General features: G+C 56.5%; 75 protein-coding genes. 22 read left to right on the forward strand and 53 right to left on the reverse strand.

The annotated features are described in order from the left end of the window. Positions 1–437: 437 nt before the first annotated feature. Positions 438–1,055, reverse strand: coding sequence for an HD-GYP domain-containing protein (locus GFC01_RS05155; protein ID WP_152945575.1), 618 nt, complete (start codon positions 1,053–1,055; stop codon positions 438–440). 56 nt (positions 1,056–1,111) lie between these two features. Then, positions 1,112–2,707, reverse strand: a complete 1,596-nt coding sequence (locus tag GFC01_RS05160; RefSeq protein ID WP_341473759.1) for a methyl-accepting chemotaxis protein — start codon at positions 2,705–2,707, stop codon at positions 1,112–1,114. A 512-nt stretch (positions 2,708–3,219) separates the two neighbouring features. Here GFC01_RS05160 and panB (GFC01_RS05165) point away from each other — a divergent pair. The 3 genes from panB (GFC01_RS05165) (at position 3,220) to GFC01_RS05175 (ending at position 6,470) form a co-directional block, all read left to right on the forward strand. Next, positions 3,220–4,077 (forward strand): 3-methyl-2-oxobutanoate hydroxymethyltransferase, encoded by an 858-nt coding sequence (gene panB, locus GFC01_RS05165; RefSeq protein WP_152945576.1) that lies wholly within the window; start codon positions 3,220–3,222, stop codon positions 4,075–4,077. A 143-nt stretch (positions 4,078–4,220) separates the two neighbouring features. Continuing rightward, complete coding sequence (gene panB, locus GFC01_RS05170; protein ID WP_152945577.1) at positions 4,221–5,057, forward strand: 3-methyl-2-oxobutanoate hydroxymethyltransferase; 837 nt, start codon at positions 4,221–4,223, stop codon at positions 5,055–5,057. Between the two features lie 27 nt (positions 5,058–5,084). Further along, positions 5,085–6,470: an MFS transporter gene (locus tag GFC01_RS05175; RefSeq protein WP_152945578.1), complete on the forward strand. Its 1,386-nt coding sequence runs from the start codon at positions 5,085–5,087 to the stop codon at positions 6,468–6,470. Positions 6,471–6,553: 83 nt separating this feature from the next. On the opposite strand, the gene GFC01_RS05180 is transcribed toward GFC01_RS05175, so the two are convergent. From GFC01_RS05180 to GFC01_RS05200, 5 genes are all read right to left on the reverse strand, one after another. Then, positions 6,554–9,367 carry a GAF domain-containing protein gene (locus GFC01_RS05180; protein ID WP_152945579.1) on the reverse strand — a complete coding sequence of 938 codons (2,814 nt, stop codon included), beginning with the start codon at positions 9,365–9,367 and terminating at the stop codon, positions 6,554–6,556. 786 nt (positions 9,368–10,153) lie between these two features. Beyond that, a complete protein-coding gene (locus GFC01_RS05185) occupies positions 10,154–11,950 on the reverse strand; it encodes a methyl-accepting chemotaxis protein (protein WP_152945580.1) in 1,797 nt (598 codons plus the stop codon). Between the two features lie 74 nt (positions 11,951–12,024). Continuing rightward, positions 12,025–13,548, reverse strand: a complete 1,524-nt coding sequence (locus GFC01_RS05190; RefSeq protein WP_207707583.1) for an HD domain-containing phosphohydrolase — start codon at positions 13,546–13,548, stop codon at positions 12,025–12,027. Further along, the gene (locus tag GFC01_RS05195; protein ID WP_341473760.1) at positions 13,511–13,915 is read right to left on the reverse strand and encodes a response regulator; all 405 of its coding nucleotides are present in this window, start codon (positions 13,913–13,915) and stop codon (positions 13,511–13,513) included. Before GFC01_RS05195 ends, GFC01_RS05190 begins: the two co-directional genes overlap by 38 nt. A gap of 1 nt (position 13,916) precedes the next feature. Continuing rightward, positions 13,917–15,374, reverse strand: coding sequence for an ATP-binding protein (locus GFC01_RS05200; protein ID WP_152945581.1), 1,458 nt, complete (start codon positions 15,372–15,374; stop codon positions 13,917–13,919). A gap of 280 nt (positions 15,375–15,654) precedes the next feature. Here GFC01_RS05200 and GFC01_RS05205 point away from each other — a divergent pair, with 280 nt between their 5' ends. Then, complete coding sequence (locus GFC01_RS05205; RefSeq protein ID WP_152945582.1) at positions 15,655–16,128, forward strand: ferritin-like domain-containing protein; 474 nt, start codon at positions 15,655–15,657, stop codon at positions 16,126–16,128. 52 nt (positions 16,129–16,180) lie between these two features. Here GFC01_RS05205 and GFC01_RS05210 read toward each other — a convergent pair whose 3' ends face one another. Together GFC01_RS05210 and GFC01_RS05215 are read right to left on the reverse strand one after the other, a co-directional pair. After that, positions 16,181–17,563, reverse strand: coding sequence for a sensor histidine kinase (locus tag GFC01_RS05210; protein WP_152945583.1), 1,383 nt, complete (start codon positions 17,561–17,563; stop codon positions 16,181–16,183). 1 nt (position 17,564) lies between these two features. Continuing rightward, on the reverse strand, positions 17,565–18,260 hold the full coding sequence (locus GFC01_RS05215) for a response regulator transcription factor (protein WP_341473761.1): 696 nt from the start codon (positions 18,258–18,260) through the stop codon (positions 17,565–17,567). Between the two features lie 311 nt (positions 18,261–18,571). On the opposite strand from GFC01_RS05215, the gene GFC01_RS05220 reads away from it, so the two are divergent. Both GFC01_RS05220 and GFC01_RS05225 read left to right on the forward strand, forming a co-directional pair. After that, entirely contained in the window at positions 18,572–19,117 is a 546-nt protein-coding gene (locus GFC01_RS05220) for a PepSY domain-containing protein (protein WP_152945584.1), read from the forward strand. Positions 19,118–19,375: 258 nt separating this feature from the next. Further along, positions 19,376–20,194, forward strand: coding sequence for a phosphatase PAP2 family protein (locus GFC01_RS05225; RefSeq protein WP_152945585.1), 819 nt, complete (start codon positions 19,376–19,378; stop codon positions 20,192–20,194). Between the two features lie 4 nt (positions 20,195–20,198). Here GFC01_RS05225 and GFC01_RS05230 read toward each other — a convergent pair whose 3' ends face one another. After that, positions 20,199–20,849 carry a polysaccharide deacetylase family protein gene (locus GFC01_RS05230; protein ID WP_194174827.1) on the reverse strand — a complete coding sequence of 217 codons (651 nt, stop codon included), beginning with the start codon at positions 20,847–20,849 and terminating at the stop codon, positions 20,199–20,201. A 354-nt stretch (positions 20,850–21,203) separates the two neighbouring features. Between GFC01_RS05230 and GFC01_RS05235 the strand changes: the two genes are divergently transcribed. The 3 genes from GFC01_RS05235 (at position 21,204) to GFC01_RS05245 (ending at position 26,401) form a co-directional block, all read left to right on the forward strand. Then, positions 21,204–22,238 (forward strand): lysylphosphatidylglycerol synthase transmembrane domain-containing protein, encoded by a 1,035-nt coding sequence (locus GFC01_RS05235; RefSeq protein ID WP_152945587.1) that lies wholly within the window; start codon positions 21,204–21,206, stop codon positions 22,236–22,238. Further along, the gene (locus GFC01_RS19945) at positions 22,235–23,914 is read left to right on the forward strand and encodes a phosphatidylglycerol lysyltransferase domain-containing protein (protein ID WP_152945588.1); all 1,680 of its coding nucleotides are present in this window, start codon (positions 22,235–22,237) and stop codon (positions 23,912–23,914) included. The genes GFC01_RS05235 and GFC01_RS19945 overlap by 4 nt, the downstream gene beginning before the upstream one ends. 168 nt (positions 23,915–24,082) lie before the next feature. Continuing rightward, complete coding sequence (locus GFC01_RS05245; protein ID WP_194174828.1) at positions 24,083–26,401, forward strand: EAL domain-containing protein; 2,319 nt, start codon at positions 24,083–24,085, stop codon at positions 26,399–26,401. Positions 26,402–26,409: 8 nt separating this feature from the next. Here the strand turns inward: GFC01_RS05245 and pstB are convergent, their stop codons facing one another. The 20 genes from pstB to GFC01_RS05345 form a co-directional block, all read right to left on the reverse strand. Continuing rightward, positions 26,410–27,177, reverse strand: a complete 768-nt coding sequence (gene pstB, locus GFC01_RS05250; protein WP_152945590.1) for a phosphate ABC transporter ATP-binding protein PstB — start codon at positions 27,175–27,177, stop codon at positions 26,410–26,412. An 8-nt stretch (positions 27,178–27,185) separates the two neighbouring features. Next, entirely contained in the window at positions 27,186–28,106 is a 921-nt protein-coding gene (gene pstA / locus GFC01_RS05255; RefSeq protein ID WP_152945591.1) for a phosphate ABC transporter permease PstA, read from the reverse strand. Then, positions 28,094–29,017 carry a phosphate ABC transporter permease subunit PstC gene (gene pstC / locus GFC01_RS05260; RefSeq protein WP_341473770.1) on the reverse strand — a complete coding sequence of 308 codons (924 nt, stop codon included), beginning with the start codon at positions 29,015–29,017 and terminating at the stop codon, positions 28,094–28,096. The genes pstA and pstC overlap by 13 nt, the downstream gene beginning before the upstream one ends. Before the next feature lie 11 nt (positions 29,018–29,028). Then, positions 29,029–30,120 carry a phosphate ABC transporter substrate-binding protein PstS gene (gene pstS / locus GFC01_RS05265; protein WP_152945593.1) on the reverse strand — a complete coding sequence of 364 codons (1,092 nt, stop codon included), beginning with the start codon at positions 30,118–30,120 and terminating at the stop codon, positions 29,029–29,031. Positions 30,121–30,469: 349 nt separating this feature from the next. After that, positions 30,470–31,237: a hypothetical protein gene (locus GFC01_RS05270; RefSeq protein WP_152945594.1), complete on the reverse strand. Its 768-nt coding sequence runs from the start codon at positions 31,235–31,237 to the stop codon at positions 30,470–30,472. A 3-nt stretch (positions 31,238–31,240) separates the two neighbouring features. Continuing rightward, positions 31,241–32,197 carry a flotillin-like protein FloA gene (gene floA / locus GFC01_RS05275; protein ID WP_243137270.1) on the reverse strand — a complete coding sequence of 319 codons (957 nt, stop codon included), beginning with the start codon at positions 32,195–32,197 and terminating at the stop codon, positions 31,241–31,243. 286 nt (positions 32,198–32,483) lie between these two features. Next, on the reverse strand, positions 32,484–32,987 hold the full coding sequence (locus GFC01_RS05280; protein ID WP_152945596.1) for an NfeD family protein: 504 nt from the start codon (positions 32,985–32,987) through the stop codon (positions 32,484–32,486). A 267-nt stretch (positions 32,988–33,254) separates the two neighbouring features. After that, positions 33,255–33,431, reverse strand: a complete 177-nt coding sequence (gene rpsU, locus GFC01_RS05285; protein WP_152945597.1) for a 30S ribosomal protein S21 — start codon at positions 33,429–33,431, stop codon at positions 33,255–33,257. 111 nt (positions 33,432–33,542) lie between these two features. Then, complete coding sequence (locus GFC01_RS05290; RefSeq protein ID WP_341473762.1) at positions 33,543–33,884, reverse strand: histidine triad nucleotide-binding protein; 342 nt, start codon at positions 33,882–33,884, stop codon at positions 33,543–33,545. A gap of 88 nt (positions 33,885–33,972) precedes the next feature. Then, positions 33,973–35,283 (reverse strand): tRNA (N(6)-L-threonylcarbamoyladenosine(37)-C(2))-methylthiotransferase MtaB, encoded by a 1,311-nt coding sequence (gene mtaB / locus GFC01_RS05295; protein WP_341473763.1) that lies wholly within the window; start codon positions 35,281–35,283, stop codon positions 33,973–33,975. Between the two features lie 69 nt (positions 35,284–35,352). Continuing rightward, positions 35,353–36,132 carry a 16S rRNA (uracil(1498)-N(3))-methyltransferase gene (locus tag GFC01_RS05300; protein WP_152945598.1) on the reverse strand — a complete coding sequence of 260 codons (780 nt, stop codon included), beginning with the start codon at positions 36,130–36,132 and terminating at the stop codon, positions 35,353–35,355. Next, complete coding sequence (gene prmA / locus GFC01_RS05305) at positions 36,093–37,022, reverse strand: 50S ribosomal protein L11 methyltransferase (protein WP_152945599.1); 930 nt, start codon at positions 37,020–37,022, stop codon at positions 36,093–36,095. The genes GFC01_RS05300 and prmA overlap by 40 nt, the downstream gene beginning before the upstream one ends. Before the next feature lie 108 nt (positions 37,023–37,130). Next, positions 37,131–38,267, reverse strand: coding sequence for a molecular chaperone DnaJ (gene dnaJ / locus GFC01_RS05310; protein ID WP_152945600.1), 1,137 nt, complete (start codon positions 38,265–38,267; stop codon positions 37,131–37,133). A 211-nt stretch (positions 38,268–38,478) separates the two neighbouring features. Further along, positions 38,479–40,311, reverse strand: coding sequence for a molecular chaperone DnaK (gene dnaK, locus GFC01_RS05315; protein ID WP_152945601.1), 1,833 nt, complete (start codon positions 40,309–40,311; stop codon positions 38,479–38,481). Positions 40,312–40,325: 14 nt separating this feature from the next. Beyond that, on the reverse strand, positions 40,326–41,078 hold the full coding sequence (grpE, locus tag GFC01_RS05320; protein ID WP_243137260.1) for a nucleotide exchange factor GrpE: 753 nt from the start codon (positions 41,076–41,078) through the stop codon (positions 40,326–40,328). A gap of 28 nt (positions 41,079–41,106) precedes the next feature. Further along, the gene (locus GFC01_RS05325; protein WP_152945602.1) at positions 41,107–42,684 is read right to left on the reverse strand and encodes a TCP-1/cpn60 chaperonin family protein; all 1,578 of its coding nucleotides are present in this window, start codon (positions 42,682–42,684) and stop codon (positions 41,107–41,109) included. A 12-nt stretch (positions 42,685–42,696) separates the two neighbouring features. Beyond that, on the reverse strand, positions 42,697–43,743 hold the full coding sequence (gene hrcA, locus GFC01_RS05330; RefSeq protein WP_152945603.1) for a heat-inducible transcriptional repressor HrcA: 1,047 nt from the start codon (positions 43,741–43,743) through the stop codon (positions 42,697–42,699). A 124-nt stretch (positions 43,744–43,867) separates the two neighbouring features. Further along, positions 43,868–45,004 (reverse strand): radical SAM family heme chaperone HemW, encoded by a 1,137-nt coding sequence (hemW, locus tag GFC01_RS05335; RefSeq protein WP_152945604.1) that lies wholly within the window; start codon positions 45,002–45,004, stop codon positions 43,868–43,870. An 18-nt stretch (positions 45,005–45,022) separates the two neighbouring features. Then, on the reverse strand, positions 45,023–46,831 hold the full coding sequence (lepA, locus tag GFC01_RS05340; RefSeq protein ID WP_152945605.1) for a translation elongation factor 4: 1,809 nt from the start codon (positions 46,829–46,831) through the stop codon (positions 45,023–45,025). 250 nt (positions 46,832–47,081) lie between these two features. Then, the gene (locus tag GFC01_RS05345; RefSeq protein ID WP_152945606.1) at positions 47,082–47,396 is read right to left on the reverse strand and encodes a hypothetical protein; all 315 of its coding nucleotides are present in this window, start codon (positions 47,394–47,396) and stop codon (positions 47,082–47,084) included. A gap of 297 nt (positions 47,397–47,693) precedes the next feature. Between GFC01_RS05345 and GFC01_RS05350 the strand changes: the two genes are divergently transcribed. Both GFC01_RS05350 and GFC01_RS05355 read left to right on the forward strand, forming a co-directional pair. Beyond that, positions 47,694–47,972 (forward strand): hypothetical protein, encoded by a 279-nt coding sequence (locus tag GFC01_RS05350; RefSeq protein ID WP_341473764.1) that lies wholly within the window; start codon positions 47,694–47,696, stop codon positions 47,970–47,972. Beyond that, a complete protein-coding gene (locus GFC01_RS05355) occupies positions 47,972–48,808 on the forward strand; it encodes a GGDEF domain-containing protein (RefSeq protein ID WP_152945607.1) in 837 nt (278 codons plus the stop codon). The genes GFC01_RS05350 and GFC01_RS05355 overlap by 1 nt, the downstream gene beginning before the upstream one ends. Here the strand turns inward: GFC01_RS05355 and spoIIP are convergent. Both spoIIP and GFC01_RS05365 read right to left on the reverse strand, forming a co-directional pair. Further along, positions 48,783–49,841: a stage II sporulation protein P gene (gene spoIIP, locus GFC01_RS05360; RefSeq protein WP_152945608.1), complete on the reverse strand. Its 1,059-nt coding sequence runs from the start codon at positions 49,839–49,841 to the stop codon at positions 48,783–48,785. The genes GFC01_RS05355 and spoIIP overlap by 26 nt on opposite strands. 89 nt (positions 49,842–49,930) lie before the next feature. After that, the gene (locus tag GFC01_RS05365; RefSeq protein WP_152945609.1) at positions 49,931–50,269 is read right to left on the reverse strand and encodes a phage holin family protein; all 339 of its coding nucleotides are present in this window, start codon (positions 50,267–50,269) and stop codon (positions 49,931–49,933) included. A gap of 126 nt (positions 50,270–50,395) precedes the next feature. On the opposite strand from GFC01_RS05365, the gene rpsT reads away from it, so the two are divergent. Beyond that, positions 50,396–50,668 carry a 30S ribosomal protein S20 gene (rpsT, locus tag GFC01_RS05370; protein WP_152945610.1) on the forward strand — a complete coding sequence of 91 codons (273 nt, stop codon included), beginning with the start codon at positions 50,396–50,398 and terminating at the stop codon, positions 50,666–50,668. A gap of 59 nt (positions 50,669–50,727) precedes the next feature. Here rpsT and holA read toward each other — a convergent pair whose 3' ends face one another. From holA to moaA, 7 genes are all read right to left on the reverse strand, one after another. Next, positions 50,728–51,828 (reverse strand): DNA polymerase III subunit delta, encoded by a 1,101-nt coding sequence (gene holA, locus GFC01_RS05375; RefSeq protein ID WP_194174830.1) that lies wholly within the window; start codon positions 51,826–51,828, stop codon positions 50,728–50,730. Between the two features lie 212 nt (positions 51,829–52,040). Then, a complete protein-coding gene (locus GFC01_RS05380; protein WP_152945612.1) occupies positions 52,041–52,346 on the reverse strand; it encodes an MTH1187 family thiamine-binding protein in 306 nt (101 codons plus the stop codon). 142 nt (positions 52,347–52,488) lie between these two features. Continuing rightward, a complete protein-coding gene (locus tag GFC01_RS05385; RefSeq protein WP_341473773.1) occupies positions 52,489–53,562 on the reverse strand; it encodes an HD-GYP domain-containing protein in 1,074 nt (357 codons plus the stop codon). Positions 53,563–53,667: 105 nt separating this feature from the next. Beyond that, positions 53,668–54,174 carry a molybdopterin-guanine dinucleotide biosynthesis protein B gene (gene mobB, locus GFC01_RS05390; protein WP_152945614.1) on the reverse strand — a complete coding sequence of 169 codons (507 nt, stop codon included), beginning with the start codon at positions 54,172–54,174 and terminating at the stop codon, positions 53,668–53,670. Further along, on the reverse strand, positions 54,171–54,608 hold the full coding sequence (locus GFC01_RS05395) for an MOSC domain-containing protein (protein WP_152945615.1): 438 nt from the start codon (positions 54,606–54,608) through the stop codon (positions 54,171–54,173). Before GFC01_RS05395 ends, mobB begins: the two co-directional genes overlap by 4 nt. After that, positions 54,599–55,117: a cyclic pyranopterin monophosphate synthase MoaC gene (gene moaC / locus GFC01_RS05400; RefSeq protein WP_152945616.1), complete on the reverse strand. Its 519-nt coding sequence runs from the start codon at positions 55,115–55,117 to the stop codon at positions 54,599–54,601. The genes GFC01_RS05395 and moaC overlap by 10 nt, the downstream gene beginning before the upstream one ends. 33 nt (positions 55,118–55,150) lie before the next feature. Beyond that, positions 55,151–56,131: a GTP 3',8-cyclase MoaA gene (moaA, locus tag GFC01_RS05405; RefSeq protein WP_341473765.1), complete on the reverse strand. Its 981-nt coding sequence runs from the start codon at positions 56,129–56,131 to the stop codon at positions 55,151–55,153. A 313-nt stretch (positions 56,132–56,444) separates the two neighbouring features. On the opposite strand from moaA, the gene GFC01_RS05410 reads away from it, so the two are divergent. The 6 genes from GFC01_RS05410 (at position 56,445) to pruA (ending at position 61,721) form a co-directional block, all read left to right on the forward strand. Further along, the gene (locus GFC01_RS05410; RefSeq protein ID WP_152945618.1) at positions 56,445–56,762 is read left to right on the forward strand and encodes a (2Fe-2S)-binding protein; all 318 of its coding nucleotides are present in this window, start codon (positions 56,445–56,447) and stop codon (positions 56,760–56,762) included. Beyond that, the gene (locus GFC01_RS05415) at positions 56,746–57,837 is read left to right on the forward strand and encodes an NAD(P)/FAD-dependent oxidoreductase (protein WP_152945619.1); all 1,092 of its coding nucleotides are present in this window, start codon (positions 56,746–56,748) and stop codon (positions 57,835–57,837) included. The genes GFC01_RS05410 and GFC01_RS05415 overlap by 17 nt, the downstream gene beginning before the upstream one ends. A 142-nt stretch (positions 57,838–57,979) precedes the next feature. Next, positions 57,980–58,471 (forward strand): 4Fe-4S dicluster domain-containing protein, encoded by a 492-nt coding sequence (locus GFC01_RS05420; RefSeq protein WP_152945620.1) that lies wholly within the window; start codon positions 57,980–57,982, stop codon positions 58,469–58,471. 259 nt (positions 58,472–58,730) lie between these two features. Further along, entirely contained in the window at positions 58,731–59,015 is a 285-nt protein-coding gene (locus GFC01_RS05425) for a (2Fe-2S)-binding protein (protein ID WP_341473767.1), read from the forward strand. Beyond that, positions 59,002–60,144, forward strand: coding sequence for an NAD(P)/FAD-dependent oxidoreductase (locus GFC01_RS05430; RefSeq protein WP_152945621.1), 1,143 nt, complete (start codon positions 59,002–59,004; stop codon positions 60,142–60,144). The genes GFC01_RS05425 and GFC01_RS05430 overlap by 14 nt, the downstream gene beginning before the upstream one ends. Before the next feature lie 29 nt (positions 60,145–60,173). Further along, positions 60,174–61,721, forward strand: a complete 1,548-nt coding sequence (gene pruA, locus GFC01_RS05435) for an L-glutamate gamma-semialdehyde dehydrogenase (RefSeq protein ID WP_152945622.1) — start codon at positions 60,174–60,176, stop codon at positions 61,719–61,721. Between the two features lie 7 nt (positions 61,722–61,728). On the opposite strand, the gene GFC01_RS05440 is transcribed toward pruA, so the two are convergent. The 8 genes from GFC01_RS05440 to GFC01_RS05475 all read right to left on the reverse strand — a co-directional run bounded on the left by GFC01_RS05440 (position 61,729) and on the right by GFC01_RS05475 (position 70,018). Continuing rightward, a complete protein-coding gene (locus GFC01_RS05440) occupies positions 61,729–63,351 on the reverse strand; it encodes a sigma-54 interaction domain-containing protein (protein WP_152945623.1) in 1,623 nt (540 codons plus the stop codon). Between the two features lie 6 nt (positions 63,352–63,357). Then, positions 63,358–64,062 (reverse strand): ABC transporter ATP-binding protein, encoded by a 705-nt coding sequence (locus GFC01_RS05445; protein ID WP_152945624.1) that lies wholly within the window; start codon positions 64,060–64,062, stop codon positions 63,358–63,360. Positions 64,063–64,140: 78 nt separating this feature from the next. Beyond that, positions 64,141–64,905, reverse strand: coding sequence for an ABC transporter ATP-binding protein (locus GFC01_RS05450; RefSeq protein WP_152945625.1), 765 nt, complete (start codon positions 64,903–64,905; stop codon positions 64,141–64,143). A gap of 68 nt (positions 64,906–64,973) precedes the next feature. Then, positions 64,974–65,858: a branched-chain amino acid ABC transporter permease gene (locus GFC01_RS05455; RefSeq protein WP_152945626.1), complete on the reverse strand. Its 885-nt coding sequence runs from the start codon at positions 65,856–65,858 to the stop codon at positions 64,974–64,976. 7 nt (positions 65,859–65,865) lie between these two features. Beyond that, positions 65,866–66,738, reverse strand: a complete 873-nt coding sequence (locus GFC01_RS05460; protein ID WP_152945627.1) for a branched-chain amino acid ABC transporter permease — start codon at positions 66,736–66,738, stop codon at positions 65,866–65,868. A gap of 63 nt (positions 66,739–66,801) precedes the next feature. Beyond that, positions 66,802–68,013, reverse strand: a complete 1,212-nt coding sequence (locus GFC01_RS05465; RefSeq protein ID WP_152945628.1) for an ABC transporter substrate-binding protein — start codon at positions 68,011–68,013, stop codon at positions 66,802–66,804. A 646-nt stretch (positions 68,014–68,659) separates the two neighbouring features. Then, positions 68,660–69,568, reverse strand: coding sequence for an NAD(P)/FAD-dependent oxidoreductase (locus GFC01_RS05470; RefSeq protein ID WP_341473768.1), 909 nt, complete (start codon positions 69,566–69,568; stop codon positions 68,660–68,662). A gap of 78 nt (positions 69,569–69,646) precedes the next feature. Further along, a complete protein-coding gene (locus tag GFC01_RS05475) occupies positions 69,647–70,018 on the reverse strand; it encodes a DUF1284 domain-containing protein (RefSeq protein WP_341473769.1) in 372 nt (123 codons plus the stop codon). 284 nt (positions 70,019–70,302) lie between these two features. Here GFC01_RS05475 and GFC01_RS05480 point away from each other — a divergent pair, with 284 nt between their 5' ends. Both GFC01_RS05480 and GFC01_RS05485 read left to right on the forward strand, forming a co-directional pair. Then, positions 70,303–70,596: an ACT domain-containing protein gene (locus GFC01_RS05480; RefSeq protein WP_152945629.1), complete on the forward strand. Its 294-nt coding sequence runs from the start codon at positions 70,303–70,305 to the stop codon at positions 70,594–70,596. A 96-nt stretch (positions 70,597–70,692) separates the two neighbouring features. Then, positions 70,693–72,051 (forward strand): PFL family protein, encoded by a 1,359-nt coding sequence (locus tag GFC01_RS05485; RefSeq protein WP_152945630.1) that lies wholly within the window; start codon positions 70,693–70,695, stop codon positions 72,049–72,051. A 192-nt stretch (positions 72,052–72,243) separates the two neighbouring features. Here GFC01_RS05485 and GFC01_RS05490 read toward each other — a convergent pair whose 3' ends face one another. From GFC01_RS05490 to GFC01_RS05505, 4 genes are all read right to left on the reverse strand, one after another. Continuing rightward, the gene (locus GFC01_RS05490) at positions 72,244–73,518 is read right to left on the reverse strand and encodes a serine hydroxymethyltransferase (RefSeq protein WP_152945631.1); all 1,275 of its coding nucleotides are present in this window, start codon (positions 73,516–73,518) and stop codon (positions 72,244–72,246) included. A 118-nt stretch (positions 73,519–73,636) separates the two neighbouring features. Beyond that, entirely contained in the window at positions 73,637–75,025 is a 1,389-nt protein-coding gene (locus tag GFC01_RS05495) for an alanine/glycine:cation symporter family protein (protein ID WP_152945632.1), read from the reverse strand. A gap of 41 nt (positions 75,026–75,066) precedes the next feature. Further along, positions 75,067–75,828 (reverse strand): alpha/beta hydrolase, encoded by a 762-nt coding sequence (locus GFC01_RS05500; protein WP_194174831.1) that lies wholly within the window; start codon positions 75,826–75,828, stop codon positions 75,067–75,069. 712 nt (positions 75,829–76,540) lie between these two features. Continuing rightward, positions 76,541–78,352 carry a sigma-54 interaction domain-containing protein gene (locus tag GFC01_RS05505; protein ID WP_152945634.1) on the reverse strand — a complete coding sequence of 604 codons (1,812 nt, stop codon included), beginning with the start codon at positions 78,350–78,352 and terminating at the stop codon, positions 76,541–76,543. Between the two features lie 210 nt (positions 78,353–78,562). Here GFC01_RS05505 and GFC01_RS05510 point away from each other — a divergent pair, with 210 nt between their 5' ends. Further along, the gene (locus GFC01_RS05510; protein WP_194174832.1) at positions 78,563–79,789 is read left to right on the forward strand and encodes a radical SAM protein; all 1,227 of its coding nucleotides are present in this window, start codon (positions 78,563–78,565) and stop codon (positions 79,787–79,789) included. A 60-nt stretch (positions 79,790–79,849) separates the two neighbouring features. On the opposite strand, the gene GFC01_RS05515 is transcribed toward GFC01_RS05510, so the two are convergent. Both GFC01_RS05515 and GFC01_RS05520 read right to left on the reverse strand, forming a co-directional pair. Beyond that, positions 79,850–81,331, reverse strand: a complete 1,482-nt coding sequence (locus GFC01_RS05515) for a VanW family protein (protein ID WP_152945636.1) — start codon at positions 81,329–81,331, stop codon at positions 79,850–79,852. Positions 81,332–81,737: 406 nt separating this feature from the next. Further along, positions 81,738–82,676: an arginase family protein gene (locus tag GFC01_RS05520; RefSeq protein WP_152945637.1), complete on the reverse strand. Its 939-nt coding sequence runs from the start codon at positions 82,674–82,676 to the stop codon at positions 81,738–81,740. Positions 82,677–82,897: 221 nt separating this feature from the next. Here GFC01_RS05520 and GFC01_RS05525 point away from each other — a divergent pair. Further along, a partial coding sequence (locus GFC01_RS05525) for a ComEC/Rec2 family competence protein (RefSeq protein WP_152945638.1) occupies positions 82,898–84,603 on the forward strand: 1,706 nt, incomplete at its 3' end.

An 84,603-nucleotide genomic window follows, 5' to 3' on the forward strand; every position in this document is an offset into this window, starting at 1 on the left:
GGGTTTCCCGCCACCCCCTGAGCCGTGTTTCGCGGGCCATTTTTTCCGCAACCGCCTGGACGATAAATTCGTTGCGGCTCATGCCGAGAATTTTCAATAGTTGTTCCATTTGCGCGACGATGCTTTTTGTAACCTGATATGAACCATACGGGCGTTGTCCATTATGCAACACCTCCTGTTACATAACATGTTACCACAATGCAATCAAAAGCTCAACCACCCCTGCTGCTACAGAGCTTAAAGATGGGCTACATATCACCCGTAGCCGTTTGCAGCCGGTTACGGCCCTCCCTTTTGGCCTGATACAGGGCGCTGTCGGTAAACTGAACCAGGTCGCTTATATCCCGAGCGCTCCGGGGATAGGTGGCCATACATAAGGTACAAAGCAAAAAAGATAATTCTTTAAAAAACAAATCGTAGTTTTTGCTCCCAGACGATTATTTCAGAGTTGCCAGGACATCCCCGGCCAGCCGGTGGGGTTGAAAATCCGCTCCACCGCAAACCACCCGGTAGCAGAATATTTCCACCAGCTGCGGGTCAAACTGGGTGCCGGCACAGCGCTCAAGTTCTTTGACTGCTGCCTCCCGGGGCATCCTGGGACGGTACGCCCGGTTGGATGTCATGGCGTCAAAACTGTCGGCCACCGCCAAGATGCGCGCCTCCAGGGGAATGTCTTCCCCGGCCAGGCCGGCCGGGTACCCGCAGCCGTCGTAGCGTTCGTGGTGGTAAAGGACCGCCCGGCTGATCAGGTCCATTCCCGGGATGGCTGAGAGAATTTCATAGCTATATACCGGATGCTTTTTAACTTCTTCCCACTCCGCAGCGGTAAGTTTGCCCGGCTTTAACAATATGGAGCTATCAATGCCCAACTTGCCTATGTCGTGCAGCAGGCCTGATAAGTAGACCCGCTCTTGTTCCTTCCCGGACATGCCCAGTTCCCTGGCCAGTACCAGGGCGTAGCCGGCCACCCGCTGGGAATGCTCTGAGGCTTCCTTGAACCGGGCCTCCATGATCCGGATGAGCGTCAGGGCTGCGTGGATCACTGTCGATTTCATGGAAACACCTCTAAAGGGAAGAACAATAATTGTTTCAGGATATGCCTGCGGGATTCTCAGGCCAGCTTGAAATGCCCGGCCAGGGTGTCCAGTTCCCCGGCCAGGCCGGCCAGGTTTTGCGTGGTGGATGAGACCTCTTCCATGGCCGCCGTCTGCTCCTCGGCCGCCGCGGCCACATTCTGGACCGCCGAGGACATTTCTTCGGCCGCTGCCGCCACTTCCCGGATTTCCCCCGCCAGTTTCTGGACGGCCTCGATGATCCTTTCAAAAGTCAGCCCCACCTCTTCCACCACCTGCACCCCATTTTCCACCCTGGCAACGCTCATCTCCATGCTCTGGACGGCCTTCTGGGATTCCTGCTGAATGGTGGTGATCAGGGCGTAGATCTCTTTGGCCGCCCCGGCGGACTGCTCGGCCAGCTGGCGCACCTCTTCAGCCACCACGGCAAAGCCCCGCCCGTGTTCACCGGCCCGGGCCGCCTCGATGGCGGCATTCAAGGCCAGCAGGTTGGTCTGGTCGGTAATATGGGTGATCAGCTCCACTATCTGGGTAATCCGGGAGGTGGTTTCGTAAAGGTTCCGGATGACTTCCCCGGTGCCGGCGGCAGCCTGCTGGATGGCGTCCATTTGCATCCTGATATTCCGGATGCCTTCGCTGCCTTCCCGGGCATGGACGGCGGCCTGCTCGGCCATCCCGGCGATATGCGAGGCATTGCCGGTGACCTGCTCCACCGTGCCGGCCACCTGGCTGATGGTGGAGGCGGTTTCGCTGGCTCCGGCGGAAACGTTCTGGGCGCTGGCGGAGAGTTCCGAGGCGGAAGAGGCCAGGGTATCGGACTTTTCCTGGAGGTGCCTGACAATCTCCTTTAAATTGTGCAGCATGGTATTGAAAGATTCCGCCAGGCGGCCGGTTTCATCCTTCGTTTTAAGATCAATGCCTTCCCCGCTGAGGTCGCCGGCGGCAATTTTAGCCGCCCCGGCATCCACCAGGCGTATGGGGGCCGTAATCATCCGGGCAATGATAAAAGCCACAAGCAGACCCAGCACAATGGTGACGGCCACCAGGATTATCGATATGGCAATGGCACGGTTTGCCCTGGATGCGGTCCGGCCGGCGCCATCGTCCAGAACCTGCTTTTCAAAATCGGCAAAGGCCGTACCGGCGCCGGTAAGGTTGCGAACCACACCGCTATGGGACTGGTGATGCTGTGCCAGCTGCTCTTCAATTTTCACCCGGTCGGCTTCACTGGCTGATTTACTGGCCTTGATCAGGGAGATTACCTGGTCGCCGTATTGTTTGAAATCGGCTGCCTGCGCCTGGAATTTCTGCAAAAGGTCCTTTGCTTCCGCCCTTTCCAGCAAAGGGGCAACCTTTTCCAGCCCATCGTCTCCATCCTTTACGGATTGCTGGTACCTGCTGGCCAGGTCTTCATCCCGGGTCAATATGTACTGTCTTAAATAAGCCGCCGCCGCATTATAATGGGCCAGGGCATCGTTTGACTCGCCATAGGCGTAAGCCTTTAACTTGATTAAGCCGGTGAAATCATTGTTCATGCTTCTCATTTGCATTATTAGAAATAAGCATGTGCCCAGCATCAACAACAGAACCGCTCCGAAGCCGAGCATGAGCTTCCCCATGATATTCAGGCGCACGACAAATAACTCCTTTCATAATTACTTGTTGGAATGGGCTACAGCTTTACAATCGCCCGGGCAGCATGATCAGCAGGACAGCCCTAAAGACTGCCGTGCCTCGGATATTAAATTTAGGGCTTTGGCGGACATTTACGCTTGTTTACGGAGAGCTGTCAAATAGAGCCGGGAAGGAATTATGGCGGAGAATGCAGGCGGGAGTATGGAAAGGGGAAAAAAGGTTCACCATCTTCGAAATGGGAAATTATGTAAATATTAGGATATTTACCCCCCCCCCCCCGAACATTTGTTTTAACAGGGTCTGTAGCATCATTAAAAAATCACCTTCTGCTCATAAGCTCCAGGTACTTTTTTCTACAAATACTCTAAAATTCCTTTTTAAAAGTTCATCTCGGTCCTATTATTGTCCCTTTTAGACAATAATTAACGTATAGTTATGTCTATTATAGACATAGACAATAATTAGTCATAATTTTATAATACTCATAAAATCCAACAAGGAGGTTTTGCCCATGGCGGAAAATGTCAGAAAAAAGGTAACCATTCCCGATCTGCAGAGAAAAAAGGCCAATAAGGAAATGATTGTAATGGCTGGCATCCCCGACTACCCGAACGCCCTGGCGGCGGACAAAATAGGCATAGACATCGCCTGTGCCAGCGACGCCGGCGCCATGACCCTGTTTGGGCGGGAAACAACATTGACCGTGCCCTTTTACGAGGAACTGGTCCTTACCCAGGCGGTAGCCCGAGGAACCAAGTACGCTCTGGTACTGGCGGACATGCCCTACATGTCTTACCACATTTCCAAGGAAGAGGCCATCCGGAACGCCGGGCGCCTGGTCAGTGAGGGCGGCGCCGACGGGATGAAGTGCGAAGGGGACAAGTACACGGCGGAAAACATCAAGGCCATCGTTCGGGCCGGAATCCCGGTCATGGGACACATTGGTCTGACCCCCATGCGCGTAACCCAGATTGGGGGTTTCCGCGCCCAAGGCACCACGGCGGAAGCCGCCAAGCGATTGGTGGATGACGCCTTGGCCATGGAGGATGCCGGCTGCTTTGCGCTGTTGCTGGAAGTGGTGCCCGCCGAATTAGGGCAATATATTACTGAAAGACTGAGCATCCCAGTGATCAGCTTGGGTGCCGGGCCGTATTGCGACGGTGTGCATATCGTCGGCGCAGATATGTTCAACCTTTATGATCGCTTCCTGCCCAGGCACTCCAAGGTTTACGTAAACCTGCGGGAAGTTCTGGAGCGGGTTTACAGCGAATACAAGAACGATGTGCTCACCCGGTCTTATCCCGAGCCAAAACATGACGTGCACATGAAACCAGGAGAGTATGAGCGCTTTATAGAGTTGGTCAAATAGCTGGCTGGTGAGAAAAGGGATATTCCTGACCCTACGGGGATATCCCTTTTGCGGCAAAAATGTTGCACTATCCATCCGGCTATGCGGAAAATTGATGCCGCGCCGCTGTGGGGAGGTGCGGACTGAAAGGAAGAACGGTTACCATGGCTCGTGTCGATGCGGCTTACCTGATACAAAAAAAGTCAAGCGGGAATAAGATCACCCTGTCCATTGTCTATGACTTCAGCACCGCCCAGGCGGCGGATCAGGCCGGAATCGATATTTTGCTGGTCAACGACGACGTGAACATGCTTTTGTACGGCGAATCCCACGTCACTTCAACAACGGTGGAACAAATGGTGTATCACGCCAGGGCCGTTTCCCGCGCTGCCGATCGTGCTCAAGTGGTGCTGGATCTACCGGCTTCCATGCTGCAAATGGAGCGGGGTGACTTCCTGCGCCGGCTGGAGACGGTTTTTGCTGAAACCGGCGTACAGGCGGTAAAGATAGAAGGCGGAGCCGAGGCGGTCAGCCTGATCAGGGAGGCAAGCGCTCTGGGGATACCGGTTATGGGACATATCGGCTTGAATCCCAAACGGTTGAGCGATCTGGTCCACTGCACAGCACAGGGTAAGACCAGGGAGCAGGCGGCGGAACTGTTGAAAGTGGCCAGGGAGGTGGAAAAAGCCGGAGTTTATGCCGTGTTGCTGGACGCCGTAACCGAAGAAACGGCCGCATGCATTACTGAGGAACTGTCAATACCCACCATTGGTATCGGTTCCGGGAGAAAGTGCGATGGTGTGGGACTGGTTTCTTTCGACTTGTTGGGTATTACCCCAGGACGGGTGCCGAAATTTGTGAAAAAATACTGCCATGCCAGGGAAGAATTTGTTGAAGCGTTCAAGTGTTTCGTCAGAGATGTGCGGGAAGGCCGGTATCCCGGACCGGAGCACGTATACCGCGCGCGGGAAAGAATCATCTGTCATAAGCTAAAAGAATAGAAATTTGGCAGAAAGGAAGGGTCGTGCATGGCTGTCCCGGAAAGTTCTCTGCCTGTCGACGACCGGAAAAGCACCGTCGGGATCAATATTCCCGGCCGGATGGAAAGGCTACCCTTAACCGGGTACCAGAATAAATTATTTGCGGTGATTGCCACGGCCTGGCTGGCCGATCAGGTGGATGTGGCTCTACTGACGTTTCTGCTGGGATCGATTATTGAAACCTTCCACTTAAACACAATTCAAGTGGGTTTTCTCGCCTCCATGACCTATCTCGGTCAGCTTATCGGCAATGTTATCTTTGGTACTATGTCCGACCTTTGGGGCAGGCAGAAAACCTTCCAGATCACGATGATTATCTGGGGGATCGCCAGTCTTCTCGCCGCCACCTCATGGAATGTATGGGCACTGATGGTGTTCAGAGTGCTGATCGGGGCGGGTGTGGGGGGTGAGGCCCCGGTGGCCCAGGCGATGGTTTCGGAATTCGTACCGGCCAGCGTGCGCGGCAAGTATATCGCCTGGATGGAAGGGATGTGGGCTGTGGGTTTCGTGTGCTCTGGTGCCATCTCCTTCTTCCTGCTGAAATATGCCAACTGGCGCTGGGTCTTCGTTTGCGTCGGCCTGCTTGCCTTGGTGGTACTTATCGTCCGGCGTCATCTTCCCGAATCGCCGCACTGGCTGTACGATAGGGGACGGTTTAAGGAAGCGGAACAAGTGATGACCGCCATTGAACAGGAAGTGGAAAAACGTTACGGCAGACCCCTGCCTGAGCCGCAACAGGTGGAAACCGATGTACACCAAAAGGTGCTCCCGGTGACCGTGTTGTTCCAGAGGTTTTATATTAAACGCACCTTCATGGCCTTCGGCCTCTGGTTCTTCGCCCTGATGGGATTCTTCGGCCTGACCTCCTGGGTGGCGGTGCTTTTGAACCAGGCCGGTATGTCCATTGTCAAATCGGTGGGGTTCGTTACGCTGATTACCGTCGGCGGCATCCCCGGTTTCCTGGCGGCGGCCGCCCTGCTGGAGAAAATCGGGCGCAAGGCGACGACGGCCATCTTCTTGGTGATGAGCGCGGTGCTGGCCTACGTTTACGGCCATGCCACGGCGAACATAACCACGCTGTTTCTCGCCGGATTCGGCATGAACTTCTTCACCTTCGGCATGTGGTGCTGCCTGTACGCCTATACGCCGGAACTTTTCCCGACCAGGGCGCGCTCCAGCGGCGCCGGGTTCGCCTCGGCCTTTGGCCGGATCGGCGCAATTACTGGACCGATCGTGGTAGGTTACATTGTTAACGCCGTGGGCCACGCCGGTGTGTTCAGCTTAGGCGCCATCAGTTTTGTGATTGCCGCATTGCTGGTGCTTATTCTCGGACCGGAAACGAAGGGTGAGGTGCTGGAGAAAATCAGCGTGTAAAACCGGGAAAACAGGTAAGCGTCTACAACAACAATGGCGGGTTCCCGCATTTTCAGCACCGGGAACCCGCCGTTATACGTTTTTTAAAGGGCGTTAATACTGTTGTTTTGCAAAAGAATCCGGTACATTTTGCATGCCGCGTACATGTTCACGCGGTGATCAGTTCTGCCTAGATCTATGGAGGTCAGCTCCTTTATCTTCTTCAAACGGTATTTGAGCGTGTTCACGTGGATGTACAGTTTCCCGGCCGTATCGGCCAGGTTGCAATTGTTATCAAGGTAACATTCCAATGTATCCACGAGACACAGGTTATTTGTTTTATCATGCCTTATTAACGGTCCGATTTGATTAGTAACGAAAGTGGTCAGCAGTTGCCTGTTTTCCTCGTGGAACAAAAACCCCAGCAAACCTGTGTCGTCGAAGTACAGCGGCTTATTCAGGTGTTTGTATAACCGTGCGATGGTGATGCACTGGCACGCCTCCAGAAAACCCTTACGGAAGTCCAGGAGGTCGGTTAATAAAGTGCTCACCCCGACGACGAATGAATACTTTTTTGTGTAGCGCGAATAAAAGTCATCCATAAAGAGGGATAACAATCTCGCTATTTCTTCTCTGGAATGTTCCCCGGACGGGTAAGCCAGGACAATTCCTTCAGGGCTGTTCATAAAAATGAATTTGGCTGGCATTTTGTGGGATACCGCAGCCAGCGATTCGGCAATAAGCCGTTTTTCAAGGAAAATCGGCTCCGCCGGATCGCCGTCCACGGGGGGACGGGAGTGCCGGTCATCGGAGTAGTCAATAATTAATAAGCGGTAGTTGGTATCGTTGCTCAAGCCCAGGTAGTTGGCCCGGTACAAAAGGTCGTCTTTCCGCTGCTGGTATTTTTCATCAATCAGCGCCTCCAAAATTTCACCTTTCAAAGATTGCTCCACTTCAAGTGCACGGTTTGCATTTGCTATGGCCAGTGAAAAGGCCAGGGCCGATGACTCGGCGATATGTTTTTGCAACAGGGTGAAACCGTGAGTACCGGCAAATATAGACAAAAAGCCGACGATCTTGTCCCCGGCGATTAAAGGCACCGTGTGGCGCATAATATCTTCCGTTTCATGGTGAGAAAGGGGTGTCTTTTTCTCCATCAGTTCGTGATAAAAGTCGATAAATTCCGGATCATTCCTTTTGTCGTAGATGGTGTCAAAGCCGTGCTGGTTGGGATATTCAGCCAGCACGTTGCCTGCGCCGTCTTCAATCAGGAGGGGGCAGCCGGTATGTTGATGAACTGTACTGGCTATTTCATTGATTGTATTGTTATTCAGGACCTGGTGTAAAAGTTCGTTATGGATATTAAATGCGTTTTCCAGTAGTTTTTGAGTCTCCAGTAGTTGCTGGCTAAAATTTCTCAATTCTTTGACTGTTCTCTTTTCGTTTTGATATAATTCCGCGTTTTTCATTACTATGGCCGCAATATCCATAAAGATTTGCATTATGACCAGGTTATTGCTGGGGATGTGTCCTTGTTCAGTATCTATCACCAGGGCGCCGATTAATTGATCCTGAAAGATTAAAGGAAGAATATATGGATTTATCAGACCATTATCCTTAGTCAACATAGTCAACATACTAAATTCAGAAAGGTTTATTTGGTTTGGCATTAATATTTTTGACATGGAAAATAAATTATAAAATTCGGCCAATGATTGTGACAGTTTACATTTTACTATCTCCGGCATATTTATTGATAAGTTAGGTTTAAAACAATTCTGTTCGGGAAAATACAAAAAAAAGCATCCTTTTTGGGCTTTGGTCAAAAACAGGGCTAGGTTGAGTATCTGTTCATTTAAATCCTCTTTTAAAGATGACTCGGTAATTTTGCGAATCGCATAATTTAATGAATTTGTTTCATCTATAAGCCGTTTTAAATCGCTGCTGGTCTGAATATGCAGAAGGGCGTTTTCTAAGGTGATGGAGATATGCGTCGCTATGCTTTCTATAATCCGAATGGTTTCTTTATCGGGATCGTCATTTAATAAAAATAGATAACCTAATAATTTTTGTTTGCGAATCAAAGGAAAAGCCAATATATTGGATGAGCCGCAAAAAAGGCCGATTGTTGAGATGGATTGAGTATCTTTTAATTGTTTGATTATGTTTTGGTCGGCGAATTTCTTTAGCTGCAGAATTTGCTCTGGGGGCAGGGCCTTGCTTGAAACATGGTTGATTGAACCCAAAAGAGGGTTACGTACCATGAGTATATAATCATTTTCCGGATATAATGACTTGATTTTATCTATTAGCCAACTTAATAGCTCATTTATGGTATAATCGCTATTTGAAATGAGTGATATTTCATTTATTGTTCTGATGTGACGCAGTTCCTGATTTGTTTTGGTATATAACTTTGCGTTGATAATGGCAATAGCGGCATAATTGGCAAAGGCCATCAATAAATTGATATCGTCCTCATTGAATTGTTGATCAGGATCGGTAGTATGCACGTTTAAAGCCCCGATCGCCTGTTCCTGCCAAATTATGGGAACACCGACTACCGCCTTGATATTGTACTGCTCCAGCAGGGCGACCCGGCGGGGATACCGGGAATAATCGTTTAATACCATCGGTTTTTTATTTTCAATTATCTGGTTGCCCAAGCTTTCCGAGGACAAAAGCTTTTTTTGTAGCAGTTGCTCGGTAACATTGTAAACAGACACGTATGTCGTTTCCTTGGTAAAATCATCCCTCAGTAACAGAACTGAACTGTGCGCGTTCAATAATTCGGTGGCGTACTTTGTGATCAGGGATAAAACGGTTTTTAGATCCAGGCTGGAGATCAGTTCCTGTCCTAGATGAATCAGCATGTGATATTGCTTTAACTGCTTGTCTGTTTGTTTCGCGGTATTCATTAACGCTCACCCCTGAGCCTTCTGGCAGAAATAATTTGGTAATTATACAATGAAACCGGTGCAGGCACGGCGTTGTCCCGCTCACTCCTTGGCTTTCGCGTAAGATGCGCACCACAGCGAGCTTCGGGCCGGCTCTGGCTCGTCTTTCGGATTGCCATCGTTACTTTTACTATGCTTTCTTATTGTTTTTGCCCGATGTGATTCTGTCACGTTTCTAAAGACGATTTCCGTTGGCGTCCTCGGGAGCCCGGCACTCAATGGAGGACATAATCGCCCATAGGAACAGTTGTTCGCGTTGCTGTAGCTCATCGGCTTAGAAGCAGGAAAACAGTTGAGTGCCGGGCAACCTCCGCTCGCCGGGTGCTGTTACCGGCGCTTCGTCCGGCACTCACTGGCGTATAAGATCTTAGTAGTACTGTGGTATCAGTGTGAAACCTGGCAGCAGAAGCAAAGTAATTTTTGGTGAGTGCCGGATCGTTCGCTTAAGGACAACGCCGTGCCTTTGCATTAACCACCGATTTCAGTGAAAACTTACCTTTAAAATAAATATGCAAATGTGTCGTTTCTCACCGCTACGGCAAAAGAGGCTGTTGCTCTTGGTAATTGTTAAAGTTCATGGGATGAAGTTACGCTGTAGTAATAAGTTACGCTGTAGTACTGGCCAGGTATTGTTGGTTATTTTTGGTTTCCGAGATCCTTCTTTAATTCCATCACCATAGCGGCCGTTTCCCACCCCCGGTGGAAAACGGCCCCGTACGACCCTGTATTTCTACAGATGGAAGGCGCTCAAGCAAAGCGAAAGCGGGCAGCCAGGGCCTTTAATGATTCGGCCAGCTCATTCAAGCCGGCAGCCGCGGCACTCAGTTCCTCGACTGTAGCCGTTTGTTCCTGACTGGCTGCGGCCACATTTTCCACCGAAGCACTGATCTCCTGAACCACAGCTGCCGCATCTTGCATTTTTTCCGCCACTTCGCCCACCCGGCGGTTAATTTCCCGGAATGCGCCTCCCGCTTCGGCAACCACCTCCAGGCTGCGGTCCGCTTCCTGTCTAGCGGCGGCCATGGCGGCAACCACCTGGCTGATTTCGTTTTCGATTCCCCTCACAATCTCTCCGATTTCCTCTGCCGCCTGAGAAGACTGGCCGGCCAGCTTCCTTACTTCCTCGGCCACCACGGCAAAGCCCCGTCCATGTTCACCGGCCCGGGCCGCCTCGATAGCCGCATTCAAGGCCAGTAAATTAGTTTTATCGGTAATCCCGGTAATAAGAGCAACGATCTGGGAAATTTGACCGGAAGCCACCTGAAGACTGCCAACCACGGTGCCGATTTGTTCCGTTACTTCCCCGGTGACGCGGATCTGCTTTTCCGCCCGTTCAGCAGCTACCTGTCCCTTCTCGGCATGAGTGGCCATCTCTCTGGCCATTTCAGCCACCTGCTGAACCATCCGAGCAGCGTGCTGAGTACCATCTGCCACCTGGGTAATATTCGTGGTAGTATCGTTGGCAGCAGACGCCACTTGCTGCGCGCCGGCATTCAACTGACCGGCTGCTTCTGCCAGTTGATCGGAACTGCTCACCAAACGTTTTAATACGTCCCGCAGAACTTCCGCCATTTCGTTAAAGGCGGCGGCCAGCCGACCAGTTTCGTCCCGATTATGCACCACCAGATCCTGGCCGGTGAAATCACCTGCCGCTATCTCTGCCGAGCGTGCCTCCAGGAGAAGTATGGGCCGCCGGATTTTCAGGGTAATGTACATGGCAAAAGCCGTGCCTATCAAAATGGCCATTCCCGCCATGAGGACAGCCGCACTTCGGGTGCGGGCCACGTTAATTCCTGCCCGACCGGTTTCCGCCTGCACCCGACCGGAAAGCTGCCGGTTCAGGTCTTCGGTAGCTGCCAGAAATCCACTGATTTTCCCTCCATTCTGTTTAACCCACTCCCCTACAGCCACCTCGGCATCCCGGTTGTCTTTACCGGCCGCGGCCAACTCCAGGCTTTTGTCTTTAAGCGCGATCAGGCCCAGCATAGCCGCCTTTGCTTCCTTGAATTTCGCCTGCATATCCCGGTAAACCGCCTTCAGTTCATCTCCTTCCAAACAGGCTTCCAGGACGGCCAGCTGTTTTTCGGCCTGCTCCAGGGCCTGCCGGCAGTTGTCCTTTTCCTGGCTTGCCCCGGTTATAGCGTAGCCCCGGACGCCAATGGCAGCCTTCTGGGCCAGGACCAGTGCCCGGTCGGCTTCCAAAGCTGCCCGGACTTCCCCGTTGATCACGGCCAGATAGGCACTTTCTGTGCGGTTCAGGCCCAACAGGGTAACCGCCGCGGTGGTCACCAGTAGCAACAGGACCAGTCCGAACCCGGCGGCCAACTTCACCCCGATGCTGTAACGGACCCGGTTGACTGATTTGTAATAGGCGCAATCCCGGCATTGGCCGATCTTTTCGGCCATGGTACCCTGGGTTTCGCCGCGGCACAAGGTGCCCGTCACCTTCCAGCACTCGGTGCCGCGGTTTTCTTTAAAGGCCGGGCAGGCCTGCCGCGTGGCCTCAGGACATTTTTCCACTTCCCAGCAGTTTTTTTGAGCCATGGATGCGGTTTCTCCTTTCGCAAGATTTTTCCTTAAAAAAACATTTTAATTTATCTCCGGGCTGTGTGCCAACCCTAATCCTTCAAGCTTTCGTATGTTTCTTCAAAAGCCGGTGCAATTCTCTGGAAAGCGCGAAGTACGTCAGGGTCGAAATGACCGGGCTCCACGCGGCCGTCCCCTTCGGTGATAATCAGGCTGGCTTCCTCGTGGGAAAAGGCGGGCTTGTAGCTCCTCTTGTGGCGCAGGGCATCGTAAACGTCGGCCAGGGCCGCAATCCGTGCGGATAAAGGGACGGCCTCCCCTCTCAGGCCCGCCGGATATCCGCTGCCGTCGTATTTTTCGTGGTGGCCCAGGGCAATTTCCCGGGCCATGGCCAGCCGCGGGGAATCCCCCAGGATCACGGCCCCGTAGACGGTGTGCTGCTTCATAATTTCCCATTCTTCCGGCGTAAGCCGGCCCGGCTTTCGTAAAATGTCGGGGTGGATGTGGATTTTCCCCACGTCGTGCATCTGGGCGGCGTAGGAAATGGTCCTGACAAAGGGCTCCGGACAGCGCAGTTCCTCCGCCAGCAGCCGGGCAAAAGCCCCAACCCGCAGGATATGGTTCCCCGTCTCCTCGTCGTTGGCTTCGGCCGCCCGGGCCAGGGCACCCACGGTGTAAAGGAAGGCGTCCTCCACTTCTTTGATCTGGTCGGAAACAAGTTTCAAAAAATGGCTGTAAGTCATCAGGCTGCGGAAGATATCCGCCACGTACCGGCCCACCGGCTGCCGGTAATTAAAGGCCAGCATGACCAGGGGGTCGCTGCGGTAGGCGACAAAATTGCGCACCGGCCCCAGGCGTTGTAAGATCAGGGGGTCAAAATGACACTGGTATTCGGTAAGGCTGCCCGCCGTTTCCGTCCAGTTGGAATAAAGGATATCCTGCTCCTGGCAACAAATACCCGGCAGCTTCAGCACAACCGGCTCGGCACAGCTCCCTTTTCCCGCTTCCTTTTCCCGGTACAGCCAACCGGTAAAGTTCCCCCGGGCGTCCCGCATCCCCACCAGGACAGCTTCCGGCCCCTTTTGCGGGTCTTTAAAGAGAGTTTCCCGCAACAGTTCCGCCAGCCCGCTCTCCAGGATGAACCCCAGGGGGTCGAAGATCTTCAGCAGCCTGCCCGTCTGGGCGGCCAGGTCGTTGATGTGGGCGTGGGCGTCCAGAAGCTGGTCGTTTAATTTTTTCACCCGCAGGAGGGAACGTACCCGGGCGCTCAGTTCCAGTTCGTCCACCGGCTTGGTCAAAAAGTCGTCGGCCCCGGCTTCTATACCCATGATCCGGTCGGCGGGCTGATTCAGGGCGGTAACCAGGAGCACGGGGATGAAGCGGGTGGCCTCGTTGCCTTTGATCTGCCGGCAGACGGCAAAACCGTCCAGCCGCGGCATCATCACGTCCAGCAGTATCAGGTCCGGCGCCTGGCGCGCCACCTGCTGCAGGGCCTCTTCGCCGTCGGCGGCCGGGATGGTCTCGTAACCCAGAGGTGCCAGCATGGCCTCCAGGAGCGCGCGGTTTACCGGATCATCGTCAACGACCAGGATTTTCGCCTTTTGTTCCACGGGCACCGCCACCTCCCCGGTACCTTTCAACCACCTCTAGAATTTCATCCACATTCAGGGGCTTGGTGTAATAAGCGTCGCCCCCCGCCTCGAAAAAAGCATTTTTCTCCCGGGGGAAGGCATAAGAACTCACCGCCACCACCGGGATTTTCCTGGTCTCGGGCGCGTCCTTTAAAATCCGGGTGGCCGCGATGCCGTCCAGGCCGGGCAGTTGCAGGTCCATCAGGACCAGATCCGGCTTTTTGGTGCGGGCCAGGGCTATACCATTCTCCGCGTCGGCAGCCTCGAAAATTTCCACCCCATCCAGGAGCGCCAGGATGTCCCGCAGCAGCACCCGGTTTACCCCGTTGTCCTCCACGATCAATATCTTCACGTTACCCCTCCGTTTCCCCTTGCTTCACCGGCAGTCTGACAAAAAAGGTGCTTCCCTTCCCCACGCCGGCGCTCTGCACCCAGACCCGGCCGCCGTGGAGCTCCACCAGCCTTTTCACCAGCGCCAGGCCCAGCCCGGTACCTTCGTGCCTGCGGCTGTAACCTCCCTCAGCCTGGACGAAAGGCTGGAAGATGCGTTCCTGTTCGGAGGCGGGAATGCCGATCCCTGTGTCGGATACACTGATTACCACATACCGCTCCCTTTCTTCTTCCCCGGAACCGGCCGCCAGGTGAGCATCCAAAGCCACCCTTCCCCCGGCGGGGGTGAATTTTACCGCGTTGGCCAGGAGGTTGTAAATAACCTGCCTTAATTTCCGCTCATCCGCCGTGATTTCCGGCACGTCCTCCGCCACCGACCAGGAAAGCTCGATGCCGTGTTTTTTTGCCTTTTCGCGTACCATTAAAAGGCTGTTCTGGAAAATCTCCGGCAGGGAGAGGGTGGTTAAATCCAGTTCCATCTTCCCGGCCTCGATTTTGGAAAGGTCGAGGATATCGTTGATCAGGTCCAGCAGGTGCCGCCCGCTGGTGAGAATGTATTCCACGTAGGTTTTTTGCTTCTCCGTCAGCGGGCCGTAAAATTGCTTTTGCAGCACCTGGGCGAAACCAATCACCGCGTTTAAAGGGGTGCGCAGCTCATGGCTCATGTTGGCCAGGAATTCGGATTTCAGCCGGGAGGCGGTTTCCAGCTCCGCCACCAGGTGGTTGAGCCGTTCTTTCTGTTCGGCCAGGAGCCGGTTGTTTTCCTCGATTATCTCCAGGCGCTGGTAAAGAAAACCGCCCAGCATGGCCATCACAACTACAGCCAGGCCCGTGGAATAATAAATTTGCCTGCTCACGCGCCGGTGCAGGTCATAAATACTGGCCAGACGGCTCTGGCGGTCGGCCTGGACGATTTCTACGAGCTGGTCGATCTCACCGCGCAGGCGGTCCATTAATTTCTTTCCCTCCCTTTCCCGTGTCGACAGCTGCGCCGGGCTCAACCGGCCGTCAACCTCCTCCCGGCGCAAGACGCCCGGATCACCAACCCGGTCCAGCCAGAGATACGCGTCGTTTTTCACTTCCTCTAGTTTCCGGGCCGCCGGCGACCCCGGCGGAAAGAGCGAAAAGAGGGTGGAAAAATGCCGGTCTATCTCTTTTTTTCCTCCATTGTACGGCTCCAGAAAATCCTTTTCCCCGGTGAGCAGGTATCCCCGCACGCCCGTTTCCATATCCAGAAGACAGGTTTCCAGGGCTTCCACTTCGAACAGCACCTGGTAGCCTTCCTTGCCGATGGCGAAATAATGCGAGGACATTTCGTTCATCTTCCGCTGCAACCAGACGGTGTGGCCGGCAAAAAGAAGGATGGTCAAGACCAGAACGAAAACCAGCAAACGGCTGGGGTTTTGGAAAAGAAAGCGCACTTTTCATCTCCCCCGCAAAGAAAAAATCGCCCGCGGACCTCTTCCGGGCAGGATTTCTTTAACATTAAATAGATAAGTAACCGGTTACAAGGCCACCCGGCAGATCTGCTGCCGGTATAAGGAAAAGGCACAGTTGCCCGTTATGTTCTTTGGGCCTGAACAACTTTCGAATGAAAATTATCCTGCTGGCCCTTTCCCGGAAAATATCTATTTCCCCTCCGGTGGCCGGAACAGAAATGGGTTCATAAGATATAACAGGAAACGGAAAGGAGTGATACCTTTGGCCAGCCAGCAGCAACTGGACCAGATTATCAGCGGCCTAAACCTGGACCTGTCCTGGGAGTATGCCGCCCTGATCCAGTACGTCCAGCACGCCAGCATGCTTACCGGCCCCGAGTATTCATACGTCATTCAGGAATTGCTGGAGCACGCCCGGCAGGAGCATGAACACGCCGTGATTATCAGCGACCTGATTCAATACCTGGGGGGTATACCCACGGTGGAAGTGGCCACCAGGCTCACCTCTTTGAATAATGTGGAAATGCTGCGCCAGGACCTGCAGGCGGAATACGACGCCATCCGCCGCTACCTGCAGCGCATCGAACAGCTGGAAGCACTGCACCTGTACGACTCGGCACAAAAAATCAGAAACATTGTGGTGGTGGAACAGGAACACGCCATCGATCTGGAAAAGGCCCTGGGCATCCAGAAAGTGCGCCCGGCCTCCGCATATCCCTTCTCCCTAAACTCCTGAAATCCTCCATTTTCACCGGCGGCAGCCGGATTTTTTTATCCCGGTAAATATTTTATTGTGCTGTCATTGCTTCCTGCTGCCACAGCGGCAGCAGGATGGTGAAGCGGCTGCCCCGCCCGGGATGGCTTTCCACCAGGATCCTCCCGCCGTGGGCCTCCACTATTTCCCTGGCCAGGGAAAGGCCCAGCCCGAAACCCTTTCCCTGGCTGCGGGATGGGTCGCCCCGGTAAAACCGGTCGAATATCCTGGGCAATTCCCTTTCGTCAATACCCGGCCCGTTGTCGGCCACAAAAATGCCGGCCTCCCTTTTATTTTCAGCCACGGACACACCGACCACAACCTCGCCCCCGGGCCGGTTGTATTTGATGGCATTGTCCACCAGTGCCCACAGGGCGCGGCGCAGGTAATACTCATCGGCAGCCACCACCGCCCGCTCCACCGGGCCCAGTTTCACCGTCACCTCTTTAGCGATCACCCCGGCCTCCTGTACCGTCTCCCCGGCCAGTTCATCCAGGGGCAGCGGTGTGGTTCTCAGGGGCGGCCCGGCCTGCATGCGGGCCAGGAGTAAAAGGTCGTTGACCAGCCTCTCCATGACACTCACCGCCTTGGTCATGGCCTGGACGGATTCCTCCACCACTGCCGGGTCATCCTTTCCCCACCGGTTCAGCAAACCGGTATAGCTTTTCAATACCGTCAGGGGTGTGCGCAGGTCATGGGAGGCGGCGGCCACAAATTCCTGCTGGCTGCGAAACCCCTGCTCCAGCCTGTCCAGCATCTGGTTAAAGGTCTGGGCCAGGGTATACAGCTCGTCCCGGGGACCGCGCAGGGCTATGCGCCGGCTGAGATCTGTGGTGCTGATCTGCCGGGCCGTCCGGATCAAACCCTGCACCGGTCTTAAGGCGGCCCGGGCAATCACCCACCCCCCGGCCACGGCCAGGACCACCCCGCCCAGGGCCAGCAACCCGAGAACACCGGCCAGGGTCTTCAGAAAGTTTTCTTCCCTGCTCAGGGGACGGGCCACCTGGACCAGGGCGCCGCCCGCCAGTTCAGCCCCGGCCAGGAGCACTTTTTGCCCGCGCAAGCGGGTGATTACCGGCGGCCCGATGTAACCGGGGGCCAGAACGTCATTCCCCAGGGCCCGGGAACTGTTCAGCACCCGTCCATCGGGAGCCGTAATCTGCAACCATATGGTTCCGCTTTCGTCCTGGGCCGTCAGCTCCGGATCGTCCAGGTCCACATGATTAAATTCCTCCCTGTTTTCGTGCACAGGACTGGTCAACTTTTGCACGGCGGCCACTGCCGCCTCCACTTCCCGGGCCGCCTCGGTCAGGAGCAAATGGCGCATAACCCAGAAGGCCGCCACACCGCAGATAAACAGGATGGCCATTAAAATTGCGGCGTACCATAGGGTCAACCGCCAGGTAATGGAGCGCATGTTATTTATCCTCCCGCAACGTATAGCCCACACCCCGCACGGTGTGCAGCAGCCGCGTGGGAAAGGGCTCGTCTATCTTGGCCCGCAGGTAGCGTATGTACACGTCCACCACATTGGTATTCCCGTAGTAATCGAACCCCCATACCCGGTCCAGGATGGTTTCCCTGCTTAAAACCAGGCCGGCATTCTCGGCCAGGTAAGAAAGAAGATCAAATTCCCGCCTGGTCAGGGAAATAAACCGGCCGGCCCGGGTGACCTGGCGAGTATCCCGGCAAATGACCAGATCCCCGATGATCAGTTTGTTTCCCTCCCGCCGGAACGTACCGGCCCGGCGCAGGTGTGCCCGGATTCTGGCCAGCAATTCCTCCACCGCAAATGGTTTGGTGATATAATCGTCGGCCCCTGTGTCCAGGCCTTTCACTTTATCTTCGGTGGCATCCCGGGCTGTCAGCATGATGATGGGCACGTCCGTCTGCTCCCGGATCCGCCGGCAAACCTCCAGGCCATCCATTCCCGGCAGCATCAGATCCAGGAGCACCAGGTCCCACCGGCCCTCACTGATCCGGCCCAGGGCCTCGTAACCATTCCGGGCCGTTTCCACCGCATAGCCCTCATGGTTCAGTTCCAGCTGTAAAAAACGGGCCAGGCTGGTTTCATCCTCAACCACCAGGATACGGGTTTTATCCTGCTCACCCACGGCACAACTCACCCCGCTTATTTTACCGGAAAAAAATTAAAGAATCCTTAGAACTTATTTTAATCCATTTCTAAGGGGCTTTTAATGAATTTCCAAGATTACCGGTTTACATTTTTAGCAGGCCGGAAAAACATTCCGGCATCAAAGGCAAAGGAGGAGATACCATGACCGGTAAACCGGGCGGATAAAAGTGGTGCCACGTTTTCGGGCTGGCCACCAACATTTGTAAAGATGGTAAACGATGTGCCATAACAACTGGCTGGGCAAGTAAATCATCAAATCTATTTTAAAGAAACAAGGGGGAATTACAAATGAAGGTAAATAAGAAAGCACTGGCCTGCGTGGCCTCGGGCATGCTGCTCCTGGGAGCCGCCACCGGACTGGGCGCATATCAGGCCCGGGCGGCGCAGACCGCCGCACCCACGGGCCAGCCGGCAGCCGTTGTTTCCCAATCCGGCAGCCAGCAACAACAAAATGAACAAAAGCCGGCCTACACCAGCTCTATTCAGATGCCGGATACCGGCAATGACAACACGGAAAAGGGACGGGATAACGAAGCGGCGGAAAATGCTTCCCTGCAGTCGCTGGCCAAAATATCCGCGGAACAGGCCAAATCCAGCGCCTTAAAGGCCGTAGCCGGCAAGGTGACCGGTGTCTCCCTGGACAACGAAAACGGCAATGTGGTGTACAGTGTGGAAATACAGACGGCAAAGGGGCTTACGGATGTAAAGGTGGACGCGGGCAACGGGCAGGTACTGGCTCAGGAAACGGGTGAGGATGACCACGGCAATCAGGCCCATGAGGTGGAAAAAGGCGCTACCGGAACAGATAACGACGGCGAACAACTGGAACAGTAGGACGGGTTGATCAAACCCTTAACATAGATAAGGGCGGCACGGGATAAAACCCGTGCCGCCGAAGAAGCATCGTAAATGTTGAGTAAAAGGCGTGTGCTCGGCGCGGAAGCCAAAGAGTGAGTGGAACAACACCACGCCTTGGCCGAACCAACTTTTAAGAAGAATCCCGCTTCCCATACCATGGCATGGGGGCGGCACCCTTCAAAAGGGTGCCGCCCTTCTTCCTGAAACTTTACTGCATCCGGAGGAAAGGAAATAATGCATGTCCGGGCAGCCATATTTTTATCCCTGGCCCTTGCCTGTAAAATCATTATGGTCTATATTCTGATCAATAGACGGGAGGAACTATCATTGATCATCCATTATTTGCGGCAACTGGAAACCACAATCGCCGCCCCGCTGGCCACACGCACCGGATTGCCGGGAGAACTGGCCACAGGGCTGTTTCGCGGCCTTTTGCTATCCGGCATTCTAACCCTGCTTTTCTACCAGCTGGCGGAAGATGTGGCATTCCACGAGGTCCAGACCCTGGATACCTTCATTACCCACCTGGTCCGGCACCATACCAGCCTGCCCTTAACGACAGTAATGAAAGGTTTTACCTTCCTGGGCTATCCCGGCACGGTGACGGTTATAACAGCAGCCGCAGTTACCGCCCTGCTCCTTCTGCGGCGACCGCTGCTGAAACCGTTATTCATAGCCCTGGCCACCACCGGCAGCTGGCTGCTGGACGAACTGTTAAAATGGGCCTTCCGGCGTCCCAGGCCCGCCATGGACCAGCTGGTGCACGCCTCCGGCTACAGCTTCCCCAGCGGACATGCCACGGTGAGCATGGCCCTTTTCGGGTCCATCGCTTACCTGGCCTGGACTTACCTGCCCCCATGCCGCCTGCGCTGGCTTATCAGCGGCTTTTTTGCCCTGCTCATCCTTTCCATCGGCATCAGCCGCATTTATCTGGGGGTGCATTATCCCAGCGATGTGCTGGGCGGGTTTATGGCCGGCAGCATCTGGTTGACCCTGTCCGTACTGGCGCTAAAAATAACCGGCAGGAAGAGGAACACTCCCGCCGCATCATAACGTTTTATGCGGGGATGTGCTCACTTTTACCATTTTCCAGCAATTCCGTCAGCGTTACAAATTTATAGCCCCTGGCGCCAAGAACCCGCAGGATCTGTTCCAGAGCCTGCACTGTTTGCGTGCGATCGCCGCCATGGTCGTGGAGCAGGACGATATCCCCATTTCTGGCGCCGCTGATAATTCGCCGGGCAATTACCTGGACGCCGGGATCGGTATAATCCCGGGGGTCCATTTCCGGCGTCCAGAGAACCACCCGGTAACCCCTGTCCATAACCGCCTTCAACACCACGGGGTTGTAAAACCCAAAGGGCGGCCGGAAGTAGACCGGGCGGTAACCGGTAGCTTGCACAATCAGTTCTTCCGACCGTTTCAGCTGGCTTAAAGTGATATACAGGGGTTGCCTGGTCAGGAAGACGTGCCGGTAGCCGTGCACGCCAACCTCATGGCCGGCGGCTATTTCCCGGCGCACCAGGTGGGGGTATTGCTGGACGTGCTGCCCCAGCACAAAAAAGGTGGCCCGGGCATGGTATTTTTCCAGCACTGCCAGTATCCTGTCGGTATAGAGGGGATCGGGACCATCATCAAAGGTGAGGGCAATCAACTTTTCGCCGGTGGTCACATGGGTGATCACCGCCTGCTTCTCAAGGCTGCTCATAACCCCCCTCCCCTGGTGCGCATAGCACACCAGAAATAAGATCACCAGTAATAACAGGTAAATTAACCTGGCCCCGGACATTATATTTCACCTGATGTGAAAATTAATTTAATGCTATTTTACATAAGAGACATTTGACTTAAACTAAAGAAGAGCTGGAAATTATACCGGAAAGGGACATGTAATATTTAACTAAAAAAGCAACAGCTTATAGAGCCAGCTACATTGTTCCCGTGGGGCGCATCTTACGCATCGCTGTAGAGTGAGCGGGACAACGCCGTGTCTGAAGCGGGTTGATTGAAACTTTTTTACCCTTAAGCATTTCAAAAGCTGCCAGACGGAGGGTTATATCATATGTCCGGCCGGGCAAAAGACCTTCCCTCCCTCATTTCCCTGCCCAGGTTAATTTACGTGCTCATTTTGTTTTTTGCCGCAGCCGCTGTGGCCCTGCACCTGGGGCAGACCACAGCAATCCGGCACACACTACAACAGAGCCGGTGGGGGTGGATTGCCGTGGCCATCCTTTTGCAGGGACTCTTCCTGATCAACCTGAGCGCCCTGTATCATGCCGCTTACCGGATGGTTAAGCTACCGGTAAGCTTTGGATATATGTTCAGGCTGGCCATGTCCGCCGCCTTCGTTTCAGCCGTTGTCCCGGGGGGAACCATTTCCGGAACGGGCCTTCTGGTTTACGATGCTCTAAGGCGGGGCCTGGATACGGCCCGGGCAACGCTGGCCAATGTCATCTTCTTTATTTTTGATTACCTGGCCTTCCTGGTTATATTGTTCCTGGCCATTTTCTACCTGTTTGGCAGGGGCAACCTGCAACCATATGAACTGGCGGCCGCCGCTTTGCTGGCTGCCGGAACTGGCATCCTTATTTTTCTTTTATTCCTGCTGGGCTTTAAGCCCACCCTCTTTGCAGCGCTGGCCGGCCGGCTGTCCCGCATCGCCGGACGCCTGTTCCGGAAACTGAAGCCCCATACCCCGGGCTGGGAGAAAAAAACAGAGGAAATCGCCGGCCGGCTCTCGGCCGCATTGCAGGCCATGGTCAAAAACCGGCCGGCCCTGCTCCGGGCCGCAACCCATGCCATGCTGGTGGAAGGCATAGGCTTGCTGCAACTGCAGGCCCTTTTCCTGGCTTTCGGCTGCGGTCCCGGCCCGGGACGCCTGATCACCGGCTACGCCGTGGGAGTGCTGTTCATGATTATCTCCATCACCCCCCAGGGCGTGGGCCTGATGGAAGGGGCCATGACTGCCGCCTACGCCTCCACAGGGGTTCCCCTGGAACAGGCGGTGCTGGTCACTTTCATCTACCGGGCCATCAGCCTGTGGCTGCCCGTGCTCGGCGGTTTCATCTCTTTTAAACGGACGGTGAAACAGTGGTGAGCAACTGTTCACCGCGGCTGCACTATCTGGCCGCCTTCCTGGTGGGTTTGACGGGCCTGGGCAACATCTTAACCGCCTGGCTCGTGCATCACCCGGCCCGTTATATCTGGCTGAAACACTTCCTGCCCTGGGTGGTCCTGCGGGGCAGCTGGCTCTTCAGCGTTATTGCCGGGACGGTACAGCTGTTCCTGTCCTGGAGCCTGGGCAGGCGAAAGATACTGGCCTGGCGTATTGTCGTGGTCATGTTTTTCATTTCCACCGCCGCCAACCTGCTGCGGGGGCTGCATTTCGGCCAGGCGGCATCCAACCTGGGCCTTCTATTATTGCTGCTGGCCTTAAAACCCCGCTTCACCGCCGCCAGCGACCCCCCGTCGGTGCGTCACGGCCTGGCTGTTTTTGCCGGTGTCACCCTGTTCACTTACCTGTACGGCCTGTTTGGTTTTTACCTGCTGGACAGGCATTTTCACCAGCATTTCAACCTGCCTGAAGCTTCCGCCCAGACCATTGCTTATCTGGCCTGGCTGGCCACACCGGAACTGGCCCATCCCACCCGCCTGGCCCGCTGGTTTATGGATTCCCTGGCCATCATCCAGGTGGGTGGCCTGTTCTACGGATTATATATGGTTCTGCGCCCGGTGGTCTACCGCCGCACCGTACTGGTATCGGAACGGAAAAAAGCCGCTTCAATCGTGGAAAGGTACGGCCATTCCTCCCTGGTGCACCTGACCCTGCTGCCCGATAAGATTTACCATTTCAGCCTTTCACAGAAGAGTTTTGTGGCCTATGCCCTGGTGGGCAATGTGGCCGTGGTGCTGGGGGACCCGGTGGGACCGGAAGACGATATCCCCCACCTTATAGAAGAATTCACTACCTTCTGCGCAAACAACGACTGGCACCCGGCCTTTTACCAGGTGCTGCCCGACTATCTTTCCGTCTACCAGGCAAACGGCTACAACATCTTAAAAATAGGCGAAGAGGCGGTGGTGGACCTGCACCAGTTCACCCTGGCCGGCAGCGAAAGGAAAAGCCTGCGGCAGACGGTAAACCGCATGCTGCGCAAAGGTTTTTCCACCCACCTGCTGATGCCGCCCCTGGGGGAAGAAACTTTAAGGGAACTGAAAGAAGTTTCCGATCACTGGCTTAAGATGCAAAAAGGCGGCGAGAAAAGGTTTTCCCTGGGCTGGTTCGACCCGGCCTACATCCGTGCCTGCCCGGTGATGGTGGTCAGGGATGACCGGGGCCGGGTGCAGGCCTTCGCCAATATCATTCCGGAATACAGGCGCAATGAAGGCACCATAGATCTGATGCGCCGACGGGAAGGGGAAAGCGGCCCGATGGACCTGCTTTTTGTTGCCCTGATCGAGCATTTCCGGGAACATGGTTTTGATAGCTTCAACCTGGGGCTTTGCCCCCTGGCCGGAGTGGGTGGACACCCCGCCGCCAGCCTGCAGGAAAGGGCCGTGTACTTCTTTTACCGGCATTTCAACCAGCTCTATGGGTTTAAAGGCCTGCGCCGGTTCAAGGAAAAATACGGCCCCCGCTGGGAGCCCCGATATCTCGTTTACCCCCACCCCCTGATGCTGCCCAGGATCGCCATGGCCGTGGTTACGGCCAACGCCGGGGGCAGCCTGATGAGTTACGTGCGCGCCTGGCGGGAGAAACGCCGGCTGGCCTGACCATTTACATAAAATTACGGCATGTCTCCGGCATTGTGCGGGCTTCCTTTTTACCGTTTCTGTCAACAGGGCAGGGACATTGTTGAATTTTTAAACCAGGCGTAACCCTGGTTTAACAATGTTATGGTAGGATTGTCCCAGCATATTGTGACCGGGGTGAAACCGCTGGTGTTAAAGCTGGGCAGAAGGTTTTATCATCTATTGGAAAGGCTTAACCTGCCCGTAAAGGCCTGGGAATGGCCGGCCTCCCCCTCCCGGGTACCGGAACTGCTGCGGGAGGGGCAGTGGGTGGGCATGATTTATCTGGATATCGTGGAATTCCAGCTGACCGAGCAGGTCTACGGCAGCCTGTACTGCCAGCAGGTACTGGGCATACTGGACCGGTTGGTCAAAAAGCAAATAAACGCCCTGCTGGAGCCCTACTCCCTGCTGGAAACCCGCCGCTGGGGGGACGACCTGGTCATCTATTTCCATTCCTTTTCCCAGAGCCCACCTGCCCCCCTGGATCTCTCCCGTCTGGCCGAACGGGTGAAAGAAAGTCTGGGAACGGAACTGAATTTGCGCTGCTCCCACCTTATCCCCACCGCCCTGAATTTTCACGTGGGCTACAGCGTGGTCAGACCCACCAGGGAAAATTTTGAAAAGGCCCTCTACAACGCCTATAAAGAAGCGGTGCTGGTGGCCAAAAGTCAGCTGGACGCCCGGGAAGTGAAACGCCGGCAGCAGTTTACCGAGCTGCTGCTCAATAAAAATATCCGCATGGTCTATCAGCCCATTCTGGCCCTGGATTCGGGACAGATTATCGGTTATGAGGCCCTGTGCCGGGGACCGGAAAACTCCTTTTTTGCCAGTCCCCTGAACCTGTTCGGCTACGCGGAGAAAACCAACCAGCTCTACGCCCTGGAAAAGGTAGCCAGAGAAAAGGCCCTGGCCGGGCTGGCCGGGGATCTGGCCGGCTACAGGCTCTTTTTAAACATCAGCCCCCATGTGGTTCACGACCCTTCCTTCCGGGCCGATGAAATCCGGGCTTACATGGACCAGGTGGGTGCGGCACCGGAACGGGTGGTCTTCGAAATCACCGAGCGGACCAGCATCGAAGATTTTCGGACCTTCCGCCAGTCCCTGGAATACTACCGGCAGCACGGTTTTAAAGTGGCCGTGGATGACGCCGGTTCCGGCTATTCCAGCCTGCAGGCCATTGCCGAGCTGCAGCCCGACTATATCAAGATAGACCTTTCCCTGATCCGGGATATCGATAAAAATCCCACCAAACGCATTCTGGTGGAAACATTCCTCACCTTTGCCGAAAAAACCGGCAGCCAGATTATTGCCGAGGGCATTGAAAACAGCGATGAAATGGCGTGCCTTAGGAAAATTGGCATTCCCCTGGGCCAGGGCTTTTTTCTGGCCCGGCCGTCCTATCCCCCGCCGGCAGTTTATATGGAAGCGGCCAGGATGCTGGAAGAAAACACCGGCACCGGCACCGCCACTGCCCGCCAGCGTTCCCGGCTGGGCCGCATGATTCCGGTGGGCAGTATCAGTCAGGCGGTCACCACCATTGATACCCGCACCGTAACCAGGGAGGTGGTGGATTTCTTCACCCATTATCCCCAGGTGGAGGGGGTGGCCGTGCTGGATGAGGAAAAACAACCGGTGGGCCTGGTGATGCGGGATAAGCTTTTCAATCAACTGGGCACCCAGTTCGGTTTCGCCATTTATACCGAGCGGCCCATTTCCCTGGTCATGGACTGCCAACCCCTGGCGGTGGAGCACGACACCCCGGTGGAAGTGGTCAGCCAGGTGGCCATGGCCCGTTCCGATCACAAGGTCTACGACTCCATTATTGTGACCAAAAACCGGTCCTATCACGGCCTGGTTTCAGTGCGCCAGTTGCTGGACGCCATTACCAGCATCCAGGTGGAGGCGGCCCGCTTTGCCAATCCCCTGACCGGACTGCCGGGCAACCGCCAGATTGAGGCGGAACTGCTCAACCGCCTGTCCGGAGAACAGCCCTTCAGCGTGATCTATTCCGATTTAGACCACTTCAAAGGTTTCAATGACCGTTATGGCTTTGAGCGGGGAGACCAGGCCATCAAACTGACCGCCACCATCATTAGCGAGCAGGTGGCCCGGCACGGCCGGCCCGACGACCTGGTGGGACATATCGGGGGGGACGATTTTATTGTAGTTACCAGACCGGAAGTGTCAGAAGAAATATGCCGGAAGATTATCGAGACTTTTGATCAGAAGGTGCCGGAACTGTACGATCCCGAAGACAGGGAAAGGGGCTATATTGACACAAAGGACCGCCAGGACCGGCCGGTACGCCTGCCCCTTATGACCATCTCCCTGGCGTTAATCGACTGTCACCCCGGCCAGTATACCAACCCGGAGGAACTGGCCCGTACTTCGGCGGAATTGAAGAAATACGCCAAATCAAAGGAAGGCAGCGTCTTTGTGAAGGAACGCCGGCGGCGGTCCACCTGAGGACGGCCTTATACCGCCACACTGTCTCCCCGGCCGGTGATATAGTTTTCCGTGCGCCGGTCCCGGGGCCGGATGAAAACCTCCGGAGTGGAACCGTATTCAATTAATTCCCCCTGGCAGAGAAAGGCGGTGTAATCGGAAACCCGGGCCGCCTGCTGCATGTTGTGGGTGACCAGCACTATGGTATATTTTTCTTTCAACTCCCGCATCAACTCTTCGATGCGGATGGAGGCAATGGGGTCCAGCGCCGAACAGGGTTCGTCCATGAGCAGAACTTCCGGCTCCACGGCCAGGGCCCGGGCGATGCACACCCGCTGCAACTGCCCGCTGGAGAGCCCCCCGGCCGCACCATGCAACCGGTCCTTCACCTCTTCCCACAACCCCACCTGCTTCAAGCAGTATTCCGCCTTTTCTTCCAGCAGCTTCTTATTACGCACGCCGTTTAAACTTAGCCCCGCAACCACATTGTGCAAAATGGACATGTTGGGGAAAATATTGGGCGACTGGAAAACCATGCCCACCCGGCGGCGCACTTCCACCGGGCTGATGCCGTTATAAATATTTACTTCGTCTATGCATACCCGTCCCGCCACCCGGGCCCCGGGCACCACCTCGTGCATACGGTTTAAACAACGGATGAAAGTGGATTTACCGCAGCCGGAAGGACCGATGACCGCCGTGATGGAATTGGCCCTTACGGATAGGTTGATTCCCTTCAAAACCTGCTGGTCGTCATACCAGGCCTGCAGTTCTTCCACCTGCAGCTTAAAGGACATCTTTCCCTTCACCTCCTGATTTTATATCCGGGAATTAAAATACGGGCCAGAAGCATGGGCAATAAGATAATCACAATCAGCACCAGCGCCCCGGTCCAGGCCAGCCCGTGCCAGGCGGCAAAGGGGGCTGCGGCGTAACGGAAAATTTCCATGGGCAGAGAAGAAATGGGCTGGGTCAGGTCCAGGGAGAAGTAGTTGTTGTTCAGGGCGGTAAAAAAGAGGGGTACGGGATCGCCGGCAATGCCGGCAATGGCCAGGGTAATGCCTATGGCCACGCCCCGGGCCGTCGAAGGCAGCACCACCTGCAGCACCGTACGCCAGTAAGGGATGCCCAGGGCCATGGCCGCCTCCCGCTGCCCCAGGGGTACCAGGCGCAGCATTTCTTCCGTATTTCTGGCCACCACCGGCAACATGACGATGGCCAGGGCCAACCCGCCCGCCAGGGCGGAAAAAGTCCGCATCTTCACCACCAGCAGGGTATAGACAAAAATGCCGGCAGTGATGGAAGGCATACCGCTTAAAACATCGGCGGTGAAACGAACTATGTCGCCGGCACGCCCCCGCCGGCCGAACTCGGCCAGGAAAATACCCGTGGCCACACCCCAGGGTACAGCGATCAGACAGGCCAGGCCCACCAGCACCAGGCTGCCCGTAATGGCATGGTACACCCCCCCGCCGGGCAGACCCACGGGAGCAGGCGGCCGGGTAAAAAACTGCCAGTTGAGCCCCGGTACACCCCTTAAGAAAATATAAGTCATGATGATCAACAAAACTGCCAGCAGAAGCAGGGTGGCCAGAAGGCTCAAGGCGATCATCATCTGGCTGTATCGATGACGCAGAAAATATGAAAAGGACCCCTTACCAATTCCAACCTTTTCCGCGCGGGAAGGCTCCCGCACATAACCGGCCAGCACCCTTAAACGCTCCATATTCTTACCCTCCGGCTGATCTGGTAAATGAGCAGGCGGGCCAGTATATTGACCAGCAGGGTAATCAGAAACAGAACCAGGGCAATGTGGATCAGCGCAGCCAGATGCAGGGGATCCACCGCCTCGGTAAATTCGTTGATGATCACACTGGTCATGGTGTGGGCCGGGGCGAAAAGGGACCAGGATATCTGCGGGCGGTTGCCGATGACCAGGGTTACCGCCATGGTTTCGCCAACGGCCTTGCCCAGGCCCAGGGTAAAAGCTCCCACAATGCCCGTCCGCGCGTAAGGGAGCACAGCCCGCCGGATCACTTCCCAGGGGGTGGCCCCCAGGGCAATCATGGCCTCCCGCTGGCTGGCCGGCACCACTTCCAGCACCTCGCGGCACACGGCGGTAATGACCGGCGAAATCATGATGGCCAGGATAATCCCGGCTGCCAGCATACCAATGCCCATGGGAGATCCCTGAAAGAAAGGCAGAAAACCAAGGTGATGCTGCAAAGAAGGCTCCACAAACCTGGCCAGCCACGGCGCCAGCACAAAATTACCCCACAGCCCGTAAATTACGCCGGGAACGGCCGCCAGCAAATCAACCAGAAAACCCAGGGTATTTTTAATTTTCCGGGGTGCGAATTCCGCAATATAGATGGCCGCTCCCAGGCTGACGGGGCCGGCCAGCAAAAGGGCCAGCAGGGTGGATACCAGGGTACCGTAAATATAGGGCAGGGCGCCGAATCGCCGGTGCACCGGGTCCCATTCCCGGCTGAAAAAGAAATAGCCGCCAAAGGCCTCCACCGACGGTCCGGCCGCCCGCCAGATGAAAATGGCCATGAGCAGTACCAGTAAGAGCAGGCCCAGGGCACAGACCACCGTTACTCCCAGGAAAAGCCTGTCGCTTTTATTGTTGATAATTCATCCCTTCCTTAGAGCAGAGGTTTGCCCCCGGCAGTCATGCTTTTCAGTTTACTTTCCACTTTCGCCACCACTTCCGGAGGTAGCGGAGCATAGGCCAGTGCGGACGCCATTTTCTCCCCATCATGGACGGCCCACCACAGGAATTGGGCCAGCGCCCGTCCCTTTTCCGGGTCGTCCTGTTCCTTATACACCAGGATATAGGTGTAGCCGGCAATGGGATAGGCATTTTCCCCCGGCGCGTTGACTATGGATACCCGCAGGTCGTCGGGCATACTGGCTGCCGCTCCGGCGGCCGCCGCGGTGGTGGTTTCCAGGCTGGGGGGGACAAATTTACCGGCGCTGTTTTGCATCAGGGCGTAGGGCAGGTTATTGAGCAGGGTGTAGGACAGTTCCACATAGCCGATGGCCCCCACCGTGGTCTGCACCTGCCGGGAAAGGCCTTCACTGCCCTTGGCCCCCACCCCCACCGGCCAGTTGACGGAAGTGCCGCTGCCCACCTTACTTTTCCATTCCGGACTGACCCTGCTCAGGTAATCGGTAAAAATGTTGGTCGTCCCGCTGCCATCACTGCGGTGCACCACCACAATGTTTTGCCCGGGAAGTTTGAGCCCGGGGTTTAAAGCAGTGATCCGGGGATCATTCCATTTTTTAATTTTGCCCAGGTAGATATCGGCCAGGACACCGGGGGAAAGTTTAACATGCTCCTTTACATCGGGCAGGTTATAGGTGATGGATACCGCTCCCAGCACCGTAGGGATATGCATGATTTCACCGGGTGCTTCCTTTAGCTTATCGTCCCGCATGGGGGCGTCGCTGCCGCCAAAGTCGATTACTTTTTTACTGATCTGCTCAATACCGCCGCCGCTGCCGATGGACTGGTAATTGATTTTAACGTTTTTATGCAGCCGCCCATACTCATCGATCCACCGGGAATACAGGGGGTAGGGAAAGGAAGCCCCGGCGCCGTTTAACAGTACAGTTTTGCCGCCCGTTCCCGGCAACTGGCTGCCTGCAGGCTTGTCTCCCGAACCGCCGCAACCGGCAGCCAGCAAAAGCACCAGGAAAAGGAACCCCGCCAGCGAAAAAACTTTCCTGAACATAAATTGCGCCCCCCTCGAATCTTACTCCAGAGGCATCACTGCTCACGCGGCCAGTTCAACGGTTCTAAGCCATCCCAACCGCATTTGAAACGGTCACCACTCCCATCGCCGGTCCCGGGAAAAGAATCCTTCACCGCCCACCACCTTTCACCAAAAATTCACACAATACATCTATGGCTGTTTGCCGTTCCCCGTAAGGCCATCCGGCCTGTCCATTCGTACTGCCAGCCCTATTGTACAACTCCCATGTTAAAATAGGGTTATGGTTGGATTAATTATCCACAAAATAGGACTTTTGCCTCAATGAGGGTAGCAAAAAAGGTTACCGTTCTTGCCGGTAACCTTAAATTTATCTCACCCGCCTGGCCTGCCGGCCGCCCCGGTGGTCCAGGACTTCCGACAGGAGCACGGCCGCCGCCAGGTTACGGGGCGTGAGCAGGGGATGTGCCCGCCGGCCTTTTACGGCCGCCGGTGCCGGGCAGGCCGGTTCGGGGGCACCCCCGTCCCCGGCCGCACGGGAAAGGGCCTGGTGGCGTATCTCCCACTTTTCAGCCACCCTTTCCACCTGCCTGTGGGTCTTCCGGTGGCGGCGTGGTTCCCCTTGTTCAGGACGGTCCAGGCCGGCAGGACCTTCCCGCTCCCCCGGGCGCCCGGGGGCCGGGCCGTCCTCCCCTTCTACCGGAGGCAGTTTTTCTTCCCGCTTATGCCACGGACCGGGAAGCGGTCCTTCTTCCGGCGCGCTCCAGGGGCCTGGTACAGGAGACTCATCGCGGCTCCACGGACCGGCTACAGGGGCGTCATCGCGATTCCAGGGTCCGGGCAGCGGCCGGTCCGCCTCTTCCCCCCCGCCATTCCAGGGCCCCGGCAGGGGGAGATCCCCTTCCCATTCCCCACGGCTCCGGTACCCTCCCGGAGGGTCCCCACCGGCCGGCTCCGCCCCGTACCGCCGTTTTTCCCTTTGGGGTTCCACCCACAGATCGTCCCCTTCCTCGGGCACCCGTGGCGGCAGGGGAGGCACAGGCCCGCCGGGAAAGCGCCGGGAAAGGCCGTCCCGCCGGCGGTTGAAGATCATCCAGAGGGTGATAATCACAAAGACCCAGGCAATAAGGGACTCCATGTTTTAACGTTCCTTTCCTTTTACGGTTGCCTCGCCCGGCTCCGCCGGCCCGCCGCCCATCCTGGCCAGGCCCTCCCGCATGCGGGTGTCGGCCAGCAGGTTCTGCATGTTGTAGTAATCCATCACGCCCAGTTTGCCCTGGCGCAGGGCTTCGGCCATGGCCCGGGGCACCTCCGCCTCGGCCTCCACCACCCGGGCGCGCATTTCCTCCACCATGGCCCGCATTTCCTGTTCCCTGGCCACGGCCATGGCCCGCCTTTCCTCGGCCTTGGCCTGGGCGATGCGCTTGTCCGCCTCGGCCTGGTCGGTCTGCAGCTGGGCGCCGATATTCCGCCCCACGTCCACATCGGCAATGTCGATGGACAGGATTTCAAAGGCCGTGCCCGCATCCAGGCCCTTTTCCAGCACGGTGCGGGAAATGGAATCGGGGTTTTCCAGCACATGCTTGTGGCTCTCCGCGCTGCCCACGGTGGTGACCACACCTTCGCCCACCCGGGCCAGGACGGTTTCCTCCCCGGCACCGCCCACCAGCCGGTCGATATTGGCCCGCACCGTCACCCGGGCCACCACCTTGACCTCGATGCCGTCCTTGGCCACGGCCGACACCAGGGGCGTTTGAATCACCTTGGGGTTCACGCTCATCTGCACCGCTTCCAGCACATTGCGCCCGGCCAGGTCGATGGCCGCCGCCCGTTCAAAGGCCAGGGGAATATCGGCCCGCTCGGCGGCAATCAGGGCGTCCACCACCCGGTCCACATTGCCCCCGGCCAGGTAGTGGGCTTCCAGCTGGTTGACGGTCACATTCAGACCCGCTTTGTCGGCCTTGATCAGTGGTCCCACAATCTTGGCCGGCGGTACCCGCCGCAAGCGCATGCCCACCAGGGTGAAGATCCCCACCCGCACGCCGGCGGCCAGGGCGGATATCCACAGGCCCACCGGTATAAAGCTGAAAATAATCATCACGCCAATTAAAACGAGCAAAAAGAGTATAATCGTGGAAAGCCCGATCAGGTTCAAAATAAACACCTCCGTAATGGTCGTCGGTCATCGGTCGTCAGTCGTCGGCAGTCAGCATGATCATTGATAGCTTGGTCGCCGGTCCTTTGGTTGTTAGTCTGGCCGTTGTCGTCGAAAGTCAGCCGTTGTTCGTGCTGTTATGATGGGCAATTATATTATAGTTTTTCCCGTTCCCTTTTAAAGGCACCTGCGGGCTATTTTATCGGGATGAATTTTCAAACCGTCCGGTTCACATGGCTTCATCCGCCCGCTTTACTATCACCCGGTTACCTTCCACCTGCACCACCTGCACCCGGGTTCCGGCCGGGATGTATTCCCCACCGGTAATCACATCCAGCCGCCGCCCGGCCACCTCGGCCGTCCCGGCCGGGCGCAGGGGGGTCAGGGCCACCCCGGTCAAATCCACCAGGTGCACCAGGTCCACCTGGCCGGCCACATAACCTTCATCCTTTTCCAGCCTGGTGCCCAGGGTCACCCTCTGCCAGAGGTTAAACCTGGCCATGAATTTCAGCCCCAGGTAGAATACCACCACCGAAAGGATTACAGCCACCCCCAGGGCGGCCGTGGCCTGGGTAAAATCCACCGCCAGGAGCAAAACCCCCCAGGCCAGAAGAATGAGCCCGGCCATGCCGGCCACGCCGAAACCCGGTATAACAAATATTTCCAGCACCAGGGCCACCATGCCCAGCAGAAAGGCCAGTACCGCCAGCCAGGTCAACAGCTGTTGGGACATCTGCTCTCCTCACCCCCATCCGTTCCGAATGAGTTTGGAACCCGGTCGTTGACTTATAAACCACCCATGATCATTTTATCACAACCCGCCAATTAACGTACCCCGTTACCAACTTATTTCACAACCGGCGGTAAATCATTCAAAAGGGTTTTTTATATTTCAAATAATAATGCCCGGCACGCTTTGATACAGCACCGGGCATTTCCTCATTGATGTCACCGTGGTCGGTCAATATTCCTGTCATTTTGGTAACGGCCCGGCCAGGAACTAGCGATACTTGCGTTTTCTGGCCGCCTCGGACTTTTTCTTGCGCCGTACACTGGGTTTCTCATAGTGTTCATGCCGTCTGGCCTCGGCCAGGACCCCTGCCTTCTGACAGGAACGTTTGAAGCGACGGAGGGCACTGTCCAGTGTCTCGTTTTTGCCGACACGTACTTCGGCCATTTTGTCTTCCCTCCCTCCGCCATGCTGTAAAACTGTTCATGGAAAACAAAAACCTCCACCCATAAATTGCAAATACCCTGATATTATACCCGCATCCGGCAGTTACGTCAACTAGCCCGGGGGCCATTGCAACGTGCGCCCGCCCAGCAGGTGATAATGGATATGAAAAACCAGCTGACCCGCATCTTCCCCGCAATTGCCGACCATACGGAAACCCTTTTCCAGTCCGAGCTTTTGGGCCACGCGGCCCGCCGCCAGCTGCAACCGGCCCAGAATGGCCTCATCCTCTTTTTCAATATCAAAAAAGGTGGGGATGTGTTTTTTGGGAACCAGCAAGAGGTGGACGGGAGCGGCCGGATGAATGTCCTTAAAAGCAACCACATATTCATCTTCATAAACCACCTCGGCCGGAATCTCCCCCTGGATGATCTTGCAGAAAACGCACTCCTGCACTGCGCCACCTCCTCCCCGCCAGGATTACTGCCATCTGCCAGGCGTTATTTTATTCAACACGGCGGGAAATAAATCCTGCCACAAAAAATTAAATTATTCTACCTTTTAAATCCGGCCCTTCCGCTTCTTCCACCAGCACCGGCACAATCTGCCCCACCAGATGGCTCCCTCCGGGGAAAAACACCCGCAGATAATTATCGGTCAGTCCTTCGTAAAACCCTTTCCTCTGGGGTGAAGCCTCCTCCACCAGCACCAGCACTTCTTTCCCAATGTATTGCCGGGCAAAGGATACGGCCAGTTCCTCCCCCAGGGCAATCAACCGGTGGCTGCGTTCTCCCTTCACCTGAGCGCTGATTTGATCCGGGAAGGAGGCCGCCGCCGTACCCCGCCGGGGAGAATACTTGAACACATGCAGGCGGGAAAAGGCCATTTCCCGCACAAAGGCCAGGGTACTGGCGAAGTTTTCGTCGGTCTCCCCGGGAAACCCCACAATGACATCGGTGGAGATGGCCACCTCCGGGATGCGCGCCCGGATATCCCGTACCAGGCGGCGAAAATCTTCCGTGGTATAATGGCGGCGCATACGGGCCAGCACCTGATCGTCGCCGCTCTGCAGGGGGATGTGCAGGTGGCGGCAGATATTCGGCCGGGAAGCCATGCTCTGCACCAGCTCACCGGTAATATCCATGGGTTCCACCGAGGAAAGGCGCAGGCGCAAAAGGCCGGGTATTTCCGCCAGGCGCCCCACCAGCCCGGCCAGATCCATATCCCCGGGCCTGTCCTGCCCGTAGGCGCCGGTGTGAATACCGGTCAGCACCAGTTCCTTAAACCCTTCCCGGACCAGCCGCCGGGCCTCGGCCAGCACCCTTTCCGGATCCCGGCTTCGCAGGGGGCCCCGGGCAAAGGGTATTATGCAATAGGCGCAATAATTGTTGCACCCCTCCTGAATTTTTAAAAAGGCCCTCACCCGGGAGGGCAGCGCCGGGACGGGCAGTTCCGTGAATTCCTCGACAGCGAATATGTCCCCCACCGCAGCCACCGGCCCATCCTTCCGCCCCGCCTGCTCCTCCACCAGGTCCACCAGGCGGGCCTTGTCCCGGGTGCCCACCACCAGATCCACCCCGGGTATGGCCAGCACCTCCCCCGGGGACGTCTGGGCATAACAACCGGTGACCACCACCATGGCACCGGGGTTGTTCCGGGTGGCCCGGCGGATGAGCTGGCGGGATTTGCGATCCCCCAGGTGGGTGACCGTACAGGTATTGATCACATAGACATCTGCCGGCTTGCTGAAGTCCACCACCCGGTAGCCCCGCCGGCGGAAAAGGGTGGCCAGGGCGTCCGACTCGTACTGGTTGACCTTGCAGCCCAGGGTAACCAGGGCGACGGTTTTGGGCACGCTTATTCACTCCCGTAACTCCACATGGCAGGCGTGGTCGTTCTCCGTCACTACCGCTATCCAAATGATTTAAGGCCCGCCCAGATCCCCCAGTTCATACATGACCATGGCCACCACCGCCAGGCCGGCCGTTTCGGTGCGCAGGATGCGGGGGCCCAGGGAAACGGGCAGCACCCCCCTCTGCCGGGCCAGGGCCACCTCGGCCGGATCAAAACCCCCCTCCGGCCCGATAAAGACAACCACTTCCCGGGAGGATTGTCCCTGCAGTACCCCTTTCAATCCCCGGCCCCTTTCCCCCTCCCAGGGCATCAGGGCCAGGGTATCCGGCGCCAGCAGATCCAGAGCCGAGGGGAGATCCATCACTGCCGTCACCCGGGGGATCAGCGCCCGCCGGCATTGCTTGGCCGCCTCCAGGGCAATGCGCTGCCAGCGCTGCTGGCGTTCCCCGGCCTTTTGCGGGGTCAACTGCACCACGGAGCGGCGGCAATGCAGGGGCACCACCCGGGACACCCCCAGTTCGGTACCCTTCTGAATAATTATATCCATTTTATCCCCTTTGGATAGCCCCTGCACCAGGGTAACCCTTAAAGGGGCCTCCCCGCCGGGAGTAAATTGTTCCAGAATTATTCCTTCCGCCTGACTTCTGGTAATCACCGTCAACCGGACCCGGTAACCGTTACCCCGGCCGTCCAGCACGGTGATCACGTCCCCGGGCCCCATACGTAAAACCCGGGATATGTGCGTCACATCCGGTCCGGTAATGATTACCTGCTCCTTTTGCACCTGCTCCGGGGAAATAAAGAAATGGCTTATGTTCCCCACCCCCGGGCGGCCATGAGGGCAATCCATTCCCCTTCGGCCCGCTCTTCCCGAATCTCCAGACCCCGCAGCACCATTTCCCGGCGCACACCCTTTTCCCGTTCCCGGATGACACCGGAAGCGATAAACAGGCCTTTTGGATTGAGCATTCTAACCACCGCCGGGATCAGGGCGATAATTACGTCGGCCACAATGTTGGCCACTATGACATCGGCCACCGGTATGCCCGTACCCTGGAGCAAATCCCCCTGCCGGACCTCCACCCGGTCGCCCACCCGGTTGCGCTCCACGTTCTGCCGGGCCGTGGCCACGGCCACCGGATCCCTGTCCACGGCCACCACCCGGCCGGCACCCAGGAGGGCGGCCGTAATGGCCAGAATGCCCGATCCTGTGCCCACATCCACCACCATCTCGCCGCCCCGGATTACCTCCTCCAGCATGGTCAGACACAGGCGGGTGGTGGCATGGGTACCGCAGCCAAAAGCCATGCCCGGATCCAGCTCGCAAATAACCTGCCCGGGCCGGGGACGGTATTCCTCCCAGGAGGGTTTGACCACCAGCCTTTCCCCCACCTGTACGGGCCGGTAGTAAGCCTTCCAGGCGTTGGCCCAGTCTTCCTCCTCCATCTCCCGGGTGCTCATGCGCCAGGATGTTTCTTCCAGAAGGGCGGCCAGGGATTCCCGTAAACCGGCCAGGCGGCCGGCCAGTTCTTCATCCACCGGCAGGTAGGCCTTCACCACCGGTTCCGCCGGCAACCGCAAGCCATCCATGGCCACCTGGTCGGCCGGACGCTGCAAGTATAAAGAAATTATGGCGGGGTCCTCAACAACCACCCCGCCGGTTCCCAGTTCCCAGAAAAGATTGCTCACCGCCTCCACCCATTCGGGATGGACACTGACGGCCACTTCCAGCCACCGCAAAGGCAATGCCCCCTCGGGAAAAAACTGTTGGATTTAACAGAAGGCCGGACTGTACTCAGTCCCCTTTTAAGATAAAATGGTAATTGTTACCGGGGGACTGGAGATCCCTCAGCCCATGAAGGCGTCCCTCACCTTTTCAAAGAAACCCTTTTCCACCCCGGCGGGATTTTCCCCGCTCAGCCGGGCAAACTGGCGCAATAGCTGTTTTTGTTCCTCGGTCAATTTGGTGGGCGTAACCACCTTCACCCGCACCAGCTGGTCGCCCCGGCCGTACCCGCCCAGATCGGGGATACCTTTGCCCCGCAGGCGGAAGACGGTGCCGTGCTGGGTGCCCTCGGGTATACGTACGGTGGCTTTGCCTTCCAGGGTGGGCACCTCGATTTCGTCCCCCAGGGCGGCCTGGGCAAAGGAGATGGGCGCCTCCATGATCACATCATTGCCCTCCCGCTTAAACACGGGGTGGGGACGCACGTGAATGTAAACGTAAAGATCCCCCCGGGGGCCGCCCCTGACGCCGGCCTCCCCTTCACCGGCCACCCGCAGGCGGGTACCGCTGTCCACCCCGGCCGGTATCTTCACATGAATGCTGCGGGTGCGACGCACCTGGCCGCTGCCGTGACAGTTGGCACAGGGTTTCTCAATAATACGGCCCATGCCATGGCAGCGGTCGCAGGTGCGGGACTGCACAATGCGTCCAAAGGGTGTGCTCTGGGCAAACTGGACCTGACCCGTGCCGCCGCATAAGGAACAGGTCACCGGGCGGGTGCCCGGTGCAGCACCGGTGCCGTTACAGGTACCGCAGGTTTCCACCCGCGGCACCCGGATGTCCTTTTCCAAACCAAAGGCCGCTTCTTTAAAGGTCAGTTCCAGATCCACCCGGACATCGGCACCCTTTTCGGGCCCCCGCCTTTGCCGGCCGGCTCCACCAAAAAACATGTCAAATATATCGCCCAGGCCGCCAAAGTCGCCGCCAAAACCACCGAATCCCCCGAAACCTTCAAACCCGCCGAAACCCTGACCGTCGGTGGCGGCGTGTCCAAAGCGGTCATAGCGGGCCCGTTTCTCGGGATCACTCAACACCTCATATGCCTCGGCCACTTCTTTAAATTTGGCCTCCGCCTGCGGATCACCGGGATTGGCGTCGGGGTGATACTGCCGGGCCAGCTTGCGGTATGCTTTTTTTATTTCATCGGCGGAAGCGTCCCGGGATACTCCCAGGACCTCGTAATAGTCACGCCTGGCCATGGTGTCACCACCACTTGTAGATTATGGAACAGGGCGGCCGCCCAGCCTGAAAGGCTGAACCGCCCGGTGATAGCCAGCTGAAAATGCTTGATCAAACCACTTCAGGCATGACGGTTGTGCCGGAGGCCCGTCACTGCCCGCCATGCCCAAAGGGTTTTCCCGTATGTCACATTGTTATTATACAACGGTTTCTCCCGAAAAGCCATATATTTTACTTCTGGTCGTCCTTGATCTCATAATCGGCATCCACCACTTTTTCATCCCCACCGCCGGCTCCCGCACCACCGGCTCCGGCCTGCTGTGCCTGTTGCCCCTTCTGTTGATACAAAAGGGTGGTCAGCTCGTACAGGGGCCCGGTCAGGGCTTCGATCCGGGACTTGATGGCCTCCAGGTCTTTGCCCTTTAAGGCCTCCCGCAGATCCTCCACGGCCTTTTTCACCTGATCTGCTTTGGCCCCGTCGGCTTTATCGCCCAGGTCCTTGATGGTCTTTTCGGCCTGGTAGATCATGCTGTCGGCCTGGTTGCGCAATTCGGCCTCTTCCTTGCGTTTGCGGTCCTCTTCGGCGTGTTTTTCCGCCTCTTTAACCATGCGCTCGATTTCCTGATCGGACAGGCCGGAGCCGCCGCTGATGGTGATGCTCTGGGCTTTGCCGGTGCCCAGATCCTTGGCCGAAACGTGCACAATGCCGTTGACATCGATATCAAACTTCACTTCGATCTGGGGCACGCCCCGGGGAGCCGGCGGGATACCGGTGAGCATAAAGCGCCCCAGGGTCTTGTTATCGGCCGCCATGGGCCGTTCACCCTGCAACACGTGGATCTCCACCGTCGTCTGGCCATCGGCGGCGGTGGAAAAGATCTGGCTCTTGGATGTGGGAATGGTGGTGTTTCGCTCGATCAGTTTGGTGAACACTCCCCCCAGGGTTTCGATGCCCAGGGACAGGGGGGTCACATCCAGGAGCAGCACATCCTTGACCTCGCCGGCCAGCACACCGGCCTGGATGGCCGCGCCGATGGCCACACATTCGTCCGGGTTGATCCCCTTATGGGGTTCCTTGCCCAGGAATTTACGTATGGCTTCCTGCACCGCCGGGATACGGGTGGAACCGCCCACCAGGAGCACCTTGTGGATGTCCTTGGGTTCCAGGCCGGCATCGGCCAGGGCCTGGCGGGTGGGCCCCATGGTTTTCTCCACCAGGTCGGCGGTCAGTTCTTCGAATTTGGCCCGGGTCAGGGTCATATCCAGGTGTTTGGGGCCGCTGGCATCGGCAGAGATAAAGGGCAGGTTGATATTGGTGGAGGTAACGCCGGAAAGTTCAATCTTGGCCTTTTCCGCCGCCTCCTTCAACCGCTGCATGGCCATGCGGTCGTTGCGCAGGTCGATGCCCGTTTCCTTCTTGAACTCGTCGGCCAGCCAGTCCATGATGCGCTGGTCAAAGTCGTCGCCGCCCAGCCGGTTGTTCCCGCTGGTGGCCTTGACTTCAAAGACACCGTCGCCCAGCTCCAGAATGGATACGTCAAAGGTTCCGCCGCCCAGGTCAAAGACCAGGATGGTCTGGTCCTCTTCCTTGTCCAGCCCGTAGGCCAGGGCTGCAGCGGTGGGTTCGTTGATGATGCGCAGCACTTCCAGGCCGGCAATCTTCCCGGCATCCTTGGTGGCCTGCCGCTGGGCATCGGTAAAATAGGCCGGGACGGTAATAACCGCCTTTTCTATCTTTTCACCCAGATAGCTTTCCGCGTCGGCTTTGAGCTTTTGCAGGATCATGGCCGAAATTTCCTGGGGCGTATATTCTTTGCCGTCAATATTTACCTTGTAGCTGGAACCCATATGCCGCTTGATGGAAGTAACGGTGCGCTCCGGGTTGCTCACGGCCTGGCGCTTGGCCACCTGCCCCACCAGCCGTTCCCCCGTTTTGGAAAAACCAACCACCGAAGGGGTGGTCCGTCCCCCTTCCGCATTGGGTATAACCACTGCTTCGCCGCCTTCCATGACAGCCACGCAGGAGTTGGTCGTACCAAGGTCAATACCGATTACCTTTGCCATTTTACTCCTCCCCCTTAACAATTGCTACCATTCTGACCGGTTTTATCGTGTTCCCCTTGCGTTTCCCTTTGCGGACCGCCCCGGGCCACCTTGACCATGGCCGGACGCAGCAGGCGATCTTTATAGTAATAGCCCCTGCGCAGTTCTTCCACCACCGTATTATCCGGGTAATCGCCGGTTTCCACCTGCATCACCGCTTCATGTTTGGCCGGATCAAAGGGCTCACCCACCGTCGGTACCGGTGTGAGCCCCTCTCTGGACAGCACTTCCTGCAAATGGCGGTGGATCATTTCCACCCCGGCAATCACCCCGGCCGGATCCTCTCCCTTTGCCGCCAGCGCCCGCTCCAGGTTATCCAGCACGGGCAACAGCTCCGCCACCAGGGATTGGGCGGCATATCTGGCCCAATCTTCCCGCTCCCGGTTTACCCGGCGGCGGTAATTTTCAAAGTCGGCCTGCATACGGGCCAGGCGCTGAAAATAATCCTGGGCCCGGGCCGTGGCCTCCGCCAGACGGCGTTCCAGCCCGGCCACGTCCACGGTACCGGCCGCCTCTTCCTCCGGCGTTGCCTCCTTATCTGCCGCGCTCCCTTCACCGGGGGTTTCGCCTCCATCAGCCCGTTCAGTAAAACCTGCCGCCTCCCCCTGTGGGACGCAGGCCGGACCGGTGTTTTCTTCCTCCGCCAAAGACCGGTCCCCTTCCCTTTCCTCCCCGTTCATCACCGGGGAAACAACTTCTTTATCCTGATTGTGATTCTTTTCTTCCATCGGGGTCACCTCACAAAAAAATCCGGCCTCACCTGCTGCCAAAATCGGCAGCCTCCTTTGGGCCCTGTTCCTTCTCCTCCCGTTTCTTGATAATGGTATCTATACGCAAGATGGCTTCGGCAATTTCCCCCGCTGCTTTAAAGGCATAGGTTTTAACCAGCACGGGATCCACCACACCCAGCTGGTACATATCGGCAATCTGGCCGGTATCACAATCCACGGCCAGGGCGTCATTACCGGTTTCCACCTGGGCAGCCATACAATCACCCAGTTTTTCCAGGGGATTGAAACCGGCATTGGCCACAATCTGAGCCAGGGGTCGTTTTAAGGCCTCCACCACGCAGTCCACCCCATAGGCGGCCATACCCCGCATGCCGGCCCGCACCTGCTCCACTTCCCGGGCCACGGCCAGTTCCAGGGCACCGCCCCCGGGCACCACACCGCCCCTGACCGCCGCCTGTACCGCTGAGGCCGCATCCCTGGCAATGCGCTCCCTTTCCCCCACCACCTCGGCGGTGGCCGCGCCTACCAGGACGGTGGCCATGGGCTTGCCGCTGCCATCCAGCACCCAGACCTGCTCCAGTTTCTCATCATGAAAAACCCGCCGGCAACGTCCCAGGCAGCCCCGGATTTGCTCCAGACCTTTTTTCAGCCCGGTTCGCTTGATTGCCCGGGCGCCGGTATGCTCCGCCGCCCGGCGCAATTCCTTGTTGGCCACCCGCTGCACCACCATCACGCCGGCATCGGTGAGCATCTCCTCGGCCAGGTCGTGTACACCCCGGTCCACCAGCACCAGTCCCACCTGCAGCTGGATAATTTTTTGTATATTCTCCCGGAACTGGTTTTGCAGTTCCATATAACGGGCAAAGCCGGCCTCGGTGGCCAGGGCTTCCTCTTCCAGTTCCTCGGGCTCCAGGGCGTCATCGATGACCAGCACCGGCACGTCCGTCAGTTCCCGGGGCATCTGCCGGTTCATGGGTTCCTTGTTGATTATCACGCCCATGAAGACCTGGTTGTCGGCCCCTTCTTCGGCACAAACCGTATCGGCAAAGCGAAAGGCCCGGTCCACTAGTTTATCCCGGCCGATCAACCTGGCCGCCTCCACCACCAGATCGGCAATATCCTCGTGCCCCCGGCCGGCCACCAGGGCCACCCGGCGCACCAGGGGGTCCCGCAGATCCTCCAGCGGACGGGCCCTTTTCTGCATGGCCTCCAGACCCCGTTTCACTCCGGCCCGCAACCCTTCAATGACCCGGGCCACGGGAACACCCCGGGCCACCTGCTCCACCCCGGAGCCCACCAGAGCGCCGGCCATCACCGTGGCGGTAGTGGTGCCGTCGCCGATTTCCTCCTGTTGGGCCCTGGCTATATTAATCAACATCCGGGCCGCCGGGTGATTGGCATCCATCAAAGTCAGGATGGTCACCCCGTCGTTGGTGATCACCACTTCCCCAAACTTATCCACCAGCATGGTATCCAACCCTTTGGGGCCCAGGGTTCCTTCCACGGCCGAGGCGATGGCCCTGACGGCATTGGCATTGGTCACCAGGGCGGCCAGTCGCTCATCCACTTCCGTGCCGTGGCTGGCCTGTTGTTTCAGGCTCAATATCCATCACCCTCATTTCCTGTTGCTGCCCAGCAATTCTTCCAGGGCGCGGGACAAATTTCTGGTCATGCACTCCACCACACTGACCACCTTGGCATAATCCATGCGGGTGGGGCCCAGCACACCAATGGAACCCACCGGCCTGCCCCGCAGGTGATAGGTGGCCACCACCATACTGCAGTTGCTCATCTGCCGGCAATGCATCTCCCGGCCGATGCGCACGGTCACCCCTTCCCTGTTGGCTTCACTGGAGAGGAGATTGCTCAAGAGATTTTCCTGCTCCAGAATGCTTAGCAGGGTCTTCACTTTCTCCACATTATGGAATTCGGGCTGGTTTAAAATATTAAATACCCCGCCCAGATAAATTTTATCCTCCGGTTCCGTGGTCAGGTAATCATGCAAAAGCCCCATGACCAGATCCAGGACATGCTTATGCCTGGCCAGCTCAAAATAGATTTCACTAATCAAACTGAGCTTGATGCTGGTCATGGACTTTCCCTGCAGCTTGTCATTGAGCACCCGGGAAATGGTTTCCAGGTCGGCGGCGGTGATACTGGCCGGCACCTCAATGATCTGGTGGTGCAGGGCGCCGCTGTCCATGACCACCACCAGCATGGCCTGTTCCGGTCCCAGCTGGACCAGCTGAATATGTTTAAATAAGCCGGCCCCCATTTTGGGAGGCACCACCATGGCCGCATACCGGGTCAACTGGGACAGGAGATGACCGGTGCGCTGGATGACTTCTCCCACATCCCGCACATTGGTCCGGTAGCTCTGCCGGATGAGCTGTTCCTCTTCTTCCGTCAGTTCCTGGCGTTTCATCAGATAATCCACATAATAACGGTAGCCCAGCTCCGAAGGGATGCGCCCGGCAGAGGTATGGGGCTGTTCAATGTAGCCCATTTCCTCCAGATCGGACATTTCATTGCGAATAGTGGCCGGGCTGATCCCCAGCCGGTATTTCCGGGCAATGGTCCGGGAACCCACCGGTTCGGCAGTGGCAATATAGTCTGTAATGATGGCCAGCAGGATATCCTGTTTCCGGGCATCCAGAAACATCCTCCCACACCCCCCTTTGTTAGCACTCTGTTTCTATGAGTGCTAAAAACCTCCTACGTAAAAACATAGCACTGCACCACCCGTTTGTCAAGGCAGGGAACACCCGCAAAAAGGCCCGCCCTGTTCACACAAATTCCGCAAACACCCGGTTGGCCAGGGGCAGCCCCCGGCCGGTGAGGCGTAAATGCCCGGAGCTGATTTCCACCAGACCCTGCCGGCACAGCCTCTCCAACCGTTCACCGTAGACATCTTCCAGACGCCTGCCGAAGCGGGAAGCAAAGGCTTCCAGATCCACCCCTTCCAAAAGACGCAGGCCCAGGAAAACCGTCTCGCCCATGGCTATGGACGGGGTGATCTGCTCCCGGCCTTCCACGGGCAACTCCCCTTTCCGTACCCTGGCCCGGTATTCCGGGAGTGAACCGACATTATAATAACGGACGTTCCCCCGGTAGGAATGGGCGGCCGGCCCCAGCCCCAGATAGGTCCTGTTTTGCCAGCAGGTTAAATTATGCCGGCAGCGATACCCCGGCCGGGCAAAGCTGGAAATTTCATAGTGTTCGTAACCCCGGGCAGTCAGGGTATGGATGGCCTGCCGGTACATGGCCAGTTCCAGCTCTTCGTCACAGGGCGTCACCCGTCCCTCATCCACCGCTTCAGCCAGGGGAGTACCCTCCTCGATCATCAGTGAATAGGTGGAGATGTGCTCCGGATGCAACTCCAGCACCTTTTCCAGACAGCTGCGCCACTGGTCCTGCGTCTGCCCGGGGATGCCGAAAATCAGGTCCACGCCCAGGTTGTCAAACCCCGCCCGCCGGGCCAGCTTAACCGCTTCCACCGCCTGTTCAAAGGTGTGGATCCGCCCCAATAGTTTCAACAGGTGCTCCTGGCAGGCCTGCACCCCCAGGGAAAGGCGGTTCACCCCCGCCCGGCGTAAAACAGCCAGCTTTTCCCCGTCCACAGTGCCCGGGTTGGCCTCTACAGTTACCTCCACTTCCGGCAGCCAGTGGAAATAGCGTCTACTGGCCCGCAATATATCTTCCAGTGTGGACGCCGGCAGGCAGGTGGGCGTACCGCCGCCGATAAAAACCGTTTTCAGCCGCCTTTCCTCCGGAGTCAACCGCTCCCGGTAAAGGGCCATCTCCTGCAGGAGGGCCTCCCGGTAGCGGCCGGCCGCTTCCGGGTCATAGGGGTAGGAGACAAAGTCGCAATAGTGGCACTTGCGGAGGCAAAAGGGCACGTGGATATAGAGACTTAAGGCCAGGGAATGTCCCTCCAGTGCTTATTTATCTTCGATACTCAACACGGCCATAAAGGCCTCCTGGGGTATTTCCACACTGCCCACCTGTTTCATCCGTTTCTTGCCTTCCTTTTGTTTTTCCAAAAGTTTGCGCTTCCGGGTCACGTCGCCGCCATAACACTTGGCCAGTACATCCTTGCGCCGGGCCTTGATGGTCTCCCGGGCAATCACCCGGTTGCCGATGGCCGCCTGCACGGGCACGTCAAAGAGCTGCCGGGGGATGAGGCTGCGCAGCTTTTCCACCAATTGACGGCCCCGGTAGTAGGCCTTTTCCCGGTGGACAATACAGCTTAAAGCGTCCACCGGCTCGCCGTTGATCAAAATGTCCAGCTTCACCAGGTCGCTTTCCCGGTAGCCGGCCAGTTCGTAATCCAGGGAAGCATATCCCCGGGTGCGGGACTTCAGCTGGTCGAAGAAATCAAAGATAATCTCCGCCAGGGGCAGCTCATAAAGCAACATAACCCGGTTTTCGCCCATGTACTCCATGTTTTTAAAGGTGCCCCGCCGCTCCTGGGCCAGGTCCATAACCGCCCCCACATAATCCCGGGGAACCATCAGGGTGGCGTTCACAAAGGGCTCCGCCATCTTCTCTATTTTGCCGGCCGGCGGCAGCCTGGTGGGGTTGTCGATATCCAGCACTTCCCCGGCCGTGGTGGTAACCCGGTAGACCACGCTGGGGGCGGTGGTGATCAGGTTCAGTTTATACTCCCGCTCCAGCCGCTCCTGGATGATTTCCATGTGCAAAAGGCCCAGGAAACCGCAGCGGAAACCAAAGCCCAGGGCTTCCGACGTTTCCGGTTCGTATACCAGGGAGGCATCATTGAGTTTTAATTTCTCCAGGGCCTCCCGCAGGTCGTCGTAGTCCACCGTCTCCACGGGATAAAGGCCGCAGTAGACCATGGGGGTGACCCGGCGGTAGCCCGGCAGCGGCTCCGCTGCCGGCCGGGCCGCCTCCGTAATGGTATCCCCCACCCGGGTGTCCCGCACGTTTTTGATGCTGGCCGCCACATACCCCACCTGGCCCGTGTCCAGCCGCCCCGTGGGGGTCATGGCCGGCTTGAAAATGCCCACCTCGTTCACTTCGAATTCCTTCCCGGTGGACATCATTTTAATGCCCATGCCTTCCGTCAGAATGCCGTCCATCACCCGCACATAGGCAATGACTCCCCGGTAGGAGTCATAGTGGGAGTCAAAGATAAGGGCCTTCAGGGGCTCTTCGGGCCGGCCGCCCGGAGGCGGTATCCGCCGCACAATGGCTTCCAGCACCTCTTTCACCCCGGTGCCCAGTTTGGCGGAAACCAGAAGGGCGTCGCTGGCGTCCAGGCCGATGACATCTTGAATTTCCTTCCTGACCCTCTCCGGGTCCGCGCTGGGCAGATCTATCTTATTAATTACCGGAATAATCTCCAGGTTGTTTTCAATGGCCATATAGACATTGGCCAGGGTCTGGGCCTCAATGCCCTGGGCGGCGTCCACCACCAGCAGCGCCCCCTCGCAGGCCGCCAGGCTGCGGGAAACTTCATAGGTAAAGTCCACATGGCCGGGAGTATCAATCAGGTTTAACTGGTACTCCCGGCCGTCGCCGGCCCGGTAGGTCAGGCGCACGGCCTGCAGCTTGATGGTAATGCCCCGCTCCCGCTCCAGGTCCATCTGATCCAGTACCTGATCGGTCATCTCCCGGGCACTTAAAGCCCCCGTATATTCCAGCAGCCGGTCGGCCAGGGTGGACTTGCCGTGGTCTATATGGGCGATAATGCAAAAATTGCGGATAAAATCCTGTTCTCTCCCCATGACAAACCTCCTGACGGTGCAGACTGCTCCGGCATACATGTGCCCTCTATGCAAATTAATCCCGTGTGCGGTTACGATAGTCAAGGAATGCCGCAAAGGTGCCGCCGCAAACCTATAATGGAAGGTGGTTATCCGTTTTGGGGTCCCGGTGCGACGGGGAATGACCGGCGCCCTGATGGTTTTGCGGCATTATCTCAAGGAAAGATTATAACATTAATTAAAACTCATTAAAAGAGTAGCAGGGATGGATTTAAGGACCTTTTTCCCCCTGGCGATTAAGGACAAAAAGCCGCCGCATAAAATCCATCATCCGGACATAATATTCCCCGCCCCATTTCCGGATGTGTGCCATTGTGTTTTGTCCCATCTCCCCCCACTGATCCACCGGTGGCAAACTGACAGGATGATTGAAAAGGACAATCTCCCCCGGGGCACCCACCCGGATAATCGCAAAGGGTTCAGCAGGCAACAACACCTGGTTGGAAACCGTTACCACCGTATGCAGTCCGAAAAAAACCATGCCCAGAAAAATGCCCAGGGCGACAACCCACCGGTTAAAGCCCATCCTTATCCCCCCAAAATGGTCGCCGGTGTACCGTGCCTCAAGTTATTTTCATTCACAGGTTATGTTAACCAAATAAGTTAAAACAATACAACCATGCGAAGTTTTTTCAGAGGCGCCGGAAAAGGAAATCTACAATCGATGCCGAATAAATGTTGAAAAGTTTCCAAAGACTAACTGTTAAATTTGAAAAAGAAGGTATTAACAATGCATCCCGGAGAAATGTCGTTTCTTCGTCCGTTTGAAATGGGTCGGAAAGCCGAAATATCAATCCGCTTGTCCGAATTCGAGATTCCGCCTATGCAGGATGTCCTGGTGGTCGGCAAGAAAGCGCCCATCGGTCCAGAAGCGGTGAAGCGCATGGTGGACGCCCTGTCTCCGGAGCAATACGTGGTCATTCGTCTGGAGCACGAAATTTTCGAAGCTGCGGTGCTCAAGAAATCGCTGCTAAAATTCATCCCGCAGGAAAAGCTTCTGCCTATTGTTTTGGAAGAATGTTCCGCTATCGCCACCGACGATTCAGTGATAAAGGCCCAGTTAAATATTGTGGTGCAGGTAAACAGGGCGGTGGACATATAATGACCTGTGTGGAAAATATTATGAGCAGGGAAATAATGACCGTTTCCCCGCTCGATAGTGTCAGAAAAGCGGCAGACATGATGAATGACCTTAAAATCGGCTGTTTCCCTGTGGTAGACGGCGGGCGACTGGTCGGCATCATTACTTCCAGGGATGTAAGGTATTCTCACCCTAACCGGCTGGTCATCGATGCCATGAGCAAAGATTTGGTAACAGTGACGCCATCATGTTCCATTTGGGAAGCGGCTGAAACGATGGAACGCCACGGCATAGAGCGCCTGGTGGTTACAGAAAACGGAAATCTCCTGGGAATAGTAACCAAACTGCAAGTTTACCATGAGCTGGGCAAGCATATTGACCCGTTAACCGGCTTGAACAGAGCCGAATATTTGTACCATACGGCCGATAAACTAATTAGAAACAATACCGCCGTAACCATTATTTTCATCGATCTTGACGGTTTTGGGGAAATCGACAAGGAACATGGCCACATTGTAGGTGATGAAGTTTTGCGCCGTGTTGGCCTTGTCATAAAGGCCCATACTGAAGAAAACCTTGATTACCCGTGTCGCTACGCCGGCGATGAATTTGCGGTGGTCACTGTCAGGCCCGCAGATACTGCAAAGGAATACGCGCTGCAAATAGTGAACGCGATTGCCAACAATAACTGGCACGACCGAATGAAAATCACGGCATCAGCGGGAGTGATTAATTGGCGACCGCTGATGAACAACGATTGCGATATCCGGAAACTCATTAACACCGCCAGTCTCGCTTCCACCAGGGCGAAAAAGAAAGGTGTTCCGGTAGTCACAGTTGATTGCCAGGATGGGTGATAGGGTTTTTCTCTTCCGCCACCAGCCGGCGTATTTCCTCACCCAGCACATCGGCAAAGAGGCGGGCGGAGCCCAGGGCCTCGGCGGTGGAGTTGTTGGCGCTGCCCACTTCCACCAGCAACGCCCGGGGATGGAGAAACTGGTTGTAACGGCCCTCCTTCACCCGCACCCCCTGGCACAGGCCGGGATACTTCTTATCCAGGGCTGCGGCCAGTTGCCGGGCAAATTGTTCGTTCTCCCGCCAGCTGGTAAAGGGTGCCCGGGCATCCGATCCGACCACAAAAAGAATGGGGGCCATTTCCTGACCGTTAACCTTTACCAAACAGTCCCGGCGGGGTTTTCCCGCATCCCGGTGGATGTCCAGCAACACCTTGATCCGGGAGTTCTGCTGCAATATCTCCCGCACCGTTTTTTCCGACTCCATATAAGCCAGGTTATAACTGGCGTCATGGACCTTCGTAATATGCAGGGTGGGCAACCCGTATTTCGACTCCAGAACCCGGGCAACGGCCTCCCCCACCTGGACCACACCCCCTTCCTTGCCTTCCAGCCGGTCGGTACCATCGGTCAGGGCATAGGTTTCCCCGGTGTGGGTGTGGTAAATGGCCACCAGATAATCTCCGGAAGCCCCGGCCGGCGGAGGAGAGTTATTATTACCGGCATACCGCTCTTCCGGAGCTTCCGGCATTGTGGCATTTTCCGCCAGGGTCAACAGGGAAAGCTGGGAGCGCAGGATAGCCCGGGGATCTCCCAGGGGCAGCGGGAACAACGCCGTTACATTCCGCCACACCGCAGAGGAAAGCCCCGGTATTTCATTTTCATCCCCGCCATCCGGGGCTACCGCGGGCATGGCCATCCGCAGCCACACCCGGGGATCCCGGAGGAGAAAAACGTTCCCCCCCGGACGAAAAACAAAGAAGGCCATGCCGCTCACCACTGACACTATACCGAATAAAGCAGCGCCTATAAAAATAATATGATAAATTTTCTGCCTGACCATCCAGGGGTTGCTGCGATAAAGAGACCGGTACATAAAAACCCCCTCCCGGTACTTTCCCTACCATATCTATGACCGGAAGGGGGCTTTTTATGAAACAAGCTCTGCCGGCGCAGGGCTTGTTTTTAGCGCAACACCGTGGGCACCACGGCATCTATTAGTCCGATGACAAAAGCTGAGATTAAGGCACCCAGGATATTTACGCTCAACAGGCCGGGAATGATAAACTGGGCCAGGTAAATCACCACTGCGGCAGTGATAAAACCGACCAGCCCCCTGCTCTGGGGTGAAACCCGGTTGCCCAGCAGGGCCTCGGCAATATAACCCAGTACAGCAATCACCACCGCTGCAATCAGGGCACCCACAAAACCTCCCCGCAGCACAAATCCCGGGGAAAGCCAGCTGACCACAATCAACACCAGTGCCGAAACCACAAACCGCACAATCAATCCCACCCACTGCATGGCCGTCACCTCCTTTTGCTAATCTCCAGCTTTATCATTAACAAAAAAGGCGCCGGGTATACCGGCAGCCCTTGCATTTTTTATAAACCCGTGGTAAAATGAGGGCTGCTGGGAGGTGAAGACAGGATGCCCAATATCAAATCGGCAATCAAGAGGGTCAAGATAACCCGCAAGCGTACCCTCCGCAATGCCCGCTTGAAATCTGCCCTGCGCACGGCCATTCGCAAATTCGAACGAACACTGGCGGCCGGCGCCAGCGCGGAAGAAACCAGAGCGACCTTGCGCCGGGCGCTGGTGGCCATAGATAAGGCGGTTACCAAGGGTATTTTACACAAAAATGCCGCTGCACGGAAAAAATCCCGGCTGACCAGGCGGTTCAACCGGCAGCAGGCTGGTTGATACATTAACCCTCTTTCCCAATTCCTAATCCATAAGCCCCAACAGATAGTAAAACCACCTCAGCAGGGTGGTTTTTTGGTATTACGGCTTATCAGGTGAGACCGGGATACACCCCATTCCAGCAGTAACATCTCCATCCCCGGGTAAAATTCCATCCGGCCCCTCTTTATCCCCCGGTCCAGTTCCAGCAGTTTGTTTAAAATCACCAGCACCTGATCCCGGGTGAAATTGTGCATCTGGGCAAGCACCTTGCGGGCCACGAAGGGATGGACGCCCAGCAGCCCGGCCAAATCCTCCCCCGGCCCCGCCTTTCCCATCAATTCCTGTCCCTGAAGAATCAATCGAAACTGCCGGGCCACCATGGCCAGGATGGCCGGACCGGGCTGCCCTTTGGCCAGCAATTCCCGAATACCGGCCAGGGCGGAAGTTACGTGCCGCTGGCCGATGGCATCCACCACCTGAAAAATGTTCTCCTCCACCAGAGGAACGGTCAGCCGGCGGATATCCTCCTCCCGGATTTCTTTCCGCTCACCGGCGTAGGCAATGGCCTTTTCCAGCTCATTCTTTAAAATGAACAAACTGTTGCCCACCCGCTGCACCAGCAGTTCGGCCGCCGCCGGAGCTATGGTCTTGCCGGCCAGGCGGGCCTCTTTCTCCAGCCAGCGCACCAGGTCCCGGGCTTTCAGGAAGGTGAACTCCACCACCCGCCCCTTTTCCTTGAGCGCTTTGAAGAGGCGCCGCCGCTGATCCACAGGCCCGGTGGTGGTAAAAATCACACAGGTGTGAGGCACGGGCTGCTTTAGATAAGCGTGCAGGGGCGAATCTTTTTCCCCGGCGGGGGATTTATGCCTGGAGGAACTGCCGGCCCTTTCTTTTTTTTCACCTTTATCACCGCCGGAAAAAAAGGGCGCATGACGCACCAGCACCAGGCGGCGTCCGGCCAAAAAGGGGGGGGCTTGCGCCCTTGAAACTATATCTCCTTCCCCCGCTTCTTCACCGTCCAGGATATCCAGGTTGAAATCGGCCTGGGGCGGTAAAAGTTTCTCCCGGAACCTTTCCATAGCCTTCTCCTGGAGATAAACCTCCGGTCCGTAAAAAAGATAAACCGGGGCAATTTTACCCTTTTCCAGTTCGTTGAGCAGATCTATGTAATATTTCAACGCCCTCACCCCGGGGAATATGCGGTGCACCATTATAAGCAGCCGGGCCGCACGGACACGACGTTGTCCCGCTCACCCTGGTGAAGGCCGGGCTTCACCATACGCTTCAGTAAATCCGGCCACCGACTGCACCAGCAGGGTGATTGTCCCGCCTTTGGTTTCACCACAGGATTTCAGTGAACACTTACCTTATCGGTATCATCCTGGCGAGCCTATTTTTTAAGCTTTTCTTCCACCGCTGAAACTTTACCGGCCATGGTCAGGGTCTTGTCCCGGCGGTCGTCAATGCGAACGGTGGTCACCACCCGTCCGGTTCCCTGCTCAAAGGGCACCTCGTGCATCCGGCGGACCAGCGGCAATATGCGGTCCAGCTCCCCTTCAATAATGGTCCCCATGGGGGTCAACTGGTACTTTACCTCCCGTGCGTCATGCAACACCTGTACACAGCGGGCCACATGGGCGCTCAAGCTGGCACTGCCGGTTCCAATGGGAATTACCGTTACCTCCACCACAGCCATCCCACGTTCATCTCCTCGAAAAATAATCGTTGTTATCAAACGTCAGTCGTCGGGTAATGAAAACCATACCGCTGTTAAATCACCCCAAAAGGGGTTTCGCCCCGTGGCGATATTTTCCGCCGGGGGCCACGGTTCATCTTTGTCAACTTATTTTTTCACTGAGCTTGAACAATTTTTCCTGTTCCAGGGTTTCCACCACCATCAACCTGGCCCGGGCCAGATCCACCTCGTACGGGGTCACCGGCTGTCCCTGGCCATCAAAAAGCACCCGCACCACCGGATAAAGGGGCACCCCCCGGCGGTTGCGCACCACCACCCCAATCTCACCGGAACTCAAGCGAACCATGCTGCCCACGGGATAGGCGGCAATATTTTCGATAAAAGCTTTGATTGTTTGCAGGTCGAACTGGTGCCCGCCCGCGGCCGACAGGTATTCCACCACCTCATTTACGGGCAGGGCGGGGCGGTAAACCCGGTCGGTGGTCATGGCGTCGTAGGCATCGGCCACACCTATAATCCGGGCAATGGGATCGATCTCATCCCCCTTTAACCCCAGGGGATAGCCCTGACCGTCAAAGCGTTCGTGATGCTGGGTGGCCGCCTTGACCAGTCTTTCATCCCCGGGCAGCAGCCCCCGGGCATAAAGGGTATGTTTTTTGATCTGCTCAAATTCCCCGGGGGTCAACCTGTCCGGTTTATTCAAGATCCGTTCGCTGACCTTGATTTTACCGATATCATGCAGCAAACCACACGTACCGATGGCAATCAACTCTTCCCGGCCGTACCCCAGGGAAAGGCCGGCCAGTACGGACAAAACGGCCACGTCCACCGAATGGGCAAAGAGATACTCGTCATACAGGCGGATCTGGGACAGGCTGAGCAGGGGTTCCGGCCGGGAAAGGATTTCGTCCACCATACGGGTGGCCGTGGACTGGATTTCTTTCACATCCTTCAAGCGGCCCCGCTCCTTGACCCTTTCCCAGAAGTTCCTCACCTGCCGGGCGGCCTCCTGGCGCACCGCCTCGGAAAGGGGTTCCTCCACCTGCAGATCCGGAGCAAAACCAAAATCAATGTACACAAAAAGGATGCCCCGCTTCTCCAGGGTGCTAATCATACGGGAAGAAAGGGTGGCCCCTTCCCTGAGCAGTATCCGCCCGTCCATGTCATAGATGGTGCGGGCCAGCTTCAATCCCGGGCGCAGGTTGTTTATATACACCTTTTCCAAATGAATCACCCGCGATGAAGAATATTGTTAAACCATTATTATTATTATTCTCCATCGCCGAAAGCAATCCTGCCCGCCCACGGTTAATTTTTGTTATCAAAGACCCAGAAAGGCAGTAATCAGGTCCGCCACCGCCCCCGTATCGCCGGTCCCGAAGCGGGGAACCGGGGGTTCCACCGGACCCGGCCCTCCCACCAGGGCAATGAGCCGGTCCTTACGCCCCACCAGAACGGCACACCCTTCCGGGGGGCAGACTTCAATTTGCGGCCAATCCCCCTTTTTATATCCTTCAGCCAGCACAATATCCACCGGACCCAGCAGGGACACCACCTGTTCCAGGGGCATTTCCTTCTCTTCCCGGCGGATGACGGCCACCCGGCCGGGTGCGGCAATGGCCACCGTCCGGGCGCCGGCCCGGGCATGGCGCCAGGTGTCTTTCCCCGGGTGATCCATTTCAAAATCACCGTGGTGGTGTTTGACCGTTCCCACCCGGTAGCCCCGCCGGGTCAACTCGGCAATCAGCCCCTCTAAAAAAGTGGTTTTACCAGCGTTAGACGGTCCGACAATGCAGATTACCGGCAGCCTGGACATCTTTTTCTTCACTCCGTTAAAACTTCTATCCGGTCACCCTCTTTCACCGGGCCGCCGGTCAGAATGCGCACAAATACACCTTCCCGGGGCATGATGCAGTCCCCGGCCAGCCGGCGGATCTCACAACCCATATGGCATTCCTTGCCGATCTGGGTCACTTCGCCTATGGCCTCGGGACCAATGGCCAGGCGGGTGCCCACGGGCAGGTTGACCAGATCTATTCCTTTAGTGGTCAGGTTCTCGGCAAAGTCCCCAGGATGAACATCCAGGCCCAGTTCCCGCATCTTTTCAATACTCTCCAGGGCCAGAAGGCTGACCTGCCGGTGCCAGGAACCGGCATGGGCATCCCCTTGAAGGCCGTGATTGGCCACCAGCATACCTGTCCCCATGTTCTTTTTCCGTGTGCCCTTTTCCGGGCTGGCGCATACGGCCACGATCACTCCCATTTTTCTTCCCCCTCCCGGCGGAACTCCCCGCTTTTACCGCCGCTTTTGTAAATCAAACGGATATTTTGTACGGTCATGGCCCGGTCCACGGCCTTGCACATATCATAGATGGTCAGGGCGGCCACACTGACGGCGGTGAGGGCTTCCATCTCCACACCGGTTTTGCCCGTGGTGCGCACCCGGGACTGGATTTCCACCTTGCCCGGAGTATGCAGGCGAAAATCCACCTGGACACTGGTTAAGCTTATGGGGTGGGCCAGGGGAATTAATTCCCCCGTTTTTTTGGCCGCCATGATGCCGGCCAGGCGGGCCACGCCCAGCACGTCTCCCTTGCCGGCCGTGCCGCCGGCAATCAGTTCCAGGGTTTCCGGCTTCATGAGCACTTCCCCCCGGGCCACGGCCTCCCGCAGGGTGTCCCCTTTGGCGCTTACATCCACCATGCGGGCCTTCCCCCGGGAATCAAAATGGGTTAAATCACCGCCCGTCAACTCCTCTTCACTCCCCGCCATACTTTCTCTTCCCAACGGCCGGCAGCCGTCTCACTACCCGCCAATCCGTGACATGCTTTTCCCACAAACGGCCTGCCCTTCATTTAACCCGTGCCCCCCGGGTTTATCCTGGATGGCCCGGACCACCAGGGCGGCCAGTTCATCCGGGCCGGCCCCCCGGCGCAGTGGCCCTTTCACATCAATCTCCCGGTCACGGAAAAGACAGGGTCTCAAGGCACCGGTGGCCGTCAGGCGCAGGCGGTTGCACCGGCCGCAAAAATGGTCGCTTACCGCACTGATAAAACCAATGGTTCCGGCAGCACCCGGCACCCGGTAATAGCGGGCGGGCCCACTGCCGGCCAGCTTGCGCACTTCCTGCAGGCGCCCCATTTTTTCCTCGATTTGCCTCTTCACCTCATCGCTGGATATATGGCTCCCACCGGTCAATGGGGCCGCACTGCCAAAGGGCATCAGTTCGATAAAACGCACATGCAGGGGCCGCTCCACGGAAAGCCGGGCCAGGTCAATGATCTCGTCATCATTGAAACCGCGGATGACCACCACATTAAGCTTCACCGGGTTTAAGCCCAGCTCCAGCGCCTTCTCCACACCCCGCCAGACTGCTTTAATCTCCCCGCCCCGGGTTATATACCGGTAACGCCCGGGCTTAAGAGTATCCAGGCTGACATTGACCCGGTTCAGACCGGCTTCCTTGAGTTCCCCGGCCTTTTCGGCCAGCAGCATCCCGTTGGTGGTCAGGGCCAGGTCGTCAATTTCCGGCATGGCGGCTATAGACTTTACCAGACCGGTAATACCCCGGCGTACCAGGGGCTCACCACCGGTCAAGCGCACCTTTTTAACTCCCACCCGTGTGGCTGCCCGGACTACCCGGGCAATCTCTTCCATGCTCAGGATTTCCCGCCGCGGGATCAGGGGTACGCCCCCGGAAGGCATGCAGTAACGGCAGCGCAGGTTGCAGCGGTCGGTGACGGAAACCCTCAGATAGTTTATCTCCCTCTGATAACGGTCTTCCACCGGTAGGGCACCTTCCTTCTGTTCAGGGGCCGGGTTGGCCATGGCCTGGGACAGCGACCCCGCCTATCCCGTACAGGCAGTCAGGGATAATATTCTCGACAGGCTTGCCGATTTCCTGCCATGTTCCGGGATAACCATAAATACCACCCGACCTGTCCAATCTGTACAACTGTCCAAACATCGTGTCTAATTAATTATACACCAGTATCCCGGCTGATTGCCAGAAGCTTTTCACAGCCCGGTTCTTCTCTGGTATCCTTTTTGCACACCCCATACCATTAATGGCAAGGTGAAATGGGAGGCGGAAGGTTTAATGCGCATTACTCAACACCCCGTTATAGAATTCCGGAGGGGCCGGAAAATCAAGTTTACCTTTGATGGAAAGGAATATGAGGGCTACGAAGGGGAAACCATTGCCGCCGCCCTGCACGGGGCGGGTATCCGGGTGATGCGGGAAAGTCCGCTGCTCCACCGCCCCCGGGGGTTATTCTGCGCCATCGGCAACTGTTCCTCCTGCCTGATGACGGTAAACGGGGAACCCAATGTGCGCATCTGTGTGGAAAAGCTGCGCCCGGGCATGGTGGTGGAAAGTCAGAAGGGAAAGGGAGTCCTCCATGCAAAAGGAAGTTAGATTCGTGGAAATTGCCGTCATTGGCGGCGGGCCCGCGGGGCTCTGTGCCGCCCTGGAAGCAGCAGACGCCGGGGCCCGGGTGGTGTTGATCGACCGCAACGAGCGGCCTGGCGGGCAATTGATCAAGCAGACCCACCGTTTCTTCGGTTCCCAAAGCCACCGGGCTTCGGAACGGGGCATCAATATTGCTGCGGAGCTCAGCCGGGCGGTGGCCGGGCACCCGCAGGTGGAAGTGCTGCTCAATGCCACTGTTTTCGGCTTTTACGAAGACGGTGTGCTGGGCTTGGAACAGCAGGGCCGGGTGTTTTACCTGAAACCCTCCCGGGTAATCGTGGCCACGGGAGCAGCGGAGAAAAGCCTGGCCTTCCCCAACAACGACCTGCCGGGGATTTACGGCGCCGGGGCGGTACAAACCCTGGTCAATGTCTACGGTGTGCTGCCCGGCCGACGGGTGCTCATGGTGGGTGCCGGTAATATCGGGGTGATTGTCAGCTACCAGCTCCTGCAGGCCGGCATGGAGGTGGCCGCCATTGTGGAGGCCGCCCCGCGCATCGGCGCCTACTGGGTGCACGCGGCCAAGGTGCGCCGGGCGGGGGTACCCATTTATACCAGCCATACCGTCAAGCGGGCCTACGGGGACCGGGAGGTGGCCGGGGCCGTCATCTGGCAGCTGGATAAAAAAGGAAATCCGTTGCCGGGCACAGAAAAGGATTTGGCCGTGGACACCATCTGCATTGCGGTGGGCCTTTCGCCCCTGGTGGAACTGCTGGCCCAGGCCGGCTGCCGGCTGGTGTATGTACCCCAGCTGGGCGGGCACGTGCCCGTGCGCAATGCCGGCCTGGAAACCAGCGTACCGGGGGTCTACGTGGCCGGCGATGCGGCCGGGGTGGAAGAGGCCTCGGCGGCCATGATGGAGGGCGCCCTGGCCGGGTTGAACGCCGCCCTTTCCCTGGGCTACGGCCGGCAGAACTACCAGGCGCGCCGCCGGGAAATCCAGGCGCAGCTGGACGCCCTGCGCTCCGGGCCGGTGGGCGAAAGGATCCGCTCCGGCCTGGCCATGGTTCTGGCAGGTTAGACCGGGCGCGCCGGCCACCCGCGTCAACCACCATCACACCCCATGGATAAAAAGGCAACTTACCCGCAAGAGGGGTTTGTTTGTCCTTCAATGTCCAGTGGTTCCACTTTTTATTTAACATCCAGCAGGTGAGGTGATCCCTTTGCTGCCAGTAGATGGAGTGCCCACACCGGAGGACCTGGCCGGGGTTATACCCCCACCCGAACGCCTGGCCAGGGGACCGGTGGTCATAGCCGAATGCTTTCAGCCCATCCCCTGCGACCCCTGTACCCACTCCTGCCCCCGGGGGGCCATCGGCCCCTTTACGGATATAAACGAAGTGCCCCGGGTAAATCACGATCTATGCAACGGCTGCGGCCTGTGCATCGCCCGCTGTCCGGGACTGGCCCTTTTTGTGGTGGATATGACCTTTAGCGAGCAGGAGGCACTGGTTAAACTGCCCTATGAGTTCCTTCCCCTGCCGGCGGAAGGGAATGCGGTGACCGGCATCAACCGGGGCGGGGAAGCCGTATGCCTCGCCCGGGTGGTGAAGGTGGTGGTGACGGAAAAGATGGATAAAACAGCCGTGGTCTGGCTGGCCGTCCCCCGGCATCTGGCCATGGAGGTACGCCACTTCCAGATCAACCCAGCATAGATCCTGAGCAAGCCGGGGTGCTGTCAGCGCGGAGCACCGGAGTGAGCGTTGACCCGGCACCCACTGGTACATCACGTCTTCGTAAAACCGGTGGTATCAATTAAAGTCTGAAACAACGGGAGCGTAGTAGCATTCCGGTGAGTGCCGGGCGGTACCATAGCGGGGTCACTGAACATTTACAGCCAGCTGTTGTATGTGGTCTTTTTCAAACAGGCCCTGGATCCGGTTAGGGACAACATAATCGAAAGGAGGGCGGCCCGTGGAAGAGAAAACCATTATCTGCCGCTGTGAGGATGTCACTCTGGAAGAAGTCCGGCAGTTGCTCCGGGAAGGAGCCCGTACGCTGGACGAAATCAAACGCTTGAAACGCTGTGGCATGGGACCCTGCCAGGGGCGCACCTGCCGCCCGCTGATTGCCGCCGAAATCACCCGGGCCACCGGTCAGGACCCGGCCACCCTGCCGATGCCCACCTTCCGCCCGCCGGCAGTCCCCATAAAGCTGGGGATCCTGGCCAGAGGAGGTGCCGGAAATGAACAGGCATGAGGTGATAATCATCGGCGGCGGCGTTACCGGTTGCTCCATCGCCTACCATCTGGCCGCCCGGGGCATGCGGGACGTGGCCGTCCTGGAACGGGCCTACCTCACCTCCGGGGCCACCGGCCGCTGCGGGGCGGGTTTTCGCCACCAGTGGGGCACCAGAACCAACTGCCTGCTGGCCAAACACGCCATCGCCAAACTGGAAAACCTGGCTGAAGAGCTGGCATACCCCGGCGGGGTGGAAATTAAACAGGAAGGTTACCTGATCCTGGCCTATACCCCCAAAATGGTGGACCAGTTCAAGAAAAATCTGGCCCTGCAGAAAAGCCTGGGCATCGATTCCCGCTGGGTAACCCCGCAGGAAGCCCGGGAAATCGTCCCCTTTTTAAACACGGAAGGACTCCTGGGAGCCACCTTTTGCGGCAAGGACGGCCACGCCAACCCCTTCAAGGTCACCGATGCCTATGCCCGGGCGGCCCGGCGGCTGGGCGTGAAAATCCATACTTATACTGAAGTCAAGGATATTAAAATCGAGGGCTCTTTAAAAACCGTCGTCACCAACCGGGAGACCTTCCAGGCTCCCGTAGTGGTCAATGCCGCCGGCGGCCACGCCGCGGACATCGGCCGCATGGTGGGGGTGGACCTGCCTATTGTCCCGGAAAGGCACCAGATCCTGGTCACCGAGCCGGTGGAACCTCTTTTGGGTCCCATGATCATGTGTTTCTACCATAACATCTACTGCCAGCAGTCCCCCCACGGCAGCTTCATCATGGGCCTGGGAGACCCCAATGAACCAAAGGAATACAACCTGCGCTCCAGCTGGCAGTTCCTGACCCGGATGGCCCAAAAGGCGGTGTACCTCCTGCCGTTGCTGAAAGACCTGCGGGTGGTGCGGCAGTGGGCCGGCGTGTACGACATGAGCCCCGACCGCCAGCCGGTGCTGGGGGAGGTGCCGGAAGTGCCGGGCTTTTACTTGGCCGCCGGCTTCTCCGGACACGGTTTCATGATTGCTCCCATGACGGGGCAATTATTGGCCGAAATGATCCTGGGAGAGCCCACCACCCTGCCCGTGGACATGTTCAGCCTCTCCCGCTTTAACACCGGGGACCTGTTCATCGAACCCTCGGTGGTTTAAACCCTACTTTCGAAAGGAGTGGGAAAGCCATGCTCATGCCCTTTAAAAACGAACCTTTAACAGACTTCTCCAGGGAAGAGAACCGCCAGCAAATGCTTGCGGCCATCGGCATGGTGCGCAGCCGCCTGGGCCGGGATTACCCGCTGATCATCGGCGGAAAAGAAATCTTTACAGATGAAAAAATTACTTCCATCAACCCTTCCCGCCACAACGAAGTGATCGGCCGGGTATCCCGGGCCGACCGGGCGCTGGCCCAGCAGGCCCTGGAAAAAGCAATGGAAGCCTTTAAAACCTGGCGGCAGGTGCCCCCGGAGGCCCGGGCCCGCTGCCTGTTCAAAGCGGCAGCCATCATGCGCCGGCGCAAACACGAACTTTCCGCCTGGATGGTCCTGGAAGCGGGCAAAAACTGGGCCGAAGCCGACGCCGATACCGCCGAGGCCATCGACTTCCTGGAGTTTTACGGCCGGGAAATGATCCGCCTGGCCGAGCCCCGGCCGGTTACCCCTTACCCCGGGGAAGAAAACACCCTGGAATACCTGCCCCTGGGTGTGGGGGTGGTCATACCCCCCTGGAACTTCCCCCTGGCCATCCTCACCGGCACCACCGTGGGGCCGGTGGTGGCCGGCAACACCGTCGTTCTAAAACCGGCCAGCAACACACCGGTCACCGGCTATATGTTCATGGAAGTAATGCGGGAAGCCGGGATTCCCGAGGGGGTAATCAACTTTGTGCCCGGCAGCGGCAGTGAAATAGGCGATTTCCTGGTGGGCCACCCCCTGGTGCACTTCATCAATTTCACCGGCTCCAAAGATGTGGGCCTGCACATCAACAGCCTGGCCGCCCAGATTGCCCCCGGCCAGCAGTGGATCAAGCGGGTGGCCGCCGAAATGGGCGGCAAGGATGCCATTATCATTGACGACGAAAGTGACCTGGATGAGGCAATGGCCGGTGTAATTACTTCGGCCTTCGGCTTTTCCGGCCAGAAGTGTTCGGCCTGCTCCCGGCTGATTGTGGTGGGGGAAGCCTACCGGCCGGTGCTGGAAAAGCTGGCTGCCGGGGTGGCCGCCCTGAAGGTGGGCCCGGCGGAGGAATATGGAGTGAACCTGGGGCCGGTCATTGATCAGGCCTCCTATAACAAGATCACCGGCTACCTGCAAACCGGCCGTTCGGAGGCCAGGCTCTTAACCGGCGGCCGCAGCGACGATTCCGGGGGATACTTTATCTGGCCCACGGTTTTCGCCGACGTACCCCCCACGGCCCGCATCGCCCGGGAAGAAATCTTCGGCCCCGTGCTGGCGGTTATTCCCGCCCGGAACTTCCAGGAGGCCATTGACATGGCCAACGATACGGAATACGGCCTCACCGGAGGCGTTTACTCCAGAAACCGCGCCCACCTGGAATTGGCCCGGCGGGAATTCCACGTGGGCAACCTGTACTTCAACCGCAAGTGCACCGGCGCCCTGGTGGGGGTGCAGCCCTTCGGCGGTTTCAAAATGTCCGGTACCAACTCCAAGGCGGGCGGCAGGGATTACCTGAAACTGTTCATGCAGTCCAAATCCATCGCCGAGCGTTTTTAGACCCGGGCTATTTTTGCTGGCTGCCGAACCGCTTGTTGCCTTTCAGAAGGCCCAGGCGGTTCATTTTATAATACAGGGTGCTGCGGGGCACCCCCAGGATGCGGGCGGTAACGGTGCGGTTGCCGCCCGCATCCTTTAACGCCTTTAAAATTATCTCCCTTTCCGTGCGCTGGGCGGCGGCGGAGAGATCCGATGGGGCGGATTCCCGGGGGAGATCGTAGGTCAGGGCATGTTCCTGCAGGTATTTGGGCAGGTCCCTTTCCGTAATGACCTCCTTCTCGGCCAGCACCACCATTCTCTCCACAGTGTTTTTCAGTTCCCGCACGTTGCCGGGCCAGGAATAGGAGATGAGGGCGGCCACCACCCCCGGCTCCACCCGGCTGATATTCTTGCCGTAAAGCTGGCAGTATTCCTGCAAAAAATGGTAAATCAAACCGGGAATGTCGGAACGGCGCTCCCTCAGGGGCGGCATCTCCACGGAGATGACATTTAAACGATAATACAGATCCTCCCGGAATTCTCCGGAGTTGACCATTTCTTCCAGTGGGCGGTTGGTGGCGGCGATGATGCGAATATTCACACTTACCGGCCTGGAACCACCCACCCGGTAAAAAACCCGTTCCTGCAGCACCCGCAGGAGTTTCACCTGCAGGTTCAGGGGCAATTCCCCAATCTCGTCCAGGAAGACGGTCCCCTCATTGGCCATTTCCAGCAGGCCCGGTTTTCCCCGGGGACCAGCCCCGGTGAAGGCGCCATGTTCATAACCAAAAATTTCACTTTCAAAAAGTTCGGTGGGAATGGCGCCGCAGTTCACCACCACAAAGGGTTTGCCGGCCCGGTCGCTGGCCTCGTGAATGGCCCGGGCCAGCACTTCCTTGCCCGTGCCGCTCTCGCCCCGGATCATGATAATGGCTTCGGTGGGGGCGGCCCGGCGCACCACGTCCACCACACTTTTCAACCGGGGGTGATGGCCGTATAATTTGCCAAAGGGATCCACCCTTTTGATTTCGTTCTTCTCAATGGCTTCCTTCAGGCATTTCACCTGGTAGCTGGCCCGGGACAGCGCCCTGTTCAGCTGAATTACTTCCGTGACATCCTTTTCCGCCGAAACTCCCCCGATCACCCGGCCATCCCGGCGGATGGGCAGAGAGTTAATTAACACATGGGTATCGCTGCGGGGCTGATGGTACTCGGCGTATACCTCCCGGTCCTCCCGGCGCACACGGGTTACCACCAGATTGGTGAAAAAATTGTGTATGGAACGTCCCAGTATATCGGCGCATTTGATCCCGTAAAGCAGCTCGGCCTTGCGGTTCCAGCCCATCACATTTTCCTGGTTGTCGATCATACAGATGACATCGTCGGTTACCCCCAGCACGGCCGAAAGGGTGGCCTCCGTATCCCGGATAATGTCCACCAGCCGTTCCACCACCTGCTCCAGAACCAGCACTCCCAGCGGCTTCCCGGTGTCATCCACCACCACCATGTTTTTCTCCCGCAAAGCCGGGATAATACCCAGTATGTGATGTTCCAGAATCTCTTCTCCCCGGCAGTCAAACCCGGTCAGGTCCGCCTCCGGGGACGGTTCGGCGAGAAAATCCCGCACCAGCAGTTTTTTTTCCAGATACATGGCAGATCAATCTCCCAGATAGGCCTTTTTAACCTCCGGATTTTTCATTAATTCCCCGGCAGGACCGGATATGGTAATCTCCCCCGTCTGCAGAACGTAGGCCCGGTGGGAAATGGACAGGGCCATATGGGCATTCTGTTCCACCAGCAAAATGGTGGTGCCGGTCTGGTTGATTTCTTTAATTATCGCAAAGACTTCCCGCACCAGAAGGGGTGCTAAGCCCATGGAGGGCTCATCCAACAAAAGCAATTCCGGACGGGACATTAAAGCCCGCCCCATGGCCAGCATCTGTTGTTCCCCGCCGCTAAGGGTGCCGGCCAGCTGGTTTTTGCGCTCGGCCAGCCGGGGAAAACGGGCAAAAACCCTTTCCAGGCCGGCTTTCACTTCCCCCCGGCTGCGGCAGGTATAGGCACCCATTTCCAGGTTTTCCATCACCGTCATGCGGGAAAAGACGCGCCTGCCCTCGGGTACCTGGGTCAAACCAAGCTCCACCACTTTATAGGGGGGCAGCTTGCTGATCTCCTTTCCCCGGTATTTGATCTGGCCCCTTTTGGGGCGCAGCAGTCCGGAAATGGTGCGCAGGGTGGTGCTCTTACCGGCACCGTTGGCCCCGATCAGGGACACCACTTCCCCCTCTTCTACGGAAAAAGATATGCCCTTTAAGGCTTCAATCACACCATAGGCCACGCACAGATCCTTAACTTCCAGCAACTCCCTTTACACATCCTTCCTTGAGGCTCCACCGCGACAATCCCCCGGCCATTGGCCCCGCCGTCAACAAGAAACAAATCAAATATCCTTCCCCAGATAGGCCTCAATCACCGCCGGGTCTTCCTGTACCCGGGCGGGGGTTCCATCGGCTATTTTCCTGCCGTAGTCCAGCACCGCCACCCGGTCGGCCAGGCTCATGACAAATTTCATATCGTGCTCCACCAGGAAGATGGTAATCCCCATATCCCGGATGCGGCGGACCATCCGGGACAGGTCCTGCTTTTCCTGGGGATTCATCCCGGCCGCAGGCTCATCCAGCAAGAGCAGGGAAGGCTCGGTGGCCAGCGCCCGGGCAATCTCCAGCCTCCTCTGTTCACCGTAGGAAAGGTTTCTGGCCAGATCTTCCACCCTGGCGGAAAGGCCCATGAAATCAAGCAATTCCCTTGACCGTTCAACAATCCCCCGCTCCTCGGCCCTGACCCCACCCAGGGGTAAAACGGCTCCCCAAAACCCGGCCCTGGTACGGCAGTGCCGGCCGATTTTCACATTATCTATTACGGATAAATTGCCAAAGAGACGGATGTTTTGAAAGGTGCGGGCAATGCCCAGGGCGGTAATCTGGTAAGAGCGCAGGCCGTTTATTTTTTTACCCTTAAAGAATATCTCACCGGCGGTGGGGGGATAAATGCCCGTGATCAGGTTGAAGATGGTACTTTTCCCGGCACCATTGGGGCCAATTAAAGCCCGGATTTCCCCCGTCTCAATGGACAGATCCACATCGTCCACGGCGGCCAGTCCCCCGAACCGGATGCTTAAACCTTTTAACTCCAGAATTGCCCCCATATTTCCTCCTGAATTTCTTATGGCTTAATGGATCCTGTGTCCGGATCTCCAGATGGCTTTGTCCGTCTTTAACCGCCGACGGCGGTGGCTTTTTGCTTTCTGCGCCGGATCAACCGGCGGAAATTGACCCCGCCCAACAGACCGTGGGGACGGAAAATCATCATCAACACCAGGAGCAGGCCGTAAATCATCATGCGGTACTCCTGAACGAAACGCAGGAATTCCGGGGCCAGGGTGAGTATGGTGGTACCCACTATGGTGCCGGGAATACTACCCAGCCCGCCCAGGACCACAAAGTTGAGAATTTCAAAGGACTTCATAAAACCAAAGTCGTTGGGGTTTAAGTATTGCAGCAGGTGGGCGTAAAAGGCCCCACCAACCCCGGCTAAAAAACAACCGATGCCGAAGGCCTGTACCTTGTACCACATGGCATTGATGCCCATGGCCTCGGCGGCAATTTCATCTTCCCGGATGGCCTGCAGCGCCCGGCCGAAACGGGAATTTTCCAGGCAGGTCATGGCCAGCACGGCCAGAACAACCACCACGGTCACGTTGATCAAATTGGCTTCCCGGGGGATGGCCGCCAGACCGATGGCGCCTCCGGTAATTTTCATGTTCGTGAAGGCCACCCGCACGATTTCACCGAACCCCAGGGTGGCAATGCCCAGGTAATCACCGGTAAGTTTTAAAACGGGTATGCCCAGTAAAACCCCAAAAAAAGCTGCCACCAGACCACCCAAAATCAAACTGGGAATAAAGGGCAGGTGGTAATTTCTGGTGAGAATGGCCGCCGTATAGGCACCGATGCTTAAAAAGGCGGCGTGCCCGAAGGTGAGCTGTCCGCACAGGCCGGTGATTAAATTCAAACCCAGGGCGGCAATGATATATATGCCCACCAGGATGAGCACCTGCTGGTAATAAGGGTCGATTATACTGGAAAGCCACTGTTCCATGGGTCCCCTACACCTTCCTCTGTATGGGCCGCCCCAGCAATCCGGTGGGCCTGACCAGCAAGATGATAATGAGCAGGGTAAAGGCTATGGCGTCCTTATAGGTGGAAAAACCGGCGGCCACGCCGAATACTTCGGCCAGACCCAGGAGCATCCCGCCCAGCATGGCCCCGGGTATATTGCCGATGCCGCCCAGCACCGCCGCCACAAAGGCTTTTAAACCGGCCATAACGCCCATATAGGGGGAAACGGAGTTGAAGTAAATGCCCACCAGCACCCCGCCGGCCGCGGCCAGGGCGGAACCAATGGCAAAAGTAAAGGAAATCACCCGGTTGATGTTAATGCCCATGAGACTGGCCGTATCGTAATCCTCGGAGGCCGCCCGCATGGCCTTGCCGATTTTGGTATACCTGACAATAAGCTGCAGGCCGATCATCAAAATCACTGAAACCAGCAGAATGATCACCTGTATGCTGGATACCTCCAGGGGCCCGGCCTTTAAAGGCGTATTATTCAAGACGGTGGGAAAACCCGTGGGCTGGGGTCCCTTCAACAAGGTCATAAAGGTTTCCAGAAAAATGGATACCCCGATGGTGCTGATGAGCAGGTTCAACCGTGAGGCACGGCGCAAAGGACGGTAGGCCACCCGCTCGATGGTTATACCCAGAACCACACAGGCCAGCATGGCCGTGGCCAGGGTGAGAAAAAAATTATGATGAAAGAGGCCTACGGCTGCTATCCCGATAAAGGCGCCGATCATGTAGATATCGCCATGGGCAAAGTTAATCAGCTGGATAATCCCGTAAACCATGGTATAACCCAGGGCAATCAGGGCGTAGGTGGCCCCCAGGGTCAGCCCGTTGATTATTTGCTGCAGTAACATAATTCCCTCCAGTGTTTAATTTGCGGTGGAACCGGGCGAAGGCCCGGTTCCACCATTGATAAATCAGGATTGGGGCGCCTGGGTGGGCAGAGCCGCCTTGATGCTGAACTGCTGGTTCTTCACTTCCAGCAGGTATACGGGGCTCTTTACCGGCTCCCGGTTGGGCAGGAGGGTCAGGGTGCCGGAAACGCCGGCGTAATCCTTGGTTTTGGCCAGGGCGTCTTTAAACTTGGACGGATCGGTGCTGTTTGCTTCCTTCATGGCTTTGGCCAGCCACATCACCGCATCGTAACCCTGGGCGGAGAACATATCGGGCAGTTTGTTTTCATTGGCCGCCTTATATTTCTCGATAAACTCCTTGGTCTGGGGAGCGGCGTTGGCCGGGTCGGCCGCAAAACCGGTGTAGACCATGCTGCCTTCCACCGCTTCACCGCCCAGCTTCCAGAGCACCGGCGAAAGCAAACCATCGCCGCCGGCCATCTTGAGGTTCAGGCCCTGCTTGCGCACTTCCTTCATAAACAAACCGCCCTCGGTGTAGTAGCCGGTAAAGATAATCCCGTCCGGTTTGGCCTGCTTGATCCGGGTCACCTGGGCGCTGAAGTCCTGGTCCCCGTCCTGAATGCTTTCCTCATCCACTATTTGGGCGTTGTTTTTGGCCAGGGCACCTTTAAAGATGCCGGTCAGCCCGACGCTGTAATCGTTATTGGTGGAGGTAACTACAGCCACCTTTTTCCAACCCAGTTTATTGACCAGGTAGTCGGTTACTGCCGGAGCGGCCACGGCGTCCAGCAGGGTATCCCGGAAAATGTAATCCCCGTTTTCCACCACACCCGGTCCCACGGCACCGGCCGAGAGGAGTACCACCTTATTCTGCTGGCAGATGGGCGCCGCCAGTTTGGTCTTGCCGGTGGTAGGGTCGCCCACAATGGCCACCACCCGGTCCTTGCTGATCATCTTTTGCACCACGCTGGCCGCCTCCGAGAGCTTGCTGCCGTGGTCCGTCTCCACGATCTCAATCTTCTTACCCAGCACACCGCCCTGCTTGTTAATTTCCTCGGCAGCCATTTTCATACCCTTCAAGGTTTCAATGCCGTAACTGGCCTCGTTACCGGTGAGGGCGCCCATAAAACCTATTTTAATAGTATCTCCTCCGGGGGGAGCGCTGCTTTGACTTTCCCCCCCGCTGGATTTGGTGGTCTGACCACCACAGCCGGCCGCCAGAACAAGCACCAGCAACACACTGAACAAAACCAGGGCCAATCTGTACTTTTTCAATTATCCTTACCCCCTTCTGAATCAATACCTGGAAACTTTTTTCTTTCCCGCAGACCTGTTATATATGCTTTCACCCCCTTTGTTTTCTGAAAATTCCATCTCGCATATAAACGAAGATATTCGATTGGCAAAGGCCAAAATCCTTTTCAAAAATCCGACAGGATGAAAATTTTTTATGTTTAAATATTTGAACAACGGAGTAAGCGAAAAACAAAAAGATTCGCCAGCGGGGAACACGGAAACGCCCCAATAAAACGAAAAAGATCCGTCACCTCACCCGTGTTTTACGGATCTTCCCTTGATCCCACCTGATTGAGACGCCGCTGTCTGCAGCCAGGCAGCACTTTTATTTACCATGTATTTTAATCTCCGGGGCATCCGGTTGTCAACCATTTTTCACTCGACGGACATCCCGCCGGCGTACAAAAACTTATACAAAAAAGGTTACCGCAGGCACCATTCCGGCCGGACGGGCATGTCCCCAAAATGAGCCGTGTCTTTCGTAGAGGGGCCGAAATACCCGGCAATTCAATCTTCAGCAGTCAAAAATCAGGCGCAACAATCTGTGGCACCGGCGGCCCGCTTCCGGTTGAGCAGGGCAAGGAGCCGGAAGGTGCCCCAAAAAGTGTCAAAGGGCACCAGCGGTCTACTTCTGATTGAGCAGGTAACGGTACGCGCCCAGGGCGGCCTTGGCCCCCTCCCCGGCCGCCACGATCACCTGCTTCTCCGGAATGCTGCTCACATCCCCCGCCGCAAAGGCACCGGGCACGGAGGTGGTACAGTCGCATTCCACCTTAATTTCACCCTTTTCGTTCAGTTCCAGCAGCCCATCCACAAAGTCCGTGCTGGGGACACTGCCGACTTCCACAAACACCCCCTGCACCGGCAGCTTTTTCTCCTCCCCGGTGGCCAGGGATCGCAGAACAATTCCCGTCACCCTGTCCTCCCCTTCAATGCGCACCGTCTCATAACCCACCAGTTTGGTCAGGTTGGGCGCATCCTTCACCTTGTCAATGATCACGGGGTCGGCAATCCAATCCTCCAGTGAAATGACATGAACGTGTTTGGCTATTTTAATCAAATCATAGGCAGCCGAAAGGGCCGCGTTGCCCCCGCCCACCACCGCCACTTCCATGCCGGCAAAAAGGGGGGCGTCGCAAACTGCGCAGTAACTGACCCCCCGGCCGGTGAGCTCCCTTTCCCCCGGCGCATTGAGCCGGCGGGGAACCTTGCCGGTGGCCACAATCACCGTCCGGGAGGAAAATTCCCGGCCGTCGGCCGTGCGGGTGACGAATTGACCGTTCTGGCGGCCGATCTTCACCACCCGGCCCTCCACCCGCACCACCGGGTACTTCTCTACATTCTCTTCGAATTTGGCCAGCAGTTCCGGGCCCTCAATATATTGAAAGCCCATGTAATTTTCCACCCCCGGGGCCGTGGCCATCTGTCCCCCGTACTTTTCCCCGATCAACACGGTGGACAGTTTCTTGCGGGCCGCATATACCGCCGCCGTCAACCCGGCGGGCCCCATGCCGATAATGGTCACGTCGTACACCTTTCCCCTTCCCTCCCGGTTTTATTGGCGGACCTTTGACCATTATCCTGTCCCCGGGTGATGAAAAAGATACGTTGCCTATTTTATATGGCATAATTTTTCCCAGTCACAGCCCCGGCAAAAAAGGTCAAACCACTGGCGTGGGGCGGAGCCCACCTTCTTTTGCAGATCCGCCCACAGGACCTTTTCACCCACCGGAATACCGAGATAATCCAGGGCCATCTGGTCCAGCCTCCTGATTTCCCCGTCGGCCCCATCCCCGTGCATGCACCGCTCCCCTTCCAGGTGCGGACAGGCCCGGCAAACGTCATCAGCCCCGGCCACCACTGTTATTTCTTCCCCCTTTTCAGCCCTGTCCACCAGGTTTTTCAGATTGTCAATATAATCCCGATCGTAACCTTCGCCCTGGAAGAAATGCAGGCAGATTAAATGGTGTCCCCTGAATTGCACCGGTTTTTACCTCCTGCTATGAAATGTGCTGGTGGTTGGAGAGTTCGCCTTGATCACTGGCATTCCCTGCTTATCCCGCTTGCTGCGTAAAAAGCCGGGTACCCGTCATTGAAGGTGCCGGTTGTAGTACAGCCGGGTTTGATTTAAAATAGAGGTGCTGGAAAGGGATAGGGTTGATGCTCGGGCCAGGGTGCAAAAGGTACTGGATACTATAAAGCCGGCCTTTATTTAAGTCAGAACCAGCAAGACGGGTATTAAATTCAAAGAAGGGAAGAAAAGCCGCCATGACTGCCGGGGAAGCAAAGAAAAACCGTATTATCGTTACTGTCCTGGGGCCGGACCGGGTGGGCATCATCGCCGGTGTGGCCCAGGTGCTGGCCGACAACAACATCAATATCCTGGACATCAGCCAGACCATTTTACAGGAGTTTCTGGTGATGATTATGATTGCCGATATGGAAATGAGCAGGGTAAGCCTGGGCACCCTGAAAGAACTGCTGGCGGCAAGGGGTGCGGAACTGGGCGTACGTATTGATGCCATGCATGAAGATGCCTTCCGGTTCATGCATAGAATCTGACCAGAACATGGTTTTATCCGCATATCCCTGCATTTTTATGTTGCTGCAGGCGTAATCTGAAACCCCTGTGGGTGATAAAAAAGGAGAACAGTCATCATGCTCACCATGGCCGAGATCATGGAAACCATCAAAATGGTCCAGGAAGAAAACCTGGATATCCGGACCATCACCATGGGCATAAGTCTGCGGGATTGTGCCGACCCCGACCCCAAAAGGGCGCAGCGTAAAATTTATGAAAAGATTACCCGCCTGGCCGGCAACCTGGTGGCCGTGGGAGAGGGAATCAGCCGGGAATACGGCATTCCCATTGTGCACAAGCGCATCTCCGTAACGCCCATTTCCCTGGTGGCCGAATGCAGCCATCAGGAGGACTATGTGGAATACGCCCGGACGCTGGACGCGGCCGCAGCGGCCGTGGGGGTCAACTTTATCGGCGGCTTTTCCGCCCTGGTGCACAAGGGATTTACCCCGGGGGACCGGGTGCTGATCACCTCCATCCCCGCAGCCCTGGCCGGCACGGAAAGGGTTTGCGCCTCGGTCAACGTGGCCACCACAAAAGCGGGGATTAACATGGATGCCGTTTACCTGATGGGCCGGGTGATCAAGGAAACGGCCAACCGCACGGCACACCAGGGCGGTCTGGGCTGCGCCAAACTGGTGGTCTTCAGCAACGTGCCCGAGGACAACCCCTTTATGGCCGGCGCCTTCCACGGGATTGGCGAGCCCGAATGCACCATTAATGTGGGAGTATCCGGCCCCGGGGTGGTCCGCAACGCCCTTGCCCGGGCCGGAAACGTGGACTTCGGTACACTGGCGGAAACGGTGAAGAAGACGGCTTTTAAAATAACCCGCATGGGGGAACTGGTGGGCCGCCTGGCGGCCGAAAGGCTGGGCGTGTCCTTCGGCATTGTGGATCTTTCCCTGGCCCCCACTCCGGCCGTGGGGGACAGCGTGGCGGAAATCCTGGAAGCCATGGGGCTGGAACGCTGCGGTACCCACGGCACCACCGCCGCCCTGGCCCTGCTGAACGATGCGGTGAAAAAAGGAGGGTCCATGGCCTCCTCCTATGTGGGCGGCCTGTCCGGCGCCTTTATTCCGGTCAGTGAGGATGCCGGTATGATCCGGGCGGTGGACGAGGGAGCCCTTACCCTGGACAAGCTGGAAGCCATGACCTGCGTTTGTTCCGTGGGCCTGGATATGATTGCCGTACCGGGGGATACCAGTGCGGAAACCATTGCCGCCATTATTGCCGACGAAGCGGCCATCGGAGTAATTAACCAGAAAACCACCGCCGTCAGGATCATCCCGGCGCCGGGGAAAAAGGTCGGTGATCACGTCACCTTCGGCGGCCTGCTGGGCGAAGCGCCGGTGATGGCGGTCCACCCCTTCTCTGCCGAAAAATTTGTGCGCCGGGGAGGACGTATTCCGTCCCCCATTCAGAGCCTGAGCAACTGACCGGTATTTGTCCCGGAGCCGCTGCCCCTTGCGGCCAAAAGGGCGGACGCATATGATGCGTCCGCCCTTTACCGGAAGAGGATCGTTGAACCTGGGCCTGCTGTAAACGGTATTCGACTTGTCCCTGTTCTCAAGGTAACCGGCCGGATGAATCCCGGATCTCTGCGTACGGAGAAGGCGGGTTGCCCGTATTTAGCTTTCCACTGCCGGGAAAGGAAGCAATTGCGCCTCTTCCCGTTCCAGATAAAGGGGGAAGCGTCGACATATGGATTTCACGCGCTCTTTCAGTTTCCCGGCGACCAGCGGATCGTCACGGTGCTCCAGCCGTTCCACAATTATTTGAGCAATTTCTTTCATTTCCGTTTCTTTCAATCCCCGGGATGTCATGGCCGTGGTGCCGATGCGGATACCGCTGGTTATGTCGGGCACGGCCGGATCAAAGGGAATCATGTTTTTATTCACTGTAATGCCGATGGTATCCAGGCATTCCTCGGCCTCCTTACCGGTAATACCTTTGGAACGCAGGTCCACAAGCATCAAATGATTATCGGTTCCACCGGAAACAATGCGATAACCGCTATTTTGTAAGAAGGACGCCATGGCTTTCGCATTGGCCGCCACCTGTCTTTGCAGATTCCTGAACTCCTCGGTCATGGCCAGCTTGAACGTAAGGGCTTTGGCCGCTACGTTTTGCAAAATCGCCCCTCCCTGAATTCCCGGAAATACGGCCCGGTCAATCCTGGGGCCAAACTCTTTCAACGCCATAATGACCCCGCCCCGGGCGCCACGCATGGTTTTGGTGGTGGTTGTGGTGACAAAATGGGCGTAGGGAACGGGGCTTGGATGTACCCCGGCCGCCACCAGACCGGCCACGTGCGCCATATCCACCATAAGGTAAGCGCCAACTTCGTCGGCAATCTCCCGGAACCGTTTATAGTCGATGAAACGGGAATAGGCGCTGGCCCCGGCTATGATTAGCTTCGGGTGATGTTTTTTTGCCAGTTCCCTGACCTGATCGTAATCAATCAGTTCGCTGTCCGGATTGAGACCATAGGCCACTGCCCGGTAGACCTGCCCGGAAATGCTAACCCGGGCACCGTGGGATAGATGACCTCCCTGTTGCAGATCCATTCCCAAAATGGTGTCTCCCGGTTTTAAAATGGCCATAAAAACACCCAGGTTGGCGTTAACACCGGAGTGGGGTTGAACATTGGCATACTCGCAACCAAAAAGCTGCTTGCATCTTTCAATGGCCATACTCTCGATTTCGTCGATAAACTGGCAGCCTCCGTGATAACGGCGGCCAGGATAACCTTCCGCATACTTGTTGGTCAGGATGGAACCCTGAACCTCCAGAATCGCAGGGGGGACAAAACTTTCCGAAGCAATGAGCTCAATGGTCATATTCTGCCGGATAAATTCATTCCGCAGTGCGGTGGCCAACTCCAGATCAATTGCTGCCAACATGCATAAACACCTCGCAATATTCTAAGGAAGTCTAATTTTGGGGAACCATGAACCTTGGTTCAGAAAATGTGGAGCACACAACCGGTTAATTGCCGGGACTTCTATAGTGTTTAAAATATCAGTGCTCCTGGAATTTCACTTCCTTTCCCTTTGTCTGGGGTATCCCGACCAAATTACCACTAAAGAATTCGTTGGTTAACCTGGCCACTTCACCGTTCATTAATAACAAGGCGACAACATTAGCCAGAACGATAAGACCCAGTCCAAAGTCTGCCGTTAGCCAGAGGGCCTTCAAACTACTGATGGCACCCACAATTACAAAAGCAACCCATAAAATCCGATAGGGAATAATAACCTTTTTGCCGAACAGGTAGGAAGCGGCAGTTTCACCATACCAGGACCAACCGAGAAGGGTGGCGTAGGCGAAAAGGACCACACTTAGAGTCACGATGATATTGCCTATAGGGCCAAAAACGTGTCCGAATGCAGTTGCAGTTAATACCGCTCCATCTTTGCCGCTTTGCCAGGCACCGGTAATAACTATTGCCAGCGCGGTGCAGGTTCCGACAACAAAGGTGGTTAAAAACACCTCCATGATCCCGTAAAGCCCCTGTTCGACCGGATGCTTAACCTTGGCAGCTGCATGGGCAATGGGCGCAGTACCGCAACCCGCTTCATTGGAAAAGACACCGCGGGCCACCCCATAGCGAACTGCCGCAGCGACACTCGCACCGGCAAAACCTCCCACAGCCTGCTGTCCACCAAAGGCACTCTTTACTATTAATGCCAGCGCCGCCGGAATTTCCGGAATATTCACAATCAATATGGCTAATGCGCATAATATATAAAGCCCTTTGGTTACAAGCACTAGAACCTCCGAAACCTTGCCCAGACGTTTTATCCCGCCAAAAACAACCAGGGCCGTTATTGCCGCCAGAATAACACCTGTTACTATTGTGGGCACCCCGTACTCCTGTAATGCCTGGGCGGCAGTATTAACTTGAACCATATTACAGTTAACATAGGCAACGAAAACAATACCGGCTGCAAAAAACGCACCTATAAATGGTTTTTTTAATGCATTTTTCCATATATACATGGCACCACCCCTGACAATCCCGGCTTCGTCCTTTTCACGGTGATTCATTGCCAGGGTAATTTCGCTGAATTTTGTGGCCATGCCCACAAGTGCCGAAATCCACATCCAGAGCATGGCCCCCGGCCCACCAATGGCTATGGCCGTAGCCACACCGGCTATACTGCCAATTCCCACCGTAGAGGCCAGGGCCGTAAATAGCGCTTGGATTGATGATATTTCCCCTTCACCCTTACCATCCTGTTTCTTTGTAAAATTTTTTATGGTCATTCTTGCTACCAAACCGAATTTTGTAAACTGGATGAATCCTGTTCTGATAGTAAATAAAACGCCGGTGCCAATTAGCAAAACAATTAGATAGGGTCCCCATACGATACCCGACAATTTAGTTATAATATCAGTATATGTCATAACAGTCACTCCTTCAGTTGCATTACATATTTCATAATTCATTAAAGATATTTCTGGAACCACTCAACTGTTCTAGATATTAATTCCTCCTCCTGGTGAGGTTTATCAAACAAATGTGTTGCGTCATCAATGAAGCAAACATGACTGGCGTTGTTTTTAAAAACATGTTTATACGCCAAAGCATTGAGAGGCAAAACCTGTTCATCTCTGGCTGCATGGATTAACAAAACTGGTTGATCATAATGAGCAATTTCAGCTACAGGATTTATATCAACCAGTTCGGCAAAAAAACCTGGCCCGATTATATTTCCTTCAACAACTACATCGTTTCCTGCCAGACCATTAACGAAATCATCTCCGATTAAATAGGCAAAATTCCAAAATGGATTTGATATAGGCGACCATAAAACAACCGTACTTACATCCTGTATTCTGTTACTGCAACAAGCCGCCACACAGCCACCCATACTGTAACCGAGAATCCCCAGCTTTTTTATCCTGAGCCCGGAATCGTTGCGCAACCAGTCAACAGCAGCCATAGCTTCATTAATTTCACCGGAAATAGTCATATCACGATAATCACCCTCGCTATCCCCGGCCCCAATAAAATCAAACCGGAGTACACCATAGCCGCTGTCGACCAATTTTCTGGCCAGTTTAACCAGCATCCGATGAGGTGCGGATTTCACCCCCACAAATCCATGCATAGTTACAACCATTGAAAAAGTATCCTGCCCCTCGGGAAGATGCATCATACCAAACATCTTTTTACCTTGATAGGGAATCGTAACCGGTTTTTCCATTATATTTCCTCCCACCTGTTTGCCAACCATGAACAGCCCTGCCTACTGGCCGCTACTCAGACGGTCGGCTGAAAATGACCAGTCTCTAACCAGAAAACATTGTTATATTTTATTTTCCTGGACAACAGCGAAACATTCCATTATTTTGGGGCATTAAGAAAAAACAATGGGAGTCTATGGAAAACAGAAAATGGGTTAAAGTAACTCATTTCACATTTTGCCCCACCTACCCCGCTAATGATTATTATGGTTGAGTTTTAAAATTATTGTAATTAAACTTCGTGCAAAAATTATGCCTATTCTTAAGGCAAAAGGGTAATCTAAAAAGAAAACAAAAAGAACCGGTAACCCTCCCCGGTCTACGTATACCATGGGGTTTAGCACTTATATAAAAATCATGGCTAACTATTCAGTAAAACCGGTGCAGGCACGGCGTTATCCCGCTCACTCCGGTGCTCCGCGCCGACAGCACCACAGCTCGCTGGGTACTGTTACCGGCGCTTCGCAATGTCGTTCGCTCTGAACAACGCCGTGCCTTTGTATTAACCACCGGTTTCAGTGAAAACTTACAATCCTGGGAACCGTCACGCTAAAATCCAACACCAAACAAAAACCGGCGCTCTTTTTCAAGAGACGCCGGTTTATCAGATATGATAAATTTCTCTTTATTAAAAATGCTAAATACCCGTCCGCTCAACCTTTAATTAAATTATCATGATTGAGAAAACAATTTATCACTTTCGATAAACTCTTCCCCACAACCTTTCAGGTTTTTTATCTTCCTGTAAAGGGTGGGAACACTAATACCCAGTTCCCGGGCGGCCATTTGTTTTCCCGAGACCCCGGCGCCATAGCGTCTCAAAGCATCCATGATCTGGTTCAATTCATACCGTTTGACCCTTTCCGCCAGGGGAGTAGATGAACACAGCGGTTTGCTGGATAACCCGAGAACCCTTTTGGGCAGGCTGGTGGCACTGATGTGAGTGCCGTTCTCAACGTTAACGGCATATTCAATGGCGTTCTCCAGTTCCCGCACATTACCCGGCCAGTGATACTGCTGTAGTACTTCTGCCGCCTCATAGGTGAAACCTTGAATTTTTTTCCGCAATTTCTGGTTGTATTTCTTTAAAAAATATTTGCTCAGCACCATAATATCACTTTTTCTTTCCCTGAGCGGAGGTATGATCAGGGGAATTACATTCAAGCGGTAAAACAGGTCGCTACGAAACTCCCCTGTTTGTACCTTGGTTTCCAGGTCTTGATGGGTGGCGGCAATTATGCGCACATCTATCGAAACATTTCTGGTGCCGCCGACCCTTTCCACCTGCCGCTCCTGCAATACCCGCAGTAACTTGGCCTGAAGATGAAGGGGCATGTCCCCAATCTCATCAAGGAACAGCGTACCTCCGTCCGCCAGTTCAAACTTGCCTGGTTTGCCACCCCTTTTGGCCCCGGTAAAGGCTCCTTCCTCATAGCCAAACAATTCACTTTCCAGCAATGTTTCGGGTATGGCTGCACAGTTAATGGCCACAAAGGAACCCTTGGCCCGCGGGCTGGCGGAATGAATGGCCCGGGCAAAAAGCTCCTTTCCCGTGCCGCTTTCCGCCTGAATAAGAATGGTGGAATCACTTCGGGCTATCTGCATGGCCTGGCGTTTCAGTTCCGTAATCTGCTCGCTGGCACCAATTATGGCATCGAAGGTGGTATTCCCCTTCATACCGGCAAACTCATAAACCACGGACCTTACGTCCCGGAAATCACTGAGGCTGAGCACGGCCCCCGTTACCTGCTCACCCATATAAATCGGCTTCACCGATATTAAACAGTGCACCGGATTTGCACCGGAAGAAATGTATTCCTGACGCTGGATGGTCCTGCCCGACCGGACGGTCTCCAGCAGGTTTTTCCCGGGCAGTAAATTGTCAATAAATGCCCCCACCAGGCTGGCACTTTTCACTCCAAGCAACCGGCAGGCCACTTTATTGGCATGGGTCACCTTGCCTTTCCAGTCAAAGGTAATTATGCCATCGTTCACCGAATCCAAAGTGGTCTCGATCAGGCGGTGAGCTTCGGTCATACGCTCCATGGCTTCCCTCTCCCTGATCTTCCCAATCAACAACTCGCCCATTTCTCGAATAAATTCCAGCAGCGGCCCGGTATTTTCCAGCAGTTTATTTCGTTGCTCGTTGTTAAAAGCAATCATGGTAATAACGCCAATCATTTCTCCATCCATATCAATGGCGCACAGGACCTCCGCTTTTTCAGGACAATTGCCTTCAAAACGGCATCCGGCGCAAAGGGGGAAGTTTCCCGGATTATGACAGATAATCACTTTTTCTTTCAGAACCGTTTCGATGTACGGCCGGTGTATTTGCGCCCCTTTGCCTTCAACATAACCTTTGCTGGTAGCCACCAGGATGCAGTCCGTATCAATGACCGCCACCTCCACACCCAGGGCGGCAGCGATGGCGATGGCGGCGTGCTGCGCCGAGTCTTTAATTTTCATTAATCGAGAAATGGTCAACACCTCCCCGTCAGTTTCCCTTGTTTTTCTCTCCAGTGATTAAACATCATGGAAGATGCCGGTTGTAGTACAGCCGGATTTGATTTAAAATAGAGGTGCGCCAAAAGCAAATTGCCTCATAATACCAGGCATTTAGCATCTTCGGCTGTCGGAGAATCAAAAATATGCGTTTTAAGACTGGTAATCCACTCAACAAAGAGGTGTGCCCAGGTGCAAAATGAAAGCCTGCCCGCGGGAAAAGGATGGCATGAGCTGGGACCCATCCGGCCCCCCAGCGAAGGAAGGGATCGCTCCCTGCTAATCCGGGTCACCAGAAACTGTCCCTGGAACCGCTGTCAGTTCTGTCGCACATATAAAAATAAAACGTACAGCACCCGCAGTGTGGATGAGATCAAAAGGGACATTGACACGGTGAAGACTCTGGCTGAAGAAATTAAAGCCGTTTCCCGGCGAATGGGTTTAAAAAGCCTTATCCGGCGGGAAGTGATTGCCACTTTTATGGACAGTCACCCAGAGCTTTACAGTACAGCACGAAATGATCCGGACAGCGTGCAGCGGCGGTATGAAAGCCTGGCCAATGTAGTCCACTGGCTTTCTTCGGGGGCCAGGACCGTCTTTCTGCAGGATGCCAATGCGGTCCAGATCAGGACTGCCGATCTTATGGAAATATTGCGTTATCTGAAAGAGAGCTTCCCTACCCTTGAACGCATCACTTCCTATGCCCGGTCGAAAACCTTAGCCCGCAAGCCCCTTCAGGATTTGCAGCGGCTGCATGAGGCCGGCCTCTCCCGGGTGCACATCGGCCTGGAATCGGGATGTGATGAAGTGCTGGCGGTAATGGAGAAGGGAACCACAGCCGCTGAACAGATCACCGCCGGCCAAAAAGCCAGGGAAGCCGGGATAAGCGTCAGCGAATATTACATACCGGGGCTGGGCGGGCGGAAATGGTCGGAAAAACATGCCCTGGAATCGGCCAGGGTTTTAAACGAGATCAACCCGGATTTCATCCGTTTGCGCACCCTGGTCCCCCGCCGGGGCACCCCCCTGGCCGCCAGGATACAGGCCGGAGAATTCGAGCCGCTGACCGAGGACGAAACAGTGGCCGAAATCGCCCTCTTCGTAGAACATCTGGATTGTACCTCCCACCTGGTCAGCGATCAGATGTGCAACCTTTTATGGGAGGTAGAGGGGCGGCTGCCGGAAGACAAACCTCTCATCTTAAAAACGATCAAAGACTATCTGGCCAAACCTTTATCTGAAAGGTTGAAAATTCAGCTGGAAAGGCGGCTGTCATCTTACCTGCACATTGCCGGCCATCTGGATGGTGAGCTTGCCCGTGATGTAGACGCGGCACTGGAAGCCCTGGAAAGGGATAGTGCCGATGCTCCGGCCAGGGTGCAGAAGGTACTGGATACTATAAAGCCGGCCTTCATTTAAGTTAGAACCAGAGCCTGAGCAACTGACGTCAGGCCGGCAGATTGAAAAGGCGGAAGCGATTTAAAGAGCATCCGCTGCTTTTCCCGCCGTGCATGTGCCGGGCCGAACCGCCCGCAATTCCTCCCTGCCGGCCACCGGATTGCCGCTGAGGTTTAACAACACCAGCGGCTGCGGTCGCTCCAACCACAGGATTTCCGAACCGGTGATGTGCGCCCAGTCCCGTAACGGCAGCCAGAGAAGCAAACCAGCGCTCTGCAAGCGGAAAGGGGCGGCGGAAAGGGACATTTCTCTGCCGTTAACGATTGCCTGCCCTTCCCCCTCTACAAAAGTAACCGATTGGCCCTTCGACTGGAGATTAACGGTTAGCTTTCCCTCCTTCTCCCATTGAGCATAATCCATACCCAGCAAATCGACTAACTGGCTGGAAGAAACAAAGGCGATACCGTCTTTAATCAGGGCAGTCAGGCGCAAGCCGGCCACTTTTTCCCACAGGCAGCTGCCCGGGCTCTCTTTTAACACAGCCACCTCCACACTTTTCAGGGGCCTGAGGAAACGGAAATCAGCCCACAGCCGGCTGTTCTTTCCATCCTCATCCAGTCCGGCATGAAAGATTAACTGATGAGGTGTGGAGTTTCTAAACTTGAGATCAAGATACCCATAACTTACTGTAGCATCCGTACCCGGAGGTGCATAAGGCACGGGCTGGGAGTGGGGGTGTCTTTCCAGTATTTTAAGGCCGGCCTTCCTGGCCAGCTGGTAAAGCAAAGTGGCCGTGCGGCATACTCCCCCGCCAATATCGAGATCACCCCCGATCAACCAGCCTGTAATAAAGCCTTTCTCCGCCGTCCTCTCCCCCACCACCCTGTTATAGGAGAATATCTGTCCGGGCGCAAGAATTGTACCGTTTATGTAGCCGGCCGCCACACCGGCATTATAGACATTGGGATCTTCCTCTTTAGTGCCGGGGAAAAGGATACTGCTGGAAGCCAGTATCTCTTCGGCAAACAATCCGCCATCCGGCGGCCGGAAGGGCCTGAGCTTCACTGCAGCCATATCCATGGCTTTTACTGCCTTCAACCGCTCCGCAGGCCCGATAAGCAACGCCTGATACCCCGGCTCCCACGCCACGGAATATCCCAGGGCCCCGGCCACCCACCTGGCCGGAAGATACAGGCGATTGCCCCTGTTCAGGGGCGCAACATCCATTATATTTTCTTTCCCGTCAACATAGAGAGCGGGGCTGTTTACGCTCAAGGTTAATGTGGCGCCGGCGGAATACAGGCTGACGGTATTATTATAGGCCTCCCAGACAACGCTCCGGTCATCCACTCCCAGGGCACGGGCCAGATAACGCAGGGGCACAAAAACACGGTCCTGTTCAACAAATGGACGGGCATCCATCTGGTATACGGCGCCATTTACACTGTAGCGGTCCCTGTCCACCACAAATATGACCGTATCACCTGAAGAGGCAGAGGCGGGAGTAAATGACAGCAGAACTGCAGCCAGCACCGGGAGCAATAGATAAAAAAACTTTTTCATAGGCTACCGATTCACCTCTAAATCTTGCCGACACCAATGTTACCTCATTTTTCCGCATTTTCTCTGGAACTCATGTCCGGGTATCCTGCCCACCTCCCGGTTACCACAGAAGTCCGGTCAGTACCATTGACTACAAAACATGTTCCAGGTCCTTATTCTATTTCACCAGATATTTTCCTCCCATCAAAATGGTAAACAGGTTCGGATATTGGTCCAGAAGCCCGCTGCCACTAGCAATCCCCCGGTTATCATCCATAGTTCACAAAATAATAAGCGACGGCAGCGCCGCCAGCTGTTGGAAATGGCCATCTCATTAAAGTCCGCCCGGGCAGGCTGGAATTGCCAGCTAATATTAGCCCGGGCAACCTATGGCGCCAAACAGACCGGCTGGAGATACCCCCCCCAGTTAAGACGCCTGCTTAAAAGTACGGGTCTGGAGCAGTGCCCGGATAATCATGACATTAGCCTGCATGTTCTTCCGGATGGCTTCCCTGCCGGCGGGCCGCAGGCGGTCCAGGGGGTGCAGATCGGCCTCGCCGCAGACATCCACGCCGCACACCTTCCTTGCCAGGCTGATCGCCTGCAGGAACAGAAGGAGGTCAGCCAGGGGCATCTCGCCCTGCTCCCAGTTGGTGATAGCGTCCTGGTGGCGCAGAACGTCTTTATCGACGCTGATATAGACAGACCGGGTGGGGATCAGGGCAATAATCCTGCCAGCAACTTCTCCCGTTTCCCTGGAGGTAAGGGGCAGGGGCTCGATTAAAAAATGCCGTAAACCACTGGTATCTTCAGGCATGATACTGGTGACAGGCGGGGTCTCGTTTATAGAGCGGGGAACGTGCCGGAAAAGATCTCTCGACATGCCCGGCCGGGTTGCCCGGTCGGGACGGCACAGATCTCCCCTCACATATACCACCTTCCGCAGCAGGCCGGGATCGGCCCCGCTGAAGCTATCCGGCCGGGCGCCGATGATGAGTGCCCTTTTAAGGTTGGGCAACCTCAATGCCCGGGCCACCCAGGAACTGCAGGAGAGAAGGTCGCCGGCAGGAGAAGGCGAAAGATCGGCATGGTTATCAAAAAGGACCAGGGTGAAGGGAGAATCCACAGACTGCATAAGCAGGTAGGAAACATAGTGGTAGTCACCGCTCCCCAGGAAGAAGATCCCCTTGCGGCCCCGGATCCGGCGGGCAATCTCCCTCAAAGCCGCCCGGTTACAGAACAGCCTGGTCCCCCTGAGGTCCCGCAGATCCACCTGGCTGTGGAGGAAACGACACAGTTCCTCCTGTACGGTCAGGGTGTCGTCAAAATTGAGCAGGGTAATGGTAGCATGGCCCGAAAAATCCATATTTATTACCTCCCTGCAACAAATTTGACTTTATTTTAATTTTAACATTCCCGGCGGCAGAAATAAACACCTGGCTTTATGAACCCAGTTGCATCAATGGTTTCTGTCAGCTACGCCTCCCTGGCCGGTAGTAAGCAACTATCTATTTTTCGTTTGCCAAAAGGAAAATAATCCTGTACAGGCGAAAAAAAAGATAAAATAATTCTGCTGGAGTGTCTTCCTTGATCCACAGGCCCCTGGTTTTTCTTACCCTCGCCTTTGTCACCGGCACCGGACTGGCCGGTAAAACAGCCCTTTCCCCCGGGGTGGCCCTTCTCATTGGCGGGGTTCTGTTTACCGCCGCCCTGGCCGGGTATTTGCTGCACTGGCCCTTCAACCGGTGGATGCTCCTGTTGCTTTTCCTTTCCCTGGGTTTTGCCCGGGCCTCCCTGGACGCTTCCGCCATCAACCCGGCCCTGTACCGGTACACCGGCCATTGGGTAACCGTGGAAGGAATTGTAACCCGGGAGGCGGATATCCGCCCGGACCGGGTTTATTACTGGCTGGATATGGACCGGATTACCCTGGGGCAGGATACCCGGGCACTGCAGGCTCCCATCCTGGTGCGTGCCCCGGCGGCGGGGCCGGTTTATTCTTACGGTGATCGCCTGCGTTTGCACGGCTTATTAACCCAACCCGAAGGGGCGGGCAACCCCGGCCAGTTTGACTACCGGGCCTACCTGGCCCGCCGGGGCGTGGGGGCAGTGCTGATGATCCGGGAGCCCACAGCCGTCCATAAAACGGGGGTGGGCGGCAACCCTGTAATCCGGACCGTTCTGGGGTTGAAAGAAAGGTTGCTGGCCGTAAGCCAGTCCACCCTGCCTGCCGGCAAGGCCGCCCTGGTCAACGGCATTGTCTTCGGCACCCAGGGACAGATTGACCGGGAGACCTGGCGGCTCTACAGTGAAACCGGGGTGGTGCACGTTCTAAGCGTCAGCGGTTTGCATGTGGGCCTGGTGCTGGGCGGCGTGCTGGCCATTTCAAGAATAATACGTATACCGGCACCCCTGACCGCCCCCGCGGCCAGCGGGGTACTGGTCCTTTACGCCGTAATGTGCGGCCTGGGCCCGGCGGTAACCCGCTCCACCCTGATGGCCATGCTCCTCCTCTGGGCTCACCACCTGGGCCGCAGCCGGGACTGGCCCACCACTTTGGCGGCGGCCGCCCTGGCCATACTCATGTTTAAACCCCTTTCCCTTTACGACATCGGCTTTCAGCTTTCCTTCGCCGCCACCTGGGGTATCCTCCACCTGGGGCCGGTCCTGGACGGCCGGTTGAAAAAGATGCTGGCCGGGTGGCCGTGGCTGCGGGGCGCCCTGTGGGTGACCCTGTCCGCCCAGCTGGCCACCCTCCCCCTGGTGGCCTGGTATTACAATTTGCTTTCCCCCGTTTCCCTTTTAACCAACCTGGCGGCGGTACCCCTCACGGGCTTCATTCTGGCCCTGGGTACGGCGGCGGCGGCCGGCGGCCTGCTTTTTCCCGCCCTGGCCGCGTCTATCAACGGGAGCACCTCTTTATTGCTGGACCTTTTCATGGCCCTGGTTTCCTTTTTTAGAAACCTGCCCGGAGCGGTGATTTATGTGCCCACCCCTCCGGCACCCCTGGTGGTCCTGTGGTACCTGCTCCTGCTGGGATGGATCGCCCTATCTTCCCCGGAGCTGCGGTCCGGGATCGCCGGTCTGCTTTCCCGCCACCGCCGGGCCGTCCTGGCCGGCTTGGCCGGCGGGGGGCTGGTGCTGGCCCTTTTTTTGTTCAAAATGCCCGCCGGCAACCAGCTGGTGGTTCATTTCATCGATGTGGGTCAGGGGGACAGCATCCTGATCCAGACTCCCGGCGGGAAAAACATGCTGGTGGATGCCGGGGGATGGCCGGGGGAATTCACCTCGGG

The sequence above is a fragment of the Desulfofundulus thermobenzoicus genome (assembly GCF_009428905.1).
Classification (GTDB): domain Bacteria; phylum Bacillota; class Desulfotomaculia; order Desulfotomaculales; family Desulfovirgulaceae; genus Desulfofundulus_A; species Desulfofundulus_A thermobenzoicus.

Bases quoted from the DNA above. Each gene is read 5' to 3' on its own strand.
- GFC01_RS05155 (WP_152945575.1), bottom strand. From the start codon at position 1,055: ATGAAATCGACAGTGATCCACGCAGCCCTGACGCTCATCCGGATCATG.
- panB (WP_152945576.1), top strand. From the start codon at position 3,220: ATGGCGGAAAATGTCAGAAAAAAGGTAACCATTCCCGATCTGCAGAGA.
- panB (WP_152945577.1), top strand. From the start codon at position 4,221: ATGGCTCGTGTCGATGCGGCTTACCTGATACAAAAAAAGTCAAGCGGG.
- GFC01_RS05175 (WP_152945578.1), top strand. From the start codon at position 5,085: ATGGCTGTCCCGGAAAGTTCTCTGCCTGTCGACGACCGGAAAAGCACC.
- GFC01_RS05180 (WP_152945579.1), bottom strand. From the start codon at position 9,367: ATGAATACCGCGAAACAAACAGACAAGCAGTTAAAGCAATATCACATG.
- GFC01_RS05185 (WP_152945580.1), bottom strand. From the start codon at position 11,950: ATGGCTCAAAAAAACTGCTGGGAAGTGGAAAAATGTCCTGAGGCCACG.
- GFC01_RS05210 (WP_152945583.1), bottom strand. From the start codon at position 17,563: ATGCGCTCCATTACCTGGCGGTTGACCCTATGGTACGCCGCAATTTTA.
- GFC01_RS05220 (WP_152945584.1), top strand. From the start codon at position 18,572: ATGAAGGTAAATAAGAAAGCACTGGCCTGCGTGGCCTCGGGCATGCTG.
- GFC01_RS05225 (WP_152945585.1), top strand. From the start codon at position 19,376: ATGCATGTCCGGGCAGCCATATTTTTATCCCTGGCCCTTGCCTGTAAA.
- GFC01_RS05230 (WP_194174827.1), bottom strand. From the start codon at position 20,849: ATGAGCAGCCTTGAGAAGCAGGCGGTGATCACCCATGTGACCACCGGC.
- GFC01_RS05235 (WP_152945587.1), top strand. From the start codon at position 21,204: ATGTCCGGCCGGGCAAAAGACCTTCCCTCCCTCATTTCCCTGCCCAGG.
- pstB (WP_152945590.1), bottom strand. From the start codon at position 27,177: ATGTCCTTTAAGCTGCAGGTGGAAGAACTGCAGGCCTGGTATGACGAC.
- pstA (WP_152945591.1), bottom strand. From the start codon at position 28,106: ATGGAGCGTTTAAGGGTGCTGGCCGGTTATGTGCGGGAGCCTTCCCGC.
- pstS (WP_152945593.1), bottom strand. From the start codon at position 30,120: ATGTTCAGGAAAGTTTTTTCGCTGGCGGGGTTCCTTTTCCTGGTGCTT.
- GFC01_RS05270 (WP_152945594.1), bottom strand. From the start codon at position 31,237: ATGGAGTCCCTTATTGCCTGGGTCTTTGTGATTATCACCCTCTGGATG.
- floA (WP_243137270.1), bottom strand. From the start codon at position 32,197: ATGATTATTTTCAGCTTTATACCGGTGGGCCTGTGGATATCCGCCCTG.
- GFC01_RS05280 (WP_152945596.1), bottom strand. From the start codon at position 32,987: ATGTCCCAACAGCTGTTGACCTGGCTGGCGGTACTGGCCTTTCTGCTG.
- rpsU (WP_152945597.1), bottom strand. From the start codon at position 33,431: ATGGCCGAAGTACGTGTCGGCAAAAACGAGACACTGGACAGTGCCCTC.
- GFC01_RS05300 (WP_152945598.1), bottom strand. From the start codon at position 36,132: ATGGATTGCCCTCATGGCCGCCCGGGGGTGGGGAACATAAGCCATTTC.
- dnaJ (WP_152945600.1), bottom strand. From the start codon at position 38,267: ATGGCCAGGCGTGACTATTACGAGGTCCTGGGAGTATCCCGGGACGCT.
- dnaK (WP_152945601.1), bottom strand. From the start codon at position 40,311: ATGGCAAAGGTAATCGGTATTGACCTTGGTACGACCAACTCCTGCGTG.
- grpE (WP_243137260.1), bottom strand. From the start codon at position 41,078: ATGGAAGAAAAGAATCACAATCAGGATAAAGAAGTTGTTTCCCCGGTG.
- hrcA (WP_152945603.1), bottom strand. From the start codon at position 43,743: ATGTTTCTGGATGCCCGGAAACAGGATATCCTGCTGGCCATCATTACA.
- lepA (WP_152945605.1), bottom strand. From the start codon at position 46,831: ATGGGGAGAGAACAGGATTTTATCCGCAATTTTTGCATTATCGCCCAT.
- GFC01_RS05345 (WP_152945606.1), bottom strand. From the start codon at position 47,396: ATGGGCTTTAACCGGTGGGTTGTCGCCCTGGGCATTTTTCTGGGCATG.
- GFC01_RS05350 (WP_341473764.1), top strand. From the start codon at position 47,694: ATGCAGGATGTCCTGGTGGTCGGCAAGAAAGCGCCCATCGGTCCAGAA.
- GFC01_RS05355 (WP_152945607.1), top strand. From the start codon at position 47,972: ATGACCTGTGTGGAAAATATTATGAGCAGGGAAATAATGACCGTTTCC.
- spoIIP (WP_152945608.1), bottom strand. From the start codon at position 49,841: ATGTACCGGTCTCTTTATCGCAGCAACCCCTGGATGGTCAGGCAGAAA.
- GFC01_RS05365 (WP_152945609.1), bottom strand. From the start codon at position 50,269: ATGCAGTGGGTGGGATTGATTGTGCGGTTTGTGGTTTCGGCACTGGTG.
- rpsT (WP_152945610.1), top strand. From the start codon at position 50,396: ATGCCCAATATCAAATCGGCAATCAAGAGGGTCAAGATAACCCGCAAG.
- GFC01_RS05380 (WP_152945612.1), bottom strand. From the start codon at position 52,346: ATGGCTGTGGTGGAGGTAACGGTAATTCCCATTGGAACCGGCAGTGCC.
- GFC01_RS05395 (WP_152945615.1), bottom strand. From the start codon at position 54,608: ATGGGAGTGATCGTGGCCGTATGCGCCAGCCCGGAAAAGGGCACACGG.
- moaC (WP_152945616.1), bottom strand. From the start codon at position 55,117: ATGGCGGGGAGTGAAGAGGAGTTGACGGGCGGTGATTTAACCCATTTT.
- GFC01_RS05410 (WP_152945618.1), top strand. From the start codon at position 56,445: ATGCGCATTACTCAACACCCCGTTATAGAATTCCGGAGGGGCCGGAAA.
- GFC01_RS05415 (WP_152945619.1), top strand. From the start codon at position 56,746: ATGCAAAAGGAAGTTAGATTCGTGGAAATTGCCGTCATTGGCGGCGGG.
- GFC01_RS05430 (WP_152945621.1), top strand. From the start codon at position 59,002: ATGAACAGGCATGAGGTGATAATCATCGGCGGCGGCGTTACCGGTTGC.
- pruA (WP_152945622.1), top strand. From the start codon at position 60,174: ATGCTCATGCCCTTTAAAAACGAACCTTTAACAGACTTCTCCAGGGAA.
- GFC01_RS05440 (WP_152945623.1), bottom strand. From the start codon at position 63,351: ATGTATCTGGAAAAAAAACTGCTGGTGCGGGATTTTCTCGCCGAACCG.
- GFC01_RS05450 (WP_152945625.1), bottom strand. From the start codon at position 64,905: ATGGGGGCAATTCTGGAGTTAAAAGGTTTAAGCATCCGGTTCGGGGGA.
- GFC01_RS05455 (WP_152945626.1), bottom strand. From the start codon at position 65,858: ATGGAACAGTGGCTTTCCAGTATAATCGACCCTTATTACCAGCAGGTG.
- GFC01_RS05460 (WP_152945627.1), bottom strand. From the start codon at position 66,738: ATGTTACTGCAGCAAATAATCAACGGGCTGACCCTGGGGGCCACCTAC.
- GFC01_RS05480 (WP_152945629.1), top strand. From the start codon at position 70,303: ATGACTGCCGGGGAAGCAAAGAAAAACCGTATTATCGTTACTGTCCTG.
- GFC01_RS05485 (WP_152945630.1), top strand. From the start codon at position 70,693: ATGCTCACCATGGCCGAGATCATGGAAACCATCAAAATGGTCCAGGAA.
- GFC01_RS05490 (WP_152945631.1), bottom strand. From the start codon at position 73,518: ATGTTGGCAGCAATTGATCTGGAGTTGGCCACCGCACTGCGGAATGAA.
- GFC01_RS05495 (WP_152945632.1), bottom strand. From the start codon at position 75,025: ATGACATATACTGATATTATAACTAAATTGTCGGGTATCGTATGGGGA.
- GFC01_RS05500 (WP_194174831.1), bottom strand. From the start codon at position 75,828: ATGGAAAAACCGGTTACGATTCCCTATCAAGGTAAAAAGATGTTTGGT.
- GFC01_RS05515 (WP_152945636.1), bottom strand. From the start codon at position 81,331: ATGAAAAAGTTTTTTTATCTATTGCTCCCGGTGCTGGCTGCAGTTCTG.
- GFC01_RS05520 (WP_152945637.1), bottom strand. From the start codon at position 82,676: ATGGATTTTTCGGGCCATGCTACCATTACCCTGCTCAATTTTGACGAC.